A 110231-nucleotide genomic window follows, 5' to 3' on the forward strand; every position below is an offset into this window, starting at 1 on the left:
TAGGATCAATAAGGATAAATTTTTCGCCAGATTCAATAATAAATGTTGCGCTACGTAGGTGATGGATCTTCATAATACCTCTCTAAATTCACTCATGAGTCATATTCTCTATGTGATTTAGTATGCTATTTTCGGTAATCTTGCCATACTGTCTCGAAAGTCAATATTCGCGCAAATCGAGACAAATATGGAGAAATCAACCGAGTTAGTCAAAATCACTTTGATTGCCTTTGAAGGGATCAGTGCTTTTCATCTCTCTGTACCCTGTATGGTGTTTCAAGATATCTTTTTCGATCAGCCGCCTCGGTTTGACTTGAAAATCTGTAGCGAAAAAAGCTCGCCATTGGAAACAAGCTCAGGATTCGGTGTGGTGATCGATAGAGATTTGAGCGCTATTAAAGAGGCGGATATTGTGATTGTTCCAAGCTGGCCAAATGACCTGCCAGAGCCAAGTGAGCGACTTATAGAGGCGCTAATAGAGCATCATGGGAAAGGTAAGCTACTAGTAGGACTCTGCCTCGGGTCTTATGTACTTGCATGTGCTGGCGTTCTCGATGGAAAACGTGCCACAAGCCATTGGGCGTTTTCCGAACAATTTCAGCAGCAATTTCCTAAGGTGAATTTTGATCCAAACCCTCTATTTATTGAACATGAGACTATCATTACCTCAGCAGGGGTAGCAGCTTCGCTAGATTGTTGTCTACATATAGTGCGCCGTTTGTGTGGTAGTGAGCTTGCGAATGATCTCGCACGTAAGATGGTGACTGCGCCATCTCGTACTGGTGGACAGCAGCAATACATACCAGCACCAGTCAACATAAAACCTCTTACAGAGACAAGTATTAGCCTTGTGATTGAGCTGGTGGAGCAGAGCCTTAATCAGTGTCACTCACTAGATGAAGTCGCTGAGCGCTGTGCGATGAGTAAACGTACCTTCACACGCCAGTTTAAATCCACCTATGGCTGTACATTTGGTGAATGGCTGCAAAACCGACGTTTGGTGCTTAGCCAACGTCTATTAGAAACCACGAAACTATCGATACCTCAAGTTGCAGAGCAAGCGGGTTTTGGCTCTGACAGTGTATTCAGAAAGCACTTTAAATCGGCTTTTCATGTATCGCCGATTCAGTGGCGCACTACATTCAAGCAATAGTCTTAATTTCATTGAGGGCGATGGGGCTAGATCGTCGCATCTATTACTTTTTGTATCTGACACCTTGCAAGTTCAATTCTAGGCGTTTTTGGGGCATCACAAGCCAGCCCTAACATCACTAGTTTGAAGCTACAAAATGATTTGCCGAAATCAATAGAATGAGTTTTGACTATCTCGCTATAAGGCCACTTAGCGATGGTCTATCCAACATATAAGATCAAAAAAGCGAGCACTAAGCTCGCTTTTAACTATCTGTTTTTGAAAAAATTACAGCAGTTCAACCGACTGCTGGGCGATCACGAATTCTTCGTTGGTTGGGATAACCATTGCTACTGCGTCTAACATTTCAGACTTAGCGATGATCCCTTCAGCACCAAAGCGAGCAGATTCGTTACCTGCTACATCTTCAACGAAACCTAGAATCTTAAGGTTGTTTAAGATCTCACGACGAATTGGTAGAGAGTTCTCACCGATACCACCAGTGAAGATGATACCGTCTAAAGAATCTAGCGTTGCTAGGTAAGAAGCAACGTATTTCGCTACGCGGTAAGTAAACACCTCAAACGCAAGCTTAGCGCCTTCGTGGCCCTCTTCCATTGCTTCTAAGATGCCACGAGCATCGCTCGTAAGACCAGACACGCCAAGGAAGCCAGACTCCTTGTTTAGAGAGTTAAATACTTGCTCTTGTGACCAGCCTTTCTTAAGTAGGTATTCGATGATGCCTGGGTCTAGGTCACCACAACGTGTGCCCATCATTAGGCCTGAAAGTGGTGTGAAGCCCATAGAAGTATCAACACTGTTACCATCTTTAATAGCACATACAGATGCGCCGTTACCTAGGTGAACAGAGATGAAGCTCGATTTTTCGATTGGCTTGTTAACCATCTTCGCAGCTTCACGGCTAACGAAGTAGTGGCTAGTGCCGTGGAAACCGTAGCGACGTACGCCGAAGTCTGTGTATAGCTCTTTTGCGATTGCACCAGTGAATGCACGTTGAGGCATTGTTTGGTGGAAAGCAGTATCAAATACAGCGAACTGAGGTAGAGAAGGGAAAGCTTCAATTGCAGCACGGATACCGATAGCACCTGCTGGGTTATGAAGTGGAGCTAGGTCAGATAGGCTTTCAATTTCGTTCGTTACTTCTTCAGTAATGCGAACCGTTTGAGTGAACTTCTCACCGCCGTGAACGATACGGTGACCGATAGCCACGATATCAGCCGTGAAGCCTAGGTCTTCCATCAGGCCAACCAATTTGCCAATGGCAATTTTGTGGTGGTTATCTTCACCTTGAATGGCAATTTCAGTTTTCTCGCCTTGGAATTTCCAGCTCATACGAGCATCTTCAAGACCAAAACACTCCCCTAGGCCACTTAATACTGCTTCACCAGAAACAGAATCGATTACAGCAAATTTTAGGGATGAACTACCCGAGTTAATAACCAGAACAAACGAATTAGACATTGGATATGGATCCTGTTTCAGTACGAATTGGATGAAGTGTTTACTTCAATTTTAGTTAAGTCCATTATTCAATAATTTTTGAATCTTTCAACTTTTGTTTTGAAAAAATCACTAAATGAACACAATTAAGTTGATCTTGGTCATTAAATTATTTATTTCGAGAGCGGAATTAAAAAATAGTTGAATAAGAAAATTAATGAACAGGTGACGCAAACGAGTGCTCACGTTATTTTTAACTTGATTCAGTTAATTAAAGCGACTCGAACAAATGCAGGTGATCCGCTTGAAAAACAACCACCCTTCCCTTTCGTCTGCTTATCATTACCGATAACTTTTTGCTCGATTTCTCAATTGCTCAGTGTTTGCATCAAAAAGCTCACTGAAGTTGAGAATAGTGATCTGATCTTATTTTGATTGCCTTCGAGCACAACTCTACGAATAGATGCACTGTAACGACGCTTAGATAGCCTTCACTCTTTGTTTCAGCATCTTGTAGCACGTTCTTTTGGTATAGGCTTAGAACGCGATACAGCTAAGTTTTGGCACTAACATTCGTTCTAGGCGCGATGCTTAGTTTCATGGACGAAGCATAGTTACAGGAACGAAGCTTGATTAAAGTAAGTTAGCTACGAATATCGAGCCAACCAAAGCTTAAGTTCAAATAGCAGGCACAAAAAAGCCGAGCATTACGCTCGGCTTTTAAATTCAGTGTCTAGACCTAAAGCGTCTAAGCGACAGGTTGATTAACCTTCGTTGCGCTCTGGACGACGACCACGGTTACCACCGCCATTGCCGTTACCATGGCCACGTTCGCCACGGAAGTTACCACGGTGATCGCCACCACGGTTACGGTCGAAACGACGTTCGCCATCACGTCCGCCAGCAGAGTTACCATCGCGAGCACCATCACGGTTGCCACGGTATCCACCACGACCGCCTTCACGGTTACCACCTTCGCGGTTGCCGCCTTCACGGTTACCACGGTAGCCGCCACCATCACGACCGCCACGGTTGCCACCACGGTTGCCATCACGACCGCCGCCGCCACGACGAGGCTCACGGAAGTCATTGAAATCAACAACTACAGCGCCAGCTTCTTTTTGACGAATGCGAAGTTTGCTTAGCTTACCAGCAGTTTCAGAGTTCATTGCTTTTGGCAGTTGAACGTAAGTAGAACCTTGGTCTAGCTTGATAGCACCGATAGAACCTTTAGTTAGGCCAAGTTCGTTTGCTAGTGCGCCAACGATGTCTTTAACCTGAACGCCTTGCTCACGGCCAACTTGTAGTTGGTAAGTATCCCAATCTTGAGTATTGAAGTTGCGACCACCACCGTCACGGCCGTTGTCACGATCTTCACGACGCTCTTTGCGACGGTTCTTATCACGCTCAATAGCAGCGATCATTGGGTCTTCGCCAACGTAGAATAGTGGGCTCTTACCTTGCTGACGCTTAAGAAGCATTGCAGCTAGAGTAGCAGCATCAACTTCTAGAGACTCTTGAAGAGTAGAGATAAGACCTGCAAAGTTTTCTAGTGCTTTGCTTTCTTTCTCAGTTTCAAGTTCAGCGCCAAGCTTAGCAACACGTGCAGCAGCAACTTGGTCACGTAGAGGAAGTTGGATTTCTTCCATTTGAGACTTAGTTACACGCTCGATTGTGCGAAGCATGCGAATTTGGTTAGTGCGAACTAGTAGGATCGCTTTACCTTTACGTCCAGCACGGCCAGTACGACCAATACGGTGGATGTAAGATTCAACATCGAATGGGATGTCGTAGTTGAATACGTGAGTGATACGTGGAACATCAAGACCACGAGCTACAACGTCAGTTGCAACTAGGATGTCGATAACACCTTGTTTGATGTGATCAACAGTACGCTCACGTAGAGACTGAGGAATATCACCGTGCAGTGCAGCAGCTTTGAAGCCACGTGCAGATAGCCAATCAGCTAGACGCTCAGTGTCTTGACGAGTACGTACGAATACGATTGACGCGTCAGTTTCTTCGGTTTCTAGAAGACGAGACATTGCTTCGTCTTTTTCTACGCCTTTAACAACCCAGAAGTTCTGTGCTACTTTATCAACTGTGTGGTTAGTACCAGCAACGTCAACTTTAGCCGGGTTACGTAGGTAACGGTCAACAATAGTCTTAACCATTGGAGGCATAGTTGCAGAGAAAAGTACACGTTGTGCAGATTCTGGAGCTTGCTCTAGGATCCAAGTAACGTCATCTACGAAGCCCATTTTCAGCATTTCATCTGCTTCATCAAGAACAAATGTGTGTGCTTCATCTAGGTGTAGACGGTCACGAGTTAGTAAGTCTTTAACACGACCTGGAGTACCAACAACAATGTGAGCACCGCGGCTTAGAGCACGCATTTGGTCAACAATTGAAGCACCACCGTAGATTTCAATAACTTTAAGACCTTTGATATCACGGCCAAGGTTTTTGATTTCCGCAGCAACTTGAATCGCTAGCTCACGAGTAGGAGCCATGATGATTGCTTGTGGTTTGTGTTGGTTCAGGTTGATTTTGTTAAGTAAAGGCAGAGAGAATGCTGCTGTTTTACCAGTACCAGTCTGTGCTTTACCTAGTGCGTCACGGCCTTCAAGAAGAAGAGGAATAGCTGCTGCTTGGATTGGAGTCGGAGAAACGAAACCCATGCTATCAAGAGCTGAAAGAATGTTATCGTTTAGGGCTAATTCATTAAATTGAATTACAGATTCGGACATTGGGATCCCACTATATATAAGTAAACAAAAGGTCCCGGGAGCTCTATCAATTCCAATACTGATCCAATCAGATACTGATTCCATTCAGAGTTACGAAGCAGTAATAAAACACTTCAAGCCATTAGGGACGTCTAAGGGAGGCGGATTATTCCCTAAATGCATAAAAAAATCCAGAAAAAATTGAAATACATCACATATTTTTCGCTTTTACATCAATACTGGTTATCATATCGTCAAAACTTGATGAATATCTCGTCACAGCACCCATCTCCTAGCAAATTGACCTAGTTAAATAAGAGGGCAATTAATTAACGCTCACTTCGCCTTTAAGTAGTAATCAAGCCTCGCAATGATTATAGTGTGCTCAATTGTCCTCGATAGATAAAAGTCAAAATGTTTCAAGATAATCCTCTACTCGCTCAGCTCAAGCAGCAAATCCAAGAAACCCTCCCTAAAAAGGAAGGTACCATCAAAGCCACTGAAAAAGGTTTTGGTTTTCTCGAAGTTGATAGCAAAACAAGCTTCTTTATCCCGCCTCCGTACATGAAGAAATGTGTGCACGGTGACAAGGTGATTGCCATCATTCGCACAGAGAAAGAGCGCGAAGTAGCAGAGCCTGAGGAATTGGTTGAACAAGGTCTTACTCGCTTTATTGCACGAGTTAAGCTTTTCAAAGGCCGATTGAACGTTGTTCCTGATCACCCGCAGCTCAAAAAACTGCAACTTAAAGCGAAAGCAATGAAGGGTCTAAACCCTGAAACGCTTAAAGAAGGTGACTGGGTTGTTGCTCATATCGTTCAACACCCATTAAAAGGTGACAATGGTTTCTTGGCTCAGATCTCTGAGAAAATCACAGACGCTGACGACAAGATTGCACCTTGGTGGGTAACGCTGGCACAAAACGATCTACCAAACAGTGAGCCTGAAGGCATCGACAACTGGCTAATCAACGATGACGCCGATCTTGAACGTGTAGACATGACACACGTCCCTTTTGTGACTATCGATGGCGAAAGCACAAAAGATATGGATGACGCGCTTTACGCGAAGAAGAAAGAGAACGGTGATTTTGAACTGACTATCGCAATTGCTGATCCAACGGCTTACATCTCTCCAGATGATGCGATGGATAAAGTGGCACGCGAGCGCGGTTTCACTATCTACCTTCCTGGTCGCAACATCCCAATGTTGCCTCGTGATCTTGCTGACAACCTATGTTCACTGATCGAGAACGAAGTTCGTCCTGCACTTTGCTGCACAGTAACGGTATCTAAAGATGGCGTTATCGGTGATGACATTAACTTCTTCGCTGCAAACATCAAATCTCATGCTCGTCTTGCTTACGACAACGTATCAGACTGGCTAGAAACAGGTGCATCAGAGAAATGGCAACCATCAGAAGAGATTGCTGCAATTGTTTCTGATCTTCACCAATTTGCTCAAGCACGTTCAGCATGGCGCTCAGCAAACGCTGTTGTGTTCCCAGATCGCCCTGACTACCGCTTTGAACTGAGCGAAGATAACGATGTTGTCGCTATCCACGCTGACATGCGTCGTAGCGCAAACAAGCTGGTTGAAGAATCAATGATCAGCGCGAACATCTGTGCGGGCCGAGTACTAAAAGAGAGCTTCAACCAAGGTGTGTTTAACTGCCATTCTGGTTTCAAGGCTGAGAAAATCTCCGACGTTCTTGAACTGGTAAACCCGCAAGCGGAAACGCCGTTCACTGAAGAGCAAATCATTTCTCTAGAAGGTTTTGCTACTCTACGTCGTTGGTTAGGTTCTTTAGATAACAGCTACTACGACAACCGTATTCGTAAATTCCAAGCGTATAGCGAGATCAGCAATGAGCCTGCACCGCACTACGCGATGGGATTAGATATTTACGCAACTTGGACTTCTCCAATTCGTAAATATGGCGACATGATTAACCACCGTATGCTTAAAGCACACATCTTAGGTAAAGCGCCAATTCAAACACCAGATGAAACTATCGGTGATGAACTTGCCCTGCACCGCCGTCACCACGGCATGGCTGAGCGTAATGTTGGCGATTGGTTGTATGCTCGCACTCTAGCCAATGCTCCAGCAGAAGAAACTCGTTTCCAAGCTGAGATTTTCGATATTAACCGTGCAGGTATGCGTGTACGTTTACTTGAAAATGGTGCTGCTGCATTTATCCCTGGATCTCTCATTCTTAATAATAAAGAAAGAATAGAGTGCAACGGTGATATGGGTACTGTATCTATCGATAAAGAAATGGTATACAAACTGGGAGACGTTTTAGAAGTAGTTCTCTCTGAAGTTAATCAGGAAAACCGTAACTTAGTAGCAAAACCTACTCAAGTATTTGCGGACTTGCCTAGCGTGCCTGAAACGACAAACGAAACCGAAGCTTAAAGGCTTTAACAGCTACAGCTTTCAAGGTCAAAGCTTTCAAGGTCAAAAGCTTCAAAGGTTCACTTCTAAAGGCGCTAATTATTAGCGCCTTTTTTGTAAATGTCTCATGCTTAAACAATACTTAAAAAAAACAATCAATAAGCAATCAATTTACAACGTCAAAGAAGCTCACTATGTCATCAATCACAGTTACTCAGTTCAGAAACTTCATTCCCAGGAGACGAGAACGTTATCCTGCCTCTAAAAACGGTATCTTTATAGTGTCGAAAGGCAGCATTTCTTTTGTGTTGCCCAATGGTACTCAAGCCTCGTTGCAAGCGGGAGATTTCACCCTTTACAATTCTGGTCAGATTAAAGACATCACGGTTAACACTGAAAATGGCGAATTCAGCGCAACCTGCTTAGATTTTGATTTGGCTATCTTTCAAAAGTTCATTAATCAGTTCAGCGATTTAGAGTCCGCTCGAATCCCAGACAAGTACATTAAGTTCAATCAAACGGATACTGAGCTCTGTCAGTTGAAAGATCTCATCATGTCACTGGCCAACTCTTCTTCTCAGAATGACTACGCACTCACTCAATTAGGCTTAAGTTTGCTGTCTTTGATGGTGGAACAGTACCCAGCTCTATTGGCTATTATTGCTCGAGCTTCAAGGTTAACCGTGACCCAAAGAGTCATTCATTACATCGAGCAAAACATTGAAAACAATATCTCTTTGGATACGCTCGCCAGTTACATGGGAATGTCACCGGCTACGCTTAAACGTCGCTTATCGGCTGAAGATCTGTCGTTCTCAAACTTATTAAAGATAAAACGTATTGCTCATGCAGCCACTCAGCTAAGAACATCGGATAAGTCGATCACTCAAATCGCGTATGAGTCAGGCTTTAAAAGTGCCGCTCACTTCAGCACGGCCTTTAAAACGTATCACGGAAAAACACCAAAAGACTTCCGATCGCTAGTGGCACAAGCACAACTGCAGAGCGTAAAGCCGCAAGTTTAAAGAAACAAAGCGATAGATTGATGTGGACGTCTTAGTTGGGAACTGGTGTAAACCAAGTGGCTTCAATATTAAGCCACTTGGGTGTGGGATGAGATGATTTGGCTTTGGGATTCAGTGGTTGAGTTTTGATACTCATTGATTCAGCTTTGCGAGCAGGCCACCAGCAAACGTGAAAACAGAGTGACTATGACCAGAAGTACGATTTAGGGTCTTTTTCTATTTCCGCCAAAATAGCATCAAGATCCTTCGATTTAGGAAGGTACGGATACGGCGCCCAATTCACAGAGTCGGTTTCGACATCCCCTTCAAGCGGCACCATCACTAACCAACAAGACAGCGACTCATCAAAAGTCACGCAGACGATCTCGTTTGTATAATCACTGTGAGATGAGTCGAGTAGATAATGCGCCTGAGAAAACAGCACACCACCCTCACACTCTTCATATAGGGATTTGCCTAGCTCGACAGGTAAACTTCGATTTCGAGATGTACAGAGCCTCTCGGCCCCAATTAAAAGACGATTCAGCTCGATATGAATGACGGACATAACACCCCTTGTAACTTCATAGAAACTTCATAGAAACTTCTAAGTAGTGAATTCCTCTACTTAGCTTAGGACTCAACAAACATTTTAGCGAACAAGCGTAATCAAAATACCTGCCCTGCTCCCAGAAACGAATCTTGCTTTCGGAAACCCAGAAAGCTACGACTCATCAAGCGAACAGCTATACATCGAGAGTATGGAATTTCACAAAAGTGTCATATAACCGACCTATCATATGCGACAAATGTTATTAACTAGGAGTTGTTTATGTTACGAGTCGCGCTTGCCTCTCTTTTATCCTTAGCCCTGTCTTCTCATGCTGCTTTAGCACAAGAAACCACTATTTCGGGCTCCACTTCAGTATCACGAGTGATGGATGTATTAGCTGAGGAGTACAACAAGACTCACCCTGATAACTATATTGCGGTTCAGGGCATTGGTTCTACAGCAGGTATTACCATGGTTAATAAAGGTGTCTCTGACATCGGTATGAGCTCGCGTTATTTAACCGACCGCGAACAAGACGAGAAGTTGAAGGTATTTCCAATTGCCTTTGACGGCCTAGCTGTAGTAACTAACCGCTCAAACGCTGTAAGCAACGTTACACGTGAGCAGCTGTTCGATATCTACAAAGGCAAAATCACGAACTGGAAAGCTGTGGGTGGCGCAGATCAGCCTATCGCAGTTGTCACTCGCGAAGCGTCTTCTGGCTCACGCTATAGCTTCGAAAGCTTGCTTGGTTTAACGAAGATCATTAATGACCGTCTAGTGTCTGACATCAACCCAAATAACTTGGTTGTAAACAGCAACAGCATGGTTAAAACGATTGTTAACCATAACCCACACGCGATTGGTTTTATCTCTGTTGGTTCAATCGACCGTTCGATTAAAGCAATTACATTTGAAGGCGTAGAGCCAACATCTAAGAACATTGCTAACCACAGCTATGAATTGGCTCGCCCATTCTTGTTGCTGCACAAGACAGACTCAGTTTCTGACGAGAGCAAAGACTTCATCAAGTTCGTGAAGTCAAAGCAAGGGCAAGACCTTATCGAAGAGTACGGCTACACTCGCATTAAATAAGTGAGTGAGTTTTATCTTATGAAAAAAAAGAGAGAGCATTAAGCTCTCTCTTTTTTTTGGAATCTATATGGTTCGTTTAGAAGTGAAGTTGAATCACTGAAACGATCACAGCGCCAGGACGACGAATACCTTCGATTTCGACGCGAATTTCGCGTTCAATCTCTAGGCCTTTCTTAATTGGCGTTACTTTTGTTAGCGTACTTTTAGCACGAACATTACTGCCCGATTTAACAGGGTATGGGAAACGTACTTGGTTAAGACCAATGTTTACGACCATCTTCGCTGTTGGGAATTGAGACTTGTCAGGGTCAACACTGTCAGTCAATCGAGGAAGCAGAGATAAAGTTAAAAAACCATGTGCGATGGTTGTTTTGAACGGAGAGTCTGTTTCCGCTTTTTCAGGCTCAGTGTGAATCCACTGCATATCTTCAGTAACAAGGCCGAACTGGTTAATACGGTCTTGACTTACATTGATCCAGTCGCCAGTATGGATGACTTCACCGATCTGTTGATTAAGCTCATCAAACACAAGTTGTGCTTCTGGCTTAAGTACGATCGGCTGTTCCACCGGCATCTCTGGTGCATCTTCATTGACAGCAGGTTTGTGGTGATCACGAACCCACGCAAAGAAATGGCTATTTTGCGTACGATTAAGAAAGTCGCCCCAGTAATCTCTAAGAGCTGGAGACATCCATTGCATAAACTCTGAGTGTTGCGAAGACATGCTATCGCCTCGGTGTTTAAATAAATCAATGACTTTCATAAGAACCTCAATGCACAAAAAATTTCAATATAACTTCGTAATTTTGAAACACTTCACACTATTGTGCAAATGTTTTCGAGCATACAACCGTTAGCTGAACCTTGTTAAAATCATATTAAACATATACTTACCAATAAAACATCATTTTATTACAAAACCCAAATTAGAGTGTTAGCTCTATCACATGACAAACATTTGTTTATATAAAAGGCGTTTTTATTCATAAGTGGAATAAAAAAGGCTTAGCGCAATGCTAAACCTCAGTTTTTACAAGGAATTAGTTTTCCGAGGGTTGGTCTTGTAAGAGACGAATCTTACAAGACACTCAATCCCCTATTCGTCATCAAGCGGAACCAGCTTGGTATTACCACCGTGTGCTTTCTCACGCTTACGTTGCACGAATGCGTAGAAGCCAGGGATTAGGAACGTACCCGCCAGTAACACACATAACAGGCCGCCGATCAGTGAAATACCCAAAGAGTTCTGACTCACGTGACCTGCGCCCGCAGCAAAGATAAGCGGGAAGATACCTAAGATGAACGACCAAGACGTCATGTTCACAGCACGGAAACGTAAAGTACCGCCCTTCACCGCCGCATCTTCAATCGGTGCGTCTTTCTCTTCACGCTCTACCTTTGCGAATTCCACAATCAAGATTGCGTTCTTCGCGGCCAAGGCTATCAAGAGAACCAAACCTATTTGTGCATAAAGGTTCAGCGGAGTGCCCGTTAGATTCAATGCCAAGAAGGAGCCTAAGGTTGCGACAGGTACCACGAGGATAATCGCAATCGGAATTGTCCAACTCTCGTATTGAGCCACCATAAACAGGTAGATGAAGATCAGAGCCAGTGCGAAAGCAAAGATCGCTTGGTTACCTGCTAGTACTTCTTGGTAAGCCATGCCTGTCCATTCGTACTGATACCCCTGAGGCAATACTTCTGCAGCTACGCGTTCCATTGCCGCAATCGCATCACCACTTGAGTAACCTTCTGCAGGTTGACCTTGAATCACGGCACTGCGGTACATGTTGTAACGCCATGCTACATCTGGTTCGAAGATCTGGTCGTAAGTCACCAATGTGCTTAACGGGATCATCTCGCCATTAGACGAACGAACGTGGAATCGTTGTAGGTCATCCATGCTGCTACGGTGTTCACTGTCAGCTTGCATGGTTACGCGGAAGTTTTTACCAAACATGGTGAAATCATTCACGTACAGAGAACCTAAGTTACCTTGTAGTGTTTGGAAGATTTCCGACAACGGAATACCAAGTTGCTGCGCTTTCTCACGGTCAATGTCGACATAGTAGTGCGGTACATTGGCACGGAAGGTACTGAATGTATGTGAAATCTCGGGCTGTTTAGCGGCCTCTGCAATCACGTCATTCATAACCATCGCTAGATCAGTTCGGCTACGACCTAATGTATCTTCAAGAACGAATTCAAAACCAGACGCTGCACCCATACCCGGTACTGCTGGAGGCCCCATCGCAAACACGACAGCTTGAGGAAGTTCAGTCGCAGCACGACCATTAATACGCTGTGAGATAGCCTGAGCAGAGTGTTGACCATCCAGTGCATTACGCATGTCCCAATCGTGAAGCTTGATGAACATTGACGCACCATTCGACGCAGAAGCGCCCGTCATAAATGCGTAGCCGTTAACCAGTGTTACGCCATCAACACCCGGCTCTTGTTCAACCATTTCAAGCAGCTGCTTAGTCACTTCTTCGGTTCGAGACAAGGATGCCGCGTCAGGAAGCTGAACGTTAACCAGCAAAATGCCTTTATCTTCTTGAGGTACAAACGCCGTAGACGTTGTCTTCGCAAAATAAGTCACAGCCGCCAAAGCCACAAAGAAGAAAGTGAACAGCAGAACGCCTTTCTTAACTAAGAAGCCAGCCACTTGACCGTATTTGTTAGTAACAGACTCTAGACCACGGTTAAACGCTTGGTACCAACGCGCCGTGTTACCACCACCCTGCTTAAGAACCAGTGAACACAATGCAGGTGATAGCGTTAATGCGTTAATTGAAGAGATAACAACCGCGATACAGATAGTCAGAGCGAACTGACGGTACATGATGCCAGTAATACCAGGAAGCATTGCAACAGGGATGAATACCGCAAGTAGAACCAAGGTCGACGTAATGATCGGCCCCGTTACTTCTTTCATCGCAATAAGCGTGGCTTTACGCGGTGAAATGGTTGGGTCTTTAGCCATTGTGGTATCAACGTTCTCGATAACCAAGATCGCATCATCTACTACGATACCAATCGCTAGTATCAAACCAAACAGGGTTACCGTGTTGATAGTGAAACCCGTCATCTGCATGATGGCAAACGTACCAATCAAAGATACCGGAATCGCAACTACAGGAATCAAGGTTGCACGCGCACTACCCAAGAACAGGTACGTTACCGCAATAACCAGCAAGATGGCTTCGATTAAGGTCTTTACTACCCCTTTGATCGACTCAGCAACAAACAGTGTAGTGTCGTAACTTGCTTCATACGCCACGCCTTCTGGGAAGTTCTTGCTTAAGTTTTCCAGCATCGCCATCACAGCTTTGCCACTTTCCAGCGCGTTAGCGTCTGATTGAAGTGACAGCGTTACGATCGACGCATCTTGACCACGGTATTTACCATTACCGTCGTAGAACTTTTTACCAAGCTCAACACGTGCAATGTCTTTTAAGTAAACCGTTGAACCGTCTTGAGTTGCACGAAGAACAACATTTTCAAACTCATCAGCTGTTTCTAATCGGCCTTTTGTTACCAAGTTGAACTGCACTTCTTGTGCGTTGTTATAAGGTGCAGCACCAATACGGCCTGCAGCAACTTGAACGTTCTGCTCTGCCAACGCGCGATTCACGTCTGAAGTGGTGATATTGAGGTTAGCCATTTTCTCAGGATCTAACCAAACACGCATCGCGTATTCACCACCACCCAACACGTTAACTTCACTGATGCCCTTCACACGAGCCAGTTGGTCTTTAATGTTTAGGTTAACGTAGTTGATCAAGAATTGATCGTCGTACTCACCGTTTGGCGAATAGAAGTTCAATACCATCAAAAGGTCTGGTGAACGCTTTTTAACGGTGACACCCACCATTCGAACTTCTTGCGGAAGCTTCGATTCGATTTGAGCAACTCGGTTCTGAACGTTGACCTGAGCCATATCTGGGTCAGTACCAACATCAAAGGTCACATTAAGGTTGTATGAACCATCGTTAGCGCTTTTAGAAGACATGTAGATCATATCTTCAACGCCGTTAACCGACGTTTCTATGGGGTCGGCTATCGCCTGTTCCACCACTTCAGCACTTGCGCCCGTGTAGAATGCCGACACACTGACCGACGGTGGACTAATTTTTGGATATTCAGCCACTGGCAAGATAGCGAGAGAAATCGCACCCGCCAGCGTTAAGATTATGGATATAACAAGGGCGAACTTAGGCCTTTGAATAAAGAAACGACTTAACATAAATAGTCCCCTTACTCAGCTTGTTCAGCAGAAGCTTGAATACGAACAGACATACCATTACGTACACGCTGTAGGCCTTGAGTGATGACTGCGTCGTTTTTCTCTAATCCAGAATGAACAATCACACCACCTTCAACCTGACGACCCATTTCGATGTTTCTGCGCTCAGCAACGGGTTCGGCTTCTCCTTCAACTAATACCATCACGAAGTCGCCTTCGAGGTCGGTTTGCACTGCACGACGAGGAATAGTCACAACATCAATAGGTTGTTTTTCACGTAGATCAACGCGAACGTGTTGGCCTGGAAGTAGTTGCTGATTCGGGTTATCAGCAATCGCACGCATCGCGATCGTACCAGTATTAAGGTTGATACGGTTGCCCAAGAAGTCAAGCTGACCTAGATGTTCGAACGCTTCACCGTTCTCAAGCATGATCTGAACTTCAACACCTGCAGAGTCGCTGCTGCCATCGCCTTCGATGCGGTCCATACCCAGCTCAATACGCTCACGCTCACTGATGCTGAACGATGCATGGATTGGGTCTAGGCTAACCAAAGTTGTCAGAACACCTGAAGACGGTGAAACTAGGTCACCTTTACTTACTTTAGTGTCACTGATTCTTCCAGAGAAAGGCGCGATAATTTTGGTGTGAGAAAGTTGGACATTCGCGGCGTTTAACTGAGCTTGGCTTGCTTCTAACTGTGCTTGAGAACCTAATAGGTTTGCCGTTAATGCATCAAATTCAGATTGAGAAATACTGCCCTTAGGAAGTAGGTTCTTACCACGATTGAAATCAAGTTCGGCTTTTTTAAGGTTGGCATTCGCTTGAGCAACAGCCGCTTTCGCGCTTGCTACTTCTGCTTCAAATGATGAAGGCTCAATTGAGTAAAGCAATTGCCCCTTCTCGACCATTTGGCCTTCTTTGAAATGGCGGCTTTGCAGGTAGCCAGAAACTTGTGCAGTAATTGCCGTGTCTTCAACGGCTTCAATACGACCGATGTACGACTTACTTTGTTGGTGAGAAACGACGCTAACATCCTGTACAGCTACGAGAGGTAAAGGCGCTTGCTTGGCATTCTGAGCATCTTGCCCACATCCAGCAAGAATAAGAGAGCTTGCAAGAGCAGTAAGGATCAACTTTTTACGCATGGTTATACCGTCACTTATTAGTATTTGAACAGCATAAAATTTACGTAACACCTCTGTTACCATTGTCCGAGGAATATCAATTATAACTGCCCAAAGTGTATCAATATGTTAATTGAAACCAAGTGCTTATAAAGTGATTACAAACACGCTACAATTCCTAAGTAAATCAATCTCTCAGCTTTTGTTCTCTATGGATATTGTCTAACATAATGTATTGTCAGACAGATAAGCATTCACATTTAATTGTTAAGGAATTCTCATGATTTCAAAATGGGCTAAACGTTTCTATCAAATGGCGGAATTGGTCGGTTCTTGGAGTAAAGATCCTTCAACTCAAGTCGGCGCCGTAATCACTAAGCACAACCGCATTGTTTCTGTTGGTTTTAATGGCTACCCACATGGCGTGTCTGATAGTGCGGATACTGATGACAGAGAGATGAAGTACCTCAAGACACTTCACGCTGAAGAAAATGCGATCTTATTCGCCAAGCGTGATTTGGACAGCTGTGAAATCTGGGTGACTCACTTCCCTTGCCCAAACTGCGCAGCGAAAATCATCCAAACCGGTATTTCTGCGGTTCACTGCCCAGAGCAAAGTGAAGACTTTCTTTCTCGCTGGGGAGACAAAATCAAAGTGAGCCAAGATATGTTTGAACAAGCAGGCGTAAAAGTCGATTGGTTGCCACTGGCTGACCTAGATTAAACGAACAGATAGTTAGAACAAAAAAGCCGAGAGTCGATATTATCGCTCTCGGCTTTCTTTTGTTTGGGGCTCAGCGGACTGCAGGATTAAGCACTGACAGGAAATGCTTCAGCGTATGCTTCCATGAAATCTTTACGAATCTCTTGCTCTAGATGAACCGCCTTCTCGGTTGGACAGAAAATCATAAAATGGACTTCTTGCTCACCTGTCGAACTGCTTGTGATATGGATGTGAGGCTCAGAACCCGGAAGGTCAACACCAGCGTGCTTTTCGATCACACCGTTGTAACGGCGAGCAACATCGATAAACTCTTCGCAATGCTCTTCAATTTTCACAATAAGACCCGGCACCATAGGGTATAGGTTTACAAAGTCTTTCACCGTCACAAAAAAGTTATGATAAACATAGCGCTTCATAAAGTTGAGGTTCTTAACCGGATAAGTGAAGAACATGCTATTAGGCAGCGTGGCTGTCTTGCCAGTGAAGTGATATTGCCCATGATACAAATCGATTTCTTGAATCACGGTCGCCATCAGATTGTGCTCAATCACTTCACCGCTGATTTTACCCACTTCGATCCAGTCGCCAATTCTAAATGAACGAGAACTCGCACGCTGAATAGAACCTGTGAAGCACAATATGATCTCTTTAGATGCGACGACTATAGCAACCGCTATGGCCGTAACTGACAGTGCAAACTCACTGATTTCGGATTTCCACAACACAAATAACGTCACAACAATAATCGCGAATGTGCCGTTTTTGGTTCGTGACATCCAGTTACGTTGGTCTTCGCTAAGGAAAGCAACATCACCTCTTATTTGAGACAAGGTGATTCGGCGAATGATCAAAATAATAGTGATAATCAACGCACTAAAAATAAACTTATGAGCGAGTAGAAAATCAATTACTTGCCACACTTTTTCCATTACTTATTCCTTAGCATTACAACGACGAGCTTTACAACGATTAGCGGAGACTTCGCTATGAAAAAGCGCTCAAAAATAGAGCGCTTTTTTACGTGCCTAAATCAGCTATTGGTAAGGCTATCACTTTATCTTGGCAGAAGTAATAAATTGGCCAAAAGTTTCACACCAAATCACAACCGTATTAAATCGATTAAGATCAGTACCTTCGGGAAGCTCAACCATAAAGCGGTCGAATGTTTTCACATCTCCGACTCTCAATAACTCGTTCTTGCTGTCATTGAAAGCGTGCTCGGTTTCAATGAACTTAGGCGAGAGATAAACCTTGTAATCAGGTCCCGGCGCCAATTCACCTTCAAAAGCGATCGCACTTTCGGATACTGAGACGATGCCTTCTCCCCAGTGCAAGAAGTCACTGTCTTGTCGATCTTTAGTGAACTCGCCCGTGTAGATAGCCTGCTCACTGATCGCTTCAACAGAACTTGAGGAAGGAGAATCAGGCTCAATCAAGATAGGCAATGCGTAAACACCTAGCCCAAAACCAACAGCACCCACGGCTAAGTGGGTGCAAAGTAAAACTAACTTTTTCATCGCGTACTCCCTTATGCTTAAAGAGAGTATTATTGAATACTCTCAAAAATACAAAGAGATATAACGCTCTGATGTTCTATTTTTGGTAATGCGTTGCTGTACGTTGTGACAGTTCAACAATCACTTTTACCGCTTGCTCCATGCCTTGAATGGTAATGAACTCATGAATACCGTGGAAGTTGTAACCGCCAGTAAAGATATTCGGACATGGTAGCCCCATGAAAGATAAGCGAGCACCGTCTGTACCACCTCGGATTGGTTTAACCATTGGCTCGACATTGCACTCAATCATCGCCTGCTTGGCCAATTCAATAATATGTTGATGCGGTTCAACCATCTCTTTCATGTTGAAGTAGCTATCGGTTAGCACCAGCTCAACACGGCCTTTCTCAAGGCGCTCATTCAGCTCATCGACTTTCTGCTGCATGAATGCTTTACGTGCTTCTACACCCTCACGTTCAAAATCACGGATGATGTATCCCAGTTCAGAGTGAGCCACACCCATTTCCGCCGATTTCAGGTGGTAGAAGCCTTCATAACCTTCTGTGCACTCTGGTGTTTCTTGCGCAGGCATCATCAATTGGAATTGCGCTGCAATGTTCATCGAGTTCACCATTTTATCTTTTGCGGTGCCCGGGTGAACGTTCACGCCATGACAGATAACATCGGCGCTCGTGGCATTGAAGTTCTCAAATTCCAACTCCCCTACTGGGCCACCATCGATGGTGTACGCCCACTCGGCGCCAAATTTTTCAACGTCAAACAGGTTCGCACCGCGACCAATCTCTTCATCCGGCGTGAAACCAATGCAGATGTCGCCGTGTTTGATGTCTGGATTCGCTTTCAGGTAAGCAATTGCACTGATGATTTCAGCGATGCCCGCTTTGTTGTCGGCACCAAGCAGAGTTGTGCCGTCAGTCGTAATCAGGTCGTGACCATGTAAAGAATCAAGATCTGGATACTGGCTTGGGTTCAAACTCTCGCCACTTTCCCCTAATTCAATCGTTCCACCTCGGTAATCTTTAATCACTTGTGGTTTCACGTTGGCGCCTGATGCGTCAGGAGCGGTATCCATGTGCGCCACAAAGCCAATCGCAGGCACATCGTAATCGACATTCGACGGCAGTTTCGCCATCAAGTATCCATTGTCATCTAAAGACACATCAACTAAGTCTAATGCCACCAATTCTAACTTTAAGGCTTCAGCAAAGGTAATTTGACCCGGTGAACTTGGGCATTGCTGATTAGAAGGATCGGATTTGGTATCAAAAGTAACGTAATTCAGAAAACGTTCTACAAGCTTTTCCATAATTCATCTCACCATGGATTAAGTAATTGATTTACTGACTTAATTATTATGTCGATAAGTGATACATCGTTAAATAAATACGAGCACAGAGTCAGTAGCGAGGGTTTTCATCTTACGCCCCTGACCATGTATGTAATTGCTCTAAATCATTATTGTGCGAAATTAGATGCGCTTCCTATACTTGAAAACAGAGGGTTTCGTCAGTTCAACATTGCATACGGATGATAAGAGATCGCTTTGTACGCATTCTACGCCCTCCGCTCTCAGCCTAACAAAAGTACAAAGTGGATGATGATCACAATTTATCCTTGATGCAGAATCTGTCATACGTTACACGGAGACACAGTTATGACGATTAATAAATATTTCATTTTCTCTCCTCAAGCCTCTGAGGAAACGCTTCGACCAGTATTAACTGAGAAAGAAGTTCAAAGGCAGGAAGCTCTAAGACAGGCGCAGATCCAGGGTGGATTAGACACAAACGCGACCTCGTAACTCAATGAATACCTAGCACTATTAAGACCCCTATAAAAAAGCTCTACGCTCTATCCGGTAGAGCTTTTTTTTATTTTTGATCTGTTCTCCTCTCCCCCACTCCCAAACAAGCTGAACATTAAACCTTCGCTCATTGCTTGTTGTTCTTCACTTCTCGATCACCAATTGGCTCATAGTTTCTCGCGAATGTATTTTCACGCATTGCACACACTAGCTTGCAGCGCTGAGAAATGACTCACTAAACTCCCCGATGCCATACCTTGTCGTGTCATTTTGTGCTAATAATTCATATTCGTTTTCATTCCTCACTCGCCCTCTTTTCAAAACTATAATGCGAGTACCAGAGAACCTAACCACAGGAACCCCGAATTCAATGGAATATTCAAAGCTAGGAAGTAGTCAAATTCCCGTTTCCCGTATCTGTCTTGGCAGCATGACTTGGGGGCTACAAAATACGCAGCAGCAAGCCGACCAACAGATCGAATACGCATTAAGCCAAGGTATTAACTTTATCGATACTGCAGAGATGTACGCGGTTCCACCTTCTCCAGATACCTACGGAAAAACAGAAGCGATCATTGGTAACTGGTTATCGCGTAACCCACAGCGTCGACAAGAGTTGATCATTGCGAGCAAAATTGCCGGGCCAGGGCTTCCTTGGGTTCGAGATGGTGGGCCGATAACAGGTGAAGCCGTGATCGCAGCCGTTGATGCATCATTAAAACGCCTACAAACAGACTATATCGACCTTTACCAACTTCACTGGCCAAATCGCACTACACCTCACTTTGGTAAGCATTTCCCGAATCACATTCGATTTAGTGATATTGACCGAAAGCAGCATGAAGCTGAGATGTTGGAAATCCTACAAGCACTGGCAAGCTGTATTAAGGCGGGTAAAATTCGCCATGTCGGGCTTTCAGATGATTCTACTTGGGGCATTAACACTTACCTCAAGCTGAGTGAAAAACACGATTTGCCACGTATGGTTTCGATTCAGAATGAATTTAGCCTACTGCACGCAAAAGACTGGCCATATCTGATTGAGAACTGTGTGCATGAAGATGTCGCTTACCTGCCATGGTCACCTTTAGCTGCAGGCATGTTGAGTGGAAAGTACATCGATGGCGCAAGACCGGAAGGCAGCCGTTGGACTTACATGCAACGTAAAGGCATTTTCCGTGACACTGAATCTGCCAACGAAGCGGTTAAAGGCTATGTTGAAGTAGCAAACGCTCATGGATTTACTCCGAGCCAACTGGCATTGGCATGGTGTAATCAAGTTGATGGGGTGACGTCCACCATCATTGGTGCAACTACGATGGAGCAGCTAAAAGAGAACGTAGCCGCTTTCAGTAAACCGCTATCAGAAGAGATCCTGACTGATATCAACACAGTATTTAAACGCTACCCGGCTCCGTATTAGGCTGTCAGTTCAACTTAACTTAGGTGAGTAAATCCCATAAGAGCGCGCTATTTAGTGCGCTTTTCTTTTTTAAGTAGGTTGCTTTTGCTTTTTATATGGATCGCATTGAGTCATCACGCTTTTGGTTCGCTAACCTTTGCTCTATAATGCGCGGGCTTATATCTAGGATAAAAACATGATTTCAAAAAACCAATTAAAACTCCTTCGTGCTTTGGGCCAAAAGAAACAACGTAAAGCCCACGGCCTGTTTCTAGTTCAAGGTGAAAAGAACGTTCTTGAGCTGTTCAATAGTGACTTAGTCGTGAAGAACGTCTTTGCTACCGCTGATTTCTTATCTGAAAATCATGCTTCACTGATTGAGTTTGATTGTGTTGAAGCCTCGCTGGATGATCTAACCAAAGCAAGTACTTTGGTGAGTAACAATGCCGCGATTGCAGTTGTTGAGATCCCAACGTTTGAACTACCAGAAGCAACAGGACTGATGATTGCGCTTGATGGCGTTTCAGACCCTGGCAACCTAGGTACGATTATTCGCGTAGCAGACTGGTACGGCATCAAGCATATCGTTGCGAGCAGCGATTGCGCAGACCCATACAACCCTAAAACGATCAGCGCGACTATGGGCAGCTTTGGCCGCGTACACGTAAGCCAAACAGACTTACCAGCTTACTTAGAGCAAGCGAACCTACCGGTTTACGGTGCTTTCTTAGAAGGCGAAAGTGTTCATAAGACTGAGTTTACTGCTAACGGCATTTTATTGATGGGCAGTGAGTCTCACGGCATCCGTGAACACGCGGCTAAATACGTGACTGATAAGATTACGATTCCAGCATTCGGTGGCGCAGAGTCTTTGAACGTTGCAATGGCGACAGGCATTATTCTCGACAACATGCGTCGTCAGCACTGCTAGACCTCTAAGCTAACTAGCCAATCGACAGTGTTCAGATATTAAAAAAGGCGTATTGATTAAATCAGTACGCCTTTTATTTGAGTTCTTTTCAACAATTACTTTTCTAGCATTGCCAACTTATCACACACACCATTCCACTTTTCAGCGTCATCCATTGGTGCTTTTACTTCCGTTTGCACAGGCCAAATCTCAGCGAGCTCTGCGTTCACTTCGATGAAGATCTTTTGATCTTCTGGCAGTTCGTCTTCTTGGAAGATTGCTTGAGCATCACATTCAGGTACACACAAGCCACAATCAATACATTCGACTGGGTTGATTACCATGAAATTTGGGCCTTCATGGAACGCATCTGCGGGGCACACTGCCACACAGTCTGTGTATTTACATTGAATACAATTATCGCCTACGACAAATGCCATGATGCTCTGCTCTATAAGTTAGTCAAAATTGAAGAATGGGGATAATACTCATCCCAAAGCAAAATTCAACATCATACGGCTCTAATATCGTGTCTATTTGCTCCATGTTTCCAAATTAGTATGACAGATAAATCAATTTCTCGTAAAATGCGCGCCATTGTGAGCTTATCGCTTCTTTGAACATCAGCGTTTCCATCAAACTCTGTATTAAGAAACGATCTAGCTAAGACACCTATAAAAACGAGACATCGAAATGATACGTTTAACCGAAATTAAACTCCCACTAGACCATGAAGAGTCTGCTATTCAAGACGCTATTGAAGCGAAACTTGGTATTAACTCTGATCAGGTACTCTCTTTTAATATCTTTAAACGTGGCTACGATGCTCGTAAGAAATCAAAGATCTTACTTATCTACACGCTTGACGTTCTCGTTGAAAACGAAGCTGAGTTGTTAGAACAATTCATTAGCGACCCGCACGTAAAAGTGACTCCTGATATGGAGTACAAGTTTGTTGCTAAAGCGGTTGAGAACCAAACTGAGCGCCCTGTGGTTATCGGTTTTGGCCCATGTGGTCTATTCGCTGGCCTAGTGCTTGCTCAAATGGGTTTCAACCCAATCATCGTTGAGCGTGGTAAAGAAGTTCGTGAGCGTACGAAAGATACCTTTGGTTTCTGGCGTAAGCGTACGCTGAACACAGAATCAAACGTACAGTTTGGTGAAGGCGGCGCAGGTACTTTCTCTGACGGTAAGCTGTACAGCCAAGTTAAAGATCCAAAGCACTACGGCCGTAAAGTAATTGAAGAGTTCGTTGCTGCGGGTGCACCAGAAGAAATTCTATACGTAAGTAAGCCGCACATCGGTACCTTTAAACTGGTTACCATGATCGAAAAGATGCGCGCTTCTATCATTGAACTTGGTGGCGAAATCCGTTTCAGCACTCGTGTTGACGACGTTCATATGGAAGATGGTCAAATCACTGGCCTAACGCTTTCTAACGGTGAAGAGATCAAATCTCGTCACGTGGTATTGGCTGTTGGCCACAGTGCTCGTGACACGTTTGAAATGCTGTACGATCGTGGCGTTTACATGGAAGCGAAGCCTTTCTCTGTTGGTTTCCGTATCGAACACAAGCAATCGATGATCGATGAAGCTCGTTTCGGTAAGAACGCAGGCAACCCAATCCTAGGTGCTGCGGACTACAAACTCGTTCACCACTGTAAGAATGGCCGCACTGTATACAGCTTCTGTATGTGCCCAGGTGGTACTGTGGTTGCTGCAACGTCTGAAGAAGGCCGCGTAGTAACGAACGGCATGAGCCAATACTCTCGTGCAGAACGTAACGCAAACAGCGCGATCGTTGTAGGTATCGACCCAGAGCGTGATTACCCAGGTGACGCACTGGCTGGTATCCGTTTACAACGTGAACTAGAAAGCGGCGCTTATGTTCTTGGTGGTGAAAACTACGATGCACCAGCTCAAAAAATCGGTGACTTCTTGAAAGGTCGCGATCCAAGTGCAATCGGTGAAGTACAACCGTCATTCACGCCGGGTATCCACCTGACTGATATTTCAAAAGCGCTGCCTGATTTTGCTATCGAAGCGATTCGTGAAGCAATCCCAGCGTTCGAGAAGAAGATCAAAGGTTTCTCTACGCCAGACGGCCTACTTACCGGTGTTGAGACACGTACGTCTTCTCCTGTATGCATCAAACGTGGCAAAGACTTCCAAAGCATCAACCTTAAGGGCTTCTTCCCGGCTGGTGAAGGTGCAGGCTACGCAGGCGGTATCCTGTCTGCTGGTATCGACGGCATTAAGGCCGCAGAAGCGCTAGCACTATCAATGGTAGAGCAGAACCAAGCTGAGAAGATTGAGATCGCTTAAGCGCTTTCGATAAAGCAAAGCTAGATCGCGATCAACCAAAACTAAAAATCCAGTGCCTTGTCGACACTGGATTTTTTTATTGCATAAAGGTATCTAAAATTATTTAGTCACGACTTCGGCAGCGTTACTTACAAGTCTCTTTTGACCAATTCACACCATCATTTGAACACTCAAATAAACTTGTCCCATTCTGGTAATAATAACCTTTAGTCCAGTTCCCTTGAGAATATTTAGACGTTATCGTCTGAGTATAATCAAACGGTGTATTTTCAATGAACGCATACTTATGTCGGTTCCAGCTGTCAGAACCATATGAACTGTTGTCATTAAAATCTACCGATAGGTAGTTGAGTGCATCAAAGTCGCTGCGCGAAACGCTACCCAATGAATCACCCAAATTCACCCACTCTGGATGTGGTGCATTATTCTCAAAATTAAATTTCGCTTGTACCTGAGTAAACTGATCTTTGTAGTCACCGACAACATCAGCCGACAAGGTTTGCATGAAGCCCGCACCCACGTCTTGACGAGAACAGCTGTCCCAATCAGGTTGTTGAGACCCGCTACGGTTAATCACACCAAAAGTAGTCAATGAGTTAGGTAAAATCTGTTGCTTGATGGTCTCTTTCACCGAACATGAATATTCCGTTCCATCACTATCCAATGAGAACCAAGCTTCTTTGTCATATTCCAAACCATTTTTCTTTTGGCTATTACGCTCAACATGCTTATTTAACGCCAGTTCTGTCTGCAAGTCAGCTGAAACTTCATGTTCAATGACAATCAGCTTATCCGCAGTCATCACTGTTTTAACTTTATACCACTTATTAATTTCGTTCTTCTTGGAGTAATCCCAATGCTGCCAGTAATAGTCAACATAAGCTTGCTGGGCTGTCGGGTTCTCTTTTTGAATCTCTTTGGTCTCTTGATACGACTTTTTAATGGCAGGCATCATCTTCTGCGCTAAATCGTAGAGCTCAGTATTTTGATCTTTAACGAAATCACCATACAAGTCCTCTACTGCGATGTTGTATCGGTTCGCAATTCGGAAGTCATGCTCTTTCACATTTTGGATAATGCTATTTTGGGTGTTCACGGCTTGCTTCAAAGCAGAGCAACTGTTTAAACCACCTTTATACAAGTCGGCTTGGATCTGATTCCATAAAACAGTTGTCAGTGGCGTAGTCGACTTAATTTCTTGCTCAGAACTCACCGTCATGACTGGCGGAAAGATTAACTGATAAGGTTCAGTAATCGGTGTGTTTGGGCTGTCTGCATCAATAGCGCCTACTGGCACGTTCACTACGATTGGAGCGTAGTCCATACAGTCTGAGTTAGAACCCGTCAAAGATAGCTCATAGCTGCCTTCATGGTCCGTGATGCTGCTAGGCTCACCTTCATCTAATACGCCATTATAATTGATATCTAGAAACGCGGTCGCCCCGGAAATATACCCGTCAATGGCGACACCTTGTAAGGTTCTCGTTTGAGGAGCAGGAGCACTTGTGTTGCTACCACCGCCTCCTCCGCCACAAGCCGTAAGGCCAACAGCTATAAGTGCGATAGAAATAAGCTTAAGTTTCATTCGATTAGATCCTAATGAAATACATTATCAATGGAATTGTCATTGGGGGGATGACCGGAAATGACTGTGATAGTCATAGCCAGTCATAATAGCGATTGGCATTAGAAAGAAACACGAAAGGGTGATAGCCGATTCGTGCATGTTTTCATTTTGAACAGAAACTAAAAGATGGGGAAATGGGGTTAAAAATGGACTAATTACTTCTCGCTCGAGGCTATCCAAAGCTTATAAAAATCACTATAACCGGTTTGGTTAATCTCTACCCCATGAACCTCAACACTATTAAAAACCTTCTCTTTGCCGTGAAATAACGGACAAAGTAACTTCTGTTGATAAAGCGAATCTTCAATCTCTTTCAACTCGCGCATTGGGTCCTCGCCACTGACAGCAGCTCTAACTCTCTCGCAATGCGCCTTCATCTCAGAATTGTTGAAAATGAACCTGAGACCAGATGAAGCAAGTAGCCAATCGTAAAGACCATACTCTTTTGGCTGTTCGATAACTTCTTCAATAAATAACAAGTCTGCCGACTCACTCATGGAGCTAGGGTCACTGATATTGGTAAGCTCAACAACTTCAATAGCGACACCCGTTTTTACAATCGTTTGTTGCAGCCAGTCCGCCATATCTTGAAGTAAAGGAATCGTCATTCTAGGTCGTGTTAATACAACCGTGCCCGTCAAAATAGGAATGGGATTGCTGGATGTTAATTTACTCGGCGAGAAAGACAGATCATCCGTCACCATATCAGCATCAAACTCTTTACTGCTGGACTTGATAAACGATACCAACCTGTCGAGTTCTTCAGGGGTTATGCCCGAGTTTTCTCTACGATTAACCGCAAGATACGAAAGTGCATTGATTGTGGTTTCTTCTGCTACGCCAGATTGATTAAAACTCAGGGTGTGATCATTCAAACCTTCTATGTCGGTGAGCGTTATCTGTTCTAACAAGGCATTTTGAGCAAAGTAACCTCGGTGACGTTTAAGAACCAAGCACTCTTCGCTCCAATCGTCTAATGAGAAAGCTCCGGTTCCGATATAGGCACTGCGCCCGCTCGAAAAATAAGTACGCTTGCAGCGGTAAATAGACGCGTGTGGGCTAGTCAAAGCATAGAGAAACATTGGGTTTGCGTGTGTCAGCTCAATAGTCAGTTGTTTATCACCCACCACTTGAACATCACTGACCTGATCAAATAAAGACTGTACTGGCCCTTCGATATTTTTTAACTGTAACAAACATTGAGCAACATCTTTGGCCGTTAAAGTTTCACCGTCATGGAATAACACATTCGGTCTCAACCAAAAATGCAGAAATCGCCCTTCCACCTTCCAATGGTGCGCGAGGCTCGCTTGGGGATTTCCCTCATGGCCTTGGACGAGTAACGTATTGTAGAGACTTCTTAAGATGTGATGTTCTGCGGTTCGGTATGTTTTTGCTGGATCAAGGTTATCAACCCACGGATATTGAGTGATCAGTAAATGGTCATGTTGTTGATTGAACAGACTATGTTTTTCAGTCGCTAGCGTCAGTGCCTTTATTGCAGCATCACCATAGCTTTCTAGAAGGCGGGGAATAACGTTAAAACACCCTTGCTCTAACTGAAGCGCTAACACTTGTTCTAATGCTTCGGGAAAGCTGACCAAAATTCTAAACTGGCTAAGCTTCCCTCTTCCTTTGGACGGAATCCAACAAATCCAGCGATATTCCGATAAGCATTTAAGAATGATCGAAGTGTTTCTGCGAGAAGTCGATAGCGAGTGTTCTAGATCATCGATCGTTAGGTGATACTCTTCACCTAATTCATACTTTGCAATAAGCTGCTGAAGTCTACGTAAGTTAGCGTCGTTCAATGGATATCCGAATCAAGCGTCTAGTGGAACGAGAATAGCTGTAACCCAAATGGGAGGTCTATTTACTCATTCAAGTTGGAATATGCTGTATGAAACTGTTGATATAAATAATATCAAGATCCAACTTAATTGATAAACACCTCTTTTAGCAAACAAAATAATCACTGATCGTGCATATTCAGTGGCAAAAATAAGTGGGAGATTAATCCTCCACCGGATTTGCTATTTGCTTTACATTCTTGCCTTATCGTTGTGCTATTGAGCCAGTATTATCCAACTAAAGTGTCTATGTTACTAGCGGTACACAAGCAACATGGTAGAATGCCGCCATTAATCTTATCCTTGTATAAGATTGTTAAACCTTTCCATCGCTATTTAGCCAAATCATACCGAGAAACTTATGCCATTTTCCAAGCTTGGATTAAGCTCACCTATTGTTAAAGCCGTTGCAAAACAAGGCTATGAAAAGCCAACCTCTATTCAAGAAAAAGCAATTCCGATTGTTCTTTCTGGTAAGAACCTTATTGCTGCAGCACAAACAGGTACAGGTAAAACTGCGAGCTTTGTTCTCCCTATCTTAGAAATGCTAAGCAAAGGTGAAACGCAGCGTAAAAAACGTATCCGCGCAGTTATCCTGACACCAACGCGTGAGCTGGCAGTTCAGGTTGAACAGAACATCACTAAGTACGCGAAGTTCCTAAACCTAAGATCACTAGCGATGTACGGTGGCGTGTCTTACCAACACCAGAAAGATCGTCTTATTGAAGGCGTCGATATTCTTGTGGCAACACCAGGTCGCTTGATCGATATGTACGGACAACGTGCCGTTCACTTTGATGAAGTTGAAGTTCTGGTTCTTGATGAGGCCGACCGCATGCTAGACATGGGTTTCATCGAAGACATCAACAAGATCATCGCGCGTTTGCCACAAAACATTCAAAACCTGTTGTTCTCAGCAACGCTATCAACGCCAGTTCGTGCGCTAGCGAAAAGCGCAATCAGTGAAGCGGAAGAGATTTCAATTGCCAAAACTGACGCTTCTAAAGCGAACATTGAGCAATGGTTGGTAACCGTCGATAAAGACCGCAAATCTGCGCTATTAAGCCACATGATCACTGACGGTGAATGGGACCAAGCGCTTATCTTTATCGAGACTAAGCACGGCGCGGCTAAATTGGTTGCTCAACTTGAAAAGCGTGGCATCCAAGCTGAAGCTTTCCACAGTGGACGTAGCCAAGCGATTCGTGAAAAGATTCTGGCTGATTTCAAAAAAGGTCGTCTAAAGTATCTAGTTGCGACAGGTGTTGCTGCTCGTGGTATCGATATCGATAACCTAAGCCGCGTAGTCAACTACGACATCCCATTCCCAGCGGATGACTATGTACACCGTATTGGTCGTACAGGCCGTGCTGATGCGTCTGGTGAAGCGATCTCTTTCCTATCGAAAGACAACTTCAAGAACCTGTGCATTATCGAAAAACGTCTTGGTCACTTGATTGAGCGCCGCGTTGTTGAAGGTTTCGAACCACGCAAAGAAGTGCCAATCTCTGTATTGAACTTCGTGCCTAAAAAGAAAAGAGATCTGCAGCAACCTGAGTAATTTCAGATTTAGAAAATGCAAAGTTGCATTAACCAAAAGAAAAGTCGCGTTAGCCAAAATGAAAATAAAACGAAGCCCTATGTGGCTTCGTTTTGTTCTTTGAAATACATATAACGTTGAGGCAATAAGATGATCACTCCTATCGCAACGAGATTAACCCGCGGCCAAGACCTAAAGCTAGAGATCCAGAGGCTAGTGACAGCGCACAATATCTCCGCGGGCTCTATTGCGTCTTGTGTCGGATGTGTTTCTCAACTCAATATTCGCTTAGCTAATGCCAACAACACCAAGCTAGTTCAAGCTCCGTTCGAAATAGTCTCGGTGATGGCAACGCTAACCCCAAACCACCAGCATATTCATATCTCCGTTGCTGATGAGAATGGCAATGTAATTGGTGGGCATTTGCTTGAAGGGACGATTATCGCGACCACGGCTGAATTGATTGTTCACCGCTACGATACCTTGACCTTCAACAGAGAGCATGACGATTCGACGGGTTACACTGAACTTACTATCAGCAATAGCAAATAACTGATTTACCCATAGCAACACCAAACGCCCCATACAAAGCGATACTACCAAACAGCAATTAGGAAACACGATGGCTCCAAACTCCGCAGATTCCGTTATCGTTCTCGATTTCGAAACCACAGGCTTATCACCCAATATGGGCGACCGAGCGATTGAGATCGGTGCGGTAAAACTCGTTAACGGCGAAGTCGTCGACACCTTCCAACAACTCATGAATCCAGGGTTTCGTGTGAGTGGCTTCATTGAAAGCTATACCGGAATCAGTAACCGTATGTTAAGCACTGCGGCCAGTTGCAGCGAAGTGATGGATGAGTTTGCAGACTTTATCCAAGGCAGTCAGCTTGTGGCTCATAATGCCTCGTTTGATAAACGCTTTCTCGACGCAGAATTAGACAATATTGGACGTGATTACAATGGACAGTTTGCATGCTCAATGTTGATTGCTCGTCGGCTAATCCAAGACGCTCCGACCCATAAGTTGGGCGACCTAGTTCGATTCAAGCGCATAGATAACGACGGCACTTTCCACAGAGCATTAGCCGATTCAGAAATGACAGCAAGGTTGTGGTTATTAATGATCGATGAGCTGAAGAGTGACCACGGTATTCAACAACCGAGCTTCCAATTAATGCAGAAAATATCGAAGACAGCCAAAAGTTCGATTCCAAAACTACTGATGAGTAACAGGGGTTAGGTTCCGAAATTCACCTTAAAGTGTGATGAAAGGCTAGCTCGACAATAACCGCTAGCCTTTAAAAGGGACGCCCTACTCTTGCAATGACTCCAACGTTCCTTTGAGGCTTTCTAACTCATTCATAAAATACGCCCACTGCTTGTTACTGCTGGTCGCGGCCATATCTACTAAAAACTTGGCTGATGTTTCCATATTTTGGTTAAGCTGCGGCTCAAGTTCAGCAGGATAATAAGCTTCATTGTTTAAAAGCAACTTCATAATAATTGGCTGAGCAATATGTAGGTCGCTCTTCTTTGCCATCAGCGTCGTTAGCTCTTCATAGATGTTGTTTTGATATTGTCGCCAACTGCTATTGGTATTTACCCACTCTTTAGACCAAGCCAAAATAATCTGTTTTTGTTCTTTCGATACTGAACCTAACCACCGTTCTGCACGCTCTTCTATTCTGTTTCGGTATCGCTCTCTCGAATCGTCATCGTTCAACGACAACCTTTCTTCATAATAGTCTTGCTGCTTTTCACGAAAGTTCTTTAAAAACTCCCTGTCTTGCTTAGGGCTAAGCTGCATACTCAAGGCGTAAATATCTGGAGCGAACTTATTGACGATTGTGCGAATATGCTCTTTCGTTTGTTCACTTTGGCCCACAATAAAAGCGGGATTCATATCCGACCGATCTACGTTTTGAATCGCTTCTAATTGCGAGATGTACAGAGGTAGCTGAGTTTCTTTATGCCATTTCTGTAATATATCTAATCGCTCTTCAAGCTCTGATTCTTGGCTATTTGAGAGGGAAACAAAATCTTCTATATAGCTAACGACAAACCAACCTATATTGTTATAGGCGAACTTGGTCCCGCACCCAGTAAATAGAAAACAGATCACTAAAACTAACCACCGGCACCTTCTCATTCTACCCTCTCACGACATTCAACAAAGCCACAAACCGATTAACTCATCCCTTTAAGGTTAGCCCAGTTTTTATAACGCTAATTCTAGCTCTTATAAAAGTAGTCTTAATAAACAGTGGTCGTAAGAACTTTGAGATAAATTGAGACCCAAACTTGCTAATCTAGCTATTTAGGCAAATGATTAAACTAAAAATAATTAATAGCAGTGATGTGACTTGATTTTATTACTCATTTGACGTGATACGAACCCTATAAATGAGTTGGGTTGACGTATTTAAAATGATTGATATTTGGGAGGGAAGCTATGGCCGCTATTCCTGATCATCCAAGCGATTTAGAATATGAGCTTTGTTATTTTGATGATGGTTCAATAACCACAATCACGATATTGGTTCACAATCGACAGGAAGCGATGACTTGGTATCTTAGCGAAGGAAAACATATCAACGATCTTTATTCGATAAGACCCGATGAATAATGCTTTGGTATAGAGGACTAGGTCGATAAACCTAAGATAAGAAACTTAAGTGGCATTTTGTGGAACACCCTTTACTGCAATGCCATTAATTAGCAATGTCGTTAATTAGACATATCGCAGCAAAGGGATTCAGTCTCGAATTACTTCAGGATTCGGGCGCGGAATTGACGACCCTTCATTTTACCTGATTCGATTTTGTTCAGTGCTTTTTTAGCCACAGATCTTTCTACCGCTACGTAAGCACGCATTGCAAACAGATTGATCTTACCTACTGATTTACCATCAATGCCGCCTTGGCCCGTCAGTGCGCCAAGAATATCACCAGCACGAAGCTTAGCTTTCTTACCGCCATCAATTTGGATGGTAACCATGTTTGAGTAGTACGGCTTAGCAATTGGTTTTGCTGGCAGTTCAGATGGCTCGATTGGCATGTCCATGTACTCATCAATTTGAGCAACACGGTACATCTCTTTTTCACTAAAAAAGCTGATCGCTACGCCTTTGCTTCCTGCACGGCCAGTACGACCAATACGGTGTACGTGAACTTCAGGGTCGCGAGACAATTCAAAGTTGAACACAGCATCTAGGTTATCAACATCAAGACCGCGAGCCGCAACGTCTGTCGCCACTAGAATCGAGATGGTTTTGTTTGAGAACTGAACCAAAGCTTGGTCACGTTCACGCTGTTCCATGTCACCATGAAGTTCGATAACACTGAAACCGCGGTGGCTTAGCTCATCGTTTACGTTCTGCACTTCTTTCTTAGTGTTACAGAACACAACCGCAGACTCCGGTTGGTGATGCAACAACAGCAGCTCTAGAGCGTCATCACGAGCTTCAGAACCTTCTAACTTGTAGAAGTGTTGTTGGATGCTTGAGTGATCGTGTGTTGATTCAACCTTCACCATTTCTGGATTGCGCATAATGCGGTCTGCAACAGATTTGATCTGTTTAGGGAAAGTCGCACTGAATAGCAGAGTTTGGCGTTCTTTTGGCGCCGCTTCAATCACAGCATCCAAAGCGTCTTGGAAACCCATCTCTAGCATGCGATCCGCTTCATCTAACACAAGTGTGTTCAGCTCAGACAGGTCAATGCGGCCTTTCTCTAGGTGATCAAGAATACGACCAGGTGTGCCTACAAGAATGTGTGCGCCATGCTCTAGTGAACCAATCTGTGGGCCCATTGGCATACCGCCACATAGTGTCAGCACTTTAATGTTGTGAATACCACGAGCAAGAGTACGAATCTCTTTTGCTACTTGGTCTGCAAGCTCACGAGTCGGACATAACACTAAAGACTGAACACGGAAACGCTTAACGCGTAGGTTCTGCAGCACGCCTAAACCGAAAGCAGCTGTTTTACCTGAACCCGTTTTACCCTGACCGATAACGTCCTTGCCATTTAGGATAGTAGGAAGACTTAACGCTTGGATCGGCGTCATTTCAGTATAACCAAGAGAATCTAACGTATTTAGAAGCTCTGGTTTAAGGGCGATTGAAGAGAATTTTGAAGTGCTCAATGGAAATATCCAACTGGTGAAAAACAGAGTGCATTATGAGTGTTTTTGAAAATTATTCCACCTTAATCACAGTTTTGGAGAAACATGTTAGGCGAACACAAAAAAGCCAGCTTACTTAGCTGGCTTTGACTTCTATACGAATTGCTTTCTATGGCACACCGTGACCTTTAGATGCCACCCATACGCGATACCACTGTTCGCGCGTCAGCTCGATTTTCAGTGCATCAACGGCCGTCTTCACACGCTCAATCTTACCAGAACCAATAATTGCAATTGGACTAGATGGTAAACGACGAACCCAAGCGTAAATCACTTGATCAATGCTGTCTGCACCGACTTCTTGACGAATCGCCTCTAGCTCATCACGAACGCGAACCGCTTGCGCTGAATCACCACTGAAGATGCTACCACCACCGAGACAAGACCACGCCATCGGGCGAATGCGGTTCATCTGCAGTTGATCTAGCGTGCCATCATGAGCCACTTCGAAGTTCAATGGGTTGATTTCAACTTGGTTGGTCACTAACGGCTTACCGAGTCGAGATTGAAGCAGTTCGAACTGACGCGGTGAAAAGTTAGAAACACCGAAGTGCTTAACTTTACCTACTTTGTGTAGCTCTGCGAACGCTTCTGCTACTTCATCGGCATCCATTAACACGTCAGGGCGGTGAATCAACAATACATCGATATCGTTAACACCTAAGTGCTCTAATGAGTTATTTACTGATTGGTAAATATGCTGCGCGCTGGTGTCATAGTGATTGATCTTACGATCTGGAGTGTGGTCACCACATAGGTTGATATCGCACTTGGTGACGATTTGAATATCATCACGAAGGCTTGGTTCAAGCGCTAAAGCCTCACCAAACAACTTTTCACATTGGTAGTTACCGTAAATATCCGCGTGATCAACAGTTGTGATGCCAAGATCAATATGTTGCTTCAGGAAAGTCAGGCGTTGTTGCGGGGTCATGCCCCACTCTGCTGTACGCCAGTATCCTTGCACCAGCTCAGAAAGTTCTGGGCCTTGTGGCGCTATCGTTACTCTTGCAACCATGGGTTGTCTCCTTTATCAATACTGAACGTATCCTAATCTCGTTTTACCGAAGGCTCAACGTATAACAAATGGCAAAGCTAAACGCTTATTAAAAATGTGAGAGCCGCAGAAAAACGAACACTTAAATGAATTATAACTTGCTGTCTGCCCGCGAGCCGTTCTCCTGAAAGGCTTGTTTAGCCTAATAAATAACGAAACTATCTATAAATTTGAGCAATTAAAAACGATTAAGTTCAACCGTTAAGTTGTCACCATCACTCTGTAACTGAATCCAAGGAGAAGTAGAGCTAGAAGAAGATAAGCTAGGCACATTCCACACACTCAGTTGCTCTGCTGAACCGTGAGGCGCGTTGATGAATTCGACCAGCTGTTTATCCACCTTATCGAAACCAACACCTTCATTTCGAGCTTGTTCGAGTTGAGCTGTAACATCGAATTCATCTTCACCAATACGAATTGAACTGAGAGCAAAGCCATCTTGGCGAAGGTATGCCTGAAGCTTTGTGTAACTTAGGTCCGAATATGGCAGGTTTAAGCGAACTGTTTCAACGCTTGAGTCGCCCAGTTCCAGTTCCACATACACATCCAGATCGTAATATTGGGTTAAGTCACTGCATAACAGCGTATCTTCGATCTCACCACAATCCATCAACTCGATGTCGTTAATATAGTTTTGAGAATTCGGCTGACTTGGGCTGCTGTTAAATACTGTTCTTAGCCACCAGCTTTCGGTTGCTTGCGCTGAAAATGAAATAGCATTGAGGGACAGCATTAGAGGCAAGATTAGAACTTGAAAGATTTTCATCGACTGGGCTTATTTAGCGCTATATGAAGTGTCCATTATACGTGACCAAACGACAAACAACTGCTCGAGTCGCAAATTTTAGGCGAAAAAAAACGGGCATACATGCCCGCTAGATAATTTCATCACCGAATAACGTAATCCGTCACGTTGAGAACCATTACGAAAGAGAGAATATCACTCTCCCACAACAGTTACAAAATGACATACCCATTACTTGTAGCCACCTTCAATAGCAGGCTCTTCAAGCGACAATCTGACTTTGTTACGTTGAATAGCTTCTGGCGGCAAGCTGATGAAGCCGTATTGGTTCAAAACGACTTGATGATCTTGTGACAAGGTAAGCCCAACAAAGAACTCCTCTTGTTCCGTAAAGCCTTTGCGATGCGCTGGAATATTCAAGTACATGTAATAAACCGTTGCTAACGGGTAACGACCAGAGAGGATCGTTTCTTTGTTTAGGTCGTAGTTCACACCTAGGTTATCAACCACGCTCAACCATTTCACATCAGAGATCTGATCTGAGTAAACGGTGTAACCAATGGCGGCATCTTCGTCTTCAATCTTATTAATCAGATCAGGTAAATCCGCTAAGAACTGAGTATGGGCATATTCTCCTTCTGTTCCACATTCGACCCAACTTGAAAAGGTAGTATGGCCTTTCAGGTTGTGATCAATGGCAAAGGGCAACATATGAGTATCTAGGCTTTCACCGTTACGAATATCACTACTTGCTGACCATTTTGGATGTTTAGGATCGTTAGAACAACCAAACACATCAATTAATTCAGCGACGGTGATTGATGTCGCAGGGTTATTTTCATTGGCTAGAATCGCAATCACGTCAGCGGTAAACATCAGCTCTGTTGGCCTATAACCGTAACGCATATCAAACCTTGCCATCTCTTTGTCAGTCCACTTTTTGGAAGTGATACCAACACGCGAGCGCTGCATGATCATCTGTTCTGGGACGCTGTCACTCAACAAGATTTCTAAGTCGATCTCTTGGCTCTTAAGCAGATCTTCTACAAGCCCCTGCATATTCGGCTCAATCGCGACCAAACCAATGTCACTGGCATCATTCGCAAATGTCGATACAGAGAACAACGCAGGTACAGCAGCAAGCAGCAAGCCCGATTTATTAGCTAGACATTTCATTACTGGCCTCCTACTGGATCAATCGACGTTTTAGACTCAACATCGCTATTACTATCGAGCTGCATTTCTGAAGTGAAGATGTTCCAAGATGGGTTCACTTCCATGCTTTCTGTTTTAATCACCGCGATCGTTCTACGCTTACGCTTGTGAAGATGCTGAGTTAAGCTGGTTATCTGAGTAAACTCTTGTTCAAAGATTCGCTCACCATTGATGCCTCTATCAATCAATGCGTCTCGAATCACGCCCGTTCTTTTCTTGGCCAATGCTTTGTTATACACGTTTGTACCTTCAGCACTGGTATCTCCGACCAAGGTAACCGAAGCATCAGGCTGCTCTCCTAGTAAACGCACCAACTCATTTAATACAGCGGTATGATCAGGTTTAAGGTCATACTTATCAAAATCAAATGCCACACTTAATACTTCAACGTCTTCGACAATTTTCCAATTGGCACACCCTTTAATGTCTACCGTTACACCTTCTGGCGTATCGGCACATAGATCTCGCTGGTTAATCACACCATCTCGGTCATTATCCGCTAAGTCATCAATTTGGTGGCGTGTCATTGTCGTATCAGGCGTTTCTGCACATCCCATTAGCAAGATAGAGCTAAGTAGCGCTAGTTTAAAATATCTCATTACTTATTCTCCCCTTGCCACTCTTCTGGATGTTCAATCCTCAACGCATACGTCAACATACCCATCGCATTTAACACTCGATAAGCCGCTAACGTTTGATCATATTCAGTGCTGATGAAGTTTCTTCGAGCCAAAAACACTTCTACTTTTGCATCCAGTACATCAAGAAGGCTTCGTCTGCCAACATTGAATTGCTGGATATAGCCAAGCTCTGCAATTTTCGCTGCATCAACATTCTGTTGAAGTAAGGATTTTTGCTGCTCAAGCATTTTGTAAGCGTTCCAAGCCAGTTGTGTACCTTCTCGAACCTCACGCTCTGTTCGTAATCGGATCGCCCTTGCCTCTTCCACTCGCCAAGCTGACGATTCAACCCTGGAGTCGGTAGAGAAGCCATTAAACAGGTCATAATCCATCGTCAACATGATACGTGCATCTTCATCGACACCGCCTGGCGGGTTAGATACGTTGTCATTCTTATTGGCATGAAGCTCAAGTTTTAGTTCTGGGTAGTAATCCCCTTTCTCGCGGCGCATCTCTTTACGAGCCGCGTCGATATCAAGCAAAGAGGCTTTGATTTCAGGGTGATTCTCGACAGCTTGTTCAAGTGCGACCTGTGCTGAGCTTGGTAATAGAGCGTAATCAAACCGGGGGTAAACCAAGTTCACCGCAGGTTTGCCAACCAAGCGTAGATACTGAGTTTGCAAATCAAACAGGTTGTTCTGAGCGGCGATAAGTGAAGACTGCGCGGTCGCGACACGGGCGGAGATTTGAGCCAGATCCGAGTTGCTACTCAAGCCTTTGCTCTTTTTATCTTGGATATCTTGATAGATCTCTTGGTGCTCTTTTACATTACGCTTAGACAATTCAAGTAGCGTCTCTGCTTTTAGGATATCGAGGTAATTTCTCACCACATCTAACGATACGTTTTCAGCTCGCGAAATCAGAGTTAGACGCTCAGCTTCTGCTTCGAACGTCAGTCGATCGACATTCGATGTGGTTTTAAAACCATCAAATAGTAACTGGGATACTTTAACGCCAATTTCCGTTCTCGTTAGGCCTCTATCATCGCTATCGAGTTTGCTGCCACTGTTGTAGCGTGTCTCTTCATAGCCTGCTGCCGCGTACAAGTTCACTTGTGGCATATACAAACCACTCGCAGCGTCTCCGTCTCTGACCACCGATTGGTATCGGGAGTATTGCGCCAATATCTCTGGGCTATAGTCGATGGCAAAGGCCACGGACTCTTCTAATGAAGCTGCTTGAGACAGCCCACTCATTAGCAAGCAAGAAGAGAGTAAGAATTTTGAATGCATTACACTTCCTTTTATATTTATGCTTTAACCCACTTCATCGTTCACGAAGTGAGTTTTCCTTAGCTCGTAAAATAGGTTTTAACCAATAACTCAATACTGTTTTCTCTCCGGTTAATATATCGACCGCGACTTGCATCCCTGGGATAATGCTAAAGGCAGAGTTTTGTTGCTGGTCTTCGTTTAACTGAATATGGGCACGATAATAGGCGTTTCCGTCTTCCGTTTGTAAGGCGTCGGCACTCACGTAAATCACCTCGCCTTTAAGTCCGCCATAAATGACGAAATCATAGGCCGTGAATTTAACTGTCGCACCCAGCCCGTTATGAACAAACGCGATATCTTGCGGAGAGATTCTCGCTTCAACAATCAGGTCACTGTTTGATGGGATGATCTCAATGATTGGCTCGCCGGGACGAACTACACCACCAATGGTACGCACAAAGATCTCTTTGACTGTGCCATCAACGGGCGCAACAATTTCGGTACGCTTGAGTTGGTCGGCAATCGCCTGCTGGCTTTCGTTCAGCTGCGCTATCTTGCTCGCCACTTCATTCAACTGGCCTTGCACTTTGGTACGAAAATCTAAAGCGATACTTCGATGATCCGCTATCGACTCTGAGTAGGCAGCTATCTGCTTCTGCGCTGCTACTTTTGAGCTAGCAATATCACCTTTGAGTTTGACTACATCACGGTTGAGTTTAAGTAGCTCAACTTCCGCAACAGCACCGCTCGCTACCACGTCTTTCAGCATGTTGCGCTCACGAATCACAATCTCGAGGCTGCTTTCAAGAGTCTGGATATTATTAAACGTATCGACACGAGCTTGGTCTTGTTGCTCGATACGAAGTGCCGCCTCTTCCAGTTCAGACTTCAACTGTCCTAAACGTTCTCGGTAGTTCGCCTTGGCATTCATTAACGCAGGGTGGCTTGATACATCAACCGCAATATCTTGAGGCACCAAGACCACTCGCTCATACCACTCTTTCGCATCGTTATTTAAAACGACCGTCGACAGCTCAGCCTTTAATCTTAATTGCTGAGCAAGCAAGGTATCCGCTTGTTGAGCCGACTCTAAAAACGCCGCCTTAAAACGTGTGTCTTCTAACTTAGCTAGAGGTTGCCCCTTCACTACAGATTGGCCTTGTCGCACCATGATCTCTTGAACCAGTCCACCTTCTAAGCTCTGAATGGTTTGCACCGAAAGACTTGGAACGACTTTACCTTCACCGATCACGACTTCTTCTAATGTTGCCCACGTAGCCCAACCGATAATTGATACAATGAGTAGAGCACTCAACCAAATCAGCTTTCGAGAGCGGAATGCTAAGTGGTTGTTGGTCCATTGAATATCATTACTCATGACGACCTCCCTTCACCACAGATACCGTCTTAAACCGGCTCGTACCTTTAGGTACACTTTTCTTCTGTAAAGAGAGAATTTCTTTAGGTTCACCTTCTGCCACGATTTGACCTTTATCCAATACAATCACTCGATCACACATCATCAAGAATGAAGACTTATGGGAGCTGATTAGCATTGAGGTTTCTCTCGGCATACTTTGAAGTGCATTAAAGAACTGAATCTCGGCCTGATTATCTAGCGCGCTGGTGGGCTCATCCATGATCAATAACTTTGGACAACGATACAGAGCTCTCGCGATGGCAACGGCTTGACGCTGACCACCAGAAAGTAACCGACCACCCTCACCGACAGGTGTTTCAAGGCCATTGCTTAGGCGCCCCATGTAACCATTCAAACCCGACTGTTGAAGAGCTTGTCTTAGCTTTTCTTCATCAACGTTGGTCGCACCAAGCGTAACGTTGTCGTAAACACTGCCAAAAATAAGATTAGTGGTTTGCCCTACCCAACCCATGCCACTACGCAGAACGCTGGTTGGCCATAACTGCCCATCAATCTCTTGATAGAAGGCTTGCCCTGTTGTTGGCAAATACTGGCGCGCAACAATCGATAGTAGAGTTGTTTTACCCGCGCCTGCCGCACCGACAAGACCAACTCGCTCACCCGGTTTGATCTCTAGGGAAATCTCCTTTAATGCAGGGCTTTGAGTCTCTGGATAAGTAAACGTCACTTCATCTAACCTAACCCCACCATCAAAGTCTCCTTTGTCGATAACTTGGTGTTTGGACTCTTCCTGAGGTAGCTCCATAATCTGATTCAGCCCTTCAACGGCCGAACGTGTTTGCTGGAACCTCAGCAATAGAAGAGAAAGCTGGTTCACCGAACTTGCAGCGCGCCCACTCAACATCACAACGGCTATCAAACCCCCCATACTCAGCAAGCCTTCAGAGATCTGATACACGCCGAAGATGATCAGAGTGATGGTAACGATCTGCTGACTGGACTGAATAGAGTGCGTCACGATATTGGAGTAATGACGAGATTGAGTCTGCCATTGAGAGAGCGACGAAATCGTCTGTTCCCAACGCTTCTGGGTAATACCCTCAGCATTGTTTTGCTTGATATCCGGAAGGGTTGTTAAGCAATCAAACAGCTGGGCTTGTCTTTGTGTCGAGAGACGTGCGGTTTCATCGAATGTTTTCTCGACCTTGCCTTTCATCGCGATGCTCAGCACAATCAAAACAAGCATGATCGCGACAGGTATGAACATCATTGCGCCACCGAGCCAGCCGATAAGCAGTAGGAATAACAAAGTGAATGGCAGATCGACTAAAGTGACTAACGAGATAGAAGTGAAGAAATCTTTCACGCTATCGAAGTCTTGAAGCTGTCTGGCAAATGCGCCTACCGATTGAGGTCGATTTTCGAGCTTCATACCAAGGACTTTCGAGAACAGTTGAGAAGACAACTTGTTATCAATATAGCGCCCAGCCATGTCGGTCACAGAGCTTCGTGAGCTTCTCAACACCCAATCAAAAATAACGACAATACCAACGCCTGCCGCCAACACCCAAAGCGTGTTAAACGCTTGGTTTGGCACCACACGATCGTACACATTCATGGTAAAAAGAGGCACGACTAGCGCGAGCAAGTTGATCAAGAATGAAGCGATAAACAGGTCTCTGTACCAGGGTTTTACTTCCTTGACAACACGCCATAACCAACGGGTGTTGGACTTATTCTCGCTACGTTCATGGGATTGAACACGCGCATCATCAAGCGCTTGAGCACCCACTTGCCACACATACGATTCCACTTGAGCAACCAAGTCTTTTAACGATGTTTCTTGGCTTGAATTGGTTTCACAATCCAATACTTGAAAGTGGCCACCGGAGTCTTGAGTGACGACAAAGGGACTCCCTGTCGCAGAATTAACAGCAACAACGGGGAACTGACATTGAGTCAGTAATTCTTTTTTAACGTGGCTCAAAGTTAACCCCGATTTCTCAATGGCTCTTGGGAAAAGGGATTCATTGAGCCTTCCTTCATTTAAAGGTAGGCCAGACACTATTTTGGAAGGATGGCTGCGAACATTAAAATGCTCACATAACCATTCAACACAACCTAGCCAGCTGTCTTTTTGTTCTACCAATCTAAACTTCCTTTTATAGACTGTACATCCAACTTACAGCGTTAAATTATTGTCTTCTATCATTTTTTGTAAAATTTGTGCTTCTAATGCACTGCTACTGTCACCTTGATACAGATCGTCGTACGTGACATCAGCTAGCAAGATGTTTTGTTGAACGTCTTCGTCACCATTAGGTTTAATAGAAATGGTCACACCTTCACCAGATTCTTCTAAATCTAGATATTGTGTTGCCCCTAGCCCTGTATTAAGCCCTAGGCTTCCCAAAATACCCGAGAGGTCAATTGCATCAGTGTCTGGAGACGCATCAAAATCTTGAATCACATCGTAGCTTGGTGCTTCTGCACTCCCTAAGCCTGAAGATGCGAACACAAAATTGTCAGAGCCTGTACCGCCAATCAACAGATCGTTATCATCTGTCGCGGTAATCGTAGAATCCCCTTCAGCGACAAACTCAATCGATACGGTTTGGGGTAACCCGACCGCTTGGTTATTGCCTATCTCTGCAGACGGCTCTATCGTTAGGTCAAATTGATCACCACTGTTGTAGCCCCCGGTAATCGCTAGGTTAGGCACATCTGCCAAGTCCACCACATATTGACCATAGACCATAGAGCCGTGTGAGAACGTCAAACCTGCGGGAATATCATGAATTGTAATGAAGCCCACTTCTGAATCAGCAGGGTTTACAAGAGAAAGGTCTAAACCAAGAGGAATCGTGCCACTTGCTTCTGCCACGATCGAAGAATATTCAACGCTCAATAACGGTGCATCAGGCTCTGGTGTGATAATAAGCGTCATGTCTTGCGAGCTCGGGTCACCCGTGTCGACCACTAACTCACCGAGTACCGTATTTTGATCAACCGTTCGGCCGGTAATCGTAATATCGAGGTTACCAAACGCATCGCCTGCAAAGAATTCGAGCTCATCAACAGAACTTGCTTTAACGAGGATCGTCGCCTGTATGATGCCACCAACACTGGTGAAAGAACTGGTTTCTGATCCAATTCGAATTCGGTCTAACCCAACTAACCCTGATGGGTCCGAAGTTCCATTCACTGTTACCGTAATTGCTAAAAACTCATCACTGTTAGTTTCAAAGCTATTGGCATCAAGAGGAATCACGATGCCATCATCTTCACTTCCAGTGAGCTGTTCAGGTAAATCGAAGAACTCAACTTTGTCACCTATAGGGTTAACACCTACAGTGAATTCAGATTGTGTATAACGGATATCCGTCGTACCAATTTCTTGAGTAATCGCCTCTAGAGACAGATTAATGTCACCACTAAAGTCTCTTGGTGGCAGAATGACTAGATTAGATAACTGACTTGGATCTAACTGCCACTCATAGGTAGGGTTTCCATCGAAGGTACCGCCATCAGCACCATTGTTTGGAACCAACTCATAGTTGTCTCCGATTTTAATCGCGACAACTGCGCCTTCAGGAACTCCCTTCAACGAAAGCGACATGTTTTCAGAACCATCTTGGTCAATCAGCTCTGCGCTAAGTGATGACAATGAAATGTAGTTATCCTCGTCGCCGACTATATCCTCTGTCACCAAGTTCGCCGCATCAGCGACTGGCTCAACGGTGATCGTGACTACGGTCGTTTTATCTTGCGTATCCGTTTCTGTCACGCAATCCGCTTCATCGGTAATATTTGCTGTCACAGTGAGGGTAATTTCACCACTGTAATGCTCAGGTGGCGTAACTAACACATCACTCAAACGGCTAGGGTCTGTGACCGTCCAAGTCCCATCGCCATTATCAACTAACAACCCGGTGTCAGTTGGAGTTTCAGACAAGGTCGCTCCATTCGAAATGCTCACCGTTAGAGAGTTAACGGTTTCTTTACCGGTAGCGCTATTGCCTTCACCAGTGATTAATTGTCCATCTTCAACGCTATCACCAAGAACCAGTTCAAGGTTAAGGTCTGTCGCGATGTCTTCTTGAATGGTTGTGGAGTCGGCTTCAACCGTAATGTCATCGACCACAGGCAGAACTTGGATACTAATGGTTTGGGCCGTCGTCACCGTATCACCGCTACATGGTGAGGTCTCAATTGTCTCTATGGTGAAATCAATACACCCTGCAAAATCTTCATCCAAGCCCGTTAACGTTAGTTTCGAAAGTCCATCTGCAGTGATTGAATAACCGACGATCTCACCAGAAGCATCGTATTCAGCAATCACACCATCACCGGAGATCTCAACGCCTTCAGGAAGTGAATCGGCAGGAATATAGAAAGAGATTTCATTGTCTGGATCACTGCCAACATCGGTGTTTAGCAAGCCAGTGAGATCAATATCTTCCCCTTCAGGTGTTTTAATTTCGCCATCGGGTTGAATCGGGCTTGGTGGGCCAACAGGGTCACAAGAACCGCCACCGCCGTCATGACCAGTAATTTGCAGCGGGAAAGTCGCATCAATATATCTCGCATCTTCACCATCAATCACACGAGCACGAACCACAATATCCAGTACCGGAGTATCACTTGGGCTGGAAATCGTCGCATTATCTAAAATGTACGCTGCGAGCTCTTGGAAAGAGTCACTCGTTAGCCCATCCGCCGATATGATCCAATTCCCAGAGCTATCTTGCGCAGCACCATTAGGGTGCTCAACAATCAACGAATAGCCGTCGGGAATCTCGATCAAAATATAATCTAGGTACTCTGACCCATCGATATCCGCGTCGACGAACGTCACGGCGTTAGAGATATCAACAGGCGAGCCATCTGTACTCTGTAACAGCTCTGTAGAGCCTTCTAATCGAGTATCTAGCTCGACACGAGCATCGACAGTCACGTTAATGGATCCGGTAATATCTTTAATATCCGTTGCACCAGTTGGAGAGGTATCCGTGACTTCATAGGTGATAGGAATTGAGAATGTTCCGCTTAAATCTTCTGTCGCTGTAACAGAAAGCCTGCCGCTGCTTAGAAGATCCGAAAGCGTTGGCGTTGTTGAGTCCAGTAGAGTATCCAAATCTAAGCCTGAAGCTGGGACCTGAATAACACTCCCATCAAAATAAAGAGTGAGATCTGCAGGTAGGCTATCAATGACATATCCCGTCAAGGATTCGCTGCCATCAATATCCTGATTCACTGAAGGTTCAAGGTTCAGGCCGATTTGACTGTCTTCGATGCCTTGAGTACTGACCACTTGACCGTCTTCTTGATCAACGACCGGCGCTAGCTCTACTTTAAGTGTCATAGGAAACTCGCCCGAATCACCATCGGGCTCAGTTGAGATAGCAATAACGGTGAGTTCTAATTCACCACTAAAATCAAGAACTGGCTTGAGATACAGATCATCCAGTTGAGCGTTAGAGACTTGGAATACGGGCCCTGTCACATCATCAACATACGCAATCGTCAGCGATACTGGTTCACCCAACGCATCCACCAGCAAAGTGCCTTCAGGAATGTTAGTAAGCAGTATGTTGATCTCTTCTGAAACATCGTCATCCGTCGTTTGTATGAGGAAGTCGAGCTGTATTAACCCATCTTCATTCAAGACCGATTGGTTGCTGATGACTTTACTGTCACTGTCGTATTGCCAATGACCATTACCACCGTCTACCGCGATAGGTTCATCCACAACACCTTTCAAAAAGATATTGATGGTTTTTGTATCACTTGACGCTTGCCCATTGATAGGAATAAGTGAATCGATCGTCGACTCAGTCGCTATTGCTGTTACGTCTATTGACAGATCTTCAGTAAAGGAACTGATGTCTTCTTTAGGCTGAATATAAGCAACACCATTGGCGATAGCTTCGGCAGTGACTGAATAGGAATTATTGCCTATCTTTGCGGTACCATCACCTTCAACAGACCAGCCATCTTGAACTTGGATAATATAACTTAACGATTCAGAACCATCGGTGTCCGCCAAAGCGCCTTCAATAACGTCTTTGAGGTAAATAGCTTCATCCTCTAGTCCCTTGTAGTCTTTAACAGACACATGAGGAGTATCAGCATCAGGTGAAATATCGACAGTAACGGTATGTACAATACTTGCCGTTTTATCATCTGGGTCAGCGAATGAATTGCCAGACTCTGTTGCAACCGCAGTAATCTCAAACTCAAAGCGACCCGCTAGGTTGTCGTCAGCCCTGATTTCCATTTTATCAATCTGAGCCTGTGTGTAAGATTTCCCTTCTTTGACTGCGTTGCCATTTAACGTCAAATTCAAGCCGTCAGGAATCCCACTAATCTGGTAGCTCAATGTTTCTGACGTATCTTGATCCACCAGCTGAGCTGTTATGTCCAAACTGACTGGGTCTGAGTCATCTTCTACTGAATGATAGGAGAATACGGAAGCCGACCAATCCGGTGCATCAGCCACCGGTAAAACAGACACTGCAACATCAGCCGTCAGTTCTTTAGGATCCGTATCAGTGCTAATGATTGCGTTGATCGCTAGGATAACCGTTGAGGTGGTATTGGATTCATGAAGCGCGGGACGATAAGTCAACTGTCCATTAGGCCCAGTGAACTGACTATCAATCGCTGCCAATTGACTTCCAGACAAGGTGACCTTGCCGTCTACAACTTGAAGCAACACCCCATCAAGGTACAAGCTACCACCGTTTAGCGATGCTTCTGAGAACTCGATAGCAGTAACGGTTTCGCTTTGGTCGACATCGCCGGTTGCCACACTTACAACGATAATCGCGTCATTGTCTTCTGTGGTTTCAGAATCTTCATAACGAATAAAACCTTCGTTATCATCCAGAATAAGCTCAGCAGTACTGGTAACTTTATCACCGTCCGCATCTCGCACCAGATAATCGATGTCATCGACGATCTTAGGATCTGCAGGGTTTGTTGATACATTGGGATTTGTAGTCAGCTGGTAGCTACCATCTGAAGAAAGCGTAAACTGACCGTAAGTAGACCCACCATCATAATCATTAATTAGATTAATCGTGATAGGAGTTCCTGCGTTATCAAAGGTATAGGTAGTACCGCGATAGTCAAAACTTACAATGGTTGCGCCATCGGCACCTGCGAATTTTTCTGTTAGAAATTGTCCATTAAGGTCATCACCCTCAACCATTTCAATTGCCCCTGAACGCGCAACTGGGACAGCATCTGTTACGTTGACAGAATAAATTGCCGGATCAGAGCTATCGCCGTCCGCATCGTTGACCACCAGTTCAAAATTGAGGGCTAGATTATTCTCTCCATCAGCATTGGCGTGATCGAGAGGTGCATAAAGGTCGAACTCTGTTGTCCCATCAGTATTAAAACGAATCCTAAATATATTGTTTCCATCAGAATCTTGACCGTAATACCAACCATCAGAATCGACAGCTTGCAGTGAAATGTCTTTCCCTGCACTCGAATATGAAAGTGCATCAAACGCAGCGGTGTCGACCGTCACAGAGACAACATCATCGGAACCTTCGATTATTCCTAACGAAGGGCTAGAATCTTCAACACCAACCTGTTCGCTGTCTCCAAGCAGACCGTCTTCATCAACAGAAATGCTTCCGATAACAGTAATTTTAGGGTTTGCACCATCGTAAATCTTAATATCAGATTCTTGTGTATCTCGTGAACCGTCTGAATCGATGGTGACGATTGAGGCTGGAATCGACAGCTCTGTGTCCTTCACACCGGTTCCGTGGTCTATTGACTGGTACAAATCAATCTCAACCGTGACATTCGTGGAACCATTGGCTTCTAAGCTAAAATCTTCAGGAAGTCTCACTTGGAAAACAGCATCGCCATTCGACAATACCGCATCAAACGTTCCATCCCCATTATCTCGCCAAGACAATGCTTCACCATTACGTGTCACCGCCTCACCGTCACTATCAAGAACGGCTTGGCCAGTTGTCACATCTAACCCCAAGAACACGAGTGGATCGTTGCCCGCACTCACGGCTAAGCTTGCACTCGCTGTTGTTCCAACACCAGACGGGGTTGTATCAGCAACAGGGTTTTCACTCAACTCGACCATGCCAGAGCCAATCGTAGGCTCCCCACCATCCGTAATCGAGACGTTCAAGGTTAATTGAGTTTCATCGTTGTCATCATCTTTTGCTGTGATGACAAAAGGAATTTGGTCGGTTCCATTCGTTTGGTCGAGGCCCTTGAATAGTTCAAAGGTGTAAGTGACATCAGTATCGGTCTCACCTGACAGAGAGGTAAAGCTCAAGGTGAACGCTTTATTTTCAGCACTTTCAGAGCCAACATAACCAGTAAGTTCATTTCCGTCTGCAGAGACCACATAGATGATCTGTACACCCCCACTAAACAACTGCGGCTGATCTCCAACATCAAAAAATACAGACTCAACAAAGTCACTTCCGACGTTGAGATTGAAAGTGCCAGTATCTGAAACACTGCCGTGAATAAGATCTGATTCGTCCACAGCAGCATTGCTAGTTGAAGTTAATATTGGGTCGGCTCCATCCTGGATGATCCAGTCGAATTGCCCTTGTTTTAAAGAAGTGCCATCTAAATCCGTTCCATCAATAATAAGTGGCAGGGTGATGGAGTCGTTGCTGAACAGGTGGTTGATAGGCTGTTCTAACACTAATGTGACATCTGCTAGAACATCGATACCACTAGCGACTGCACTCAACGTTAGCGTGAATATCGTTTCACCATTTGCTTGTGCGGTAATCGTTTTACCATCATTCGCTAACGTGTAGGTTAGAGGAAAGTTCTCATCTCCGGTCGTCAAGCCCAAGGCGTCTAACTGCACCAGAGTATTAGCATTAAATACAATAGAAGCGGGATCTGGATTATCTGATCCAGCGGAAACGGTAAACTGGCCGACTACAGTTTGAATTCCATCAGACACATCACCTTCAGAGCTGGTCGTTGTCCCATCAACAACTAGCCCTGCATCACCATCAAAAATATCAATGACCGCAGTGCCGTTTCCGAAATCATTACTGATGTCGCCAGCAACATAGTTGAAGGTGATGTTCTGATCAACTGTGTGGTCCAAATTCCTGTTGGCGACGAACGTCCAGTGGCCATTCGCAAATACGGTCAAGGTGCCTTCGCTAGTAGCAAATGAAACCGGAGAGCCACCAACAATCGTCTTGGTCGTACCATCAACTTCAACACTTTTTATCGTAAGTTGAGTATCCAAATCGATGTCGTTATTCAACACGTTCCCTGACGCAATCTCACCCTCGATCATTTGATAAGACTCATCAAAAACCAGAGGTTCAGAATCTTTGATGACAATAGGTAAACGTCCTATCACTAACTCCGTTGTACCATCAGCATCGGTTTGCAAACCTTCGATGAGCAGAGCCGTCAGAATTGAATCTAACCCAGCTTCCTGATCAATCGCCTTATAAAAATTGATATTTACGTTGCTGCCGGAAATTGACGCATCGAATACTTTTTGCCCATCGCTTCGTGTGCCAATTAGGCTTTGTTTATCAGCCGATACAGCAACGGTTATCGATAGGGTTTGAGAAGTTAGTGACTCTGCGATGCTTTGATCATCGCTAAAAGAGAAGTCCGCATAATCGATGCGAATATCAGAGGTCTGAGTTTGATTTCCAAAAATCCCGACAACAGTTTCTGAGAACACAACCGACTCGGGCAGTATAATGCTTGGCATATCATCGATAGCTTGATTGCCTACCGTATTGAAAACTTTGGCATCAACCGTCCATTCTGACGCCAAGTTTAGGGACGAGACATCTATATTTTCAACAACCCAATTACCTGATGCATCAACAACACCCTCAAACACAAGAGTCTGAGAGCCATCATTAACTTCAATATAAACAGGAAGACCTTCGGCAACATTGGTTGTGCCTTGCATGGTTGTAAGTTGGCCGCCACGAAATGCCAAAATACTAAAACCGTCTAGCGTATCAATGTCTATAACAGGCGAAACAGTATCAATAACAATTTGCCCTGCGCTATTTATTGCAGAAGCAGGGTTACCGGCAACGTCAACAGTGTCAGCCTCAATTTGAATGCCACCATCGGAAAAGCTGGTTAGATCCACGCCTTCAACTGACCAAGCACCATCAATCACAGTTGCCGTCAGAACAATGACATTCGTTGTGCTGTCAGAAATACGAATATTGACCGTTTGGCCATCTTCTACGTTCTGTACCGTACCAAAGAATTTAGCCGACTGAATTTCGAAGCTATTGAGGACACCGTCGCCACCATCATCAACCGCAGCGGTGATGTCCGCTAGCGTATCTTTCACGATCGTGTCGGTCGCTGTTGTAGGGTTTCCAGCAATATCGATAGTATTGGCAACAACGGTTAGCTCACCTTCTGCAAAGCTTGAGTAGTCTTGAAGAGTCAGAGTCCAAGTTCCGCCGGATACTTCCGTTGTGTATTCTTGTATCGTTCTTTGGCTATCGGTAATTGAAATGTTGATGGTTTGCCCATCTTCTACATTGGCAATCGTACCAACTAGCACCCCATTCGATATTTCAAATTGATTGTAAAACTCATCACCAAAGCCATCGAAGTCAACCTCAATGTTGGCTAATGTGTCTTTGATTGTGGAATCGTTAGCTGCAATGCTATTGCCAAAATCATCAGCAATGACAGCATCGACTTGAAGATCCCCCTCCTCCAATGAAGAGAGGTCGACGCCATTGACGACATACGTTTCATCGCTTGTGATGGCTGTGGTGGTTACTGTGTTTCCGTTAACATCAGTGATGGTCAGAACAACGGTACGCCCGTCTCGAACATCCACTGCCGTGCCCGTAATCGTGACACTTGGTACTTCAAACTGATTTTCGTAACCGTCTCCACCATCCAAAATATCAACGGTTAATAGTGCACTAGGTAACAGAATATCAAGGTTACCCTCATTCGAGGTTGTATCTTCGTCGGCATATTCTGCAGGACGCGTATCAAAACCCGCCTCAGCGAGCGTTTCATCTAAGGTGGAACGAACATAAGCAATAAAAGAGGCGCTGGAACTAGGTTGATCATTTACTGAGTTAGGCTGTTGAGGTGCGCTTTCAATGTTGTTGACGAGTTCGGTGACCACCTTTTCCAACTGTTGTTCAACTGCGGCGATTTGTGGTTCGGTTAGGGGCTGAGCCTCTTGTAAATTCTGAGGTTCAATGCTGACGACTTGCACGCCTTCAACTTTTGGCTGCGTAGCAGGTAATTGAAGCCAAGTCCCATCAGGGAATACTTGCCACACAACACCACCAACTTCGATATATAAAATAGGATCCATCCTAAACCTCTTCCTTACAAAAACGCTGACCTTGAGAACATCAATTTACTCAATAAAAAACCGGAGAAATCAGCACACTCTCTTTAGTTAATACTAGCAAACAACAAACCATTAACAGTTAACAGTTAATTATCACTAATACGCTGTAAAGTAAACCGATAGGCTGTGACTGCATTCAGTTATATCTATCGTCACAAAATACATTCAATGAATGTGTCATAATGTTGAAATTACTGGTTAAATTTCAAGGAATGTCATGACTGCAACGAACTATCTCAACCAATTGAATCAAAAGTATCTTGCGACTCATAAAGCGAAAGAAGACTTCTTTTGGGATACATATATGGGTATCAGTGACGACCACGATGGTTCGACACTCGCACAGACTCAGTGGACGGAATTTCTAAGCTCTGCCGAACAGATTACTGCTATCGAAACGCAACTCGCTGCTATTGATGAAATTCAAGATCCTCTCGAAAAAGAGAGTACGCTGACAGGCTTGAATGGTTGGTTGGCGACCTTTAGATCTCACGCTATTGAGTCTGAGCAGTCACAGAAGCTTAAATCCGATCTCATAAAGTTTGAGGCTGAACTGTTTGAGAAAAAACAGAATCATGTAATGACTTACGTAAATGAAACAGGTGATGAAACAGAAGGATCGCTGCCCGTTTTAGGTTCAGCCGTTAGAAGTAATGGTAATGAACAAGTTAGGCTTTCTGCACATCAAGCATTATTAGATTTAGAGCAATGGCTGCTGGTTAACGGCTTTATTGAGCTGATCAAAAAACGTAACCAATTTGCTCAATCACTGGGGTTTAAAACCTTCTTTGATTACTCGGTGGTAAAAACCGAACAGATGACGACAGAACAACTGTTTACGATTCTGGATGACTTCGAAGCACGCACGCGTGATAGCCATCAACAAAGCCTAGCGAACTTAGCTAAGCAGAAAGGCAAAAGTGCACTCGAAGCTCATAACTTCACCTACTCTTTCGCTGGTGATGTTATGAATGACCTTGACCCGTATGTTCCGTTCTCAAAATCATTAAGACGCTGGATAGAGTCTTTTGGTCGCCTCAACATTGAATACTCTCAAGCGACATTGAAACTCGATTTACTTGATCGCAAAGGAAAATACCCTAATGGCTTCTGCCATGGCCCTATCCCTTCTTTCTATGACCAAGATGCTTGGGTTGCGGCCCAAGTTAATTTCACTAGCAACGCTAAGCCCGATCAAATAGGCAGTGGCTATGATGGGATTAACACACTATTTCACGAAGGTGGTCACGCGGCGCATTTTGCTAATGTAAAAATGAACGCCCCTTGTTTCTCTCAAGAGTTTGCGCCGACTTCGATGGCTTATGCTGAAACACAATCCATGTTCTGCGACAGCTTGTTAAATGACGCTGACTGGCTAAAACAGTACGCTCTAAATGCGGACGGGCAACCTGTGCCAGATGATCTAATTAAAGCCATCATCGACAATAAACAGCCCTTCCGAGCTTACCAAGAACGCAGCATTCTTGTGGTTCCATATTTCGAGCGAGCCCTGTACGAATTAGCTGATGAAGACCTCACGCCTGAAAAAATCACGGCACTTGCTCGTAGCAGTGAAAAGGCAATTCTTGGATTGTCTTGCAGCCCTCGTCCACTGATGGCGATCCCTCACTTATTGTCTGATGAAGCATCTTGCTCATACCAAGGTTATCTATTGGCTCATATGGCGGTGTATCAAACACGAGCTTATTTCACCGACAAGTTTGGTTACTTAACAGATAACCCAGAGATCGGGCCTTTGTTGGCGAAACACTATTGGCATAAAGGCAATAGCGTGAACCATAACGGTACAATCGAAAGCCTGACTGGGGAAGGTTTTAATGCCAAATATCTCGCTGACGAGTGTAACTTATCGCCAGAGGAGGCTTGGGCGATTGAGGAGCAAAAAATCAAACAGCTGTCGACAAGAGAACGTGCACCAGTCGCGGATTTGAATGCGAAGGTATCGATCGTTGATGGAGCAACTGAATTAGCGAATAATGCAAAGTCGAATGACCAAATGTGTGATGATTTTGAGCACTTTATTATTGAGCAATACGGTCGATAGATTGAGTTTTAATGCTAATGAAAAAGGCAAAAATGAGTAGTGACATAACTCATTTTTGCCCCAAAACCTGTTAGATCAAATACACTACACAATTCTGAGAGCGTGCGTTTTCCCTACAAAACCTAATATTAAGCTTGAATGTCGTTCGAGTTGTCGGAGGACAATATAGTTTGTTGGATTCCAATAAAGTCTGATCATTTTCAATAAAAGTTATCACTTTTCCTCTGCTATTTCATTCCGCAGAGGTTATATGAACCGACGATAGCAAACACGCTTTTACCTACTATGAGTTTTACTTGATTACGTTCTCAATGTAAGAACAAACTATTTCGTGTGCTTTTGCTAGTATTGATCTAACCGATCAGTTCATAATTCATTTACTTACAATTAATTACCTACTAAATCTGACTTATTGCGCTCATATTTAAGATCATGAGCGCTGTCAAAATTAGGCAACCCGTTAGCACGTTTTTATGAGTACTCGATGACTAGGATTGGTCATCGAGTACTTAAGACCGTTAATTATATGAGTCATGCTTGTAACGAAGCGTCATATACTTATCTTCGTATGAAAGGTTAACGGAAATGTCAGTTTGTTGAGATCTGAAATCAACACTCCTTGTTCGGTATTTGTTATACGGAATGTCCATTCCGGTCTCTTTGTAGTTTTTTCTTGCAACAAAATTTCGAACATCTTGGAAGACGGACTCACTTTGGGTTTTAAACGAGGTCTCGATTAAAACCAATTTATCTTCACACTTGCCTTCCCCATATTCTAGGAAAGCAAATCTAACTTTATCGATTTTTGGAAGGGAGAGGTTATTACCCTTTATGTACCTCTGCTCTTTGATAAAAATCGGATTTTTGCCATTGTTATTAAAGCTGTAAAAAGGAGAACTAGATGATAAATAATCTCTCGAGTTTGTTAGCTCACAGCTACTGCTTATTCCCATCTTTAGTCCGTAAAGCTCAACTGGTTTTTTGTTGGTGCACAGTTTTAAGTTATCAGGGTTACCTGAGCAAAACACAAAACGGTCAGACTTAAGAGCGTCAATGAAATCAGCTTTAGCACCACTCTTTATACTTTCAGAAATATCCGATACTTGAGTGCTAAGATTGTCCTTTGCATTAAATGATATGAATGGATAGCTTTTCCTGCTTAAGCTGTAGAAATCAACCTCCGATTCTAGTTCTAAGTCAGGGTTGGCATCGCTCACAAGGCGATAAATTTGTCTGTATTTTGTTGCGAGTTGATGTAGTTCTTGCATTTCAGGCGTGTATATTTCTAACGCCTTTTTGTATTCAAGTTGCAGTTGCCTTGGTAAGTTACCAAGATTTACAACTTTATCCTCATCAGTGAAGTTATATTGAAACGCATAAATTCCGTCAGTATCGTCTCGGAGCACTCTTAACTTAATTTTCCAGCCATCATCACTGTAAAGATCATAGTAATAATTTCGAGCAGTATTGATGCTTGGGTATTGTTGAGCAACATTAAAGGCAGCAAGGGAAAGAGCGCTATTCACAAGGTAATTGTCGTAACTATCTCCAATTACAGGCTTGAAGCTGCGGTCGATCACTACAGGTTCAGATGGAACAGTTGAACTAGAAGATGTGACGGATGATGAGCATCCTGATAACGCCAATAGCAACGTAATTGCTATTTGTTTTTTTATGATGGAGAGTGACATGATGATGTTTCCGATTTGATTAATTACCCATAACTTGCGCAATGGTCTTTCCAACCGTTGTGAAATGAATATCCACTTAACATCTAGTGTTGAGAGCGCAGGTATTGGTTGATCCATTTAGAAATTTGATTGAGATTATTATGTAACCTGGTTTTTATGTCTACAGAATTAGTCACAATTCGATAATAAACAGAACCCATTAAATCGTTAATTTATAAGTGGTTATAAGTCTACTAGCAGTTAACAGCGAGAATTGGATGCCAAGGCACTGTGAACTTTTTACCTGGAACGAGTATTTATTGAAGGGCGCCACCTCTAACGGTAGGTTGTATGAGCAGTACTACCGATAGCGGATATAAAGTTAACGATTTGTCGTCCTTTAATTTATTCATGAATTGCTAATTTAGCAAAATCACTGACTCAGAAATGTCCATCAGCGTGCTGGCGAGACCTAGCTAGAACAGGTTTGCCCCTTTTCTTTTCAGCGCGAAAGTTTACTCACAATCTGTGATTCTACGTTTGCCTTACCTTTAGTTATCCGAAGGAGTGTCGAAGTAAGCTTTTTAAGAATTATGCGTCATTTTGCAATTAAATGCCCAATATCTATCGATAACCCATTGATTATATGTTTTAACTATGATTTAAAGGGCTACATGATAGGAGTATGAAAAGCGGCTAAAAGCCGTATAAAAAGCGTTATGTCACAAGAGGAAATAATAAAGTATGTTGGCTAAAAATCTTATTATCTCAGCAATGGAAGATACTGATACCTTCTTCTATGATGAAGTTGAGCTTACTATGAAGTATGAATTAGATTGTAGTGACCTAGGAATAGCAGCTGTTCGTAGTGATGGCAATCAAGCGCGAATATACTTTTCTAATGATTTATGTAATTTTGAAATTGATAACGTAGAACGGCTTCTGTTCGTTTTATTTATCGTTTCACATGAAATCGCACATTTTATTAGCTTTCACCACATGCATAATGACAAAGAAAAATTAGATAGTGTATCTATTGAATCTCGTGCTGATTTTTTTGGCGCACAAATAGCTTTAACACTGATGACTTTTGGTAAAAGTATCCATGGTTTACTGAAAAAATATAATCTAAATAATGAAATAGAACCTAAAACTATAATCAATGCTATTTTTTCTCTAAATGATCAAGTGCTTGTTAATAATACAAGTTTACGTTACCCGACAAGCCAATATCGAGTGCTCTCAATGTTAGCAGCGTGTATAGCTTTCTTTTCAGTGTACTCAACTGAGAATGAACAAAAGTTTGATATATGGTTCCTTGCAGAGTTAAGCAAAAGTGAAAATCTAGCGAGACTTCCGTTGATTGATGATCATGAAGATACAATAAATACTATTAGTTTGCGTTTAGAAGAGATTCATAAAAAACTTCAGTGGGGAAATCCAGTTAGTGTTGGAGGTATAAAATTTGAATATGCACCATATCTGACAACCAATTACATACTACCCGATGAATTTATCTCTAAACAAAAAAAATATGGTAAAGAGCGATTTTCCCAGCTTTTTAATGAGGCATTCGGTATTAACTTCGAGAAGTGACATACAAGTTGTTCAACAGGGACAAAAAACGCGTGCTATTTTCCGCTTCGCTACAAAGTATGGCACACTAAGTTTTTTAGGCGTTAGGTGAATAAGGAAAGTTCGTGAAAGGTACGGGATATAAAATTCTAAGTAAACTTGAAAAATCGGGTGAGTTAACATTAGCTGAAATAGCCGAGTTAATTCCCAAAACGCATAATGATCATAAGGATTTTTATGTGTTTGCATCTCTTGTTTCTAGTGGGCTGGTCGACGATTTTTATCAAGTGAATGAAAACGGCAGTAAAACTATGCAAAAAGAACAGATTTTGGCTAGGAAGTTCTTCGCCTGTAGCACTGCTACGACTAAAGCTGAGTATGAAAACCTTAGTTGGTCGGCTCCCAGTTCTTCTTTGAAAGACCAACCATTTGCACTGTCGGGCAAAGGAAGTTTGTTGTTGTCAGAGGCTCGCACCAAAAGAAGTGACCGTATTTTTACTCTAATTTCAGGTATGTTGGTAGGAACCTTGGTCGCTTTAATTGGAGCATTTGTTCGCAGTAGCTTTGGGTAATCGCCATACAAGCGTTTAAGGTTTAAAGATACTTTATCTAATCTTAGATAAATGCGTTAGAGTCATTAATCTAACGCATTTATGTCCAATAGTTACTTAGGACAAACCAACATACTACAATAGGAAATTTTTCCGGCTTAGTTATTCGTTACCTTCACTCAATGCAAATTTGATCTCGTCAGAAGAGAACCCCTTTCGACTTAGCATCGCGTAAGCCTTAGAGCGTTCTTTATGATCGTTTAGGTCATAAGACTTCTTCTGCAACTGTTCTAAACACGAAGAATAGAAATCTAGCTGCTCTTCATTAATCAATCGGTCGATGAGCGATGACAGCTCACTTGTGTCGATTTGTCGTTGTCTAAGTTCTTGCTGAATGGCAGTCAGTCCCTTGCCTTTACGAGCGTACTTGAGCACCTCTTTTTCCAAGTCGGCTTTCTCGGCCTTAATTTGAATGTTACTTTTCAGTTGATGCGCTTGTGGGTGCTGGTCAATCGCTACCTTAACTTGTTGATAGCTAAAGCCACGCTTTTGCAGGGTCGCGACTAGCTTTTCACGGCTCATAGTAAAGCTTGAGTAATAGTGGTTGATTCGTTCTATCAGGATGGTTTGTTCATCAATAGACTTTTCGAAGGACACCTTATGAATCGCATCAGAAATCATAGAGTCCGTCAGACCCTTCTTCTTCAGTTTTTCGACAATATATCGAGAACCAAATTCACCAGAAAAAGCTTGTTCCACGAATTGTTCTGCAAACACTTGGTCAGACTTGAGATACCCAAAGCCTTTCAGAGTCCCTAAAGTTTCATCGATCCATTCTTGATTGTCGGTTTTCACTTTGAGCTTCGCAACCAACTCACTTTCCGTCATATCCCTCTGAGTTAAATGCCACATCGCAGAGTTCATAACACTTTCAATTCGCGTCGCTTTTCTTACCGTTGTATTTCTACTATTCGTTTTTTGCTGTGAATCATCCATTCGCTTTCAACTGTCCAGATTGAGCCTACCCCATCATAACTTAATTCTAAGATGGGTGGAGTGACATAAAGAATGAGGCTCAATATAAACGACAGCCAAAAAAAATGGACGCTTATTCAGCGTCCATTTGATATCACATTAAGAATGATGGCTCGAAGCCACACTTAGCTTTTACGTAATCGCTCTTTTCGAAATTGCTTCTCGTACTAGCTCTTTCGCTTAGTTCTCTTCGTGATTGTAAATATGTACATCTCGTTGAGGGAATGGAATCGTGATGCCTTCTTCATCGAAGCGTTTCTTCACGGTTTCCGTCACATCCCAATACACATCCCAGTAGTCATCAGTCTTAACCCAAGGCCTTACGACAAAATCTACAGAAGACGTATTCAAGGTATGAAGCTTGATCATATGCTCTGGTTTTTTCAACACTAGAGGGTGCGCAACAATGATGTCGTTCAATACCGCTTTCGCTTTATCGATATCATCTGAGTAACCAATACCGAAAACCATATCAACACGTCGCACACGCTCTGCCGTGATGTTGTTGATCACGTCACCCCAGATTTTGTTGTTTGGGATCACCAAGCGTTGGTTATCGATAGTTTGAACGGTCGTCGACACTAAGCTCATATCTTTTACCGTGCCTTGCACGCCCGCCACTTTAACCATGTCGCCCACATCATAAGGACGGTAGATCAAGATCATCAAGCCAGAAGCAAAATTAGATAGCGTATCTTGCAATGCGAAACCAATGATCACACCGGCAACACCGAAACCTGTTAGTAGTGGTGCTAGCTCTATCCCTATTTGCGACAGCGCGATAAGCAAACCAATAAACACGACCGCTTTAGATGCGATTGATACAAAGAAGTCCTGCATCAATACACTAAAGTCCATTTTCGAATGCGAAACGCTCTTACGAACGGTTTTGCGTGCGACGTTTGACAGCAAACGAGTCACATACAAAATACCCAAGAACAGAGCCAGTTTGACAATGAATGAAGGGGTATTTTCAAAAGCCCATGAACTGAACGAACGAAGCCAACCATCCAACAACTCAAGCGCAACATCAACATCCAATACATCGGCGTTAATATCTCCCGTCGTTGCCAGCAACACTCGCTTGTAAGAAGTCACGTCGACGCCAAACGGTTCCATTAGTGTGATGGTTTCTTCTAAGCTCGCGACCATAACGCTAGTGCGCTCGCTGAAACGTTCAAGCTCCTTTTTAATCGTCGCTTTCTCTTCTTCATTCACAAAAGACAAACGCGCTTCTAGATCTTGTCGCTGTGTGTCTGTGTAAAGAATGGCATTTGTCAGGTATTTAGAACGAGCAATTAACGCCGTTTTAAGTTCACCTTCAGGAACAGCAACATCAACACCACGCTCTTTCGACCAATTTAAGGTCTTAGCAAGCTGCTGATAATAGACATCCATCATTCCGATTCGTTTTTGAATACGCAATTCAAGGCGTTTTTTAGCGTCACCTTCAGCTGAACGGTTTTCTTTACTCATTGAAACGATCTTAGTTTCATTCAACGACAGCAATTTTTGTAGCAGTTCGACCTGCTGAGCAAGAGTGACATCCAGCCCCTCTTTTTTATCTGACGATAGCTGTGAAAAAATCTCTTCGCGTAGGCCCTGGTTCTTACGCCTTAAGATATCTTCAAGAAAGGGTTTTTCAGCATCATGCGCCGTTTCTAATGTTGCTAGATCGAGCATTAACTGATCTTGTACTTCTGCGATTTTCTCAACGCTCTGCGCATAACTTCCAAATGCGACAAACGCCAACATTAACAATAGACAACGCCAAACCTTCATCATATTAATTCCTATCACTGTCTAAATTGACCCTATAAATAGTAGTAAAAAGAATATGGATAACAAGCATTTAAACGTATGTTATGTTAAAAATTCGCAAATTATCAGCCTGCTTCTAATATTTGAGAGTTCCAATCCCCTCTTATGACCTGTAGAGTACGCATCCAACAAAGAACAACAGCCAATATCTTCATTCGAGCACAGCACTAAAGCGCCCTAAATACGATGTTGGCTCACAGCAAGAGAGCATAAAAATGAACAACGAACTTGATATTATTGAGTCTCTAGAAGAACTAGAGCAATTCCTAATTTCAGTGGAAGCTGGCGGTTTAGGTCTTGAAGGCGTTGAAGGTGTAGGCATGGCAACCAATAATTCAGATGGTCGTCACTTCGTTGCTGTATTCAATAGCAGCCATAAAGTTCTGCTTGCTCGCTGGATCACCAAAGAGGTGTTTGATAACGGTAAAGACTTGGTACGTAACGGCCCTCGCCGCACTCACTAAGCCTTTCCAATAGCACCAATGATTAAAGCCCAACACGTTCACTGACGATCTGTTGGGCTTTTTTGTATCGCCTGTCCCGTCCTGATAGTTAATAAACCACTCAATACAGAATAATTAGCGATAACTTTCAGTTGTTGTGAACTTTAGCTACAGCTCAATGTAGTATTCGCGTGAATTGGTGTTTATGCGTCTTTTATCGTGTATCTGCCGTTTCCCGCATTTATACATAATTTCACTTTAACCATTTTATGACTTGTGGCACGAAGAGAACTTATCTAAGCTAACCACAATTCAATGAGCTTGCTTTAACGACTAACAGATTTGATTACTGACTAATTTGCTGAACACATCGCTACTTTTCTTATCCACACAGAACCGCCGACAAAAGCATTCGCTTTGGGCGCTCTTCCTTACCGGACTGGTTATCGTAACTTGTCTGGCGAGCACTCTGGCCGTCAAGAAAGTATCGTTATCTGCATCCGCTAATGGCCAATCACTCCTAGTTGGCACACAAACTCATACAGAAACCAGTAATCCCCAAACCAACATCGCTTCTTCAGAAAAAATGGCTGCTCTATACGCCAGCGTTTTCGGCTTAGAAGCCTCAAAAATGTTAACGTCCCCCAATTCAAATTCATGCAGCCTAAGTTCGAAAATGCTGACCTTTGCCGCCCCAAAAACCGGCTGGCTGATCCCATTCGTACTTATTATTGCTGTTGCGTTTAACTTACCTCCTCACATCTCGAGATTATCTAGAGACAATCATCGCTCTACTCGACCGACAAAACACCGATTGCATCTAAAGCACTGTATATTTAGAGAGTAAATAACCGGGCTACTACACCCTTTTATTTATTTTTTGGAGATACATTTGTGTACAACACACTACTAACTAAGTTTGTCGATTCATTGGCATTCTCTATGCGTACATGCGCGAAAACCTTAGTCACTGCCCTTTTGGTTATGACGTCATTTACCGCCTTGGCACAGACAACGGGCTGGCTTAGTGTGCCTGAGCATCCGCCTGTTAAAATGCGAATGATGTCGACGGGTGAACAGTCGGATGACGGCTCTAAGATCCAAACCGTGCTCGATGTCGTGCTCGACGGCGACTGGAAAACCTATTGGCGCAGCCCAGGCGAAGGTGGCATTCCGCCAAGCTGGGACTGGTCTGGTTCAACAAACATTGAGTCAGTAGAGTGGCACTGGCCGATACCTAAATACTACGAGCAGCTTGACGTCATGACGTTAGGCTACAAAAAACATGTCAGCTTTCCTGTCACTTTATCCCTGAAAGACAACACGAAGCCTGCGATATTCAGGGCATCGTTTACCTTTCCGTCGTGTACCAATATCTGTGTGTTAACCGATTACGATATCGAACTGCCGATTGACCCACAAACTTTAGCGCTCGATGAAGAAGCGATGTTCTTGTTCAACCAAGGCATGAGCCAATCTCCACGAGAAGCTAATCGCACTTCAGTCAATGGTCTATTTTGGGACAAGAGCAAGCAGCAACTGGTTACTCAGCTGACAAGTAAAAATGGCTGGGGTAAGCCGATGGTGTTGATTGACGGGCAAGAAGTGATTGATGACTTCTTCTCTCAACCAAGCGTCCACATCACAGACAATACAATGACGGCCGTATTTGATGTGAGCAACTGGATAGGTGAAGTCGACTTAACGGACCGTAACGTGAGTGTCACCGTTTCAGACACTAATTTCGCCGAAGAGATGACGGCCAAAGTTGGCTCAGAACCGATCGCTTACCAAACAAGCAACAACGGCTTTTTGGCGATGATAGGCTTCGCTTTAATTGGTGGTTTGATCCTCAACATCATGCCATGTGTGTTGCCAGTCTTAGGAATGAAATTAAACAGCATCATTCAAAACCAAGGTGCATCTAATCGTCATATTCGACTCTCATTCTTAGCTTCTGCTTCAGGTGTCATTACATCATTTGCGCTGTTAGCCCTAGGTATGACAGCTCTAAAAATGGGTGGTAATGCAATTGGCTGGGGAATCCAGTTCCAAAATGTTTGGTTCATCGGGTTCATGCTGATCATCACTTTGCTGTTTTCGATTAACCTGCTTGGGTTATTCGAATTCAGACTACCATCAGGTTTAAACACCTGGATGGCAACCAAAGGCGATGACTCACATTCAGGCCACTTTGTTCAAGGCATGTTTGCAACGCTGTTAGCAACGCCGTGTAGCGCGCCATTCCTAGGAACCGCTGTCGCGTATGCACTTGGAGCAAGCTACCAAGAGTTATGGGCTATCTTCATCACGCTTGGTATCGGTATGAGTGCGCCTTGGTTGATCTTTGCGCTATTCCCAAGCCTAACCAAATTGCTTCCAAAGCCTGGGGCGTGGATGTTCAAAGTTAAGCTGGTATTTGGCTTAATGATGTTCATTACCAGCCTATGGCTAACAAGCCTCCTTAGCCCATTCATTGGTAAATTCCCAACTATCCTGCTGTCGCTATTTATCGTGATTTCAGTATTGATTTGGATTGGCCGTAAGTTGGGTCGCAAGGTGCTTATTCCTATCGTCGCAACCACAACCTTGGTGTTTGGTGCTGCATTGATCGTCGGTAGTGTCACCGCTGATAACTGGGCGACTCCGATTGTTGACGATCTCGCTTGGCAAAAGCTGGATGCGAAGCAAATCCCTCAGCTCGTTGATGAAGGCAAAACGGTGTTTGTTGATGTGACTGCTGATTGGTGTATCACTTGTAAAGCCAACAAGATCGGCGTCATCCTTCAAGACCCTGTCTACAGTCACCTACAGCAAGAAGACATTGTTTTGATGAAAGGTGATTGGACAACACCAAGTGAAAGTGTCACTCAATACTTACAAAGTAATGGGCGATTTGGTGTGCCATTTAATATCGTCTACGGCCCGAGCTATAAAAGCGGTATTCCACTGCCTGTCATTCTCAACAGTGACACTGTTGTTCAAGCCATCGACGCTGCGAGATAACTGATGAAGACTCCCAACAATGAAGATAAATCTAGCACGACTGAAGACAACGCTGTAAAGGGTGAGGTCAAAAAGCCAAGTCGTCTTAAGAAGTGGGGAAAGGAACTGGTTTCAATGATATTGATCGTTGGCGTGGTTTCATTTGCCATGGACTTTTATCACAGCAGAAGTATGCCTCAAGGCGATGCGATTCCAATTGTGGGTCAATCGCTCCAAGGCGAAGATATTGATGTTATCGAGCTAAGTAAAAATGGTAAGCCAGTCATTGTCTATTTTTGGGCGACTTGGTGTGGTGCCTGCAAATTTGTAAGCCCAACCGTCAATAGCTTCAGCGATTCCCATCAGGTGGTTTCGGTCGCTCTATCGTCTGGTCCAGACGAACGTGTCCAGCGCTACTTGGATGCAAAAGAGTATGACTTCCCTGTTATCAATGATCTTTCTGGAGCAATCAGCAGAAGTTGGGGCGTTAATGTCACTCCAAGCATCGTCATCATCAAAGACGGAAAGATAAGCAGTATCGCAACAGGCGTTACTTCTCCTATAGGGCTGTGGTTAAGAACCTACTTTGCCTAACTCGCTCACAAAGAAAAACAGAGCAAAGCTAAGTGAATAAACCGACTCAGCCAGTTTAACAAACAAGATTAATGTGAGCACAACCTAATAAGCGCTCACGATTATCACGAATTAGAGAAAAGACAATATGAAAAAGCATCTGATAAGCGCACTGATTTTAGGCTCACTAATTAGTACTAATGCCTTCGCAGAATTAAACAAAGAACAAACTCAACAACTTGAAGAAATTAATCAATTCCTGAAGGAAAACCCATCGACGATCTCTGGATTGCATACCAGTTTAGAGCAGTACGTAGCAGGTCAAGAGCAAGCGAAGAAAGCCCAAGCGGAAAGCCATGATTGGTTATACAACAATGACGCTCACCCGATCCTTGGCAATCCAGATGGCAAATCGGTCATCGTTAATTTTACCGACTACAACTGTCCTTTCTGTAAGCGCTTAGAAAAAGGGTTAACTCAACTCACCTCTGAAAATAGCGACATTAAGGTCATCAATGTCTACCTATCATTTAAGCAGCAACAAGTTTCGGGTCTAAACACCAACGCAGCGCTATACGCGATGAAAGTATGGAAAGATAATCCAGAAGCATTCCCAGAAGTAGACCGACTATTAATGGCGAAAAGCGGTAGCCACACAAAATCGTCACTGCAAGCTGTAGCCAAGAAGACGGGAACAGAAGCACAACTAGACACCACCACAGAACAAAGCAACACGCTAATGACCAACCACCAAACCTTTAGCGCATTAGGTTTAACTGGCACACCAACATTAATGATGAACGGGCAGGTCTTACCGGGATACGTGCCTTACGACCGATTAAAAGAGATCGTGGATGACGCTTTTTAATCGAGTGTAGTTAGAGATAAAATTCGAAAGAGAAGTGAATAAAAAGCCGACTCGCGTAACTCGCAGTCGGCTTTTTTATGAGCTTAAGATAATGTTTTCAATATTATTTTTGAAACAGAAAAACAGTCGAAGTGTCACTATCTTGCAATGGATTCTTAATCTAGCCTCGCTACTCTAAAAGCAGTTCTCTCGATGAGTCCAAGACGTGCTTACTCTAGACAACTGTCCTTTGACCGAGCGTAGCTCGGTCTTTTTTTTACGTGTTTTAGATAGCAATACAGTGCATTAACACGGAAACGTCCAACCGGCTGAGCCTTAACTTAGCAAGCGACAAACAAGCGCACCCGGCTCCCTTAACGCATCCACGTTATAGCTAAGGACACGTCCGGCAGACGGCGCGTGATAACGGCGACACTCATTACCAAAAGCGTCATATTGAATAGCCAACAGATCATCTTGTTCTACGCTCTGCAGAAGCTCAACCTGCGGCAATACAAAACCACCAATATCAGCGCGGATAGAAACCACATCATTACCCTCTATCCAATCCATACTCGGCAGCTGCATTTTCTCGGGATGATTTATTTCAACCTCGAACATTTCATAATAAGACAGCATGTTAAAAACACCGTCTACCGCTCGTTGAATCATGTCAGGCTGAGTAAATTTCCCCATCCCAACTTCCACCGTGATGCTCGGAATTCCACTTCGATTCCAAACCGTTTCCAAAATACCTGGGTCACCAGGGTCATTCAGAACACAATCGGGCTGCATCAGCCTCGCCATCTCCAAACATTGTTCTATGCGGTAATCAGCAAACACATAAAGTGGATAAACTGCGCCACGAGTTTGAGTGTGGAGGTCAACGGCGAAGGTGGCATTATGCTTAAGCAAACGCTCCCACAAAGACGCAACAAAGCGCTCCGCAGCCAAGCCATTCGCGTCACCCGGAAAGAGTCGATTAAGATTGGCAGGACAAGAGCCCGGATCCGAAGAGATGAAATCACGGCTATGGTTCAGCAAGCCAGACAAATTCACAGTAGGCACAATCGTTACCGTACCTTTGAGCGTTTTACCGACTAAGTCCCTGATAATTTGCTGTGCAGCCAACACTCCGTTTAGCTCATCACCGTGAATACCGGCGGTGATCATCAACTTAGGACCTTCTTGAGTGCCTTTGAAAACAGAAACCGGCATGTTCTTAGGTTGCCCTAGCCCATCACTGGTGACTTGAAACCAAAACTGGTGCTCTCCAACGGGTAGGTCTTCAACATTCAAGGAGCCAATAACCTGCCTACCTTGTAAAACATCGCCTAAGTACTCTGTTTTCATCCAACGTCTCCATATTGTTGAGCAGAATCTATTCTCTTCTAAGTTTTTGCATCATAGAGGATATCCTTACCAGTACAAGCAGTTAATCAGATTAACAAGCTCTCAGCGCAGCCAAAATTCACCACCATCGACATACGTGATTGCAAGGTAAAACTTGCCAATGTGACCTTTGAAATACACGCAACTTGTATAACTATTCATAGAACACTCAGTCGCATGAAATAAAAATGCAATAAAATCAACACTTAAAAAAGTTCCCCATTCACGAAAATGTAATTTTATGGAAATGAAAGCTTAATTTATCTGCTCTAAATTAGCTTCATATCGAAACGGAGAGCACATTGCTCACGGATTTTAAAATACAAGGTAAGTGATTATGAAAAAGGCAGTTCTAGCTTCTGCAGTGGTAGCGGCACTAGTTTCAGGTTCATCTCTAGCAGCAACAGTTTACAGCTCTGACGGTACAGAACTTAAAATTGGCGGTCGTGCGGAATTCCGTGGTGATTTCATTGGTTCAGGCGGTAAAGAAATCGACGGAACAATGAAAAATAAAAGCCGTGTACGTTTAAATGTTGGCGGTACTACAGAAATCACTAGCGACCTATCTGGTTTTGGTTTCTACGAAGCAGAACAAGGCGTAAATTCTTCAGCTGACAATGATGAAACTGACAACTTTAAGCAACGTTACATGTATGCAGGTTTTGAAGGTAACTTCGGCGCAGTATCAGTAGGTCGTCAAGATACAGCTGCAGCTCAAATCTCAGAAATGTCGGATGTTACTATCTACTCTGGTGACCAAAAAGCATTCATCAATGCAGGTGACGAGCAAATCAATAACACGTTTGTATACGCTTACGACGCAGACGCACTTTCTCTTAAAGCAAGTTTGATTGCTGGTGAAGACAAAGATACTGACGGTTACGGTATCTCTGGCATTTACACACTACCGATGGGCTTAGGTTTTGGTCTTGGTTACTCAGGTAACGACAACGGTACTGGTAATGGTTCAGCAACGGCTGTAATCGCTGGTATTAATTACAAAATGGATGCTCTATATCTAGGTGCAACCTACACAATGGGTGACCTAGACGACAAAGCAAAAACTGAGTTCTCTGGTGTAGAAGTTGCGGCTAAGTACAAACTAACAGATCAGTTTGAATTGGCTGCTTTGTACCAAAAACAAGAAAAAGACGCGACACAGAACTTAACTGTAGACACAGCTGACTTCTTTGAGCTGACTGGTACTTACAAGTTCAACAAATCTATCCGTACATACGTTGCTTACCAATTAAACAATCTAGACGACGTAAAAGTTGCAGGTTTAGAAACACAAAGTGAAGACTCTCTTCGCCTAGGTGTACGCTACGACTTCTAATCTAAATCGACTTTAGATACAGACTAAAAAGGTTGGGCAATGGCTCAACCTTTTTTCATATTCAAATATTCTGACTGACTTCATCAATGCTTTTTCTGGTTAAGTGGTGCTAAATCCGTATCATAGGTGAACCACATCAAATAATTAGAAGCATCATGTCACAACACCATCCGATCCAAGGCGCTAGCTGGATGCTAACCGCAGGCCTAGCCTTTGCCGTTATTAACAGCCTAACTCAAATTGCTAGCATTCATTTCGGACTTACTTCTACCACCGTCGCCGTCATTCAATACGCTATCGCGTTGTTCGCTATTCTTCCTTATCTGAAAACGCTGGGCATTCGTCGCGCGCTAAAAACCGACAACCTCAAATTGCACGTATTTCGTGTCTTCTTGTCTGTTATTGGTATTCAACTTTGGATATGGGCACTGGCTTACCCAGTACCAATTTGGCAAGGCATTGCCCTTCTCATGACGTCGCCACTGTTTGCAACCATAGGTTCAGGGCTTTTCCTCAAGGAGAAAGTTGGAGCTGCTCGCTGGAGCGCGACCTTAGCCGGTTTCGTAGGTGCGATGGTGATTCTAGAGCCATGGGCTGAAGACTTTAACTGGGCAACGCTATTACCAGTCGGTGCCGCATTCTTCTGGGCATGCTACTCACTGATGGTGAAAAAGCTCTCTTCGCAAGACAGCCCTTCAACCATGGTGGTGTACCTGCTGCTATTAATCACACCATTTAACATCCTGCTTGCCGCGCCAGATTGGCAGACGCCAAGCGGCGGTACAATTTGGGCTATCTTGATTGTTATCGGTGTTATGACGGCACTCGCTCAATGGGCGATAGTAAAAGCCTACTCGGTCGCTGATGCTTCGTTTGTGCAACCTTTTGACCACGCCAAATTACCGCTAAACGTTTTAGCAGGTTGGATTGTATTTAGTTGGGTTCCACCGGGTCGTTTATGGCTAGGGGCTGCTATTATTATTGCGTCAGTTGCATTTATAACGCACTGGGAAACTAAAAAACCTTCAAAAGTGAAGAAAGTTTAAGGTTGGTGAAATAAATAGTTCGACAGTCCGTTCTATATGGATAAGAGAATTCAAACGAGGCCGTAACCATGAAGAAACCAGTCAAGATTACACTATACCGTTGGGCAGGCAGCTGGGGTCCATTTAAAGTTAACATCCCATGTGGAGAATGTACCCTTACCAAAGACATTCTGAAGGATACTTTTGAGAATGAGTTGGCCGATGTCGATGTCGAACTGGAAGTAAAAGATTGGTTGTCTCACTGGTGGGAGCCGCTAAAACTAGGCTCTTGGCATGCTCCAATCCTTGTTGTTGAAGGCAAAGTGGTCAGCCAAGGTGAAGCGCTGAATCGCGGTGTGTTAATCCAATCGGTGATCAAAGAGTGGACCAAACGAGACAGCCTAAAAGGCAACATCGTTTATGGTAAGGCGACCTGCCCATTCTGTGTTAAAGCGAAGAAAATGCTGGATGAAGCGGGTGTTGAATACCAATACCACGATGTCGTAAAAGACAGCGCCGCTTTGTACCGTATGATTCCAGAGGTAAAAGCACACATTGGTGAGAAAACACCGGTCACCGTCCCGCAGATCTGGCTTGATGGTAAGTACATCGGTGGTGCCGATAACTTAGAAGCGTGGATGAAAGAGAATGGCTTAGATAGCATCCCTAATAATGTGGTCGACTTATCCAATCAATCTGCTGGCTGAGTTCATTAAAAGCCATTAGTCAGAAGCTTAATTGGTATTTTTTGTGTCCATCCACAACAAAACAAAGCGATAACTTTCACCAATCGCTAAAACGAAAAAGGCCTTAAACTTCATCGAGTTTAAGGCCTTTTAAAATTCCGTTTTTGAAAATGCTTATTTAGCCATTTTCTTCATCATTCGCTTAAAGAACGATGGTTTCTTTGGCTTTGAAGTGCCGTACAATGCTTCGTGCATCATGTTTTTTGCTGCCATTTGACCAAGGTATGCGTGGCCTAGTTCGTAATTCATGCTTATCTCCGCACATAATCAACTTTCTTTAGCGCGGATTTTACACTTAAAACGCCCAAAAACAAGATCTAAATCACACTTTAATGCAATATTAAGCATTCATTTGCAATTAGCCTAATTTTGTCTCTGTGCTAATCAGCATTGTTTTTGTATATCAATGAGTTAACCTAAATTCTGGTTTGAGCTTAATGCTCCATTCCTAATAACAACCCAAGACATTGATTTAGACACTGATAAAAAAAGCAGCTCAATAGAGCTGCTTTCTAAAATGCTTTACTGAGAAACCTAGCTGCGCTTTGGCTGTCTGTAAGTTTTACCGGCAATTTGGTATGTGTCTTTTTGCTTCAATTCAAACATCGTTTCAAAGAACCAAGCTGCAAATTTGATTAAGTCATCGCCTTCATTCATGACATGTTCGATGTACTCTTGCTCTTCGCCTTGTTCATTTTCTTGAAGCGTCACGTGGTAAATACGCTTTTCGCCTTCCACTTCAGCAAGTGCAAATTGACCAGTCAGTGATGCAGCAGCCTCAGCGACTTCTGTATCCTCATTGGATTTCAATAGCTCAAGCGCTTGAGGCAGGCCATCTAGTGCGCAGATAGCTTTTACCAGTACTTCAAATTCATTTTGCTGCATTTTGTTTTTACCTATTCAATGGACCGAAGCATTGTAGAAAACCATCAGCACAAATACAACGTATTAACGATGGTGCGTTAAACGATAGTGAATTTAGTGTTTAGCTATATTCCACTTCAACAGTATCGCCTTTGTTGTTCATTTTGGTTGAAGACCAAAGCACTCCGCCCATGGCTGCGCCAATAATGAGGTAGAACACGCCTAACTGTAGATGAGTCGTGACCCAACTCTCTACTAGATACCCACCCAATAAACCCGCTAAACACATCTGAATAGAGCCCGACAATGCCGATACTGCGCCCGCTTGCTTCTTATGAGGTTCTAATAACATGCTGATTGATAATGGGAACGAAATGCCTTGTGCTATCGCCAACCAAGTAAACGCCCAAACCAAGTTAAAGATGGATAACTCATGAGTAAGAAGCCAAGTTCCCGAAGCCAAAATAATCAAAATCGCAAGGCTCATCAATTGCGGAGTGCTAAACCTACGATTGAGCAAGTTCAAAGCAACGCTACCGATCAGTAAGCCTGCCGAAGGGACAATCATCAATGAACCATACTCAGCGGCGGTCAGCCCCAATTGCTCTTGCATTAAGAATGGGAACAAAGATAACGATACCAAACTCGCCATATAACTCATCCAGTTATAACTGGCGCTGCTTATCACTTGGCGATTCGTTAACAAGCGTCCGTAGTTCTTTACCACTTGGCTGACTTCAAAACGGCTCTTCCCATATGGCAGAGTTTCATGCAACACGAAGTAACCCAGTGTGAATATCGCCAGTAAATACAATAGAACGAAAAGGAACACCGCCTGCCAACCAAGGTGGAATGAAATCCAGCCACCAAATACAGGCGCGATGATCGGCATAATCGACGCGGTGATCGAGATATAAGACAACGCTTTGGTAAGCTGTGAACCATCATAGCTGTCACGAAGCACACTTCGCCCAAGAACCGAGGCACTGCCCGCCCCTAAACCTTGCAGCAAGCGACCAACTTCTAGCGCCGTCATATTGTCAGAAAACACAACACAAACGACTGTACCAATCAAATAAACACCCTGACCTAACAAGAAGATAGGTCTTCTTCCCACCGCATCGGACATCGGTCCGTAAAATAGCTGAGACAAGCCAAAACCCACCAGAAACAGCGTGACGAGAAGCTGTACATCTACTTGAGTAGCACTTAAATCAGAAGCAATTAACGGTAATGCTGGCAAGTAGATGCTCACACCCACCTGCCCCGTAGCAATAATCATCATTGCTAAGAGTAACGGTGTTTTTTTAAAGGTCGATTGGCTCAAAAAATTCCCTATTCGTTTGATATTTGTTCATTAGATGAGTTTACATTCAAAACCAATAATTGATAATTAGCTAAATTGGAATTTTATTAAGTCCCAACAGGAAATAATATGGATTGGATTCTTACCGTAAAAAGCTATGTCAGAGTAGTGGAAGAAGGTAGCTTCAATGGTGCTGCTCGAAAACTTAACACCACCAGCTCGGCGATCAGCAAAAGAGTAAACTGGCTAGAAGAGCGCATCGGCACCCAACTGTTAAAGCGCACCACGCGATCAATTAGCCAAACCGAAGCAGGTGCGCTCTTTTACCTGCGAGCCAAGGATCAGCTCGACAATTGGCAGTCCATTATTGATGAGACTCGCTCGGTTAACCAAACCCCAGCAGGCCTATTAAAGATTGGCGCTACGATTGCGGTTGGCTCTAAGTTTCTGGTGCAATACATGGACGACTTCTTAGAAAAGTACCCTGATATTAAGGTACAACTCATCACCACTACGCCCGGTCAATTACCCGAGCTTGGCTTGGACTTGGTAATCAGTCGTGAACTAGAACAACTCAACTCATTAAGCTTCAAGAAAACACCGCTGTTTGAACACAGAGCCAGCTTCTATGCAGCACCAAGCTATCTTGCCAAACACGGCTACCCCACTTGCGAGCAAGATTTGGAGCAACACAATTCGTTAATTTGGGGAGAGCGTCCGACCCGTGAAGTAGCACTCATCAAAGGGCAGCGAATAACGTTAAACGGTAACTTTGCGACCACCAATCCAGAGGCTTTGTTTCATGCTGCGAAGCGAGGAATGGGCGTACTGTTAACCATCAAAGCGATGATCAAAGAGGATCTAAAGCAAGGGACATTAGTTCCAGTATTGCCAAATATTACCGCCGACGAAGTGATGGTTTACGCGTACTACCCTAAGCTTGATTACTCGCACACGCGAACCAAGCTCTTTTTGGACCATCTGAAAGACAGGCTAGACAAAGAGCGTAGCACGCAAGCTCTGTGAAATAAGTAACATTTTAATTTGAAAAGTTATACAACACGGCCAATAATAAACTTGACGCATATAGATTATACAAATTCGCACATATACAAGATAATACGTATACCGCTTACACAGTGAATCTGGTTAACTAGGGGTGGTGGCTATGACTCAACATACGCACAATAGCATGATAGACACAGAGCGCATTGGCCGTTTGCTGAAATTGGAAGGTATCGACCTTTTAGAGTCAGCTGTGCTTACTTTACATCAGACCTTTGATACTCAATACACTAGCATCATTGAGAAGAAGTACTTCCCTGACCAAACCGTTCCTTTGGTGATCGCCCATTCTGATCATGTATTACATGACAAAATCAATGCGCGCCATGGTCACATCTACCAACAAGCCGTCAATCAAAGACACCCAGATTGCTCATTTTCTCAGTACATCGTCCAGTCATTGCCAACATCGGCATTTAGGCAGGAAATCACCTCACAAAACTCCATCGCGATCCCGACTCAAACTCAAAGTGGCGAAGTGATGGGCGTGCTGTTTTCAACGTTCACCTCGCCTCTTAGCCCTGATCAGCAACAAGACGTGGTAAAGCACCATCAATTGTTCGCCGACATCATCATCCATACCTTGCGTGAAATGTGGTTTAACGATCGTTCCGAACAACTTGTAAATCAGCTTAGTTATGAGGTGTCACACGACAGCCTAACCGGGTTACTCAACCGAAGCTGTTTATCAGATACCTTAGAGTCGATTACTCAACAGAGCGTCACTCCGTTTACATTGGCTTTACTCGATATCAATAGCTTCAAAGCCATTAATGATATGCACGGTAATTATATTGGCGACAAGGTGCTGCAGTTTGTCGCAGAAATATTGCGCCGAACTTTACCTGAAAGCAACCTGACTTTCCGGACTGCTGGCAACGAGTTCGCCTTCATCACCTACCATTCTGATCCGATAGCCGTGTGCGAACAAATACTGGCCAAAATTAAGCAGGGCTACAGTAGCGTTGATATCAAGATAGATTTCGACGTCAGCATCGGTATTGCCAGTTCGGATGGAGACAACAAAGACGTTGAGCAAATCATCTTCAATACCAGCTTGGCGCTTAAAGAGTGTAAACACAGCCAAGATACTCATATTCAATGTTATGACACTCACTTAAGAGTTCGTTACCAAAGAAAAACCGAGCTAGTCGCAGCGCTACGAAGTGAGCTGGAAAACCCAATTTCACAAAGCTATATCCCCGACAGCAATGGAATGTACGTAGTGGTACAGCCGATTGTGGGTCAAGGTGAAACGCAATGGGAATATTTCGAGGTACTGACTCGCTGGAAAACCGCCAGACATGGAGACATCTCACCCGTAGAGTTTATTCAAGTGGCAGAAGAGTCAGGGCTGATTGTCGAATTAGGTGAACGCATTATTGAATTGGTGTGCCGCGCTAAAACCACACTAGAGCAAGGCTTGGGCTACAAGGTTAAACTTGGAATCAACTGCTCTGCGCACGAGCTTACTGATTCGAAACGTTATATATCCTACCTGACTCGAACCATTGAACAGCACCATTTTAAGGCGAATGAGTTTGTTATCGAGTTAACCGAAACCGTTCTGTTATCGCCAACACAAGAGACAAAATCCGCGCTTAACTTTCTGAGAGGACAAGGCTTCACGATTGCACTCGACGACTTTGGTACAGGCTACTCCAGTTTGAACTACATCCACAGCTACCCTATCGATTGCATTAAAATTGATGCGACCTTTATTCGAGACTTGTTAACTAGTTCGACCTCAGAGAGCGTAGTATGGCTGATTGTTCAACTGGCCCATAGACTCGATGTATCTTTGGTTGCGGAAGGTGTTGAGAAGCGTGAGCAATTAGAAAAGCTGCACGCGATGGGATGTGACAAGATCCAAGGTTACCTCTACTCACCTCCAATGCGACCTGAAGCTATCGTTAGCTATGTCGCGCACTCAGAGCCTTTAGTTTGAACCCTTACCGAACCTTCTATTGAGAACTAAAAAGCCGCAAGAGCATCACTTAACACTGACTGTGCTTTGTGATGCTCTTGCGGCTTTAAAACAGTTTAATGGCTAGCTACTTACTAGCATTATTAACCATTGCTAGATTGCGCGTTTCTAACGCTGCCTTCAATAGCTTGTCGGCTTCATCTCTCGCGGCTGTGAATGTCGCTTTTTCCTTTTTAGGCACAGAATCAGCCATTGGGATATTCGCTTTCATCGCATCAACAGGGCGACCACGTTCGATCAGTTCATAGTGCAAGTGAGCACCTGTCACTCGACCCGTTTTACCCGATAGGCCAATACGTTGACCACGAGATACCGTTTGTCCTTTACGAACAAGGATCTTGCTTAAGTGCAAGTAGCGCGTTTTATAAGTGCTACCGTGCTGAATGACCACGTAGTTACCTGCATATGGGTGCTTACGCGTCATAATAACTTTACCATCACCCGTTGCTTGAACAGGTGTGCCAATTGGTGTCGCGAAATCCGTACCGTTGTGCGGTGAGATTCGGCCAGTCACAGGGTGTAGACGTTTAGGGTTAAATTGAGAACTCTGACGCCATCCACTGCTCACTGGGTAACGTTGGAAAGCACGTTGTAAGCTATCGCCATTAGCATCGTAATATTGTCCGTCAGTGTGTAAGTATGCTGACACAACGCGGTTACGATTCATGATCTTAATTGCTTCAATTTCACGTTTTCCGGTTGCAACACCATCAACATATTGCGCTTTTTGAAGCACTTCAAACTGATCGCCAGCACGTAGGTCTCGGCTAAAGTTCAGCTTATCTTTAAGAAGAGTCACAATATGGTCAATCTCAAGACTGCTCAGGCCAACCTTGTTCGCCGACATAGAGAAGCTGCCTTGAATATCACCCACTAAAGGTTTTTGCTTCCATTCACCAGGAATAGAGATGTCTTCGAATTCGTAGCTGCCGTCATCAAGTAATCGGTAAACCACTTTGTCCGCGACGCTAAATTGAAGTTCCATTTTAGAAAGGTCGCCGGTCGCTTCATCACGCCAAAAGCGTAATGTATTACCCGGACGAAGCGTATCTAAAGCAAGGAAGTTCAAATCAGTTTCCATCACGCTCATCATCGATTTGTAAGAAAATCCAAGCTGAGTGAAGATGCTACTCAAGTTATCGCCAGATTGAATTTGATACTCAAATGTCGGCGGCTCAATAACGGTAACAGAAGATGGTGACAGAATTGACTCAATAACGGTTGAGTCGGGCAAATCAAGATCGATCGTTTTCGTCAGATCCGATTGTGACGATTGCAAAGCAACACCAATCGCAGCAATAAGTGGCAGTCCCAAAATAGCTACTTTTTTTACAGGTGAAAGCTCAGCAAACGGAGAGGGAAATATTTTTGAATACACGGTAAACAGGTCTTTCTACGATATAAAGGCATAGGATATGCTTTTCAAACGCATAAATCATCAATGCATTGTCATAATATGATGTGAATCTTCCCAACTTAGCCTAAGTCATTGAGTTGCCGTAGATGAAGAGCCACTAGATAAGAAATAAAATTAACCGCTAAATTTAAAAATAAAAAAGCAGAAACGGCTAGTTTCTGCTTTCTATTGGTTGACGTTATTCCGTTTCGAATAATTAATAAACGAAGCGAATTAGTCGCTGGTTTTAAGAAAAGATTATGCGTTTACCGTCGACACTAGGCAGTTGTCTTCACCAAATTCATTTGGGATGTAACGATCGGCATTCGCATCGTTCACCCATTGTTGGTCATCAACTAGGTAGCGGAATTGAAACTCGCCATCTTTAGGTAGACGAGTTTTAAACTTGTAAACCTTCCCTTTGGCCAGTTTTTTCATTGGGGTGGCTTTCCAATCAAGAAAGTCAGCAACGATGGATACAGAGTTCGCTTCCTGAGCTTCTAGCTCGAAGGTCACTTCAACTTCATCTTTCGTCTTAAAAAAACGTTTATTAATCATTCGCAAGCTCCATTTGTAATAATAAGCGGACACAAAGCTAACTGTGTCTAAATTTCATTCATCTAACTAAGATAATATGTAATTTGGCTCACATAAACAACAGATCCTTACATTCACGAAAACGTTATTGCTTACCAATTGATTGCGTATCAAAAGAAAAACTCATTAACACCTTTTCAGAAGGGGGTTCTGCAAATGATTGTTCCGCAGAATGCTGAGTAAAGCCGATAAAACCTTCCCCAGTAAGTTTATTCTGTGATTGCGAACCTGGCTGCTGAGCTACCTCCAATGTCTGAATTTGTATACGATCACCCAGTAAAAGTTGGTCGACTAACACCACACGGCTTCGTTGCTGGTCATGCTTAAACAGGCCTAGATAATAGAAAACACCGCTGCCTTGGTTAGATATCCACATCGGCGCGACAAAGAAACTCGCCTTGCCCAGCGTGGCGGCTGAAAGATTATTTGTGTCTACCGTTACCACACCGCGCTCAACACCTGAGTCATAGCGTCCAAACGCGATGGCTCTAGGCTCATCAACTTCATTGATAAAAGCGTAGGCGTTAGTCTCAGGAACTTTAATTGTCCATGGATTGGTCGTCTTCAAATCAAAAACGGTTTCTACGACTGGGTCATAACTCACTTGAGAAGAAGGAAACTTCGCCAAGATCTCTTCATCACTTAAGCTAAAGCGATAAATACCCGCTACTATCACCACAACCAGCATGACAATTGGAATCAGTAGAATCAGAGGGATAGGTAAGATTTTCTTTTTCATGGGCAATTATATTCTTTTGTTTTCATCCAGTTGTGCAGACCATAAAGGGCTTTAGTATAATTATCAATACAGGGTTAACCAGAAGTGGAGCATGGATGGATATCAATCATATTAAAGATAGAAATATCAGAAGTTGCGAATGCCGCTGTGGAGCAGTCAACCTAGTATGCCGAGGTGAACCTCAACGTACATCTGTCTGCCATTGCTATGAGTGTCAGAAACGCACCGGAAGTGTGTTCGGCATTCAGGCTCGGTTCCCAATAGAACAAGTTACACTCAGCGGTGAAGTGACCTCTTTTTCACGCATCAGCGATACGGGTAATGAAGTCACCTATCAGTTTTGTCCCAAGTGTGGCACCACCATGCTTTTGCAGTCGGTTGCCGCCGCTGATTTTTATATCGTCCCGCTCGGATTATTTAAAGAGCAAGACTTCCCACTGCCGAGCTTTTCGGTTTATGAAGAACGCAAACACGGTTGGGTTAAGTTCGACCACCAAATGAGCCATTACAACTAGTTCGTCATTGAGCGTTATCTTTATCTCGTTATTGACCGTTATCTTTATATAGCAACAGTATTAAAACAAACTGCAATACTGTTGCCTAAGATCAAATATCACCGCTTCACAGCGCTAGCGTATCTTTTGTCTAGCGTTATAATCTTGCTCCTCTATTTAACCCAGGGTGAACCACATGATTTCTAAGTTACCTCGCTGGGTTGAATACGGCGCCCTTTTGTTAGCTGGTCTTGCTGGCAGTGTTAATGCTATCGGCTTACTTGGCTTCCAACATCAAGCTATCTCCCATATCTCCGGCACCATGTCTTTGCTAGGCAGTAGCCTGCTTACACCGACCTCGGCTTCTGTTCACCTCCTATTGGTGATCATGAGCTTCATGTTAGGTGCGGCGTTCAGCGGGTTCTTTATTGAAAACCAAGCATTGAAGTTAGGACGCCGTTACGGTGTTGCACTATGTATTGAGGGTGGATTGCTGTTTTTGGCGCTGTGGACACTGTTGCAAGGCTATACTTCAGGTCAGTATTTCGCTTCAGCCGCGTGTGGTTTGCAGAACGCGATGATCACCACTTACAGCGGGGCAATCATTCGAACAACACACATGAGCGGGATCATTACCGATCTTGGGATCATGATTGGCGCTCGCTTAAAGGGGATGCCTTTTGACTGCCGTAAAGCCAAACTGCTAATTTTCATTGTGGTTGGCTTCCTGTTTGGCGGCTTAATTGGCGCTTGTCTGTTCCAACGCTTCGAAATCTTGGCATTGGCTTTCCCTGCCTCTTTTGCTTTCATTATTGCGTTTAGCTACTGGTTATACTTGACCTATCGAACTGAAACCCCAGTCAATTTATAAATATCTGGCAATATAACCTCAAACTACGTAACATCCGCAACACTTTATTCTAAACTCTTAATACGTTGCAGAATAACCAGTATGAATATTTAGCGATATTTGATGAATAGTATTGCAAGCGATATTAATACTGGGTAATCTTGCACCCAATGAGAAAATACGGACGTTTAGTGAATAAAAATGCCAAGGATGTGGCTTTTTTACGTGTAGAAATTCGAGAACAATAACATGTCTAACAACAAGAATACTGCTCAAACAGAGAAATCTAAAGGCAGTTTCTGGGTTTTCTTAATCCCATCATTGATTGGTTTATTCCTTTTCATGGCGCCAATCAGCTATCAAGGTGATCTAACCATCCCTGTAGCTATCTTAGCCAAATCAATTCAAGCGGTTTTCGGTGAATATCTAGTCCCTATCATCACTGCGATCGTTGCTTTCATGTCTGTAGCTTCAGTTTTAAGCACCATTTTTAAGCCTACATTCATTACATCAAATTCATTTTTAAACGGCCTTTTCAACCCATCTCCACTGTGGTTGCTGGTTCGTTTAATTGGTGGTGCTGCAGCCGTTATGGCTTTCTTCCAAGTTGGCCCTGAAGTTATTTGGGAAGAAAATACTGGTGGTCTGGTTCTAGAAGGCCTGCTTCCGACACTGTTCTCAGTATTCATCTTTGCTGGTTTGCTACTTCCGCTTCTACTTAACTTTGGTCTACTAGAGCTGTTTGGCACGCTACTAAGTAAAATCATGCGTCCAATCTTCAACCTACCAGGCCGCAGTGCTATTGACTGTATGGCTTCTTGGTTGGGTGACGGCAGTGTTGGTATCCTGCTTACAAGCAAACAGTACGAGAAGAAATTCTACACTCAGCGTGAAGCTGCGGTTGTTGGTACGACTTTCTCAGCAGTATCTATCACATTCAGTCTTGTGGTTATTGCTCAGGTAGAACTAGAGCACCTGTTCCTACCTTTCTACGCAGCAATCTGTTTAGCGGGTATTGTGGCAGCGGTGATCATCCCTCGCCTTCCACCACTAAACATGAAGAAAGATACTTTCATTGATGGCAGCAAGCCGCACAAAGACGCTGACGCGATCCCAGCAGGTCACTCAACGTTCTCTTGGGGTCTTGAGCTAGCGGTAAATAAAGCATCTCAAGTAAAGTCGGTTAAATCTGTATTTGGCGAAGGCGTTCGTAACGCCGTAGATATGGTATTTGGCGTACTGCCTGTTGTTATGGGTTTAGGTACAATGGCACTGGTTATTGCGGAATACACGTCTGTGTTCTCAATCCTAGGTCAGCCTTTCATTCCATTCCTAGAGCTACTTGGTGTTCCTGAAGCGGTTGCAGCATCTGAAACGATTGTTGTTGGTTTTGCGGACATGTTTATCCCAGCAATCCTTGCGGCTTCTATCGACAACGAGATGACTCGCTTTGTTATTGCAGCAATGTCGGTAACTCAGCTGATCTACATGTCTGAGGTGGGCGCTCTACTTCTAGGCAGTAAGATTCCAGTGAACATCTTAGAACTGTTTATTATCTTTATTCTACGTACGTTAATTACGCTTCCAGTTATCGCTGGTGTAGCGCATCTAATATTCTAAATTAGATACTACTTATGTAACTCAATAAAGATTCAGTTTATAAAGCCTCACTTTTGTGGGGCTTTTTATTTGCGAAAATATATACACAGTATTATTTGGAGTTCAATTAATTTATAAGCTCTGCATGTCATTTGATTTCATATCGTTTGTTCACCCCGCTTCTTTTTAATAGAAAACTGAACGCATAACTATCAAATTAATACATTCTTAATTCCTCCTTAAACTCCGTCTAGCCCCATTCCCCAACTCATTGAACCAAATACTAAAAGCAACAAATATGCGCTTTAGTGAATTTTGCATTGTTTAGGTTGTTGTATTTTTGTAGTCTATTTTGTGAAATTACATTCAAGTAAAATCCAATCTAGTCGATATATATAATTACAAAAACACGATTAACTTTAGTCTTCGCAAAGCCTGTGAGAAGGGGAAAACTCAATGAAATTTAGCCATAAGGTGGTTGCTGCATCATCAGCCTTGCTGCTAGTGACAGTATCATTGCTTTCAATACAACAACTTTACACTGTAAGAAGTGCAGTAGAAAACCACGTCAATGCGAGCCTGAAAGAGATGGTCTCGGGCGTGAAAAATACCGTCGTATCGGAGATGAACGCCAAGAAAGCGTTGGCTCAATCGACGACTGAAGTCATCGAGATCAACCCTGAAGATCGCGCTTACGTTAAAGAAATCTTAGAAAAGCCAAAGCTTAAAAACAGCTTCCTAGCGGTTGGTTTTGGTTATGAAGCAAACGGTTTCGTTATTGAAAATGATGATGGTTGGGATGCCGGTCCAGACTACGACCCACGAATTCGTCCTTGGTACATTGATGCTAAATCCAAAAACAGTTTAGTTGTTACCGCTCCTTATGTGGATGCATCAAGTAAGAAAGTCATCATATCAGTAGGTACTCCAGTTAAAGACAACGGCCGCTTTACTGCGGGTATGTTCTACGACCTAGAATTGACGAACCTTGCTACCTTGGTCAACCAAGTGAACTTGTTTGATGCGGGTTACCTGTTCCTAGTAACAGCCGACGGCACCACGATTGCTCACCCAAATGCGAAAAACAACGGTGAAACGCTATCAAGCTACATGCCACAAGCGACTATTCGTGAAGGCTCTCAAGAAATTGAAGTCGACGGCAAAATGTTCCTAGTTAATTTCACCCACATCCCTAGTGAAGATTGGTATATAGGTGCAATCCTCGATGAAGAGATCGCGTTCCAAACCGTTGAAGAATTGAAGAACAGCTCAATGATCTACTCGTTGATTGCAGTTATTCTCAGCATCATTGCACTGACTGTTCTGATTCGTGTGTTAATGCGTCCACTGGATGCGCTTAACCAAGCCATTCAAGATGTGGCGAGCGGTCAAGGTGATTTAACTAAGCGCCTAGATACCAACACAGACCAAGAGTTCTCTGACCTAGCGAAAGGTTTCAACACCTTTACTGAAAACCTGCAAAATCAGATCATTCAATCGAAAGCGATTGGTGTTGAAATTAAGCGTGGTACTGAAATCACGGTTAAAGGTGCAGGCGAATCAGCGAAAGCGATGAATACCCAACTGGAAGAGCTTGAACAGTTAGCGACTGCAATGAACGAGATGGCGGTTACTGCAACTGAAGTTGCAAACAATGCTCAAGGCGCAGCAGCGGCAGCCCGTGAAGCAGACGAAGCAACGCTAGACGGCACATCTGTCGTAAGTGACACCACTCAAGCGATTGATAACCTTTCAGCACGTATCGACCAAGCGGTTGCCGAAGTACAAGTACTTGAATCAGCAACAGCCAACATCGAAACAATTCTAAAAGTAATCAACGATATTGCAGACCAAACCAACCTACTGGCATTGAATGCGGCTATTGAAGCGGCGCGTGCTGGTGAATCAGGCCGTGGTTTCGCAGTCGTTGCCGATGAAGTTCGTACTCTGGCACAACGTACTCAAGAATCAACTACGGAAATCCGCAACATGATCGAGCAGCTCCAAGCGGGTGCAAGCTCAGTATCGAACGCGATGAACCAAAGTAAAGACACAGCCACTGACGCCGTTGAACGCGCTCAGCAAGCGAACTCTTCACTTGACCGTATCCGTGACGCGATTCAACGCATCTCAGATATGAACATCCAGATTGCTTCAGCGGCAGAAGAGCAGAGCTTAGTAGCGGAAGAGATCAATAACAACACTGTTAAGATCAAAGACCTTTCAACACAAGTATCAACAGCGGCCCAAGAAGCGAATACCGCAATGCAGCAGCAAACTGACAATGTTCGCCAACAAGACGAGCTATTGAATAAGTTTACGGTTTAACCAAGGTTTGGCTCAGTTGCCGTTTGGCTGAGTCGCCATTTGGTTTAGTTACCGAGCAATAGCTTAAAATAAAAAGCCCCGATTACTGATTGCCAGTAAGCGGGGCTTCTCTTTCTAGTCTATCCAAGTTAACTCGTGACAGGCTTCAATTCATTCGTCGTTAACATCATGCATTGGTTCGATTCCACCTTGATGGTTAAATCCTTACCAACACATTCAAACACATCATCCGACAGTAAATCGGTTACCGCACCAGTCCAATTTAATGAGGCTGTTTTGCTTCGCTTCGACTTGTTGATCACCACAATGCCTTTATCGCCACGGACAAACACCAACAAATCATCATTCGCTTCAACCACACGCATCGCTTCGCCATGAACATGGTTATGGAATTGAATCATGCTTTTCATGTAAGGCGCTTGCCAGTCGTTAAGCCAACGAGGCTGACCGCTCTTGTCCAGAATACCGCTGGTGCTCAGTTCACTGTAAACAAGCGGCACACCGCCGTCTCGACCAAGAATGAAAGCATGAGCCAATCGCTCATCCACTTCATCCATCACATGCTCCAAAAACACCTCGTTATTGGGAATATCATGAGTGACCGCAAACGTGATCGCTCGCATATTCGACAGAGCCTGACCAAAACAGTATGGGTTAATCAAAGACTTAAAGCTGCCCTGCTCTTCAAATGCTTTGAAGATGGTGTTGAACAACGGGAAATCGTAAGCGCCTAAGCGAGTGTGTTTAAGATAAGGCTCAAGGAACAGCTCATACTCTTCTTCTGTCGCGCCGCCATCGGTAATGATCTCACCGAAGATGTGCATTTCTTCGCAGATGTCATCCGTCCACACCTTGCGTAGGTGTGCCAGTGTCATATGCTTTGCCGCATCAATGCGAAATCCTTTCACACCAATCTCTTTCAGTGCTTTTAGGTAGGCTCTTTGTTGTGCCACCACATTATCGTTATCGAGTAGCGTTGGCAGGCCAGGATCGCTGGCGCCACCGGTAATACGCCCGTTTTGCACTTCCCACGTGTCTTTCCAGTTCTTGATACCAAACGCTTCCACGAAGTCGTTCTCATCAAAAAGAGGCTCAGAAAGGTCACCAAACAAACGTATGGATTCATAATAGTCAGCATCTTTTTGATAAGACGCCATGTCTTGCTGATTGGGATACGTTAGATCACCGCGGATACCCGATTCGTTGGCCATGTGGTTAAACACCACATCCACATAAGTACGAAGCCCATGTCGCTTTAACGTGTCGACCATCGCTTTAAAATCTTGTGTGTCACCCAACTGATTATCGATCACACGATAGTCTTGGGGCTGATAGCGTTGCCACCATTGAGTACCAGAATTTCGATCGCAACCTTTAGGGCCGCGCAGCGATTTCATCGCCGGTGATACTAAAACAGATTTATAACCCAACTCTTGGATCAGTGGGGCGTTCTTCATTACGTCAGCGTAGCACCAGTCAAAGGCATGCAATATGACATCTGTCGCTGGTTTGCTTAACATAGCTGAACTCTCCATGTTGTTCTCCTACCAAACTCGTTTACAGCTTTTTAGAAAAGGCAAAGGCTAAAAGGCAAAGCTGCAATAAATTTCCTCAAGAATGGCATTTATTATATGAGTTACTCATTAAAAACCCTCCTCCTCCTACCAATTACTCACGGTGGATGGTTGAGGGCGTAGCACCAATTATCGCATAACGTCTGGGATGAACACTCAACCGTAGTGCTTTAAAACGCGCACAAAAGTCACAAAAAAGGAGCGTATATACGCTCCTTTTATTCAATCTAACACATATTTATAACTAAGTTCTGTAAAGAACCTTCACGACGTGCCAGCCAAATTTTGTTTTCACAAGGTGTGGTACAAGCGTCTCGCCAGAGAAACAAACCTTATCAAACTGAGGCACCATTTGACCTTTTTTGAACTCACCTAGGTCGCCGCCCTTTTTACCAGATGGACAGGTTGAATGTTTCTTCGCTAGCGTTTGAAATTTAGCGCCCTTTTTAAGCTGCGTCATGATGTCTTCTGCTAGTTCTTTATGCTTCACCAGAATATGAAGCGCTGCTGCTGTTCTTGCCATGATAATTCTCAGTTTGTTGCTGTCTGCTTGTCGACTAACCATCGACAGCGAGTATTTAGCGTGATTTTAACCCAAGAACCGCTATTCTTCACTCTATAACCGAAAACAACTGCCTTAAAGGCCATTAAAAACCGCATCGCGACTTGCTGCGGCTTCCATTTCCCTTTAAATTAATCCTTATAAATTAAGCGCGTATTAAGTAGGAGCCACTTATGGCCAAACCGATCAGTAAAGCGAGTCAGTCACAGGGAATGTTGATGTTCAAGTTATCCCTCACTCAAAGTTTTGCGATTGGCACGCTTAAGGTCAGAGAAATCGTCCCTTTTCAGCCGATGACTCAGATCCCCTACTCCCATCATCACGTGATTGGTACAGTGACTATCCGCGACCTTACGGTTCCAGTTATTGATATGTCCGCTGCGATTGGCTTCCGCCCGATAACACCCGCTGAATACCAAGATTGTGTACTCATCGTTACTGACTGTTTGAGAACAGTTGTGGCGTTCTTGGTTCGTTCGATTGATAAAATCATTGAATGCGACTGGAAGAGTATTGAGTCTCCACCCACGAGTGTGGGTCGCAATGTGTTTGTTACCGGTATTACACGTTTCGAAGACCGTATTGTGCAAATGCTCGATGTCGAACTACTGCTCTCTAAGATCTACCCAGATTATGAGAATGCGCATATTCCAATGCTGACCGATGTAGAAAGGGAGCGACTCAAAGCGCTAAACATCTTATTGGTGGATGACTCTTTAATTGCGCGTAAGCAGTTATCTGATGCCCTAGACAGCATCAACATTCCTTATAGCATCTGTAATAACGGTTTGGATGCGATTGATCTCATGCGACGCCAAGCTAGCATAGGCAAAGCGGTTGACCTTCTTGTCAGTGACATTGAGATGCCGGGACTGGATGGCTACGAACTTGCGTTTGAAGTTCAGAATGACAGTGCATTGAGTCATGCTTACTGTATTTTGCATACCTCACTTTCAAGTGAGATCTGTGTGGATCGTGCTAATCAGGTAGGTGCCCACGAAGCGCTTGAGAAGTTCAATGCGGGTGAGTTAATCGAAGCCATGCTACGCGGCGCAAAAGTCTTAAACGACGCCTCTACGGCTGCTTAGGGCTATTCACGAAGCTAAACCAAGATCAGTTCAATGGTTTAGCTTCTTCAATTCTTAGCTTTTCATCTCTTAACCAAAATAGAGCTAACCGTTAGTCTTTATTTTCTGGCATAGACTTTTTCGGCATAGAGTAGCTCTTACTCACAAATTCCACTTCCTCGACTTCATTGACATGATTGGTAAAAGAGGCCAATGCATAGAGAGTGTTCGCCACTAGGTTTGCGTATTTAAAAAGAATCGGGTCTGGCGATTTTTTACTTTCATGATGCTCAATACTCACCAAAGCTCGCACAACTTTCTTAGCCTGACAACGACACAAGTGAAGTTCACTAGACACTCGGTGTCCACCGGGTAAGACAAAACCTTTAAAACCACCTTCTAGCTGATCGCGGATACGATGATAGTCTTGCTTGAGCTCGACCAATTCAGACTCGGTGATGGCAAGCTTACCGCGCACAGAGCCATTCAAGTGATAGATGTTTGGCTGCAAGCGTTGCAGGATCTCACGAACCTGAGGCTCTAGCTCTAAAGACAACACCAATCCAACTCGGCAACAAAGTTCATCCGACAAAATCTCAAAATCACAGATAGGACTGTCTTCATAAATAAACGGGTAACAGAACTCGTCCCAATCTCGACTTACTGGTTTCACGTACCGATCCTTACATATAAATAGTCATCAAACGCCAATATACCAAACTCTTTGATTTAGACATAAAAAAGCCCTCACATTGGAGGGCTCCTAAAGAAATCGATTAAACGAGATTACTCGTTAGATACTTTTTTGTGACCTTCTTGTAGGTGAACGAAATCCACCAGATCGTCGCCTGACACTTGGTATGCCTGACCAAAGCCTTTAACGAACAGGCCGTTCTCAGCTTTAAGGTTAAACAGAGAGAAGTCTTGAAGTTGGCTCAAACCATCAATGATTTCACCAAAACGCTCTTGCATCTGGCCAATCACTTGAGTCCAAAGTTCCGTTTCACGCTCCACAACACTTGCTTGAGCATCAAACGTTAAACGTTTACGTGCGTAAAGTTGCTTCGAGCTCTCTTCGTCTTCAATCATCATCAAAGAGACCTGAGGGTTCGCTTTCAAGTTGCGAGCATGACGAGCAATATCAGAAATTAGAACAAAGTAACCTTCTTGGTTCTGAACGAAAGGTGCGTAACTTACGTTCGGGCGACCTTCTTCATCAACCGTTGCAAGTTGAAGGGTACGGCGCTCTTGGCGAAACTCTTTGATTTCTGGACCTAGGCGACCTTGTAGACGTTCTTGTTTTACTTGCTGTTCCATGGGTAATTCCTTTCTTCACTTTCTCTGATTTATTATTTTTGCCCGAGGTTGAGCGATCATTAGCGAACTAAACGATCCTCGAGCATTGATGTCTTGTTTAAGCCAGTTGGCAACCCTATGTCAGATTACTGCTGATTATTTACTATTGACTGTACTTAAGCTTGTTCTTTTAACGCTTTGAAGCGTTCTACTTGGTCGGCAATAAGCTCACGCTTTTCGTTGCGGCCTAGGTAAATCTTAAAAATGTTCTCACCGGTTTCACTGAAGAAGCCGAAGTAATGACTTTCACGACCCATGAACGCCTTGCTCACCAAACCGATATGTTTAACGTTATCAAGTTTAAGGTGACCATGAAGCTCGCCCTCTTTGCCCATTAGGTTGTAGTAACCACGCGCTACCTTACCTTTCGGGAATGGCGCTTTTACTTCAAAGATAGAACCAAATGAATGCACGATAGTGGTCACAGGCCCCCAACCCACTAAACCTTCTAGAATCTCTTGAGCACGGCTGCCATCTAGCATTACCGCCATGTCGTTTGGAAAAGCAGCAACCACTTCAACCTCTGAAACACCTAGCTTCTCAGCAATTGCTGTTGGCAGTAGTTTTGGCTCTTCTTCTAAAATTAGAGCTACGCGTTGTTCTAGAGTTTCTGTCATTTCTAATGTTGTATCTGTCATTGAATATGTTCCGTATAAACGAGTAAGTTATAAACTAAAAATTCGATATTAAGCGTGCTTCAAACTTGCATGCGGGTGTACGCCCGAACCTGACGCTTTAGGCGCTGGGTGCATAGCTTGGTATTCAGCGTTAAGCACTTGAATCACACTCTGCGCTAGGCTTACCGCCCAAAAGCTGCCAGCAATAGTCAGGCTCAGATAATCTTCCGAAAGCTCAACTAAACCGTTCTTTTCCCAATGCGCGAACAAAGGCTTGAGGTAGTCGAACGTATCTTGCCCCATAAATCTCGGTAGCGTATTTCTTCTAACAACACCAGAATCGAAACCTGCCTTTAATGTTGAGAAGATAGGCTCTAATGAGCTTTGTTTCGTCATCATGGCGATAGGTAATTGACCTTGCTTTATAGACTCCATGTAGCTGTCTAAAGTTCGATGCTGCATCACACCATGACCGCCGATGTTGCCACCAGCGCCACAACCAATGGGTAGGACTTCGGCATAAGTTTTCGCTAAGCTGTTGTAAATGCTGCGTTCGCGGTTATCACGAGTCCAGTGGTTTACGCTGAGTTGCTTGACCTTATTTTTTGCCATGAACTCCACACCCGCTAAATACATGCTCGCCTTATCTGGCGTATTCGCAGGCGGTGGGATTTTTCCTTTCTCAACAAGATTAAGCATAGGTGCATTGCCCGCAACAATCAGTTGGTAGAGGTCAATGCCGTGTGCGCCAGTAGACATGTAGTCTTCTAAATCTTGTTGGAACACTTCCATAGATTGGTGTGGTAATCCGTATAACAGATCAAGAACGATTGGCGCTTGCTCGGTGCGGCTTAGTGAACTGATACGTTCTAGCACAACCTCTCGGTCATCTAGGCGCTTAGCACTACGTCGAACCTGAGTATTGAAACTTTGAATACCGAACGAGAAACGATTGAAGCCACCTTCAAGCGCACGATCAAACATCTCGTCGCCAAATCGATTGATGCGCCCTTCCAATGTCATCTCAACATCGTTTGCTAGTGGGAAATATTGACGAATCGCTTTACCCAGCTGTTCAACTTGTTGAGGTGACAAATCGGTGGGAGTTCCGCCACCGATATAGACGGCGTGAAATAGTCCAGACTGAGCCCAAGGCGTTTTGGCTTTCTGCTTTAGCTCGACCATCAGTGCATCGAAATACTCATCCACTAATTTACGGCTTGCGGCATTTTGGAAGAAATTGCAGAACGTACAACGCACACGACAGAAAGGAATGTGGATATACAAGCAACGCTTATCCTGTTTTTTCCCTTCACTCAGCATCAGTTCGTCAAAGAGTTCTAACTTCTTACTGGGGTCGACCGGAATTGAACTTCCTCCGGCGTGTGCAGAATGCTTTTTCGCAAACGCAAAACGAAGCGGATCAGGGCTAGAAACGCCCAAGATTGATTCGTCAAATTTATAAATATTAAGACTCATATAATCTCTCTAAACACTTACATAGCAAAGTCTGGAAGACTATTCGCTAAAAACTGAGAGAATCATAAATACACGTAAATGATAATGCAATTGATAATTGATCTTATTTAGATTCTAAGCAATAATCCGATACAGAATTTTGATTTGGTAAAGGATTGATTGTGAACGTTCCTAGATATGTTATTGCAGGCGGTGCATCGTTAGTGATTCATGCCGCGTTGTTGTTTGTCGCTCAAGAATCCAAAGTATTTGCGATGCCTGCAGGTAGCCAATCGAACACGGTATCGATCAACTTCACTCCGAAGAGCGTTCCTTCACAAGCTCAGCAAAAAACAATCACAGAGCCAGTTAAACCTGAGCCAATAAAAGAAACCGTCTCACAAGCCGAACCAAAAACGGTTGAGCCAAAGCAAACTAAGCCAACCCCAAAGAAAAAAGCGATCACCAATAAACCTCAACCAAAGAAAGTTGAGAAAAAAGTGATTGAAAAGAAGGTTGTCGAGAAAAAGCCTGTTCAAAAGAAACCAGTGACTGAGAAAAAGGTGGTGAAGAAAGAACGCCCAGAGCCAGCCACTCAACCAGAGAAACTGGCCGACAAGAAAGTCGATAAGAATATGGACGAATCTGCCAACCAGTCTCAGGAAGTAAACCAAGGCGTATCAAACCAAGAGCCGGTTTTAGTCACTAAGCCTTCGTTCTCTGCGCGTCCTACCCCACCGAATTACCCTCGCCAAGCAAGACGTCGTGGCGTTGAAGGTGTCGCGACTTATGAGATCTGGCTAGACGCTGAAGGCAAACAAATTAAACAAGCATTAGTAAATTCATCAGGCGCGCTAATGCTCGATAACGCCGCATTAGATGCCATTAAACAATGGAAATTCTCACCTCACACTGTCAATGGTCGAGCGATTGCTCACCGAGTACAAATACCTGTTCGTTTTAGGTTGGATTAATCATGCAACAAATCAGTTACTTACAAGATCAACTTGGCTTAATGACTTGGCCTCTTCTTATCTGCTCAGCATTAACAGCAATGATCATCGCTGAACGTGTCTTCCAAGTCATGCTCAGCATTGGTGTGGGCAAACGTGCCATTCGTCGCGAGTTAAACCAAACCTCACCAACCAACAGCAAAGAGATTGAAGCGCTTGCTCAGTCGATTTCAGGTAAACGCCCGCTCTTGTACAAGGGCGTGTCAATGTTGCTTGCTCACCACTCTTTCTCAAAAGGGTTACGTGAAGATGCCGCCGGGATCTGGCTACAAGAAAAACGCCACCAGCTTCATGCAGGTTTAAGACTGCTTGGTTTGATCGGCGTGATCAGCCCACTCATCGGCTTGCTTGGTACGGTACTTGGTCTTATTGAGATGTTTAAAGGCGTTGCCGCGACAACAGGCAGCATCACGCCTAATGATTTGGCAGACGGTCTTGGATTAGCAATGCGAACCACAGCAGCAGGTTTAATGATTGCGCTTCCAGCTATTTCTGGTGCTCAGCTACTCGGGCTATGGGCCGATCGAGTGCTAGCTCAATTGGAGCATACATTGAACTATGTGAATGTGTGGTTAGAAGGCATGTCGATTCAAACCAATCAGTCAGATGATACTCAAGGTAAGCCTATCAACAAAACCTCTATCGGTGATGTGAGCCAAGCATGATTAAAACGCCCCACTCATCTCACACACAGAGCCTAGCGCCAGACTTAACACCGCTGCTCGACATCATTTTTATCGTGATGGTTTTTCTATTGCTTACGGCATCAGTAAAGCTGGAGTCACTGGAAGTTGAGCTGCCAAGCTCGGATGTCAAAAACGTTTCTGAAGTCCACAAGGATTCGATTAGCGTCAATATTTTAGACCGCGAACCCTACTGGGCAATTAACGGCCAAGAATACATCGACTGGGAAAATTTCAAGATTGCCCTGTTAGAAGAGACTGGTTCAACGGATAAAAAACCGATCATCATTGGCGCAGATAAAGCCGCTAACGTGGAGAACCTAGTGAAGTTGCTTTCATTCCTTCAAGAAAACGGAATACCAGCGACTCAATTGCTCACGGACGATGGCTAGAGCGACACTCAATTTTCACGAGGTTTGGCTTCTGGTTGATAAAACTAAACAAGCAGACTAAGCCTCTCTATCGATTCGAACTCACAATGCGAACGGACTGCTCACTGAGTATCTTCGCGATACAAAAAGAAAATATAAAGAACTTATTATGAACAACTTAAACGTGCTCAATAAATTAAAGACCAAGACACCTCTTCTTTCATTAGCTGCAATCAGCCTGGCACTTAGCGCACCCGCAATGGCCAACGACGCTGAACAACCTCGAATCATCAGTGCTGGCAGTGCCGTTACTGAATTGGTTTTGGCATTAGGTGCCGAAGAGCAGTTAGTCGCGATTGATGTGACCAGCCACTTCCCTCAAGGAGAAAACCTGCCAAAGATTGGTTATCACCGAAACCTGTCTGCGGAAGGCTTACTTGCCCTAGAACCAACCACATTGATTGGCTCGGATGAAATGGGACCAGACAACGCTATCTCTCAATTAAAATCGGCAGGCGTCGATGTAGAGATCGTCAACACCGAAGCAAATGTTGAAGGGCTGTTAAAGCGTATTGACCAAATCGCCAAGATTACCCATACCGAAGCGCACTCGCAGCAAGTTAAAGCTGAAGTAAATCAGAAGATTGCAGCACTGAAAGCGAACCAGGTACCAAGTAACGAAGCGAAGAAAGTACTTTTCCTGTTGCTGCACGAAGGTCGCCCTGCGAACGTTGCTGGCGGTGAAACTTCGCCAAACGCAATCATCGAGTTAGCTGGCGGTATCAACCCTGCAGCTCAAAGCCTAACGTCTTACAAGCCACTGTCGATGGAATCACTGGTAGAAATGCAGCCAGATGTGATTTTAGTCAGTGGTCGTAGCTACCAAAAAATGGGCGGTGCTGATGCCATCCTGAAATCGCTACCTATGTTAGCGGCAACGCCTGCAGGTATGAACAAGCAAATCATTACCGTAAATGGCAGTGCTTTGGTTGGCGGACTTGGTCTCGAGAGCCTTTCAGAAGCTAAGCGATTAAACGCTCTTATCTATCCGCTATAACTTATCTACCCGCTATAACGCGACTACCCTATTTTTACTGTTGCTAGTTCAATGCCCATCACCAGCCTACTTTCGCAATGTTGGTGATGGATATTGAAGTTAGTGACGGACATTGAGGCCCTTTATGTTGTTACGATCCGTCCCACTGAAAACATCGATGTTAGGCCTAGGGGCTACCCTAGCCTTCGTCGCACTGTTCTCAATTACCGTTGGGCCAATGAACATTAGCTTAGCTGACAGTGCAGCGAGCTTACTCCAACCAAACAATGATTTAGCCCCACACATCAATTTAGTGATTCAAGAGATTCGCTTACCTAGAACCATCTTGTGCATGCTGATTGGTGCGATCCTCGCCTTGTGTGGTGCAGTGATGCAGGGTTTGTTTCGAAACCCACTTGCAGAACCTGGCATCATAGGTGTGTCTGCGGGCGCAGCATTAGGTGCTGCACTGGCTATCGTTTTGTTCTCTGAGCTATCGCTTCAATACCCTGCTTTCATGAACTTTGCTGCGGTTCCTGTGTTCGCTTTTCTTGGCGGCGCTTTAACCACGCTGCTGGTGTATAAGCTGGGTACAGGTAAATTCGGCACCTCTGTCACCATCATGTTGTTGGCGGGTGTGGCGATCAGTGCGCTCTCTGGCGCAGGTATTGGCTTCTTGAATTTCATTGCTGATGACCAAATGCTGCGCGATCTTTCATTGTGGTCGATGGGTTCATTGGCGGGCGCTAAGTGGTCAGGAATTTTGCTGGCAGCTGTCACGCTCGTTGGCTTGTTTGTTGTTTTCTACCGCCAAGCGATGTCTCTAAATGCTCTATTACTGGGCGAGTCAGAAGCGCAACACCTTGGTATCCCAGTTCAAAAGCTGAAACGAAAGCTGATTCTACTGACGGCTGCGGGCGTTGGTATCACAGTTAGCCTGTCTGGCATGATTGGTTTTATTGGATTGGTTATCCCACATTTAGGTCGCATGTTGGCAGGCCCTGACCACCGAGTTCTGTTGCCACTATCAGCGGTACTAGGCGCACTGCTGCTAACCGCCGCAGACATGTTCTCACGTGTGGTACTTGCTCCGGCAGAGCTACCTGTAGGTATTGTCACTGCGATTATCGGTGCCCCATTCTTCTTATATCTACTATTTCAACAGAAAGGGAGAATCCTTTAATGTTTCCTTCAGCTTTAAAAGCGACCGATATCGAAGTGAAGTTCGGCAGTAAAGTGATATTAGATGGCGTTTCTATTGAGATTGAAGCGGGAAAGGTAACTACACTGCTTGGGCCAAATGGCGCAGGTAAAAGCACGCTGCTTAAAGCTTTATGCCAAGAGATATCAAGCAACGGCGATATTCAATACTTTGGACACAGTAAAGACAAGTGGCCTTCTCAAAAGTTAGCGAAGCACCTTGCTATGCTTCCTCAACACAGCACATTGACCTTCCCATTCTTGGCACATGAAGTTGTCGAGCTTGGTGGGATTCCTCTGCAAGAATCCAACAAGAAGCTGACCAGCATTGCTAGCCAAAAAATGGATGTTGCTGATGTGACTCACCTGAGTGAAAGGCTTTACCCTTCACTATCAGGCGGTGAAAAGCAGCGAGTGCACTTGGCTCGAGTATTAACTCAGCTTCACCACTCTGGTGACCAATGTATTTTGATGCTTGATGAACCAACCTCTGCACTGGATCTTGCCCACCAGCACAACACCTTAAAGATTGCGAGAGAATTAGCCGATAACCACAATGCCGCGGTTATCGTGGTTTTGCATGATCTCAACTTAGCCGCGCAGTATTCCGATCGATTGGTGGTATTGAAAGATGGCAATTTGGTGTGTGATGGCAAGCCTTGGGATGCACTGAAACCTTCGATGATAGAAGATGTGTATGGTTACAAAAGTATCGTAGAAAAACACCCAACCATGAGCTTCCCTCAGGTTCACCCCGCACAATAAGTCCGATTAAGGAGCGACTCGTTTTGAGTATTCGTTCTTGATAACAATGACGTAATCCTAAGCCTCGATTTGTTCGGGGCTTTTTATTGGCTCACAGCCACTCTCTCGGCTTAAACTCAATTTTATTAACAACCACAACAGCAAGCACCAAAACGACTCACCTTGAGCATTTGAGGCTCTAGAAATGAACTCTACTTGTTAGGGTTACTTAGCTTTTAACACTGAAGAGTAAAACAAGCCGCGAGCGGAAGCATATAAAAAGAAAGGAAATAACATCATTCAGCATCAATCAACAAGACTGCGACATCGATGTGGGATTGAGAGAAAAACGTACAAGAAGTGAAACTACAGGCACAAAAAAAGCCCCCGCAGGAGCTTCTTTTATTGAGTGCTGATTATTGGCTCATACGAATCAATGATTTACCAATCAACCACTCTAGTTCTTTACCGCTAGTATCGCCAAACTGAGTTTCAGTCAGCTTGTATAGACGATCAATACCGTTTGCAGCGAACTCATGTGCGCTCTCAGCAGTAACGATATGATGGAAAAGTAAACGTAAGATTGCTAGGAACTCAGCGTCTTCAAGTGCTGCAACCCAGCTAGCTGAAAATGCGTCAAGGCCATTTTCGAAGTCAATGTGTTCCATGAACATCTTGAAAATACGACCGTCTAGAGCAGCAGTAAAATCCGTTTTCTTTGGAAAGTGATGACTTATACCTGTACGAGAAACACCCGTTTGTTGACTCAACGTCGTGTATGACATCTTGTCGTAACCCAATCTTAGTAGCTGGTCTACAACGGCATCCATGATTTTCTGGATCGTGATTTCTGTATCTTCTTTACTACGCTTTGGCATATTCAGGCTCTTCTCTTTGTAAATCCATCTAACTCAATCAAATGAAGTCAGAATGAAAATCGTTATCAGCATTATGTGAGCAAGGTATTTTTTCGCAAGTATTTCCATTAAATACCAACAAATACTTTGTACGAACAATTTTACAGTGCTGCCTCTTTGGGCACTTTGTCTAATTATTCTTCGAAAGTCACCTTACCTCTCTAAGTGGTTAATCTAAAATAACAACTTAGAATATCAAATACCCAACAATAAATTCATTGTATAAATACCTATCAAGCAATAGATAGTCTTATAAAATTAGTTACGACGCAACTAACTGAATGATATTCTAACAAATTAATGACACTGCTTATCAACAAAACATGAGATAGATCACATACATATTTGGCGACGCGAATGTACACATTCATTTAACCCCTTCAACAAACAACATAGCATACCAGTACAAATTAGTTCAAAGATTTTAATTTTTGTAGATACAGTTCAAATTGCTCGTTAGAATAACCTCAGACTTTGTAAGAGGATTATTATTATGAGCCAAGATATTGGTAACAACGATGTATGTGAAGCTTGCGGCTGTGCAGGCGAAATCGGGTTCATCATTAAAGAAGGCGACGATGTTGCTGAAGTAACGGTTTACGGAAACTCAAAAGCACTTATTGAAGCTGAGTTTGCTAAGTACGTTGAACTTGCTAAACAAGTGTCTAGCAACGTTGAATTTGAAGCATCAGAAATGACTGAAGAAAGCACAGAGTTGCACGCTCGCTTTAAATTTGAAGTTAGCGCTGAGAAGATTATTTTTGAACTTAAGACTCGCTCTCTAGCGCGTTAATATAAGCATTTATATTCTTATTAAAAGACGAGTGAATTACTCGTCTTTTTTTAATTGAACCCAAGCCAGTGACCCATTTTGCTCAAAATCGTTTTCTGCCGCGCACTGAATCACTACGCCCCCCACCTCTAACACTGCCCCAATGCTATAAGCCTTGTCATCATAATAACAAACTCGTTGCTGTTGACCGCCTTGTGTCACCACCACCGCAGCTTTACCGGGCGTTGAAATTACTTTGTTGGCACTCGCAGACATTGAGCCAAACACTGAAGCGGCTATCAGAAAGACCTTAATAATTCGTATATTTACTCTAATCATTGATTTACCTATCATCTTTGCTCCATTCCTCGTTAATCTACCGCCAAATGGGTAAAACACTATGCGAGATTAATTTTTCCATTATAGTGTAAACGTCTATCGTAATAAGAAGCCTGTTATGCTCAGAATAATTGCACTTATTATTGGTTCCTTAACCATAACAAATGTCAGTGCTGAACCGCTCGATCACTATCAAATATTGAACCATCTCGATAATTACGGAAACTTATATCTACGAAATAAACCTTATACATCACTTCCAACTGGCTTGGTGGTAGATGGTAATCTCAATATAGAGAACACTGCGATCACACGCCTACCCAAAGGGCTAGAAGTGAACGGCAGCCTGAAAGGTTCTCACAGCCAACTCGCTCGAGTCCCGAGCGGGGTTAAGATAAAAGGTTACGTCGACTTGATTGGCAGCCAAATCATCAGTTGGCCAAGAGGTGTAAGAGTGGGCGGTTTTATCAACCTCACCGATACTCCACTGGAAAGGCTACCGAATGGCTTTAGGGTGAAAGGCGATCTGAGCGTGATCCGCACTCCTTTAACCGAACTCCCCAATGGGATCGTGATTGATGGCGACTTATATATAGGCGGTTCTGGGATTACAACATTCCCCGAGACCATGACAGTCAAAGGCAACATCTATCTGGGCGGCAACACTGTAACCACATGGCCAACCAATCTGGAGCTCGGTGGCGCAGTCGCTCGCTAATTCAGGCTAATGCTCTATTGCTCGATCGCAGCAGCAAGTAGCGATTCAGAAACAAAAAAGGAGCCCAAGGCTCCTTTTTCAATTCAATCAAGTTGCTAATCAACTAGCAAGCTAACTAACGCTCGTTAACCAATGTTCTTCACTGGATTCGCGTAGCTATCGATCAAGTACTGACGCGCACCCTGTGGCAGGCTCGATAGTTTAGCTTCAAACTCTTGTTTAACGGCCGCTGTAATCGACTCATCTTCTTTTTCTGCTGCCAGCAAGTTTACTGGGAACAGTTTGTAGTTATCGTGGATCTGACGATCGATCTCTTCAGCAAGCGCTTCAGGCGTATCAAAATCTTGGTCGATAACCTGACCGAAGCCAACGTGAACGCGTCCTTTATTACCGATGATGCCTTGAATGATACTTTCGATATCTTCAAACTCACCCTTTTCGTAACTGCCGTTTACGTCTTTTTCGAAAAGCTCTATCGCTTTAGCCGTGTCACATGGGTCGTTCTCGTAAGAAATAGCCACAGGAACAATCTTCAATGACTTCACGTATTCAGGGAAAGCAATTTTTTGCTTACGTCCTTCAACGTGGAACATTTTCAAAATTGCTGGCTCAGTAAAATCGTTACCGTCTTTCGCACGACCTTCCTTTTGAGCGATCCAGATTGAGTTGCCCGTTTCTAGAGAGTGCTTAATGTAAGAAGACAACTGCCCTAGCGCTTTCATCATCTCACGCGGTCCTTTCAAAGAACGCTTTACGATGAAGCTCTTATTTAAACGCATCAATTCAGTCGCACATGGCTTTTTCAACAGGTTGTCTCCGATAGCGATACGACAAGTCTGATGATTATTTTGATGCAGAGCGTAATTTACCAACGCAGGATCCATAGCAATGTCACGATGGTTTGATACAAACAGATAAGCTTGGTTCGCATCCAGTGACTCGATACCAGTGTACGTCACACCGCTAGTGGTTTTCGCTAACGTGTCGCGTAAGTACTTTTTCACTTCAATCTGAATGGATTCAACGCTAGTCAGCTTGCTCCATTTCATTTTTAAGTACACACGCAAAATCGGGCTCATTAATGCTTTGAACCAAGACGCATGGTTTGAAAAACGGTAGTGCAAGATTGCACTGATAAATTCTTCATCATTAATAAGACGGTTTAGTGCCGCTGGAATTTCATCATCGCCGTAAGGGCGAATATCAACATATGGATCGGTTGGAGAGGTCATTTTTTAATTCATATAATAAAAAGCTGGCTCATTCTACGCGTTGTTTTGACTTCTCGCAGCTACAGAGCCCATACTTTTGACAAGGTCAGACCAGAAACATTGAAAATCCCCTGTTATTGTTGGCATTCTTTAAGATTAACGGTAATCTTGACGCCCCAAAATTAAGGTACTATCTATGAACTTCGCTATTGAATATACATCGGCTTACTTTTCACACTTGGTGATCACACCACGCAAGAAAGTACTTAAACATAGCCTTGTATCGGTTCAAAGTGGCTTGGTTTTGATTAAGTTAGGCAAACAAGAGTATGCCGTTGAACCAGGACAAAGCGTCTGGATTCCATACGACTGCCTAACGTCACTGACCTACTTTCCAAACACTCAGGTTAACCGTGTCGATTTTTCTGTTCGTTTGACGGATTCATTCCCAAGACAAGCGGGTTACATCACGCAAACCAACCTCTCTTCGGCACTACTAGAAAAGCTAGAACAAACCAAAGCTCGCGCTTCTAATGCCAATAATACGGAACAAGCGTTTAAAGATATGCTTTCTGTATTGAAGCAAGAAGTGTTGTCGTTTAAACCCCTGCTTTGCGAAAGTGCTCTTTCTCAGCGATTCAATCAATGGAACATTGATGACTCAAACTTACCACAAGAGCACACTCTGGTGATGGTGATGCGAGAAGCGAAGAAACGCATGCAGTCAGGTCAAAAACGTTCACTTGTGATTGATGATCTGTTCTCAGGTAAAGAAGAAGAGTTCGAGCAACTGTGTATGCTTGTTTTTGGTGAAGATTTATAGCTTGGCGGAAAGTGAGTGCTGGTATTAAAACTCGCAAGCCAGATACTAAAAAGCCGCAAAAACTGAGTTTTTGCGGCTTTTTTAATTCTTACTATTTAGACGTAGATAGCAATCTATCTGTGTATCTGCCTGTCTAAAATGGCAACTCAACCTGCATCATTAGGTCGGCGTCACGTGAGTCGTGCCAACGATAATCAAAGCGCATACGCGGCTGCCCTTCTACTTTCTCGCCAAAACCGATGCTGAGTTGAAGACCATGATTCATCAACCACTCTTCAGTCGACATATCATACTGCTCATCTTCAAGGTCTTCTGGAAACCACATACCCAAGCCAACATAGTTTGACTCAATGCTTTGTGTCAGCAATGGCGAGTCTTTGGTTTGAAGAACCCAGTCAGACCAATAGTCCGGTGTGCTTTCCGGTTCATCATCGCTCAGCCCACTGATTTCCATCATACGTTGGCCAAAAGACTCAATGCTCGAAGAAAAGTCCAAACAGTTGTCGTCATCAGAAGTCAGCATGATCGAATCTAAGCTAAAAAAATCACACTCAGCATACGCAGGCATACTACATGCTGCCATGATCAACGTCGCTGATATCGCGCTCTTTAGCATAGTCCTCTGACCTCTTAATTAGTGAACTTACATTATCTGATACAGTCCACTATCTTGCAACATCTTTGTAACTGACTTTGTACTCAGTTTTGCAACATCGCTTCCACTTATCAGTGCATTACGTATGTCTGTGCTGCGAATTTTCACTTTTTCAGGGCAAGCCATTACAGACCACTGCTCGGTAATCTCATCTGATTTATAGAAAGATGAGAACTTAAAGAAGTTATCTGGGCCAATAACAAACGTCAGTTCAGCGTCACGATGTAACTTTTGAAGTTCACTGAGCACTGCATAAGTCGTGACGCTTTCACCTGGGGTAAATAGGCTCTTTTCGATCAAAGAAAGCTCCACTTGATCCAGTGAAAGATCGCTAATAAATGCGTTAACTAACTGACATCTCATATCAAAGTCTAGCATCTCTTTTCCCCAAGCATGGGCAATACTTGGAACGAGTAGAATTTTGTCAAAGTGAGCCAACGAATCAATCACACTTTTGTGCCCTAAGCTCGGTGGATTAAACGCACTACCGAAAATGGCTATTTTTTCCATTGTTTATTACTGCCTTCTCTTTCTAAGCTTGTGCAAAGAGGTTTTTAAATCGGATGATTTAGGTATGATAACACTAGATTTTTAATTTGCTTGCAGGAAAGGAATACGAATGGAACAGTTAATTCGTGACGAAATGCGCGTACTACCTTCAATTGACCCTCACTTCGAAGTGACTCGTCGTGTGGACTTTATTAAAACGAAACTTCAGCAGTCAGGCTGCAAGTCTCTGATCCTTGGTATCAGTGGCGGTGTAGACTCAACGACCTGTGGCCGCTTGGCACAGATGGCCGTGGATAGCCTGAATGAAAACTCTGGCAGCAACGACTACCAATTCATTGCGGTTCGCCTACCTTACGGCGAACAAAAAGATGAAGATGAAGCACAACTTGCTCTCTCTTTCATCCAGCCTTCTCAATCTGTTTCTGTAAACATCAAAGCGGGTGTTGATGGGCTTCACGCAGCATCTCACGTTGCACTTGAAGGTACAGGTTTACTACCAACAGACTCAGCAAAAATCGACTTTGTTAAAGGTAATGTGAAAGCTCGCGCTCGCATGATCGCGCAATACGAAATTGCGGGTTACGTTGGTGGTCTTGTGATTGGTACTGACCACTCAGCAGAAAACATCACTGGCTTCTACACCAAACACGGTGACGGTGCATGTGATTTAGCGCCTTTGTTTGGCCTGAACAAGCGTCAAGTTCGTGAACTTGCAGCAACGCTAGGTGCGCCAGAGCTATTGGTTAAGAAAGTGCCTACTGCCGACCTAGAAGAGCTTGATCCACAGAAAGCCGACGAAGCAGCATTGAACCTTTCTTACGACCAAATCGATGATTTCCTTGAAGGTAAAGAAGTCCCTCAAGACGTGTCAGACCGCTTAGTAGGCATCTACAGAGCAACACAGCACAAGCGTCAACCGATCCCAACGATCTACGATTAATTGTTTGAATTAATCTTAGAATCAAAAAGGCCGGAAGTTCATTTCAGTGAACTTCCGGCCTTTTCTATTCAATGTGCTTTTCTTTCTGGCCTTCCGACCTACCGAGTTAGTCTACAACTTCGATATCAGTTTGAGGCACACTGCAACACGCCAGTATTTGCCCCATGTTGCGTTCATGCTCTTGCAACGCCGGTACATCAGGTTGATGAACTTGCCCAGACTCAAGGGTCACTTTACAAGCACCACAGAAACCCGCGCGACAGCTTGATGCGATAGACACACCTGCCGACTCAGCTTGCTCTAATAGTGTTGATTGGTTGTTGCCTTCGAACAGGTAGCCGTTAACGCTCAACTGCAGTTGCTTCACCGCTTCTTCCGTTGATTGAGCAACACCAAACGCTTCTTGATGATAATGCTGAGGATTCAGCCCCATTTGAATCAGCAATTTCTTGGCATTATCCATAAAGCCGTCAGGGCCACACACGAATGCTTGGCGCTTATGAAGGTCCTCAATTTTGGCGACATGAGACACACTCAAACGACCTGACAAACCATCCCACTCTTTCGTTGGTTGGCTTAGTGAATAAATCACACTTAGACCAGCATGTTCGCGAGCGATCTTATCAATCTCAGCTTGATAAGGGATATCTTCTTCACTGCTGCATTGGTGATAGAACACCACATCATCAATCTGACCATGGTCGGCTAAGTAACGAAGCATCGACAACATAGGGGTGATGCCGCTTCCCGCTGATAACAGCAGTAATGGATGTGTTGGGTTATCTTCTAAGTAGAATGCGCCATCTGGATTCTGAGCAACTAGCGTGTCACCGACTTGGAAGTGATCGTTCAACCAGTTTGAGATTTGACCATCGTCCACTCGCTTCACGGAAATCGCCAAACGACCTGCGCGTGAAGGGCTAGAAGATAACGTGTAACGACGAGACACTTTCTCGCCATTAATCACCATTTCAATCGGTAGATGCTGCCCCGGCTGATAGCTTGGTAATAAATTGTTCTCTTTCGCTGGCTCTAGCCAAAAGGTTGTGAAGTCGCGAGCGATCTCTTCACGCTCGACGCAAGTTAAGTGCAGTGACTCGACCCAAGAGTCTTCGTAGTGTTCTTTCTCTTTGGTTTCAAGTACCTCAACAACGTCACCCGCTTTCACCAGACCTTCATTTTTCGCCACAAGGTTCTGACCAAAGAAAACGCCACCACGTTCATTGGCTCTGAACGTAGAAAAGGTATTGAGTGGCTCTTTTGTTGCTCTGAATTCGCCGCTCTCAACATCGACTGTCGTTAGGATACAGCGCTCACAAGGCTTCACCGCTTCGAATTCAACCTCACCAATTCGAATGCGCTTCCAACCATCTTCAGCAAACGCTTCAGTGTTTGAGACGACAAAATTGGTGCGGAACTGATCCATGGAATGCGTTTCAGGACTACGGCGATTCAACTCATCAAGCGAAGCTTGGCTGATGATTAACATCGGGTAACCATCGGCGAAACTGACATTCTGACCAAGCTTTTCTCGAACACGATTAGATTGCTCACCACAGAACAGAAGTTCTACGCGAACACCAAGCACATCGCTAAACCAATCATCCGCCTCGTCGTTGGTGGTATACGCAGTGAAGCTATCTTTCCACACTGTTGCAGGCGCTTCTTGCATCTTGAAGTTTGCATATTTTAGGCGCAGCGGTTCTTTGCCTTCGTAAGTAAAAATCAAACCGTCTGGCTGCAAGCTAGAAGACACATTGACCATTTTAGGGTACTTACGCGCCGTCACCATTGAGCCGTCAGCCAAGGCCAACATAAAACGTCTGTCGAAGGTAAGGCCCTGTTTTTCGACCCAAGCAGAAGAGAGTGCAATCCCACCTACTGATTTAACCGGAAACACATTAATTTGAGATAAGGAGGGCTGTTGACCTGAAAGCTCTTGCTCCAAAGCCTTTTGATCCAAAGGTGACTGCGACATAACGATTCCAATGTTTTGTTGTTTGTCCCAATGCTAACAAATGGTTATAAATAGATAAACTGGCAGGCATTAAACACTTGATACTAAGTAGGCATGATTAAACTAATAGAATGGCATTATGTTCCGGCAAACCTAAAACTCTTGAAACTAACGATGATGCTTTACACACTAAAAGTAACCCGAATTTATTCACGCTATTTTTAAGTAGATCAGCAATATGCTGCACCTTGTTTCGACAATTGACTCAATGAGCCAGGTTTGCCTAAGTGATAGCCCTGAAAATAATCTATGCCCTGCGATTGTGCAAAACGTAAATCTTCATGGTTTTCTATACCTTCAGATAACAATTCAATCTGATACTTCCGAGCTAAAAATCTAAGACGCTCCCAAAAGGTCGAATTATCACTCCGGTTTCTCATTAACGACCGATCTATTTTCACTATGTTCGGTTTAACAACCCTAATCAGTGCTTCACCAGTGTTATAACCACTGCCATAGTCATCTATCGCGATTTTAATTCCAAGACCACGACATACTCCAAACTGGGACATCATCCTTTTCTCGTCAATGCCAACCGGGTATTGTTCATTCTCAGTAAGCTCAATCCATAAGGTTATACCCAACTTATTACATGCTTGCCAAATTGGGGAAATATCACGTAGAAAAGTGAAACTTAAAACGTGATCAGGGGAGATATTAATAGTCAGAAAATCAATCATTTTCTTCTGAGACAATAATTCCTCGGACACTCTTAACAAGAATATTTGAGTAAACCATGCAATCTTCTTAGAGTCTAACAGACAGCGAATTGACGATTCAACATCGTGCCCTTTTTCCCAACGTAACAAAACCTCAGCACCGACAGTTCCATTGCCATTAGTTATCGGTTGAAAAACAGGATAAAACAATCCCTGATTAACATCGTCAATAAGTGCTTCGGCTTGTAAATTTTCAGACAACATATTCGTATTCATAAACAAACCTCTTTTTGTGATTAATCCATACTACAGATCAATAACTAGCAAGGATTAGCATGAACAAATCATATGTAGCTTTACATGCCTACTTCTTAACCGTGAAGACAAACTGCATAAGTAGTTAAACGAACTCCTGTACAAATACACAATGCCGTTTCAAAACGGTAATCTCGAGTCTGTTACATTTAGATAGGTTATTAAAAACACCATAAACTATCATAGATGACTATACTTCAATTAGATCAAATTACGCTTAGGGATAATGTATGTTTGGTGACTATTTAAAGGAATTGAGAGTCTCACTAGGTCTTACTCAGAGTGAGCTTGCTGTTAAGTTAAACCTTGCAAATGAAGAGTTTCGCTCTGTAGACGTGGTAACTCTCAGTCGTTGGGAACGAGGAAAAACCAAACCAACACTTGCAAAATGCCTAAGAATCTTGCGTTGTTTACAGGTTGACCTGAGTGACTTTTATGAATTAATACCTAATCCAAACGAAACAAAGCTACTAGACGAGGTTGAACAACTTCGTTTTAATAACAGGGTAACGAAGCTTTCATCATTAAGTTATGAAGAGCCACAAGAGCCACAATCAACTTTAATTACTGAGATGCCACTTCTTTTGAAAGATGATGACAAGATACTATCTAGCCTTAAAATCTTTTACGAAACAGCCATCCATACACCGAAGGGTTTTTTCGACATTAATCTATATGACTACCAACAAAACAAACGAGCTATTTTAAAAAGATTTATAACAGAAAGCGGGCAGTTGGTAGGTCACTCAATTAGTTTTATATTCGAAAGTGACTATTTTGACAAAGTTACTCATTCAAAAATCATTGATATCGACCTGACAAAATCTGTCAGTTATAAAAATTCGACTAAGTTATCGGTTTGTAATTATAATCGTTACTCTTCTAATTTCCAGATATTTCGATGTATGTTAGTTTCTCAATTTATAAACCTAATTCACTATTCAAATGTTCAACGTTATTATTTCTTTAGTGCATGGCCTGAAATCGGACAAATTTTAGAGCAACTTGGATTTAAGAAAATAGCATTTGATATTGAGTCAGAAAAAGGAGGTTTTAAATTAGGCAACCGCTCATTCGAACATTGCTTATACGAAATTGATACAGCGACACTTCTTTCTCAACCCGAAATAATAACCCTCATAAAAACAACCCAGTGGGATAACCAATACTCAATCAAAAATCATTAGGCATAGCCAAACAGACTTTAAATTAAGATGCCTACCATCTTAAGTTTCTACACATAATAATACTTCGCCTTATGCAAAAGATTGGAGAAAACTACTGTGTTTGGCGAATACTTAAAAAAATATCGAATCGCGAATGAACTAACACAAAGTCAAGCAGCTACAAAGCTCAACTTACTCGGAGGAGATCTATCGAACATTGATACCGTTACACTTAGTCGATGGGAAAGAGGAACAACTAAACCAACTCTTAGCCGTAGTATTCGTGTTTTGCGAGAATTTACCAACGATCTTGAGCCTTATCTATCTAAAGTTAGTCATTTACAACATCAAGACCCTAGTTCTAAAAATAGAGTTGATCAATTCAATACTCTGATGGAAGAGAAATACCGTAGTTTAAATAACTTGATCGCCAGAGCAAATTATCAGTCAACATCGATGATCGAACACAATCCTGTTTGTGGATATCCGATTGGAAATTCTAATGATAGTGAGATTGTAAATTCTGTACTTGTTTTTCATGAGAAAACCTCTGATGAGAATATTAAGCATGGACTCTATAAAATCGATTTTTTAAAATATTGCAATGAAAAACGTTTCATTGCCTATAAATATGTCGACAGCGTCACAGGGGAGCTATTAGGACATAACATAGGCACTATATTCACGACTGAAGGTATGATCTCCGAAATTGAAACACTTTCTCAAAAGTCGATTGATGAAATAGATTTAAGAAAAACCGTTCCTTATAATAAAAGACGAAAATTAGCTTATTTTGCGGTGAGCCATCATTCGCTGTACGAGCGACCTTTTCGTCTACAATTAAATAGAGAATTCAGGTTTCTAGCAAAACACGCTAACATTACCGACTACTACACAACAGTTGCTATAAAGAGCTCAGCAGAAGTACTCGAAAAAATGGGATTTTCTGTTGTTTCGTACGAGAAAAAATCAACCAACGGTGCAATCAAAATTGGTAAACACTATTATTCTAAAGCTTTAATGCACATAAAAACAAGCCAGCTATTTACTCAACCCGAGTTCTTGAACTTGCTTACAGGCTGTCAAACCTGTTCAAACCCATGCTCAATTAGCTCTCAGTGTTGCTAAGCGGTCTCTTTCCGCGCACATTAACAGGAGTACCAATCCATCGAAAGATAGTTCTGATGGATGAACTCCTGCTTGCTTCAATCTTTCAAAACACAGCTCTACAGTTTTGACATTCGTATTCGATATTATTGAACCAATATACCTCATTATTTTCCCACTTAAATTATCAGTACAATCTATATACTATGTAATTAAGCGATTGAGTATTAAAGCATATGGTAAAAAGTTAGAATCTAATATGCTATGTTCGCTTGACTACATGTCAACCTCACGAACAATTACATCATCTACTTCATTGTTTAGTAATGTTACATAACTGCTCTGAGTCATGCCTCTTACAGCTTTCGTGTTTTGCATGCCATCCACATTCGTTAGACTTTTGTCAGAATAAATTGCTCGTATATCTCCATCGACTCGGCCTGAAAACGTGACATCATCAGCACTAATAGAAGCAATCGCTGAGGTTGCAAAAAATAAAAACGAACATAAAACGACCTTAATATTGACAAACGACTTCATAAACACCTCAAATGTAATTGGTTACATATGAGAGTTTAGCTTATTCGCAGGCGTTGTTGATCAAATCAGCTTGAGGTTCAACGACGCCATATTTGACTAATCGTTAGCTTCTAACAGGCATACCTAGTCCTATGACTTTGTTTATAGCTTTGACATTCGCCATGATTTCTCCCACTTGAGCGTTGTAACATCTCAAGCTCAATTTACCGCTGGTTAGTCCTTTATATCGAGACATTGCGGTCTCAGATATTGAGCGATAGTGGTAACCAGACTCAGATTTCCACTCCGTTATTGTTCCGTTTTTAAGAGCCTCTACAGCTTCATTTCTGGGATGCCCATCTTCCCAAAGAGCCGCATTCTTTCGAGGTGGTATCAACGGAGTACAGCCCTTATTTTTCAGAGTCTCATGGCAACTTTTTGTGTCATATGCTCCATCAGCAGATACTGTATGGATCTTTCTACGTAAAGGGTTGAGTAATGTTGGCAGCACTTCGTTATCGCCAACACTTACAAGACTGACTTCTGCACTAATGGCCTCATGAGTTTCTACATCAACAGCTAAGTGCAGTTTACGCCAAGTTCTGCGTTTTTCGGCGCCGTGCTTTTTCACTTTCCATTCACCCTCGCCAAAAACTTTGAGACCAGTCGAGTCAATGGCTATATGGTGAATAGCTCCTTTGGATTTATTGCGATATTTGACCTGAACTGTCTTCGAGCGTTTGCTGATACAGGTGTAGTCAGGGGACGTCAGTGGAACATCCAATAGCTCAAAGATAGAATCAATAAAGCCTTGAAGAGCACGTAATGGTAATGAGAATACTCCTTTAATCATCAAGGCAGTTTCAATCGCTGTATCAGAGTACTGAAAGCCTCTACCACGCTTACCATGATGGGTTTTGCATCGCCATGCATCTACGGCTGTATCATCTATCCAGAACGTAACCGAGCCCCGTTTGCACAAAGCCTTATTGTACTCCGCCCAGTTAGTTATCTTCTTTTTCGCCTTACCCATGTTGTCACCGCTCTAACCATCATAAAGGATCAGATCGCAGGACTCGAAAAAGGTTCAATTGATTTAGGCAACAACGCCTTATTCGCAGGAAAAAAGAAGTCTAATGCCTACCAGCCACTCTTGCATCCGTGATGTTAGATTTGTAAACATTAATTTGTTCAGAAAAGTCCATTCATAACGATCATGATATAGCATGGATACGGCCACATCAATTCACCAGACTTATGCATATTATGCACTGGTTAGCGATTTGATGGCAGTTAAACCTTAGGGAGAGACCGAAGAGTAAAACGCTAATACATATCTTGCAAGTCTTCATAGTAGTTTAATGGTTTTACATTAAGAGAATTAAATTTTATCTAACTTCGTAATATTTAATACCTGAACCTAAGATCTGGAATGTAAACCATGATTCTTGGCAACACTTGATTATTCACATCAACGTAAGCTATGTAAGATCATAGATGAATAGTTAGACAGATTTAATCGAGTGCAAAAAAAAAGCATCACCATACCTTATAAGAAATAGGTCTAGTAATACTTTAATATTGATTAGGTTACCGGTAAGAGCTTATTCTAATACTTGGCCAGGAATGATCAAATCAGGATTTTCAATATCATTACTCTCAATGATCTCTTCTAAATCGAAGCCGAACTTTCTACGTAGTTCATATAACCAATCACCTTCTTGTACGACATAAGGTAATGTCGGCTTAACAGCAACTTCGGATATACTGTTAGACATAGTATCGAAGTCACAGTCCGTATCAGTTGGGTCAGATGTGCAATCCGGAGCTTTCGTAATTTCAAGTGACGAAGGGCGAGGTTCAACTTGGTCAGACTCAATCTTACGCTTGCTGTCATTGAAATAATAAGATAATCCAACCACGGCTTCTCGTTGATTTTGCCCAAAATCATCATTCAACGTTTGATTAAGTGCGATACTCGCACCGAAATATTCATTCAAAGCATACTCAGCAAGGTACTCTATTGTTGGATATTTATCTTCAAATCCGACTCCAACCTTTAAATCAATTTCTTCTCCATCATGTATACTATAAAGCAAACCTAAATCAGGTATGTACTCAGAATCATCTAATAATTTATAATGTTTGATACCTAGATTCAATTGAAGTCGGTTATATTGGTAGAGAAAATAAATAGATTGAGAATTCTCAAACATATCTCCATCAAAATTATAGCCATAGTTTGCCCCTACCCCCAAAATATGAGCAGTTGGCTTCTCAGCAACCGCTGCACCGCTGGTTAGTACTAGAAACATAAAAAAAATATTATTAATTAGTCGGTTCACAGGTTCACCTCATAAACAACATTAAACGACCCTTGGTAATTACCTGAACTGAGTGCATTTCCATCGACATCAAAACTAACATCGTATGCTACATCAACTTTGTTACTACCTTCTCCATTCACTGTAATCACTTCTGAATCAGGAAAAGATACGGTATTAAGTACTCCGTCTTGGACAATCACCTTGTCAGGGCTTTCGCAGCCAATGGCACACGTGATTGTGTAGGGTATCTTTTCTAGCGAGTTATCAATATTTGTAAGCTCATAGTCACCTGACGTAGGGCTAAATGTCATAATAACGCCTGTAGGTAAAGTCCCTAACAAGCTAACATCATACCTCGTTGTACCAGAGATCCTTTTTGTTGCAGTATCATACTGGGGTTCAATATTCCCGTCTCCAAGTACCGTTAATGATTCAAGGATCGCAGCTTGATAATCAATCGTGATAATTAACGTCTCCGGCACTCTGGTATAAGTCATCGTACCGGTTTGACTTGTAAAAAAGTAAGTGGGTGAAAGGTTAATTGATGCCGTAAAAGTTCCAGATCCAACAGGGGCTGCGAACACATCATTACTGATATTAGGCAAAGCGAAAGCAGGTCGATAAAACTTAAAAGGCTCTATTCGGCTTGTTGCTGTGTAACCCATTCGCGACACACACAAAGTCGACTCTTGGCCCACTTTCGCACTCGAACCACTTATATTTGTAGCTGCACACTCATTGGCAACTCCCATTCCCACATTTGACCCGTAGTCTTTTGATGTGAAATAACTAGCCGAGCTACCCAAATTATACTCAACGCCTAACAACTCCAGGCTGGTGTTAAAACTTTCGCCTGTAGAATGATTAACAAAGCTAACGTTATTAACGGGTTGGTTATCCATCGTTGCGGGATACAGGGCAAGATCATGAAAA

91 protein-coding genes are annotated in these 110231 nt (G+C 43.6%); 42 read left to right on the forward strand and 49 right to left on the reverse strand.

The window, feature by feature from the left end:
• Window positions 1-187: 187 nt before the first annotated feature.
• Window positions 188-1153, forward strand: coding sequence for a GlxA family transcriptional regulator (locus tag AB4482_RS19510; RefSeq protein ID WP_372181456.1), 966 nt, complete (start codon window positions 188-190; stop codon window positions 1151-1153).
• Between the two features lie 267 nt (window positions 1154-1420).
• Here AB4482_RS19510 and AB4482_RS19515 read toward each other — a convergent pair whose 3' ends face one another.
• Entirely contained in the window at window positions 1421-2614 is a 1194-nt protein-coding gene (locus AB4482_RS19515) for an acetate/propionate family kinase (RefSeq protein WP_017064366.1), read from the reverse strand.
• A gap of 743 nt (window positions 2615-3357) precedes the next feature.
• Entirely contained in the window at window positions 3358-5427 is a 2070-nt protein-coding gene (locus tag AB4482_RS19520; protein WP_080582207.1) for a DEAD/DEAH box helicase, read from the reverse strand.
• A gap of 309 nt (window positions 5428-5736) precedes the next feature.
• Here AB4482_RS19520 and rnb point away from each other — a divergent pair, with 309 nt between their 5' ends.
• Together rnb and AB4482_RS19530 are read left to right on the forward strand one after the other, a co-directional pair.
• Complete coding sequence (gene rnb / locus AB4482_RS19525; RefSeq protein WP_372102939.1) at window positions 5737-7743, forward strand: exoribonuclease II; 2007 nt, start codon at window positions 5737-5739, stop codon at window positions 7741-7743.
• A gap of 173 nt (window positions 7744-7916) precedes the next feature.
• Entirely contained in the window at window positions 7917-8747 is an 831-nt protein-coding gene (locus tag AB4482_RS19530; RefSeq protein WP_017064362.1) for an AraC family transcriptional regulator, read from the forward strand.
• Between the two features lie 184 nt (window positions 8748-8931).
• Here the strand turns inward: AB4482_RS19530 and AB4482_RS19535 are convergent, their stop codons facing one another.
• Window positions 8932-9294 carry a DUF3024 domain-containing protein gene (locus tag AB4482_RS19535; protein ID WP_372181458.1) on the reverse strand — a complete coding sequence of 121 codons (363 nt, stop codon included), beginning with the start codon at window positions 9292-9294 and terminating at the stop codon, window positions 8932-8934.
• Between the two features lie 264 nt (window positions 9295-9558).
• Here AB4482_RS19535 and AB4482_RS19540 point away from each other — a divergent pair, with 264 nt between their 5' ends.
• Window positions 9559-10374 carry a phosphate ABC transporter substrate-binding protein gene (locus tag AB4482_RS19540; protein ID WP_017064361.1) on the forward strand — a complete coding sequence of 272 codons (816 nt, stop codon included), beginning with the start codon at window positions 9559-9561 and terminating at the stop codon, window positions 10372-10374.
• A gap of 76 nt (window positions 10375-10450) precedes the next feature.
• Here the strand turns inward: AB4482_RS19540 and AB4482_RS19545 are convergent, their stop codons facing one another.
• The 3 genes from AB4482_RS19545 to AB4482_RS19555 form a co-directional block, all read right to left on the reverse strand.
• A complete protein-coding gene (locus AB4482_RS19545) occupies window positions 10451-11137 on the reverse strand; it encodes a MaoC family dehydratase (RefSeq protein ID WP_017059493.1) in 687 nt (228 codons plus the stop codon).
• 333 nt (window positions 11138-11470) lie between these two features.
• Window positions 11471-14623 carry an efflux RND transporter permease subunit gene (locus AB4482_RS19550; protein WP_017068408.1) on the reverse strand — a complete coding sequence of 1051 codons (3153 nt, stop codon included), beginning with the start codon at window positions 14621-14623 and terminating at the stop codon, window positions 11471-11473.
• An 11-nt stretch (window positions 14624-14634) separates the two neighbouring features.
• On the reverse strand, window positions 14635-15771 hold the full coding sequence (locus AB4482_RS19555; RefSeq protein ID WP_065584750.1) for an efflux RND transporter periplasmic adaptor subunit: 1137 nt from the start codon (window positions 15769-15771) through the stop codon (window positions 14635-14637).
• 259 nt (window positions 15772-16030) lie between these two features.
• Between AB4482_RS19555 and AB4482_RS19560 the strand changes: the two genes are divergently transcribed.
• Entirely contained in the window at window positions 16031-16474 is a 444-nt protein-coding gene (locus AB4482_RS19560) for a dCMP deaminase family protein (RefSeq protein WP_017059490.1), read from the forward strand.
• Between the two features lie 86 nt (window positions 16475-16560).
• Here AB4482_RS19560 and AB4482_RS19565 read toward each other — a convergent pair whose 3' ends face one another.
• The 3 genes from AB4482_RS19565 to pepT all read right to left on the reverse strand — a co-directional run bounded on the left by AB4482_RS19565 (window position 16561) and on the right by pepT (window position 19300).
• Complete coding sequence (locus tag AB4482_RS19565; RefSeq protein ID WP_372133027.1) at window positions 16561-17403, reverse strand: mechanosensitive ion channel family protein; 843 nt, start codon at window positions 17401-17403, stop codon at window positions 16561-16563.
• 120 nt (window positions 17404-17523) lie between these two features.
• On the reverse strand, window positions 17524-17991 hold the full coding sequence (locus tag AB4482_RS19570; RefSeq protein ID WP_017064357.1) for a DM13 domain-containing protein: 468 nt from the start codon (window positions 17989-17991) through the stop codon (window positions 17524-17526).
• 76 nt (window positions 17992-18067) lie between these two features.
• Window positions 18068-19300: a peptidase T gene (gene pepT, locus AB4482_RS19575; RefSeq protein ID WP_372181460.1), complete on the reverse strand. Its 1233-nt coding sequence runs from the start codon at window positions 19298-19300 to the stop codon at window positions 18068-18070.
• Between the two features lie 348 nt (window positions 19301-19648).
• Between pepT and AB4482_RS19580 the strand changes: the two genes are divergently transcribed.
• The 3 genes from AB4482_RS19580 to AB4482_RS19590 all read left to right on the forward strand — a co-directional run bounded on the left by AB4482_RS19580 (window position 19649) and on the right by AB4482_RS19590 (window position 22131).
• The gene (locus AB4482_RS19580; RefSeq protein ID WP_017059486.1) at window positions 19649-19795 is read left to right on the forward strand and encodes a hypothetical protein; all 147 of its coding nucleotides are present in this window, start codon (window positions 19649-19651) and stop codon (window positions 19793-19795) included.
• A 373-nt stretch (window positions 19796-20168) separates the two neighbouring features.
• Window positions 20169-21221: an aldo/keto reductase gene (locus AB4482_RS19585; protein ID WP_032545660.1), complete on the forward strand. Its 1053-nt coding sequence runs from the start codon at window positions 20169-20171 to the stop codon at window positions 21219-21221.
• A gap of 175 nt (window positions 21222-21396) precedes the next feature.
• The gene (locus tag AB4482_RS19590) at window positions 21397-22131 is read left to right on the forward strand and encodes an RNA methyltransferase (RefSeq protein ID WP_102320729.1); all 735 of its coding nucleotides are present in this window, start codon (window positions 21397-21399) and stop codon (window positions 22129-22131) included.
• 95 nt (window positions 22132-22226) lie between these two features.
• Here AB4482_RS19590 and fdxA read toward each other — a convergent pair whose 3' ends face one another.
• Entirely contained in the window at window positions 22227-22550 is a 324-nt protein-coding gene (gene fdxA / locus AB4482_RS19595) for a ferredoxin FdxA (protein ID WP_017064356.1), read from the reverse strand.
• Between the two features lie 253 nt (window positions 22551-22803).
• Between fdxA and AB4482_RS19600 the strand changes: the two genes are divergently transcribed.
• On the forward strand, window positions 22804-24435 hold the full coding sequence (locus AB4482_RS19600) for an NAD(P)/FAD-dependent oxidoreductase (RefSeq protein ID WP_048606003.1): 1632 nt from the start codon (window positions 22804-22806) through the stop codon (window positions 24433-24435).
• A gap of 124 nt (window positions 24436-24559) precedes the next feature.
• Here AB4482_RS19600 and AB4482_RS19605 read toward each other — a convergent pair whose 3' ends face one another.
• A complete protein-coding gene (locus AB4482_RS19605) occupies window positions 24560-26020 on the reverse strand; it encodes a hypothetical protein (RefSeq protein WP_372181462.1) in 1461 nt (486 codons plus the stop codon).
• A 197-nt stretch (window positions 26021-26217) separates the two neighbouring features.
• On the reverse strand, window positions 26218-27873 hold the full coding sequence (locus tag AB4482_RS19610) for an ABC transporter substrate-binding protein (protein WP_102320727.1): 1656 nt from the start codon (window positions 27871-27873) through the stop codon (window positions 26218-26220).
• A 400-nt stretch (window positions 27874-28273) separates the two neighbouring features.
• On the opposite strand from AB4482_RS19610, the gene AB4482_RS19615 reads away from it, so the two are divergent.
• The 3 genes from AB4482_RS19615 (at window position 28274) to AB4482_RS19625 (ending at window position 30698) form a co-directional block, all read left to right on the forward strand.
• Window positions 28274-29473, forward strand: coding sequence for a DEAD/DEAH box helicase (locus tag AB4482_RS19615; RefSeq protein WP_372181464.1), 1200 nt, complete (start codon window positions 28274-28276; stop codon window positions 29471-29473).
• Between the two features lie 129 nt (window positions 29474-29602).
• On the forward strand, window positions 29603-30004 hold the full coding sequence (locus AB4482_RS19620; protein WP_017059481.1) for a PPC domain-containing DNA-binding protein: 402 nt from the start codon (window positions 29603-29605) through the stop codon (window positions 30002-30004).
• Window positions 30005-30074: 70 nt separating this feature from the next.
• On the forward strand, window positions 30075-30698 hold the full coding sequence (locus tag AB4482_RS19625) for a PolC-type DNA polymerase III (RefSeq protein ID WP_102320725.1): 624 nt from the start codon (window positions 30075-30077) through the stop codon (window positions 30696-30698).
• Window positions 30699-30770: 72 nt separating this feature from the next.
• Here AB4482_RS19625 and AB4482_RS19630 read toward each other — a convergent pair whose 3' ends face one another.
• A complete protein-coding gene (locus AB4482_RS19630; RefSeq protein WP_372181465.1) occupies window positions 30771-31607 on the reverse strand; it encodes a DUF6279 family lipoprotein in 837 nt (278 codons plus the stop codon).
• Window positions 31608-31910: 303 nt separating this feature from the next.
• On the opposite strand from AB4482_RS19630, the gene AB4482_RS19635 reads away from it, so the two are divergent.
• Complete coding sequence (locus tag AB4482_RS19635) at window positions 31911-32084, forward strand: hypothetical protein (protein ID WP_017064349.1); 174 nt, start codon at window positions 31911-31913, stop codon at window positions 32082-32084.
• Window positions 32085-32224: 140 nt separating this feature from the next.
• Here AB4482_RS19635 and dbpA read toward each other — a convergent pair whose 3' ends face one another.
• From dbpA to AB4482_RS19680, 9 genes are all read right to left on the reverse strand, one after another.
• A complete protein-coding gene (gene dbpA, locus AB4482_RS19640) occupies window positions 32225-33604 on the reverse strand; it encodes an ATP-dependent RNA helicase DbpA (protein ID WP_017064348.1) in 1380 nt (459 codons plus the stop codon).
• Between the two features lie 148 nt (window positions 33605-33752).
• Entirely contained in the window at window positions 33753-34661 is a 909-nt protein-coding gene (locus tag AB4482_RS19645) for an aldo/keto reductase family oxidoreductase (RefSeq protein ID WP_017064347.1), read from the reverse strand.
• Between the two features lie 217 nt (window positions 34662-34878).
• Window positions 34879-35466 (reverse strand): hypothetical protein, encoded by a 588-nt coding sequence (locus AB4482_RS19650; RefSeq protein ID WP_102321359.1) that lies wholly within the window; start codon window positions 35464-35466, stop codon window positions 34879-34881.
• A 210-nt stretch (window positions 35467-35676) separates the two neighbouring features.
• Entirely contained in the window at window positions 35677-36621 is a 945-nt protein-coding gene (locus AB4482_RS19655; RefSeq protein ID WP_017059474.1) for a PstS family phosphate ABC transporter substrate-binding protein, read from the reverse strand.
• Window positions 36621-37259 (reverse strand): OmpA family protein, encoded by a 639-nt coding sequence (locus AB4482_RS19660; RefSeq protein ID WP_017059473.1) that lies wholly within the window; start codon window positions 37257-37259, stop codon window positions 36621-36623. The genes AB4482_RS19655 and AB4482_RS19660 overlap by 1 nt, the downstream gene beginning before the upstream one ends.
• Window positions 37259-38572, reverse strand: coding sequence for a TolC family outer membrane protein (locus tag AB4482_RS19665; RefSeq protein ID WP_102321358.1), 1314 nt, complete (start codon window positions 38570-38572; stop codon window positions 37259-37261). Before AB4482_RS19665 ends, AB4482_RS19660 begins: the two co-directional genes overlap by 1 nt.
• Before the next feature lie 34 nt (window positions 38573-38606).
• Window positions 38607-39932 (reverse strand): HlyD family type I secretion periplasmic adaptor subunit, encoded by a 1326-nt coding sequence (locus AB4482_RS19670; RefSeq protein WP_017059471.1) that lies wholly within the window; start codon window positions 39930-39932, stop codon window positions 38607-38609.
• A complete protein-coding gene (locus tag AB4482_RS19675) occupies window positions 39925-42084 on the reverse strand; it encodes a type I secretion system permease/ATPase (protein WP_372181467.1) in 2160 nt (719 codons plus the stop codon). Before AB4482_RS19675 ends, AB4482_RS19670 begins: the two co-directional genes overlap by 8 nt.
• A gap of 33 nt (window positions 42085-42117) precedes the next feature.
• Window positions 42118-51294, reverse strand: a complete 9177-nt coding sequence (locus AB4482_RS19680) for an RTX toxin (protein WP_372181469.1) — start codon at window positions 51292-51294, stop codon at window positions 42118-42120.
• 256 nt (window positions 51295-51550) lie between these two features.
• Here AB4482_RS19680 and AB4482_RS19685 point away from each other — a divergent pair, with 256 nt between their 5' ends.
• Entirely contained in the window at window positions 51551-53398 is a 1848-nt protein-coding gene (locus AB4482_RS19685; RefSeq protein ID WP_372147763.1) for a M3 family metallopeptidase, read from the forward strand.
• A gap of 518 nt (window positions 53399-53916) precedes the next feature.
• On the opposite strand, the gene AB4482_RS19690 is transcribed toward AB4482_RS19685, so the two are convergent.
• The gene (locus AB4482_RS19690) at window positions 53917-55206 is read right to left on the reverse strand and encodes a hypothetical protein (protein ID WP_372181470.1); all 1290 of its coding nucleotides are present in this window, start codon (window positions 55204-55206) and stop codon (window positions 53917-53919) included.
• 606 nt (window positions 55207-55812) lie between these two features.
• Here AB4482_RS19690 and AB4482_RS19695 point away from each other — a divergent pair.
• Both AB4482_RS19695 and AB4482_RS19700 read left to right on the forward strand, forming a co-directional pair.
• A complete protein-coding gene (locus tag AB4482_RS19695) occupies window positions 55813-56664 on the forward strand; it encodes a hypothetical protein (RefSeq protein ID WP_372159049.1) in 852 nt (283 codons plus the stop codon).
• Between the two features lie 104 nt (window positions 56665-56768).
• The gene (locus AB4482_RS19700; RefSeq protein WP_372159047.1) at window positions 56769-57215 is read left to right on the forward strand and encodes a hypothetical protein; all 447 of its coding nucleotides are present in this window, start codon (window positions 56769-56771) and stop codon (window positions 57213-57215) included.
• A gap of 141 nt (window positions 57216-57356) precedes the next feature.
• Here the strand turns inward: AB4482_RS19700 and AB4482_RS19705 are convergent, their stop codons facing one another.
• Both AB4482_RS19705 and AB4482_RS19710 read right to left on the reverse strand, forming a co-directional pair.
• On the reverse strand, window positions 57357-58190 hold the full coding sequence (locus AB4482_RS19705; RefSeq protein ID WP_372159046.1) for a RecX family transcriptional regulator: 834 nt from the start codon (window positions 58188-58190) through the stop codon (window positions 57357-57359).
• Window positions 58191-58409: 219 nt separating this feature from the next.
• Window positions 58410-60014, reverse strand: a complete 1605-nt coding sequence (locus AB4482_RS19710; protein WP_372181471.1) for a mechanosensitive ion channel family protein — start codon at window positions 60012-60014, stop codon at window positions 58410-58412.
• Between the two features lie 251 nt (window positions 60015-60265).
• Here AB4482_RS19710 and AB4482_RS19715 point away from each other — a divergent pair, with 251 nt between their 5' ends.
• The 4 genes from AB4482_RS19715 (at window position 60266) to AB4482_RS19730 (ending at window position 64919) form a co-directional block, all read left to right on the forward strand.
• On the forward strand, window positions 60266-60514 hold the full coding sequence (locus AB4482_RS19715; protein WP_017062732.1) for a hypothetical protein: 249 nt from the start codon (window positions 60266-60268) through the stop codon (window positions 60512-60514).
• 921 nt (window positions 60515-61435) lie between these two features.
• Window positions 61436-63499 carry a protein-disulfide reductase DsbD family protein gene (locus AB4482_RS19720; protein WP_372181489.1) on the forward strand — a complete coding sequence of 688 codons (2064 nt, stop codon included), beginning with the start codon at window positions 61436-61438 and terminating at the stop codon, window positions 63497-63499.
• 3 nt (window positions 63500-63502) lie between these two features.
• On the forward strand, window positions 63503-64072 hold the full coding sequence (locus AB4482_RS19725; protein WP_372181472.1) for a protein disulfide oxidoreductase: 570 nt from the start codon (window positions 63503-63505) through the stop codon (window positions 64070-64072).
• A gap of 127 nt (window positions 64073-64199) precedes the next feature.
• On the forward strand, window positions 64200-64919 hold the full coding sequence (locus AB4482_RS19730; protein WP_372181474.1) for a DsbA family protein: 720 nt from the start codon (window positions 64200-64202) through the stop codon (window positions 64917-64919).
• A gap of 315 nt (window positions 64920-65234) precedes the next feature.
• Here AB4482_RS19730 and AB4482_RS19735 read toward each other — a convergent pair whose 3' ends face one another.
• Window positions 65235-66251: a succinylglutamate desuccinylase/aspartoacylase family protein gene (locus AB4482_RS19735; protein ID WP_372181475.1), complete on the reverse strand. Its 1017-nt coding sequence runs from the start codon at window positions 66249-66251 to the stop codon at window positions 65235-65237.
• 376 nt (window positions 66252-66627) lie between these two features.
• On the opposite strand from AB4482_RS19735, the gene AB4482_RS19740 reads away from it, so the two are divergent.
• The 3 genes from AB4482_RS19740 (at window position 66628) to AB4482_RS19750 (ending at window position 69358) form a co-directional block, all read left to right on the forward strand.
• Window positions 66628-67626 (forward strand): porin, encoded by a 999-nt coding sequence (locus AB4482_RS19740; RefSeq protein ID WP_372132747.1) that lies wholly within the window; start codon window positions 66628-66630, stop codon window positions 67624-67626.
• Between the two features lie 155 nt (window positions 67627-67781).
• Complete coding sequence (locus tag AB4482_RS19745; RefSeq protein WP_017068384.1) at window positions 67782-68672, forward strand: DMT family transporter; 891 nt, start codon at window positions 67782-67784, stop codon at window positions 68670-68672.
• A 68-nt stretch (window positions 68673-68740) separates the two neighbouring features.
• Window positions 68741-69358, forward strand: a complete 618-nt coding sequence (locus AB4482_RS19750; protein ID WP_017062739.1) for a glutaredoxin domain-containing protein — start codon at window positions 68741-68743, stop codon at window positions 69356-69358.
• Window positions 69359-69511: 153 nt separating this feature from the next.
• On the opposite strand, the gene AB4482_RS19755 is transcribed toward AB4482_RS19750, so the two are convergent.
• From AB4482_RS19755 to AB4482_RS19765, 3 genes are all read right to left on the reverse strand, one after another.
• Window positions 69512-69646: a hypothetical protein gene (locus AB4482_RS19755; protein ID WP_010431176.1), complete on the reverse strand. Its 135-nt coding sequence runs from the start codon at window positions 69644-69646 to the stop codon at window positions 69512-69514.
• A gap of 285 nt (window positions 69647-69931) precedes the next feature.
• A complete protein-coding gene (locus AB4482_RS19760) occupies window positions 69932-70282 on the reverse strand; it encodes a hypothetical protein (RefSeq protein ID WP_017057980.1) in 351 nt (116 codons plus the stop codon).
• A gap of 100 nt (window positions 70283-70382) precedes the next feature.
• Entirely contained in the window at window positions 70383-71588 is a 1206-nt protein-coding gene (locus AB4482_RS19765; RefSeq protein ID WP_017071617.1) for a multidrug effflux MFS transporter, read from the reverse strand.
• Window positions 71589-71696: 108 nt separating this feature from the next.
• Here AB4482_RS19765 and AB4482_RS19770 point away from each other — a divergent pair, with 108 nt between their 5' ends.
• Together AB4482_RS19770 and AB4482_RS19775 are read left to right on the forward strand one after the other, a co-directional pair.
• The gene (locus tag AB4482_RS19770) at window positions 71697-72593 is read left to right on the forward strand and encodes a LysR family transcriptional regulator (RefSeq protein ID WP_372181476.1); all 897 of its coding nucleotides are present in this window, start codon (window positions 71697-71699) and stop codon (window positions 72591-72593) included.
• A 142-nt stretch (window positions 72594-72735) separates the two neighbouring features.
• Entirely contained in the window at window positions 72736-74580 is a 1845-nt protein-coding gene (locus tag AB4482_RS19775; protein WP_017068381.1) for a bifunctional diguanylate cyclase/phosphodiesterase, read from the forward strand.
• 106 nt (window positions 74581-74686) lie between these two features.
• Here AB4482_RS19775 and AB4482_RS19780 read toward each other — a convergent pair whose 3' ends face one another.
• The 3 genes from AB4482_RS19780 to AB4482_RS19790 all read right to left on the reverse strand — a co-directional run bounded on the left by AB4482_RS19780 (window position 74687) and on the right by AB4482_RS19790 (window position 77351).
• Window positions 74687-75997 (reverse strand): peptidoglycan DD-metalloendopeptidase family protein, encoded by a 1311-nt coding sequence (locus tag AB4482_RS19780; protein WP_372181477.1) that lies wholly within the window; start codon window positions 75995-75997, stop codon window positions 74687-74689.
• A 276-nt stretch (window positions 75998-76273) separates the two neighbouring features.
• The gene (locus AB4482_RS19785) at window positions 76274-76573 is read right to left on the reverse strand and encodes an isoamylase early set domain-containing protein (protein ID WP_009845720.1); all 300 of its coding nucleotides are present in this window, start codon (window positions 76571-76573) and stop codon (window positions 76274-76276) included.
• Between the two features lie 124 nt (window positions 76574-76697).
• Complete coding sequence (locus AB4482_RS19790) at window positions 76698-77351, reverse strand: hypothetical protein (protein ID WP_017064322.1); 654 nt, start codon at window positions 77349-77351, stop codon at window positions 76698-76700.
• Between the two features lie 32 nt (window positions 77352-77383).
• Here AB4482_RS19790 and AB4482_RS19795 point away from each other — a divergent pair, with 32 nt between their 5' ends.
• From AB4482_RS19795 to AB4482_RS19810, 4 genes are all read left to right on the forward strand, one after another.
• Window positions 77384-77866 (forward strand): GFA family protein, encoded by a 483-nt coding sequence (locus AB4482_RS19795; protein ID WP_170791798.1) that lies wholly within the window; start codon window positions 77384-77386, stop codon window positions 77864-77866.
• Between the two features lie 175 nt (window positions 77867-78041).
• Window positions 78042-78716, forward strand: coding sequence for a YoaK family protein (locus tag AB4482_RS19800; RefSeq protein WP_102427987.1), 675 nt, complete (start codon window positions 78042-78044; stop codon window positions 78714-78716).
• A gap of 228 nt (window positions 78717-78944) precedes the next feature.
• A complete protein-coding gene (locus tag AB4482_RS19805; protein WP_372181479.1) occupies window positions 78945-80315 on the forward strand; it encodes a YjiH family protein in 1371 nt (456 codons plus the stop codon).
• Between the two features lie 435 nt (window positions 80316-80750).
• Window positions 80751-82622: a methyl-accepting chemotaxis protein gene (locus AB4482_RS19810; protein ID WP_017062748.1), complete on the forward strand. Its 1872-nt coding sequence runs from the start codon at window positions 80751-80753 to the stop codon at window positions 82620-82622.
• A 128-nt stretch (window positions 82623-82750) separates the two neighbouring features.
• Here AB4482_RS19810 and AB4482_RS19815 read toward each other — a convergent pair whose 3' ends face one another.
• The gene (locus tag AB4482_RS19815; RefSeq protein ID WP_017062749.1) at window positions 82751-84157 is read right to left on the reverse strand and encodes an alpha-amylase family glycosyl hydrolase; all 1407 of its coding nucleotides are present in this window, start codon (window positions 84155-84157) and stop codon (window positions 82751-82753) included.
• Between the two features lie 283 nt (window positions 84158-84440).
• Complete coding sequence (gene ppiC / locus AB4482_RS19820; protein ID WP_017630085.1) at window positions 84441-84761, reverse strand: peptidylprolyl isomerase PpiC; 321 nt, start codon at window positions 84759-84761, stop codon at window positions 84441-84443.
• A gap of 170 nt (window positions 84762-84931) precedes the next feature.
• Between ppiC and AB4482_RS19825 the strand changes: the two genes are divergently transcribed.
• Entirely contained in the window at window positions 84932-85846 is a 915-nt protein-coding gene (locus tag AB4482_RS19825) for a chemotaxis protein (RefSeq protein WP_372181481.1), read from the forward strand.
• Window positions 85847-85937: 91 nt separating this feature from the next.
• On the opposite strand, the gene AB4482_RS19830 is transcribed toward AB4482_RS19825, so the two are convergent.
• From AB4482_RS19830 to hutW, 4 genes are all read right to left on the reverse strand, one after another.
• Complete coding sequence (locus AB4482_RS19830; RefSeq protein ID WP_137001455.1) at window positions 85938-86498, reverse strand: ATP:cob(I)alamin adenosyltransferase; 561 nt, start codon at window positions 86496-86498, stop codon at window positions 85938-85940.
• Between the two features lie 113 nt (window positions 86499-86611).
• A complete protein-coding gene (gene hutZ, locus AB4482_RS19835) occupies window positions 86612-87142 on the reverse strand; it encodes a heme utilization protein HutZ (RefSeq protein ID WP_004731858.1) in 531 nt (176 codons plus the stop codon).
• Between the two features lie 155 nt (window positions 87143-87297).
• Window positions 87298-87819: a heme utilization cystosolic carrier protein HutX gene (hutX, locus tag AB4482_RS19840; protein WP_016784265.1), complete on the reverse strand. Its 522-nt coding sequence runs from the start codon at window positions 87817-87819 to the stop codon at window positions 87298-87300.
• Window positions 87820-87867: 48 nt separating this feature from the next.
• On the reverse strand, window positions 87868-89277 hold the full coding sequence (gene hutW, locus AB4482_RS19845; protein ID WP_372181482.1) for a heme anaerobic degradation radical SAM methyltransferase ChuW/HutW: 1410 nt from the start codon (window positions 89275-89277) through the stop codon (window positions 87868-87870).
• 161 nt (window positions 89278-89438) lie between these two features.
• On the opposite strand from hutW, the gene AB4482_RS19850 reads away from it, so the two are divergent.
• The 6 genes from AB4482_RS19850 to AB4482_RS19875 all read left to right on the forward strand — a co-directional run bounded on the left by AB4482_RS19850 (window position 89439) and on the right by AB4482_RS19875 (window position 94324).
• Entirely contained in the window at window positions 89439-90230 is a 792-nt protein-coding gene (locus tag AB4482_RS19850; protein WP_102321339.1) for an energy transducer TonB, read from the forward strand.
• Between the two features lie 2 nt (window positions 90231-90232).
• The gene (locus AB4482_RS19855) at window positions 90233-90934 is read left to right on the forward strand and encodes a MotA/TolQ/ExbB proton channel family protein (RefSeq protein WP_065583702.1); all 702 of its coding nucleotides are present in this window, start codon (window positions 90233-90235) and stop codon (window positions 90932-90934) included.
• Window positions 90931-91344 carry a biopolymer transporter ExbD gene (locus AB4482_RS19860; RefSeq protein WP_017062756.1) on the forward strand — a complete coding sequence of 138 codons (414 nt, stop codon included), beginning with the start codon at window positions 90931-90933 and terminating at the stop codon, window positions 91342-91344. The genes AB4482_RS19855 and AB4482_RS19860 overlap by 4 nt, the downstream gene beginning before the upstream one ends.
• A gap of 148 nt (window positions 91345-91492) precedes the next feature.
• Window positions 91493-92380 (forward strand): hemin ABC transporter substrate-binding protein, encoded by an 888-nt coding sequence (locus tag AB4482_RS19865; protein ID WP_102321336.1) that lies wholly within the window; start codon window positions 91493-91495, stop codon window positions 92378-92380.
• Window positions 92381-92504: 124 nt separating this feature from the next.
• Window positions 92505-93542 carry an iron ABC transporter permease gene (locus AB4482_RS19870; RefSeq protein ID WP_102393914.1) on the forward strand — a complete coding sequence of 346 codons (1038 nt, stop codon included), beginning with the start codon at window positions 92505-92507 and terminating at the stop codon, window positions 93540-93542.
• Window positions 93542-94324, forward strand: coding sequence for a heme ABC transporter ATP-binding protein (locus AB4482_RS19875; protein ID WP_017062759.1), 783 nt, complete (start codon window positions 93542-93544; stop codon window positions 94322-94324). The genes AB4482_RS19870 and AB4482_RS19875 overlap by 1 nt, the downstream gene beginning before the upstream one ends.
• Before the next feature lie 395 nt (window positions 94325-94719).
• Here the strand turns inward: AB4482_RS19875 and AB4482_RS19880 are convergent, their stop codons facing one another.
• On the reverse strand, window positions 94720-95181 hold the full coding sequence (locus tag AB4482_RS19880) for a TetR/AcrR family transcriptional regulator (RefSeq protein ID WP_004731875.1): 462 nt from the start codon (window positions 95179-95181) through the stop codon (window positions 94720-94722).
• A gap of 532 nt (window positions 95182-95713) precedes the next feature.
• Here AB4482_RS19880 and AB4482_RS19885 point away from each other — a divergent pair.
• Window positions 95714-96013, forward strand: a complete 300-nt coding sequence (locus AB4482_RS19885; protein WP_017062761.1) for a YfcZ/YiiS family protein — start codon at window positions 95714-95716, stop codon at window positions 96011-96013.
• Between the two features lie 36 nt (window positions 96014-96049).
• Here the strand turns inward: AB4482_RS19885 and AB4482_RS19890 are convergent, their stop codons facing one another.
• Window positions 96050-96346 carry a YnjH family protein gene (locus AB4482_RS19890; protein WP_048614728.1) on the reverse strand — a complete coding sequence of 99 codons (297 nt, stop codon included), beginning with the start codon at window positions 96344-96346 and terminating at the stop codon, window positions 96050-96052.
• A 103-nt stretch (window positions 96347-96449) separates the two neighbouring features.
• Between AB4482_RS19890 and AB4482_RS19895 the strand changes: the two genes are divergently transcribed.
• On the forward strand, window positions 96450-97049 hold the full coding sequence (locus AB4482_RS19895; protein WP_372181484.1) for a hypothetical protein: 600 nt from the start codon (window positions 96450-96452) through the stop codon (window positions 97047-97049).
• A gap of 125 nt (window positions 97050-97174) precedes the next feature.
• Here AB4482_RS19895 and AB4482_RS19900 read toward each other — a convergent pair whose 3' ends face one another.
• On the reverse strand, window positions 97175-98281 hold the full coding sequence (locus tag AB4482_RS19900) for a 1-acyl-sn-glycerol-3-phosphate acyltransferase (protein WP_137001459.1): 1107 nt from the start codon (window positions 98279-98281) through the stop codon (window positions 97175-97177).
• Between the two features lie 175 nt (window positions 98282-98456).
• On the opposite strand from AB4482_RS19900, the gene AB4482_RS19905 reads away from it, so the two are divergent.
• Window positions 98457-99083 carry a hypothetical protein gene (locus AB4482_RS19905; RefSeq protein WP_017064307.1) on the forward strand — a complete coding sequence of 209 codons (627 nt, stop codon included), beginning with the start codon at window positions 98457-98459 and terminating at the stop codon, window positions 99081-99083.
• 133 nt (window positions 99084-99216) lie between these two features.
• On the opposite strand, the gene AB4482_RS19910 is transcribed toward AB4482_RS19905, so the two are convergent.
• Both AB4482_RS19910 and AB4482_RS19915 read right to left on the reverse strand, forming a co-directional pair.
• Window positions 99217-99699: a hypothetical protein gene (locus tag AB4482_RS19910; protein ID WP_017067427.1), complete on the reverse strand. Its 483-nt coding sequence runs from the start codon at window positions 99697-99699 to the stop codon at window positions 99217-99219.
• A 27-nt stretch (window positions 99700-99726) separates the two neighbouring features.
• A complete protein-coding gene (locus tag AB4482_RS19915) occupies window positions 99727-100248 on the reverse strand; it encodes a nicotinate-nicotinamide nucleotide adenylyltransferase (RefSeq protein WP_017067959.1) in 522 nt (173 codons plus the stop codon).
• Between the two features lie 109 nt (window positions 100249-100357).
• On the opposite strand from AB4482_RS19915, the gene nadE reads away from it, so the two are divergent.
• The gene (gene nadE / locus AB4482_RS19920; RefSeq protein ID WP_372181485.1) at window positions 100358-101188 is read left to right on the forward strand and encodes an ammonia-dependent NAD(+) synthetase; all 831 of its coding nucleotides are present in this window, start codon (window positions 100358-100360) and stop codon (window positions 101186-101188) included.
• A gap of 106 nt (window positions 101189-101294) precedes the next feature.
• Here the strand turns inward: nadE and AB4482_RS19925 are convergent, their stop codons facing one another.
• Both AB4482_RS19925 and AB4482_RS19930 read right to left on the reverse strand, forming a co-directional pair.
• A complete protein-coding gene (locus AB4482_RS19925) occupies window positions 101295-103166 on the reverse strand; it encodes a hybrid-cluster NAD(P)-dependent oxidoreductase (protein WP_102427983.1) in 1872 nt (623 codons plus the stop codon).
• A 209-nt stretch (window positions 103167-103375) separates the two neighbouring features.
• The gene (locus AB4482_RS19930; protein ID WP_017062770.1) at window positions 103376-104140 is read right to left on the reverse strand and encodes an EAL domain-containing protein; all 765 of its coding nucleotides are present in this window, start codon (window positions 104138-104140) and stop codon (window positions 103376-103378) included.
• Window positions 104141-104409: 269 nt separating this feature from the next.
• Between AB4482_RS19930 and AB4482_RS19935 the strand changes: the two genes are divergently transcribed.
• On the forward strand, window positions 104410-105366 hold the full coding sequence (locus tag AB4482_RS19935) for a helix-turn-helix domain-containing protein (protein ID WP_102321328.1): 957 nt from the start codon (window positions 104410-104412) through the stop codon (window positions 105364-105366).
• Window positions 105367-105462: 96 nt separating this feature from the next.
• Window positions 105463-106473, forward strand: a complete 1011-nt coding sequence (locus AB4482_RS19940) for a helix-turn-helix domain-containing protein (RefSeq protein WP_372126462.1) — start codon at window positions 105463-105465, stop codon at window positions 106471-106473.
• 255 nt (window positions 106474-106728) lie between these two features.
• Here the strand turns inward: AB4482_RS19940 and AB4482_RS19945 are convergent, their stop codons facing one another.
• The 4 genes from AB4482_RS19945 to AB4482_RS19960 all read right to left on the reverse strand — a co-directional run.
• On the reverse strand, window positions 106729-106992 hold the full coding sequence (locus AB4482_RS19945; RefSeq protein WP_017062773.1) for a hypothetical protein: 264 nt from the start codon (window positions 106990-106992) through the stop codon (window positions 106729-106731).
• A gap of 103 nt (window positions 106993-107095) precedes the next feature.
• Complete coding sequence (locus AB4482_RS19950; protein ID WP_372181487.1) at window positions 107096-108004, reverse strand: IS5 family transposase; 909 nt, start codon at window positions 108002-108004, stop codon at window positions 107096-107098.
• Window positions 108005-108575: 571 nt separating this feature from the next.
• Window positions 108576-109316, reverse strand: a complete 741-nt coding sequence (locus tag AB4482_RS19955) for a LysM peptidoglycan-binding domain-containing protein (RefSeq protein WP_065584792.1) — start codon at window positions 109314-109316, stop codon at window positions 108576-108578.
• On the reverse strand, window positions 109313-110231 hold a 919-nt coding region (locus AB4482_RS19960), incomplete at its 5' end, for a hypothetical protein (RefSeq protein WP_372181488.1). The genes AB4482_RS19960 and AB4482_RS19955, both read right to left, overlap by 4 nt.

Source organism: Vibrio sp. 10N.222.55.C7, assembly GCF_041473335.1.
GTDB classification, from domain to species: Bacteria; Pseudomonadota; Gammaproteobacteria; order Enterobacterales; family Vibrionaceae; genus Vibrio; species Vibrio crassostreae_C.

Bases quoted from the DNA above. Each gene is read 5' to 3' on its own strand.
- AB4482_RS19510 (WP_372181456.1), top strand. From the start codon at position 188: ATGGAGAAATCAACCGAGTTAGTCAAAATCACTTTGATTGCCTTTGAA.
- AB4482_RS19515 (WP_017064366.1), bottom strand. From the start codon at position 2,614: ATGTCTAATTCGTTTGTTCTGGTTATTAACTCGGGTAGTTCATCCCTA.
- AB4482_RS19520 (WP_080582207.1), bottom strand. From the start codon at position 5,427: ATGGAATCAGTATCTGATTGGATCAGTATTGGAATTGATAGAGCTCCC.
- rnb (WP_372102939.1), top strand. From the start codon at position 5,737: ATGTTTCAAGATAATCCTCTACTCGCTCAGCTCAAGCAGCAAATCCAA.
- AB4482_RS19530 (WP_017064362.1), top strand. From the start codon at position 7,917: ATGTCATCAATCACAGTTACTCAGTTCAGAAACTTCATTCCCAGGAGA.
- AB4482_RS19535 (WP_372181458.1), bottom strand. From the start codon at position 9,294: ATGTCCGTCATTCATATCGAGCTGAATCGTCTTTTAATTGGGGCCGAG.
- AB4482_RS19540 (WP_017064361.1), top strand. From the start codon at position 9,559: ATGTTACGAGTCGCGCTTGCCTCTCTTTTATCCTTAGCCCTGTCTTCT.
- AB4482_RS19545 (WP_017059493.1), bottom strand. From the start codon at position 11,137: ATGAAAGTCATTGATTTATTTAAACACCGAGGCGATAGCATGTCTTCG.
- AB4482_RS19550 (WP_017068408.1), bottom strand. From the start codon at position 14,623: ATGTTAAGTCGTTTCTTTATTCAAAGGCCTAAGTTCGCCCTTGTTATA.
- AB4482_RS19555 (WP_065584750.1), bottom strand. From the start codon at position 15,771: ATGCGTAAAAAGTTGATCCTTACTGCTCTTGCAAGCTCTCTTATTCTT.
- AB4482_RS19560 (WP_017059490.1), top strand. From the start codon at position 16,031: ATGATTTCAAAATGGGCTAAACGTTTCTATCAAATGGCGGAATTGGTC.
- AB4482_RS19565 (WP_372133027.1), bottom strand. From the start codon at position 17,403: ATGGAAAAAGTGTGGCAAGTAATTGATTTTCTACTCGCTCATAAGTTT.
- AB4482_RS19570 (WP_017064357.1), bottom strand. From the start codon at position 17,991: ATGAAAAAGTTAGTTTTACTTTGCACCCACTTAGCCGTGGGTGCTGTT.
- pepT (WP_372181460.1), bottom strand. From the start codon at position 19,300: ATGGAAAAGCTTGTAGAACGTTTTCTGAATTACGTTACTTTTGATACC.
- AB4482_RS19580 (WP_017059486.1), top strand. From the start codon at position 19,649: ATGACGATTAATAAATATTTCATTTTCTCTCCTCAAGCCTCTGAGGAA.
- AB4482_RS19585 (WP_032545660.1), top strand. From the start codon at position 20,169: ATGGAATATTCAAAGCTAGGAAGTAGTCAAATTCCCGTTTCCCGTATC.
- AB4482_RS19590 (WP_102320729.1), top strand. From the start codon at position 21,397: ATGATTTCAAAAAACCAATTAAAACTCCTTCGTGCTTTGGGCCAAAAG.
- fdxA (WP_017064356.1), bottom strand. From the start codon at position 22,550: ATGGCATTTGTCGTAGGCGATAATTGTATTCAATGTAAATACACAGAC.
- AB4482_RS19600 (WP_048606003.1), top strand. From the start codon at position 22,804: ATGATACGTTTAACCGAAATTAAACTCCCACTAGACCATGAAGAGTCT.
- AB4482_RS19605 (WP_372181462.1), bottom strand. From the start codon at position 26,020: ATGAAACTTAAGCTTATTTCTATCGCACTTATAGCTGTTGGCCTTACG.
- AB4482_RS19615 (WP_372181464.1), top strand. From the start codon at position 28,274: ATGCCATTTTCCAAGCTTGGATTAAGCTCACCTATTGTTAAAGCCGTT.
- AB4482_RS19620 (WP_017059481.1), top strand. From the start codon at position 29,603: ATGATCACTCCTATCGCAACGAGATTAACCCGCGGCCAAGACCTAAAG.
- AB4482_RS19625 (WP_102320725.1), top strand. From the start codon at position 30,075: ATGGCTCCAAACTCCGCAGATTCCGTTATCGTTCTCGATTTCGAAACC.
- AB4482_RS19630 (WP_372181465.1), bottom strand. From the start codon at position 31,607: ATGAGAAGGTGCCGGTGGTTAGTTTTAGTGATCTGTTTTCTATTTACT.
- AB4482_RS19635 (WP_017064349.1), top strand. From the start codon at position 31,911: ATGGCCGCTATTCCTGATCATCCAAGCGATTTAGAATATGAGCTTTGT.
- AB4482_RS19645 (WP_017064347.1), bottom strand. From the start codon at position 34,661: ATGGTTGCAAGAGTAACGATAGCGCCACAAGGCCCAGAACTTTCTGAG.
- AB4482_RS19650 (WP_102321359.1), bottom strand. From the start codon at position 35,466: ATGAAAATCTTTCAAGTTCTAATCTTGCCTCTAATGCTGTCCCTCAAT.
- AB4482_RS19655 (WP_017059474.1), bottom strand. From the start codon at position 36,621: ATGAAATGTCTAGCTAATAAATCGGGCTTGCTGCTTGCTGCTGTACCT.
- AB4482_RS19660 (WP_017059473.1), bottom strand. From the start codon at position 37,259: ATGAGATATTTTAAACTAGCGCTACTTAGCTCTATCTTGCTAATGGGA.
- AB4482_RS19665 (WP_102321358.1), bottom strand. From the start codon at position 38,572: ATGCATTCAAAATTCTTACTCTCTTCTTGCTTGCTAATGAGTGGGCTG.
- AB4482_RS19670 (WP_017059471.1), bottom strand. From the start codon at position 39,932: ATGAGTAATGATATTCAATGGACCAACAACCACTTAGCATTCCGCTCT.
- AB4482_RS19680 (WP_372181469.1), bottom strand. From the start codon at position 51,294: ATGGATCCTATTTTATATATCGAAGTTGGTGGTGTTGTGTGGCAAGTA.
- AB4482_RS19685 (WP_372147763.1), top strand. From the start codon at position 51,551: ATGACTGCAACGAACTATCTCAACCAATTGAATCAAAAGTATCTTGCG.
- AB4482_RS19690 (WP_372181470.1), bottom strand. From the start codon at position 55,206: ATGGATCAACCAATACCTGCGCTCTCAACACTAGATGTTAAGTGGATA.
- AB4482_RS19695 (WP_372159049.1), top strand. From the start codon at position 55,813: ATGTTGGCTAAAAATCTTATTATCTCAGCAATGGAAGATACTGATACC.
- AB4482_RS19705 (WP_372159046.1), bottom strand. From the start codon at position 58,190: ATGGATGATTCACAGCAAAAAACGAATAGTAGAAATACAACGGTAAGA.
- AB4482_RS19710 (WP_372181471.1), bottom strand. From the start codon at position 60,014: ATGATGAAGGTTTGGCGTTGTCTATTGTTAATGTTGGCGTTTGTCGCA.
- AB4482_RS19715 (WP_017062732.1), top strand. From the start codon at position 60,266: ATGAACAACGAACTTGATATTATTGAGTCTCTAGAAGAACTAGAGCAA.
- AB4482_RS19720 (WP_372181489.1), top strand. From the start codon at position 61,436: ATGCGTACATGCGCGAAAACCTTAGTCACTGCCCTTTTGGTTATGACG.
- AB4482_RS19725 (WP_372181472.1), top strand. From the start codon at position 63,503: ATGAAGACTCCCAACAATGAAGATAAATCTAGCACGACTGAAGACAAC.
- AB4482_RS19730 (WP_372181474.1), top strand. From the start codon at position 64,200: ATGAAAAAGCATCTGATAAGCGCACTGATTTTAGGCTCACTAATTAGT.
- AB4482_RS19735 (WP_372181475.1), bottom strand. From the start codon at position 66,251: ATGAAAACAGAGTACTTAGGCGATGTTTTACAAGGTAGGCAGGTTATT.
- AB4482_RS19740 (WP_372132747.1), top strand. From the start codon at position 66,628: ATGAAAAAGGCAGTTCTAGCTTCTGCAGTGGTAGCGGCACTAGTTTCA.
- AB4482_RS19745 (WP_017068384.1), top strand. From the start codon at position 67,782: ATGTCACAACACCATCCGATCCAAGGCGCTAGCTGGATGCTAACCGCA.
- AB4482_RS19750 (WP_017062739.1), top strand. From the start codon at position 68,741: ATGAAGAAACCAGTCAAGATTACACTATACCGTTGGGCAGGCAGCTGG.
- AB4482_RS19755 (WP_010431176.1), bottom strand. From the start codon at position 69,646: ATGAATTACGAACTAGGCCACGCATACCTTGGTCAAATGGCAGCAAAA.
- AB4482_RS19760 (WP_017057980.1), bottom strand. From the start codon at position 70,282: ATGCAGCAAAATGAATTTGAAGTACTGGTAAAAGCTATCTGCGCACTA.
- AB4482_RS19770 (WP_372181476.1), top strand. From the start codon at position 71,697: ATGGATTGGATTCTTACCGTAAAAAGCTATGTCAGAGTAGTGGAAGAA.
- AB4482_RS19775 (WP_017068381.1), top strand. From the start codon at position 72,736: ATGACTCAACATACGCACAATAGCATGATAGACACAGAGCGCATTGGC.
- AB4482_RS19785 (WP_009845720.1), bottom strand. From the start codon at position 76,573: ATGATTAATAAACGTTTTTTTAAGACGAAAGATGAAGTTGAAGTGACC.
- AB4482_RS19790 (WP_017064322.1), bottom strand. From the start codon at position 77,351: ATGAAAAAGAAAATCTTACCTATCCCTCTGATTCTACTGATTCCAATT.
- AB4482_RS19800 (WP_102427987.1), top strand. From the start codon at position 78,042: ATGATTTCTAAGTTACCTCGCTGGGTTGAATACGGCGCCCTTTTGTTA.
- AB4482_RS19805 (WP_372181479.1), top strand. From the start codon at position 78,945: ATGTCTAACAACAAGAATACTGCTCAAACAGAGAAATCTAAAGGCAGT.
- AB4482_RS19810 (WP_017062748.1), top strand. From the start codon at position 80,751: ATGAAATTTAGCCATAAGGTGGTTGCTGCATCATCAGCCTTGCTGCTA.
- AB4482_RS19815 (WP_017062749.1), bottom strand. From the start codon at position 84,157: ATGGAGAGTTCAGCTATGTTAAGCAAACCAGCGACAGATGTCATATTG.
- ppiC (WP_017630085.1), bottom strand. From the start codon at position 84,761: ATGGTTAGTCGACAAGCAGACAGCAACAAACTGAGAATTATCATGGCA.
- AB4482_RS19825 (WP_372181481.1), top strand. From the start codon at position 84,932: ATGGCCAAACCGATCAGTAAAGCGAGTCAGTCACAGGGAATGTTGATG.
- hutZ (WP_004731858.1), bottom strand. From the start codon at position 87,142: ATGGAACAGCAAGTAAAACAAGAACGTCTACAAGGTCGCCTAGGTCCA.
- hutX (WP_016784265.1), bottom strand. From the start codon at position 87,819: ATGACAGATACAACATTAGAAATGACAGAAACTCTAGAACAACGCGTA.
- hutW (WP_372181482.1), bottom strand. From the start codon at position 89,277: ATGAGTCTTAATATTTATAAATTTGACGAATCAATCTTGGGCGTTTCT.
- AB4482_RS19855 (WP_065583702.1), top strand. From the start codon at position 90,233: ATGCAACAAATCAGTTACTTACAAGATCAACTTGGCTTAATGACTTGG.
- AB4482_RS19860 (WP_017062756.1), top strand. From the start codon at position 90,931: ATGATTAAAACGCCCCACTCATCTCACACACAGAGCCTAGCGCCAGAC.
- AB4482_RS19865 (WP_102321336.1), top strand. From the start codon at position 91,493: ATGAACAACTTAAACGTGCTCAATAAATTAAAGACCAAGACACCTCTT.
- AB4482_RS19870 (WP_102393914.1), top strand. From the start codon at position 92,505: ATGTTGTTACGATCCGTCCCACTGAAAACATCGATGTTAGGCCTAGGG.
- AB4482_RS19875 (WP_017062759.1), top strand. From the start codon at position 93,542: ATGTTTCCTTCAGCTTTAAAAGCGACCGATATCGAAGTGAAGTTCGGC.
- AB4482_RS19880 (WP_004731875.1), bottom strand. From the start codon at position 95,181: ATGCCAAAGCGTAGTAAAGAAGATACAGAAATCACGATCCAGAAAATC.
- AB4482_RS19885 (WP_017062761.1), top strand. From the start codon at position 95,714: ATGAGCCAAGATATTGGTAACAACGATGTATGTGAAGCTTGCGGCTGT.
- AB4482_RS19890 (WP_048614728.1), bottom strand. From the start codon at position 96,346: ATGATAGGTAAATCAATGATTAGAGTAAATATACGAATTATTAAGGTC.
- AB4482_RS19895 (WP_372181484.1), top strand. From the start codon at position 96,450: ATGCTCAGAATAATTGCACTTATTATTGGTTCCTTAACCATAACAAAT.
- AB4482_RS19900 (WP_137001459.1), bottom strand. From the start codon at position 98,281: ATGACCTCTCCAACCGATCCATATGTTGATATTCGCCCTTACGGCGAT.
- AB4482_RS19905 (WP_017064307.1), top strand. From the start codon at position 98,457: ATGAACTTCGCTATTGAATATACATCGGCTTACTTTTCACACTTGGTG.
- AB4482_RS19910 (WP_017067427.1), bottom strand. From the start codon at position 99,699: ATGCTAAAGAGCGCGATATCAGCGACGTTGATCATGGCAGCATGTAGT.
- AB4482_RS19915 (WP_017067959.1), bottom strand. From the start codon at position 100,248: ATGGAAAAAATAGCCATTTTCGGTAGTGCGTTTAATCCACCGAGCTTA.
- nadE (WP_372181485.1), top strand. From the start codon at position 100,358: ATGGAACAGTTAATTCGTGACGAAATGCGCGTACTACCTTCAATTGAC.
- AB4482_RS19925 (WP_102427983.1), bottom strand. From the start codon at position 103,166: ATGTCGCAGTCACCTTTGGATCAAAAGGCTTTGGAGCAAGAGCTTTCA.
- AB4482_RS19930 (WP_017062770.1), bottom strand. From the start codon at position 104,140: ATGAATACGAATATGTTGTCTGAAAATTTACAAGCCGAAGCACTTATT.
- AB4482_RS19935 (WP_102321328.1), top strand. From the start codon at position 104,410: ATGTTTGGTGACTATTTAAAGGAATTGAGAGTCTCACTAGGTCTTACT.
- AB4482_RS19945 (WP_017062773.1), bottom strand. From the start codon at position 106,992: ATGAAGTCGTTTGTCAATATTAAGGTCGTTTTATGTTCGTTTTTATTT.
- AB4482_RS19950 (WP_372181487.1), bottom strand. From the start codon at position 108,004: ATGGGTAAGGCGAAAAAGAAGATAACTAACTGGGCGGAGTACAATAAG.